The 115343-nt window shown below is 58.7% G+C and carries 101 protein-coding genes, 2 tRNA genes and 2 pseudogenes (1 of these 105 only partly in view); 38 read left to right on the top strand and 67 right to left on the bottom strand.

The features are described from left to right. The 4 genes from ACSQ9D_RS09780 to ACSQ9D_RS09795 form a co-directional block, all read left to right on the top strand. On the top strand, positions 1–222 hold the 3' portion of the coding sequence (locus ACSQ9D_RS09780; RefSeq protein ID WP_436283806.1) for a DUF2271 domain-containing protein. Its footprint begins 249 nt before the window's first position; only the last 222 of its 471 coding nucleotides appear in the window; its start codon lies beyond the left edge, outside the window; it ends in the stop codon at positions 220–222. A gap of 18 nt (positions 223–240) precedes the next feature. After that, complete coding sequence (locus ACSQ9D_RS09785; protein ID WP_436282069.1) at positions 241–2439, top strand: PepSY domain-containing protein; 2199 nt, start codon at positions 241–243, stop codon at positions 2437–2439. 1 nt (position 2440) lies between these two features. Beyond that, positions 2441–3361, top strand: coding sequence for an FAD:protein FMN transferase (locus tag ACSQ9D_RS09790; protein ID WP_436282070.1), 921 nt, complete (start codon positions 2441–2443; stop codon positions 3359–3361). A gap of 338 nt (positions 3362–3699) precedes the next feature. Then, entirely contained in the window at positions 3700–4089 is a 390-nt protein-coding gene (locus ACSQ9D_RS09795) for a DUF302 domain-containing protein (RefSeq protein ID WP_436282071.1), read from the top strand. Between the two features lie 184 nt (positions 4090–4273). Here the strand turns inward: ACSQ9D_RS09795 and ACSQ9D_RS09800 are convergent, their stop codons facing one another. Continuing rightward, on the bottom strand, positions 4274–4969 hold the full coding sequence (locus ACSQ9D_RS09800; protein WP_436282072.1) for a VIT1/CCC1 transporter family protein: 696 nt from the start codon (positions 4967–4969) through the stop codon (positions 4274–4276). Positions 4970–5573: 604 nt separating this feature from the next. On the opposite strand from ACSQ9D_RS09800, the gene ACSQ9D_RS09805 reads away from it, so the two are divergent. Continuing rightward, on the top strand, positions 5574–6407 hold the full coding sequence (locus ACSQ9D_RS09805; RefSeq protein WP_436282073.1) for a universal stress protein: 834 nt from the start codon (positions 5574–5576) through the stop codon (positions 6405–6407). Positions 6408–6837: 430 nt separating this feature from the next. Here the strand turns inward: ACSQ9D_RS09805 and ACSQ9D_RS09810 are convergent, their stop codons facing one another. Next, complete coding sequence (locus ACSQ9D_RS09810) at positions 6838–7116, bottom strand: hypothetical protein (RefSeq protein WP_436282074.1); 279 nt, start codon at positions 7114–7116, stop codon at positions 6838–6840. A gap of 664 nt (positions 7117–7780) precedes the next feature. Continuing rightward, positions 7781–8266 carry an EF-hand domain-containing protein gene (locus ACSQ9D_RS09815; RefSeq protein WP_436282075.1) on the bottom strand — a complete coding sequence of 162 codons (486 nt, stop codon included), beginning with the start codon at positions 8264–8266 and terminating at the stop codon, positions 7781–7783. 558 nt (positions 8267–8824) lie between these two features. Between ACSQ9D_RS09815 and ACSQ9D_RS09820 the strand changes: the two genes are divergently transcribed. The 6 genes and pseudogenes from ACSQ9D_RS09820 (at position 8825) to ACSQ9D_RS09845 (ending at position 13760) form a co-directional block, all read left to right on the top strand. Beyond that, positions 8825–10261: a DUF1254 domain-containing protein gene (locus tag ACSQ9D_RS09820; RefSeq protein ID WP_436282076.1), complete on the top strand. Its 1437-nt coding sequence runs from the start codon at positions 8825–8827 to the stop codon at positions 10259–10261. Positions 10262–10712: 451 nt separating this feature from the next. Beyond that, positions 10713–10886: pseudogene (locus ACSQ9D_RS09825) on the top strand (cation-transporting P-type ATPase); the annotation flags it as partial. 54 nt (positions 10887–10940) lie between these two features. Then, the gene (locus ACSQ9D_RS09830) at positions 10941–11231 is read left to right on the top strand and encodes a hypothetical protein (protein ID WP_436283892.1); all 291 of its coding nucleotides are present in this window, start codon (positions 10941–10943) and stop codon (positions 11229–11231) included. Positions 11232–11377: 146 nt separating this feature from the next. Then, positions 11378–11935 carry a hypothetical protein gene (locus ACSQ9D_RS09835; protein WP_436282077.1) on the top strand — a complete coding sequence of 186 codons (558 nt, stop codon included), beginning with the start codon at positions 11378–11380 and terminating at the stop codon, positions 11933–11935. A gap of 8 nt (positions 11936–11943) precedes the next feature. Then, positions 11944–13542, top strand: a complete 1599-nt coding sequence (locus tag ACSQ9D_RS09840) for an ABC1 kinase family protein (RefSeq protein WP_436282078.1) — start codon at positions 11944–11946, stop codon at positions 13540–13542. Between the two features lie 8 nt (positions 13543–13550). Next, complete coding sequence (locus ACSQ9D_RS09845) at positions 13551–13760, top strand: methionine adenosyltransferase (RefSeq protein ID WP_436282079.1); 210 nt, start codon at positions 13551–13553, stop codon at positions 13758–13760. Between the two features lie 13 nt (positions 13761–13773). On the opposite strand, the gene ACSQ9D_RS09850 is transcribed toward ACSQ9D_RS09845, so the two are convergent. From ACSQ9D_RS09850 to ACSQ9D_RS09865, 4 genes are all read right to left on the bottom strand, one after another. Then, positions 13774–14085, bottom strand: coding sequence for a hypothetical protein (locus ACSQ9D_RS09850; protein WP_436283807.1), 312 nt, complete (start codon positions 14083–14085; stop codon positions 13774–13776). Between the two features lie 101 nt (positions 14086–14186). Next, complete coding sequence (locus ACSQ9D_RS09855; protein ID WP_436282080.1) at positions 14187–14411, bottom strand: hypothetical protein; 225 nt, start codon at positions 14409–14411, stop codon at positions 14187–14189. A gap of 16 nt (positions 14412–14427) precedes the next feature. Beyond that, complete coding sequence (locus ACSQ9D_RS09860) at positions 14428–15978, bottom strand: AAA family ATPase (RefSeq protein WP_436282081.1); 1551 nt, start codon at positions 15976–15978, stop codon at positions 14428–14430. A 286-nt stretch (positions 15979–16264) separates the two neighbouring features. Further along, positions 16265–16573 (bottom strand): hypothetical protein, encoded by a 309-nt coding sequence (locus ACSQ9D_RS09865; RefSeq protein ID WP_436282082.1) that lies wholly within the window; start codon positions 16571–16573, stop codon positions 16265–16267. 165 nt (positions 16574–16738) lie between these two features. Here ACSQ9D_RS09865 and ACSQ9D_RS09870 point away from each other — a divergent pair, with 165 nt between their 5' ends. From ACSQ9D_RS09870 to ACSQ9D_RS09880, 3 genes are all read left to right on the top strand, one after another. After that, positions 16739–17044 carry a helix-turn-helix transcriptional regulator gene (locus tag ACSQ9D_RS09870; protein ID WP_436282083.1) on the top strand — a complete coding sequence of 102 codons (306 nt, stop codon included), beginning with the start codon at positions 16739–16741 and terminating at the stop codon, positions 17042–17044. Positions 17045–17991: 947 nt separating this feature from the next. After that, entirely contained in the window at positions 17992–18189 is a 198-nt protein-coding gene (locus ACSQ9D_RS09875; protein ID WP_436282084.1) for a hypothetical protein, read from the top strand. A 296-nt stretch (positions 18190–18485) separates the two neighbouring features. Next, positions 18486–19505: a GlxA family transcriptional regulator gene (locus ACSQ9D_RS09880; protein WP_007788400.1), complete on the top strand. Its 1020-nt coding sequence runs from the start codon at positions 18486–18488 to the stop codon at positions 19503–19505. A gap of 14 nt (positions 19506–19519) precedes the next feature. Here the strand turns inward: ACSQ9D_RS09880 and ACSQ9D_RS09885 are convergent, their stop codons facing one another. The 7 genes from ACSQ9D_RS09885 to ACSQ9D_RS09915 all read right to left on the bottom strand — a co-directional run bounded on the left by ACSQ9D_RS09885 (position 19520) and on the right by ACSQ9D_RS09915 (position 29783). After that, complete coding sequence (locus ACSQ9D_RS09885; RefSeq protein ID WP_436282085.1) at positions 19520–20851, bottom strand: diguanylate cyclase; 1332 nt, start codon at positions 20849–20851, stop codon at positions 19520–19522. 184 nt (positions 20852–21035) lie between these two features. Next, positions 21036–21866: a response regulator gene (locus ACSQ9D_RS09890; protein ID WP_037123752.1), complete on the bottom strand. Its 831-nt coding sequence runs from the start codon at positions 21864–21866 to the stop codon at positions 21036–21038. A gap of 146 nt (positions 21867–22012) precedes the next feature. Continuing rightward, positions 22013–24526 carry a GcvT family protein gene (locus tag ACSQ9D_RS09895; RefSeq protein WP_436282086.1) on the bottom strand — a complete coding sequence of 838 codons (2514 nt, stop codon included), beginning with the start codon at positions 24524–24526 and terminating at the stop codon, positions 22013–22015. Positions 24527–24733: 207 nt separating this feature from the next. Then, the gene (locus tag ACSQ9D_RS09900; protein WP_037123745.1) at positions 24734–24997 is read right to left on the bottom strand and encodes a hypothetical protein; all 264 of its coding nucleotides are present in this window, start codon (positions 24995–24997) and stop codon (positions 24734–24736) included. 121 nt (positions 24998–25118) lie between these two features. Beyond that, complete coding sequence (locus ACSQ9D_RS09905; RefSeq protein ID WP_436282087.1) at positions 25119–27665, bottom strand: mechanosensitive ion channel family protein; 2547 nt, start codon at positions 27663–27665, stop codon at positions 25119–25121. Between the two features lie 80 nt (positions 27666–27745). Further along, positions 27746–28303, bottom strand: coding sequence for a DUF924 family protein (locus ACSQ9D_RS09910; protein ID WP_436282088.1), 558 nt, complete (start codon positions 28301–28303; stop codon positions 27746–27748). 40 nt (positions 28304–28343) lie between these two features. Beyond that, positions 28344–29783 (bottom strand): MFS transporter, encoded by a 1440-nt coding sequence (locus tag ACSQ9D_RS09915; protein WP_436282089.1) that lies wholly within the window; start codon positions 29781–29783, stop codon positions 28344–28346. Positions 29784–30129: 346 nt separating this feature from the next. Here ACSQ9D_RS09915 and ACSQ9D_RS09920 point away from each other — a divergent pair, with 346 nt between their 5' ends. Then, positions 30130–31242, top strand: coding sequence for an acetate/propionate family kinase (locus ACSQ9D_RS09920; protein ID WP_436282090.1), 1113 nt, complete (start codon positions 30130–30132; stop codon positions 31240–31242). Between the two features lie 9 nt (positions 31243–31251). On the opposite strand, the gene ACSQ9D_RS09925 is transcribed toward ACSQ9D_RS09920, so the two are convergent. The 3 genes from ACSQ9D_RS09925 to ACSQ9D_RS09935 form a co-directional block, all read right to left on the bottom strand. Then, on the bottom strand, positions 31252–31908 hold the full coding sequence (locus ACSQ9D_RS09925) for a CBS domain-containing protein (protein WP_436282091.1): 657 nt from the start codon (positions 31906–31908) through the stop codon (positions 31252–31254). Positions 31909–32211: 303 nt separating this feature from the next. Continuing rightward, positions 32212–33366 (bottom strand): amidohydrolase, encoded by a 1155-nt coding sequence (locus ACSQ9D_RS09930; RefSeq protein ID WP_436282092.1) that lies wholly within the window; start codon positions 33364–33366, stop codon positions 32212–32214. A 173-nt stretch (positions 33367–33539) separates the two neighbouring features. Further along, positions 33540–34817 (bottom strand): L-fuconate dehydratase, encoded by a 1278-nt coding sequence (locus ACSQ9D_RS09935; RefSeq protein ID WP_436282093.1) that lies wholly within the window; start codon positions 34815–34817, stop codon positions 33540–33542. 231 nt (positions 34818–35048) lie between these two features. On the opposite strand from ACSQ9D_RS09935, the gene ACSQ9D_RS09940 reads away from it, so the two are divergent. Together ACSQ9D_RS09940 and ACSQ9D_RS09945 are read left to right on the top strand one after the other, a co-directional pair. After that, a complete protein-coding gene (locus tag ACSQ9D_RS09940) occupies positions 35049–35834 on the top strand; it encodes an IclR family transcriptional regulator (RefSeq protein ID WP_037123723.1) in 786 nt (261 codons plus the stop codon). 231 nt (positions 35835–36065) lie between these two features. Next, positions 36066–36425, top strand: coding sequence for a response regulator (locus tag ACSQ9D_RS09945; RefSeq protein ID WP_436282094.1), 360 nt, complete (start codon positions 36066–36068; stop codon positions 36423–36425). Between the two features lie 86 nt (positions 36426–36511). On the opposite strand, the gene ACSQ9D_RS09950 is transcribed toward ACSQ9D_RS09945, so the two are convergent. The 10 genes from ACSQ9D_RS09950 to ACSQ9D_RS09995 form a co-directional block, all read right to left on the bottom strand. Next, positions 36512–38173 (bottom strand): phosphoethanolamine transferase, encoded by a 1662-nt coding sequence (locus ACSQ9D_RS09950; RefSeq protein ID WP_436282095.1) that lies wholly within the window; start codon positions 38171–38173, stop codon positions 36512–36514. 172 nt (positions 38174–38345) lie between these two features. Further along, positions 38346–39860: a glycerol kinase GlpK gene (gene glpK / locus ACSQ9D_RS09955; RefSeq protein WP_436282096.1), complete on the bottom strand. Its 1515-nt coding sequence runs from the start codon at positions 39858–39860 to the stop codon at positions 38346–38348. 149 nt (positions 39861–40009) lie between these two features. Further along, the gene (locus ACSQ9D_RS09960) at positions 40010–41734 is read right to left on the bottom strand and encodes an ABC transporter substrate-binding protein (protein WP_037123716.1); all 1725 of its coding nucleotides are present in this window, start codon (positions 41732–41734) and stop codon (positions 40010–40012) included. 78 nt (positions 41735–41812) lie between these two features. Further along, positions 41813–42094 (bottom strand): DUF2160 domain-containing protein, encoded by a 282-nt coding sequence (locus ACSQ9D_RS09965; protein WP_436282097.1) that lies wholly within the window; start codon positions 42092–42094, stop codon positions 41813–41815. 16 nt (positions 42095–42110) lie between these two features. Further along, on the bottom strand, positions 42111–42938 hold the full coding sequence (locus ACSQ9D_RS09970; protein WP_037123711.1) for a carbohydrate ABC transporter permease: 828 nt from the start codon (positions 42936–42938) through the stop codon (positions 42111–42113). A gap of 14 nt (positions 42939–42952) precedes the next feature. Next, positions 42953–43819 carry a carbohydrate ABC transporter permease gene (locus ACSQ9D_RS09975; protein WP_029709946.1) on the bottom strand — a complete coding sequence of 289 codons (867 nt, stop codon included), beginning with the start codon at positions 43817–43819 and terminating at the stop codon, positions 42953–42955. A 2-nt stretch (positions 43820–43821) separates the two neighbouring features. Then, complete coding sequence (locus ACSQ9D_RS09980) at positions 43822–44892, bottom strand: ABC transporter ATP-binding protein (protein ID WP_037123709.1); 1071 nt, start codon at positions 44890–44892, stop codon at positions 43822–43824. An 11-nt stretch (positions 44893–44903) separates the two neighbouring features. After that, the gene (locus ACSQ9D_RS09985; RefSeq protein WP_436282098.1) at positions 44904–45980 is read right to left on the bottom strand and encodes an ABC transporter ATP-binding protein; all 1077 of its coding nucleotides are present in this window, start codon (positions 45978–45980) and stop codon (positions 44904–44906) included. Positions 45981–46021: 41 nt separating this feature from the next. Beyond that, positions 46022–47539: a glycerol-3-phosphate dehydrogenase gene (gene glpD / locus ACSQ9D_RS09990; protein WP_436282099.1), complete on the bottom strand. Its 1518-nt coding sequence runs from the start codon at positions 47537–47539 to the stop codon at positions 46022–46024. 211 nt (positions 47540–47750) lie between these two features. Further along, on the bottom strand, positions 47751–48575 hold the full coding sequence (locus tag ACSQ9D_RS09995; protein WP_436282100.1) for an AraC family transcriptional regulator: 825 nt from the start codon (positions 48573–48575) through the stop codon (positions 47751–47753). A 108-nt stretch (positions 48576–48683) separates the two neighbouring features. Between ACSQ9D_RS09995 and ACSQ9D_RS10000 the strand changes: the two genes are divergently transcribed. Further along, positions 48684–49895, top strand: coding sequence for an MFS transporter (locus ACSQ9D_RS10000; protein ID WP_436283808.1), 1212 nt, complete (start codon positions 48684–48686; stop codon positions 49893–49895). Between the two features lie 86 nt (positions 49896–49981). Here the strand turns inward: ACSQ9D_RS10000 and ACSQ9D_RS10005 are convergent, their stop codons facing one another. The 14 genes from ACSQ9D_RS10005 to ACSQ9D_RS10070 form a co-directional block, all read right to left on the bottom strand. Continuing rightward, entirely contained in the window at positions 49982–50749 is a 768-nt protein-coding gene (locus ACSQ9D_RS10005) for an SDR family NAD(P)-dependent oxidoreductase (protein ID WP_436282101.1), read from the bottom strand. A gap of 393 nt (positions 50750–51142) precedes the next feature. Next, the gene (locus ACSQ9D_RS10010) at positions 51143–52402 is read right to left on the bottom strand and encodes a glycerate kinase type-2 family protein (protein ID WP_436282102.1); all 1260 of its coding nucleotides are present in this window, start codon (positions 52400–52402) and stop codon (positions 51143–51145) included. A gap of 41 nt (positions 52403–52443) precedes the next feature. After that, entirely contained in the window at positions 52444–54099 is a 1656-nt protein-coding gene (locus ACSQ9D_RS10015) for a GMC family oxidoreductase (RefSeq protein ID WP_436282103.1), read from the bottom strand. 12 nt (positions 54100–54111) lie between these two features. Next, entirely contained in the window at positions 54112–54891 is a 780-nt protein-coding gene (locus ACSQ9D_RS10020; RefSeq protein ID WP_436282104.1) for a 3-ketoacyl-ACP reductase, read from the bottom strand. Further along, a complete protein-coding gene (locus tag ACSQ9D_RS10025) occupies positions 54888–56393 on the bottom strand; it encodes an FAD-dependent oxidoreductase (protein WP_436282105.1) in 1506 nt (501 codons plus the stop codon). The genes ACSQ9D_RS10020 and ACSQ9D_RS10025 overlap by 4 nt, the downstream gene beginning before the upstream one ends. A 20-nt stretch (positions 56394–56413) precedes the next feature. Next, positions 56414–57529 (bottom strand): ABC transporter ATP-binding protein, encoded by a 1116-nt coding sequence (locus tag ACSQ9D_RS10030; RefSeq protein ID WP_436282106.1) that lies wholly within the window; start codon positions 57527–57529, stop codon positions 56414–56416. A gap of 4 nt (positions 57530–57533) precedes the next feature. Further along, positions 57534–58478, bottom strand: a complete 945-nt coding sequence (locus ACSQ9D_RS10035) for a carbohydrate ABC transporter permease (RefSeq protein WP_436282107.1) — start codon at positions 58476–58478, stop codon at positions 57534–57536. Continuing rightward, entirely contained in the window at positions 58475–59428 is a 954-nt protein-coding gene (locus ACSQ9D_RS10040; protein WP_024314050.1) for a carbohydrate ABC transporter permease, read from the bottom strand. Before ACSQ9D_RS10040 ends, ACSQ9D_RS10035 begins: the two co-directional genes overlap by 4 nt. Positions 59429–59508: 80 nt before the next feature. Then, on the bottom strand, positions 59509–60771 hold the full coding sequence (locus ACSQ9D_RS10045; RefSeq protein WP_037123685.1) for an ABC transporter substrate-binding protein: 1263 nt from the start codon (positions 60769–60771) through the stop codon (positions 59509–59511). An 87-nt stretch (positions 60772–60858) separates the two neighbouring features. Continuing rightward, positions 60859–62379, bottom strand: a complete 1521-nt coding sequence (locus ACSQ9D_RS10050; RefSeq protein ID WP_436282108.1) for an aldehyde dehydrogenase family protein — start codon at positions 62377–62379, stop codon at positions 60859–60861. Then, positions 62379–63158 (bottom strand): enoyl-CoA hydratase/isomerase family protein, encoded by a 780-nt coding sequence (locus ACSQ9D_RS10055; protein ID WP_436282109.1) that lies wholly within the window; start codon positions 63156–63158, stop codon positions 62379–62381. Before ACSQ9D_RS10055 ends, ACSQ9D_RS10050 begins: the two co-directional genes overlap by 1 nt. Next, positions 63151–64764 carry an acyl CoA:acetate/3-ketoacid CoA transferase gene (locus tag ACSQ9D_RS10060; RefSeq protein ID WP_436282110.1) on the bottom strand — a complete coding sequence of 538 codons (1614 nt, stop codon included), beginning with the start codon at positions 64762–64764 and terminating at the stop codon, positions 63151–63153. The genes ACSQ9D_RS10055 and ACSQ9D_RS10060 overlap by 8 nt, the downstream gene beginning before the upstream one ends. Before the next feature lie 9 nt (positions 64765–64773). Beyond that, positions 64774–65778 (bottom strand): Gfo/Idh/MocA family protein, encoded by a 1005-nt coding sequence (locus ACSQ9D_RS10065; RefSeq protein ID WP_436282111.1) that lies wholly within the window; start codon positions 65776–65778, stop codon positions 64774–64776. Next, a complete protein-coding gene (locus ACSQ9D_RS10070; RefSeq protein ID WP_436282112.1) occupies positions 65775–66821 on the bottom strand; it encodes a LacI family DNA-binding transcriptional regulator in 1047 nt (348 codons plus the stop codon). Before ACSQ9D_RS10070 ends, ACSQ9D_RS10065 begins: the two co-directional genes overlap by 4 nt. 256 nt (positions 66822–67077) lie before the next feature. On the opposite strand from ACSQ9D_RS10070, the gene ACSQ9D_RS10075 reads away from it, so the two are divergent. Next, positions 67078–68244 carry a dihydrodipicolinate synthase family protein gene (locus ACSQ9D_RS10075; protein ID WP_436282113.1) on the top strand — a complete coding sequence of 389 codons (1167 nt, stop codon included), beginning with the start codon at positions 67078–67080 and terminating at the stop codon, positions 68242–68244. 725 nt (positions 68245–68969) lie between these two features. On the opposite strand, the gene ACSQ9D_RS10080 is transcribed toward ACSQ9D_RS10075, so the two are convergent. Next, on the bottom strand, positions 68970–69155 hold the full coding sequence (locus tag ACSQ9D_RS10080; RefSeq protein ID WP_037123822.1) for a hypothetical protein: 186 nt from the start codon (positions 69153–69155) through the stop codon (positions 68970–68972). A 396-nt stretch (positions 69156–69551) separates the two neighbouring features. Between ACSQ9D_RS10080 and ACSQ9D_RS10085 the strand changes: the two genes are divergently transcribed. Beyond that, complete coding sequence (locus ACSQ9D_RS10085) at positions 69552–69770, top strand: DUF982 domain-containing protein (RefSeq protein ID WP_037123820.1); 219 nt, start codon at positions 69552–69554, stop codon at positions 69768–69770. A gap of 546 nt (positions 69771–70316) precedes the next feature. Here the strand turns inward: ACSQ9D_RS10085 and ACSQ9D_RS10090 are convergent. Then, positions 70317–70393, bottom strand: a tRNA-Arg gene (locus tag ACSQ9D_RS10090). 50 nt (positions 70394–70443) lie between these two features. Further along, positions 70444–70749 (bottom strand): ETC complex I subunit, encoded by a 306-nt coding sequence (locus ACSQ9D_RS10095; RefSeq protein WP_037123667.1) that lies wholly within the window; start codon positions 70747–70749, stop codon positions 70444–70446. Positions 70750–71080: 331 nt separating this feature from the next. Between ACSQ9D_RS10095 and ACSQ9D_RS10100 the strand changes: the two genes are divergently transcribed. Further along, a tRNA-Pro gene (locus ACSQ9D_RS10100) sits at positions 71081–71157 on the top strand. A gap of 1210 nt (positions 71158–72367) precedes the next feature. Here the strand turns inward: ACSQ9D_RS10100 and ACSQ9D_RS10105 are convergent. Continuing rightward, a complete protein-coding gene (locus ACSQ9D_RS10105; RefSeq protein WP_436282114.1) occupies positions 72368–73036 on the bottom strand; it encodes an XRE family transcriptional regulator in 669 nt (222 codons plus the stop codon). A 657-nt stretch (positions 73037–73693) separates the two neighbouring features. Between ACSQ9D_RS10105 and ACSQ9D_RS10110 the strand changes: the two genes are divergently transcribed. Then, a complete protein-coding gene (locus ACSQ9D_RS10110; RefSeq protein ID WP_436282115.1) occupies positions 73694–74467 on the top strand; it encodes a metallophosphoesterase in 774 nt (257 codons plus the stop codon). Positions 74468–74552: 85 nt separating this feature from the next. On the opposite strand, the gene ACSQ9D_RS10115 is transcribed toward ACSQ9D_RS10110, so the two are convergent. Beyond that, positions 74553–74972 carry a helix-turn-helix domain-containing protein gene (locus ACSQ9D_RS10115; protein ID WP_436282116.1) on the bottom strand — a complete coding sequence of 140 codons (420 nt, stop codon included), beginning with the start codon at positions 74970–74972 and terminating at the stop codon, positions 74553–74555. Between the two features lie 135 nt (positions 74973–75107). Between ACSQ9D_RS10115 and ACSQ9D_RS10120 the strand changes: the two genes are divergently transcribed. The 9 genes from ACSQ9D_RS10120 to ACSQ9D_RS10160 all read left to right on the top strand — a co-directional run bounded on the left by ACSQ9D_RS10120 (position 75108) and on the right by ACSQ9D_RS10160 (position 85485). After that, a complete protein-coding gene (locus ACSQ9D_RS10120; protein WP_436282117.1) occupies positions 75108–75332 on the top strand; it encodes a hypothetical protein in 225 nt (74 codons plus the stop codon). Between the two features lie 344 nt (positions 75333–75676). Next, positions 75677–76384 carry a hypothetical protein gene (locus ACSQ9D_RS10125; protein ID WP_436282118.1) on the top strand — a complete coding sequence of 236 codons (708 nt, stop codon included), beginning with the start codon at positions 75677–75679 and terminating at the stop codon, positions 76382–76384. Between the two features lie 474 nt (positions 76385–76858). After that, positions 76859–78697 carry a methyl-accepting chemotaxis protein gene (locus ACSQ9D_RS10130; protein ID WP_436282119.1) on the top strand — a complete coding sequence of 613 codons (1839 nt, stop codon included), beginning with the start codon at positions 76859–76861 and terminating at the stop codon, positions 78695–78697. Between the two features lie 33 nt (positions 78698–78730). Continuing rightward, a complete protein-coding gene (locus ACSQ9D_RS10135; protein ID WP_436282120.1) occupies positions 78731–79708 on the top strand; it encodes a sugar ABC transporter substrate-binding protein in 978 nt (325 codons plus the stop codon). Positions 79709–80004: 296 nt separating this feature from the next. Continuing rightward, the gene (locus ACSQ9D_RS10140; RefSeq protein WP_436282121.1) at positions 80005–80202 is read left to right on the top strand and encodes a hypothetical protein; all 198 of its coding nucleotides are present in this window, start codon (positions 80005–80007) and stop codon (positions 80200–80202) included. A gap of 73 nt (positions 80203–80275) precedes the next feature. Further along, positions 80276–80893 (top strand): HAD-IA family hydrolase, encoded by a 618-nt coding sequence (locus ACSQ9D_RS10145; RefSeq protein ID WP_436283809.1) that lies wholly within the window; start codon positions 80276–80278, stop codon positions 80891–80893. Positions 80894–81574: 681 nt separating this feature from the next. Next, positions 81575–82801 carry a DUF3422 domain-containing protein gene (locus tag ACSQ9D_RS10150; protein ID WP_436282122.1) on the top strand — a complete coding sequence of 409 codons (1227 nt, stop codon included), beginning with the start codon at positions 81575–81577 and terminating at the stop codon, positions 82799–82801. A gap of 277 nt (positions 82802–83078) precedes the next feature. Then, complete coding sequence (locus ACSQ9D_RS10155) at positions 83079–84521, top strand: adenylate/guanylate cyclase domain-containing protein (protein WP_436282123.1); 1443 nt, start codon at positions 83079–83081, stop codon at positions 84519–84521. Positions 84522–84591: 70 nt separating this feature from the next. After that, positions 84592–85485 (top strand): LysR family transcriptional regulator, encoded by an 894-nt coding sequence (locus ACSQ9D_RS10160; RefSeq protein ID WP_436282124.1) that lies wholly within the window; start codon positions 84592–84594, stop codon positions 85483–85485. On the opposite strand, the gene ACSQ9D_RS10165 is transcribed toward ACSQ9D_RS10160, so the two are convergent. The 13 genes from ACSQ9D_RS10165 to ACSQ9D_RS10225 all read right to left on the bottom strand — a co-directional run bounded on the left by ACSQ9D_RS10165 (position 85482) and on the right by ACSQ9D_RS10225 (position 100750). Beyond that, a complete protein-coding gene (locus ACSQ9D_RS10165) occupies positions 85482–86204 on the bottom strand; it encodes a DUF4405 domain-containing protein (RefSeq protein WP_436282125.1) in 723 nt (240 codons plus the stop codon). The two genes, ACSQ9D_RS10160 and ACSQ9D_RS10165, sit on opposite strands and share 4 nt — an antisense overlap. Positions 86205–86229: 25 nt before the next feature. Beyond that, positions 86230–86703: a hypothetical protein gene (locus ACSQ9D_RS10170; RefSeq protein WP_436282126.1), complete on the bottom strand. Its 474-nt coding sequence runs from the start codon at positions 86701–86703 to the stop codon at positions 86230–86232. 284 nt (positions 86704–86987) lie between these two features. Then, a complete protein-coding gene (paoC, locus tag ACSQ9D_RS10175) occupies positions 86988–89186 on the bottom strand; it encodes an aldehyde oxidoreductase molybdenum-binding subunit PaoC (protein WP_436282127.1) in 2199 nt (732 codons plus the stop codon). A gap of 5 nt (positions 89187–89191) precedes the next feature. After that, positions 89192–90142, bottom strand: a complete 951-nt coding sequence (locus ACSQ9D_RS10180) for an FAD binding domain-containing protein (protein WP_436282128.1) — start codon at positions 90140–90142, stop codon at positions 89192–89194. Continuing rightward, positions 90139–90780: an aldehyde dehydrogenase iron-sulfur subunit PaoA gene (gene paoA / locus ACSQ9D_RS10185; RefSeq protein ID WP_436282129.1), complete on the bottom strand. Its 642-nt coding sequence runs from the start codon at positions 90778–90780 to the stop codon at positions 90139–90141. The genes ACSQ9D_RS10180 and paoA overlap by 4 nt, the downstream gene beginning before the upstream one ends. Positions 90781–90967: 187 nt before the next feature. Then, positions 90968–92380, bottom strand: coding sequence for a c-type cytochrome (locus ACSQ9D_RS10190; protein WP_436282130.1), 1413 nt, complete (start codon positions 92378–92380; stop codon positions 90968–90970). Positions 92381–92429: 49 nt separating this feature from the next. Then, positions 92430–94694: a molybdopterin cofactor-binding domain-containing protein gene (locus ACSQ9D_RS10195; protein ID WP_436282131.1), complete on the bottom strand. Its 2265-nt coding sequence runs from the start codon at positions 94692–94694 to the stop codon at positions 92430–92432. Then, positions 94691–95152, bottom strand: a complete 462-nt coding sequence (locus ACSQ9D_RS10200; RefSeq protein WP_436282132.1) for a (2Fe-2S)-binding protein — start codon at positions 95150–95152, stop codon at positions 94691–94693. The genes ACSQ9D_RS10195 and ACSQ9D_RS10200 overlap by 4 nt, the downstream gene beginning before the upstream one ends. A gap of 440 nt (positions 95153–95592) precedes the next feature. After that, positions 95593–96585, bottom strand: a complete 993-nt coding sequence (locus ACSQ9D_RS10205; protein ID WP_436282133.1) for a Bug family tripartite tricarboxylate transporter substrate binding protein — start codon at positions 96583–96585, stop codon at positions 95593–95595. Between the two features lie 74 nt (positions 96586–96659). Continuing rightward, complete coding sequence (locus ACSQ9D_RS10210; protein WP_436282134.1) at positions 96660–98075, bottom strand: MmgE/PrpD family protein; 1416 nt, start codon at positions 98073–98075, stop codon at positions 96660–96662. Positions 98076–98111: 36 nt separating this feature from the next. Then, on the bottom strand, positions 98112–99014 hold the full coding sequence (locus ACSQ9D_RS10215; protein WP_436282135.1) for an SMP-30/gluconolactonase/LRE family protein: 903 nt from the start codon (positions 99012–99014) through the stop codon (positions 98112–98114). Positions 99015–99043: 29 nt separating this feature from the next. Next, positions 99044–99799 carry an SDR family NAD(P)-dependent oxidoreductase gene (locus tag ACSQ9D_RS10220; protein ID WP_436282136.1) on the bottom strand — a complete coding sequence of 252 codons (756 nt, stop codon included), beginning with the start codon at positions 99797–99799 and terminating at the stop codon, positions 99044–99046. A 174-nt stretch (positions 99800–99973) separates the two neighbouring features. Next, entirely contained in the window at positions 99974–100750 is a 777-nt protein-coding gene (locus tag ACSQ9D_RS10225) for an IclR family transcriptional regulator (protein WP_436283810.1), read from the bottom strand. Between the two features lie 365 nt (positions 100751–101115). Between ACSQ9D_RS10225 and ACSQ9D_RS10230 the strand changes: the two genes are divergently transcribed. From ACSQ9D_RS10230 to ACSQ9D_RS10250, 5 genes are all read left to right on the top strand, one after another. Then, positions 101116–102096: a Bug family tripartite tricarboxylate transporter substrate binding protein gene (locus tag ACSQ9D_RS10230; RefSeq protein ID WP_436282137.1), complete on the top strand. Its 981-nt coding sequence runs from the start codon at positions 101116–101118 to the stop codon at positions 102094–102096. Between the two features lie 141 nt (positions 102097–102237). After that, complete coding sequence (locus tag ACSQ9D_RS10235) at positions 102238–103719, top strand: aldehyde dehydrogenase (protein WP_436282138.1); 1482 nt, start codon at positions 102238–102240, stop codon at positions 103717–103719. Positions 103720–103782: 63 nt separating this feature from the next. Next, positions 103783–104544, top strand: coding sequence for an SDR family NAD(P)-dependent oxidoreductase (locus ACSQ9D_RS10240; protein ID WP_436282139.1), 762 nt, complete (start codon positions 103783–103785; stop codon positions 104542–104544). A 27-nt stretch (positions 104545–104571) separates the two neighbouring features. Next, positions 104572–105060 carry a tripartite tricarboxylate transporter TctB family protein gene (locus ACSQ9D_RS10245; RefSeq protein WP_436282140.1) on the top strand — a complete coding sequence of 163 codons (489 nt, stop codon included), beginning with the start codon at positions 104572–104574 and terminating at the stop codon, positions 105058–105060. An 11-nt stretch (positions 105061–105071) separates the two neighbouring features. After that, positions 105072–106565: a tripartite tricarboxylate transporter permease gene (locus ACSQ9D_RS10250; protein ID WP_436282141.1), complete on the top strand. Its 1494-nt coding sequence runs from the start codon at positions 105072–105074 to the stop codon at positions 106563–106565. A gap of 123 nt (positions 106566–106688) precedes the next feature. Here ACSQ9D_RS10250 and ACSQ9D_RS10255 read toward each other — a convergent pair whose 3' ends face one another. Continuing rightward, complete coding sequence (locus ACSQ9D_RS10255) at positions 106689–107498, bottom strand: hypothetical protein (protein ID WP_436282142.1); 810 nt, start codon at positions 107496–107498, stop codon at positions 106689–106691. 124 nt (positions 107499–107622) lie between these two features. Here ACSQ9D_RS10255 and ACSQ9D_RS10260 point away from each other — a divergent pair, with 124 nt between their 5' ends. Both ACSQ9D_RS10260 and ACSQ9D_RS10265 read left to right on the top strand, forming a co-directional pair. Beyond that, the gene (locus ACSQ9D_RS10260) at positions 107623–108345 is read left to right on the top strand and encodes a YfbU family protein (protein ID WP_436282143.1); all 723 of its coding nucleotides are present in this window, start codon (positions 107623–107625) and stop codon (positions 108343–108345) included. A gap of 4 nt (positions 108346–108349) precedes the next feature. Then, on the top strand, positions 108350–109210 hold the full coding sequence (locus tag ACSQ9D_RS10265) for a hypothetical protein (RefSeq protein WP_436282144.1): 861 nt from the start codon (positions 108350–108352) through the stop codon (positions 109208–109210). An 84-nt stretch (positions 109211–109294) separates the two neighbouring features. Here ACSQ9D_RS10265 and ACSQ9D_RS10270 read toward each other — a convergent pair. The 7 genes and pseudogenes from ACSQ9D_RS10270 to ACSQ9D_RS10300 form a co-directional block, all read right to left on the bottom strand. Beyond that, positions 109295–109420: pseudogene (locus ACSQ9D_RS10270) on the bottom strand (SDR family oxidoreductase); the annotation flags it as partial. Positions 109421–109547: 127 nt separating this feature from the next. Then, positions 109548–109781 carry a tautomerase family protein gene (locus ACSQ9D_RS10275; protein ID WP_436282145.1) on the bottom strand — a complete coding sequence of 78 codons (234 nt, stop codon included), beginning with the start codon at positions 109779–109781 and terminating at the stop codon, positions 109548–109550. Further along, the gene (locus ACSQ9D_RS10280) at positions 109781–110047 is read right to left on the bottom strand and encodes a hypothetical protein (RefSeq protein ID WP_436282146.1); all 267 of its coding nucleotides are present in this window, start codon (positions 110045–110047) and stop codon (positions 109781–109783) included. The genes ACSQ9D_RS10275 and ACSQ9D_RS10280 overlap by 1 nt, the downstream gene beginning before the upstream one ends. Before the next feature lie 334 nt (positions 110048–110381). Beyond that, positions 110382–111086 (bottom strand): dihydrofolate reductase family protein, encoded by a 705-nt coding sequence (locus ACSQ9D_RS10285; RefSeq protein WP_436282147.1) that lies wholly within the window; start codon positions 111084–111086, stop codon positions 110382–110384. A gap of 54 nt (positions 111087–111140) precedes the next feature. Continuing rightward, positions 111141–112574 (bottom strand): NAD(P)(+) transhydrogenase (Re/Si-specific) subunit beta, encoded by a 1434-nt coding sequence (locus ACSQ9D_RS10290; protein WP_436282148.1) that lies wholly within the window; start codon positions 112572–112574, stop codon positions 111141–111143. A gap of 14 nt (positions 112575–112588) precedes the next feature. Beyond that, the gene (locus ACSQ9D_RS10295) at positions 112589–114160 is read right to left on the bottom strand and encodes a Re/Si-specific NAD(P)(+) transhydrogenase subunit alpha (protein ID WP_436282149.1); all 1572 of its coding nucleotides are present in this window, start codon (positions 114158–114160) and stop codon (positions 112589–112591) included. Between the two features lie 156 nt (positions 114161–114316). Then, a complete protein-coding gene (locus ACSQ9D_RS10300; RefSeq protein WP_436282150.1) occupies positions 114317–115309 on the bottom strand; it encodes a zinc-dependent alcohol dehydrogenase family protein in 993 nt (330 codons plus the stop codon). Between the last annotated feature and the right edge of the window lie 34 nt (positions 115310–115343).

A 115343-nucleotide genomic window follows, 5' to 3' on the forward strand; every position in this document is an offset into this window, starting at 1 on the left:
AACGGCATCACGGGCGCCAGCGTTGGTGCGGGTCGTTCGCTTAAGGTCGCGGTCGACCTTGCCGATACGCTGTTCGATGCCGGCTATCAGCTTCACATCGATTCTGCCGTGGAGGACATGCGCGACAGTCCGAACGAGATCGTGGTGCCGCTGACGTCGGGCGGCTCGGGCCAGAAGGTGAAGGGTACGCGCTACATCGCCGCCTTCACTTACGTGCGTTAAGGCGGAAGGAGGCTTGTTATGAGCCGCTCGCTCCATCGCAGCTTCGGGCTGATCGCCGCAGCGCTTCTCACCGTCGTCGCGCTGAGCGGCGCCGCACTGTCGATATTCCCTGCCGCAGAGGCGCTCACCACACCTGCCGCGCAGCGCATCAGCGTCGCGGAACTCGCTACGCGAGTCCAGGCGGCAGAGCCTACGGTGGAACAGATCAGGCGCGCGCCGTCTGGGCGGATCACCGCCTATTACTACGAAGGAGACCAACCCGCCTCCGCCGTCATCGACCCTGCCACTGGCCTGCCGGTCGGCAGCGCCGACACCTCGGAGCTGGAGCGCTGGTTGACCAATCTTCATCGCTCGCTTTTTTTGGACGATACCGGACGATTCATAACTGCTGGCAGTGCGGCGGTTGCGCTTGCCCTTGCAATCTCCGGGCTGTTCCTGATGGCACGGCGCGCCGGCGGATGGCGGTCCGTCCTGAGATCCATTTGCGGCTCCGGCGATGGACGCTTACACGCCGTCGTCTCGCGCCTTGCCCTGCCCGGCCTCTTCCTCTCCGCGCTCACCGCGCTCTGGATGACGGCTGCTGTTTTCGGGCTATTGCCGGAAGGCGCGAATGCACCGGCCTTCCCGGCCGACGTCAGCGGCAAGACCGGCGTGGCTCCCACTTCTGTCGCCCTGCTTCAAGAGACGATGGTCGATGACCTGCTCTCGCTTAATTTCCCCGCCACGGGCGACGCAACGGACGTTTTCACACTCAAGATAGCAGGAGGAGAAGCTTACATCGACCAGGGCAACGGCGCGCTGCTGGCTTGGTCGGACGCCGGCTGGGTCGACAAGGTCACGCGCCTCATCACCATGCTGCACACCGGGCACGGCGTGGCGTGGCTCGGGCTCGTCCTCGGGTTCTCTGCGCTTGCGGTACCCGTCCTGGGCTGGACGGGAATGATTGTCTGGTTGAGGGGGCGCCGCGACCCCAAGGCAGCCTCGGCTGCCGCCGGCGAGGCCGATACGATCCTGCTTGTCGGCAGTGAGAGCGGCACGACCTGGGGCTTCGCCAATACGCTGCAGATTGCTCTTTCCGCACAGGGTCTTCGCGTCCATGTCGGCCCGATGTCCAATTTCGAGCCGGCCCGCTGGCCGAAGGCGCGGCGTGTCATTCTGTTCGCCGCCACCTACGGCGATGGCACAGCGCCCGCCGCCTCCAAGGACTTCGTCGAACGCTTCGAGCGTGTGCCGGCAATGCCCGGCCTGCCGCTCGCCGTGCTCGGTTTCGGCGATCGCAGCTTCCCGGCCTTCTGCGGTTTCGCCACCGAGATCGCGAGGATCGCCGAGGACAAGGGCTGGACCGCGCTCAGCCCCTTCGACACGGTAGATCGACAATCGCCACAGGATTTCGCCCGCTGGGGGCGGCGCCTGGCTGAGACGCTTGGCCTCGATTTCGAGCTGAACCACCAACCGACTGCTCCGAAGACCTGCAGCTTGCCGCTCATATCCCGCCGCGACTATGGCGCAAGCGTCCAGGCGACCACGGCCATCCTGCGCTTTGCCCTGCCGAAGATATCGCTTTGGCAGCGTCTGACGGGCAAGGGCTTCCCGCGGTTTGAGGCCGGAGACCTGATCGGCATCGTGCCGCAAGGCTCGGATCTGCCGCGCTTCTACTCGCTTGCTTCCGGTACGAAAGATGGCTTTCTCGAAATCTGCGTCCGCAAGCAAGTGGGAGGGCTTTGCTCAAGCCAACTCACCGCGCTGGAACCGGGCGAGACTATTGCGGCCTTCGTGCGTCCGAACCCGACGTTCCGTCCGGCGCGCGGCCGCAAGCCGGTCATCCTCATCGGCGCCGGCGCGGGGATCGGTCCGCTGGCCGGCTTTGCCCGTGGAAACCGGGCATGCCGTCCCATGCACCTCTATTTCGGAACCCGTCATCCAGCTAGCGATGCGCTTTACGCGGAGGAACTTTCCAACTGGAACAAGGACGGCCGGCTGACCTCGGTATCGACCGCTTTCTCGCGAACCGCGAGCCCGGCCTATGTGCAGGATATTCTATGCAAGGATGCCGAGCGAATCGGCAAGCTTATCGCCGCGGGCGGTCAGGTTCTCATCTGCGGGAGTCGGGACATGGCGGCGGCCGTTGCGGCCGTGCTCGCCGACATTCTCGCGGCACAGGGTTTCAACCTCGCGCTCTTGAAAGCCAATGGCCGCTATGCCGAGGACGTGTACTGACATGACACGCTACGCGATAAACGGTCCGACTATGGGCACGCGCTGGTCAGCCCTCTTTCACATGCCATCGGATTTCGATGTCCACCGCGCCCGCAAGGCGATGGCCGACGCAGTGACCGAAGTCGACAAGCAAATGTCCACCTGGAGGCCTGAAAGCGACCTCAACCGCTTGAACGCCGCAAAGCCCGGTGAATGGGTTTCTCTGCCCGACCGCCTGCTAACCGTGCTGGGAACGGGTCTTAAAATCGGCCAGGCCTCGGGCGGCGCCTTCGATATCGGCATGGGTGACGCCGTCTCCGCCTGGGGTTTCGGCCCGGCGGACGCAAGCGAGGACCGGATCAAGACCGCCCGTCTCGCGAGACGCAGCCCGGCCCATGATGTTCTGGAGCTAGACAAGGCCGCCGGACGCGCCCGCAAGCACTCAGAGATGTGCTTCGATCTCAATGGCATCGCTAAGGGTTATGGCGTCGATCAACTGACCGGGTCTGCGCGCCAGCACGGTATCGAAGCCGGCCTCTTCGCCATCGACGGCGAACTGCGAGCGCTCGGCACTCAGCCCGACGGTCGCGGCTGGACCGTCGCCGTCGAAATGCCAAACCTGGAAACGCGTGCCGCGCATTCCGTGCTCGTGCTAGAAGATGCCGCCGTTGCGACGTCCGGCGACTATCGGCACTGGATCGATGTCGGCGGCCGCCGTCTGTCGCACACCATGGACCCGCGCCTCGGCATGCCGCTCAGGCATCCGCCCGCGTCCGCCACTGTGATCGCTTGCGATTGTATGAGCGCCGACGCCTGGGCGACGGCGATGATGGTTCTCGGCGAAGCACGTGGTCTTGCGCTCGCCGAGACGCTTGGTCTGCCTGTTCTCTTCCTCGAGCATGGCCAGTCGAAAGGGATCGGATGCGGCCTGTTTGCGCGCTGATCGTGCGCCTCGAAACAGCCGGCTCAAAATCTCAACGGTTTTGAACCCTGAAATGAGCCGATCGCACTTAAAAAATCCTTGCTCTCGCGTCGGACGGCTCGATCCTCAGTGTCGCTTCGGCATTGCGGCACGTGGTTTGATCCATCGCAACGTTTGAACCCGGCCTTCATCGTATCTTTGAAGGCAACTCCATATTCGTGGAGGATAACGCCTCAAAGTGGAGATGCAGAATGTCTATGCTGAGACTTCCCACTGTCACGCTGCTGGCCTTGTTTGGTGTCATCTGATGGCAATCGTCGCGGATATGGTCGGACACTTACTACCAAAGGAGATATCTTATGACCTACACGCTGGATAGAACCTTGTCGGCAACCAGTTTCGAAGATGCCGTCCGCAGGACGAAATCCGCTCTTTCCAAGCACGGCTTCGGTGTTCTGACAGAGATCGATGTCAAGGCAACCATGAAGAAGAAGATCGACGTCGACATCGACGACTACCTCATCCTCGGAGCCTGCAATCCGCACATGGCGTTCGAGGCGATGAAATTGGAACCGAAGGTCGGAGCCATGCTGCCGTGCAATGTCATCGTGCGCGACGTCAGTTGCGGCGATGTCGTGGTGAGCGCCATCGATCCGGTCGCGTCGATGCAGCCGATCGACAATGAAATGCTGAGCCTTCTGGCAGGCAAGGTCCGCTCGATGCTCGCCGATGTGGTGGCGGAGGTCTGACATTGGATATTACGAGAGCCGGCTTCCAAATCCGGTTTGAATGTGGATCTAAACAGCCTGCGCCGAGGAGCGAACTTCGATCGGCTTCTCGTTCATTGCGCGACGAGAACCGCAACATCATAAAAAGCTCACTCCGTCCGACAAGCCGGGCGTGCAGGAAGGTACAGAGGGTTGAGGCCGCCTCTCAGACCGCAGTGCCAACCAGCGCACCGATTCCAGCCGTCAATGCCATGGCGAAAGCGCCCCAGAACGTGACGCGGGTGGTGGCCCTCCAGACGTTCGCGCCGCCCACTTTCGCACCGATCGCGCCCAGCAGCGCGAGGAAAGCCAAAGACGCGGTTGCAACGGTGTAGATCAGCATCGAGGCGGGTGAAAGGACGACCGTGAGCAGGGGCAATGCGGCCCCCACCGCGAACGTGGCAGCCGACGTCAGCGCTGCCTCAACGGGCCGGGCCGCCATATGATCAACAATACCGAGTTCGTCGCGCGAATGCGCGTCGAGAGCATCACCACCGGTCAGTTGAGTCGCGACTTGCGTGGCCAGATCTTGGGTGAGACCGCGTTTGACATAGATTTGCGTCAGTTCCTCGAACTCCGCTTCGGGCTGTGTCTCCAACTCCATCCGCTCCCGCGCAAGATCGGCTTCCTCGGTGTCGGCCTGCGAACTTACCGACACATATTCGCCGGCCGCCATGGACATCGCGCCCGCGACCAGACCCGCGACGCCCGCCACCAGGATCTGTGACGGTCCCGCGGACGCGGTCGCGACGCCCATGATCAAGCTCGCCGTCGAGACGATCCCGTCGTTTGCGCCGAGGACGGCTGCCCGGAGCCAGCCGATGCGGGAGATCAGGTGATGTTCGGAATGCAGTCTGCTCATGAGTGTCTCCAGGACAAAGCCGATTTGACGTAGTGAGTGCGAGATTAACCGAAGAGCGCATGTCGATCACGAGCAACGCGGTACTCGCGATCACACCTGCGACGGGTACCCAGAACGGGCATATGAACAAGCCCGGAGGCAGCGGTACGGCATCGGTCATTTTGATGCGGATCAGCGCCAAGTTTACCAAAGCGAACAGCCCCAGAGTGCACTGCGATGTCAGCTTGGCGAGACCTTCGAGCGATACGAAGGGGGCAAACACGAGGATCGTCGACGAGGACGTAATACCCGCGCCTATGGTGACGCCGAGACCGTGCAGGACGGCGTGCGCCAGGGGTTAGCGTGCGTGCGAGTCTGGGTTGCATCTCAGCGGTTTCGGCGGTGGTTGAATTCACTTCTCGCTCCCATTGTCAAAGGCACGTCGTCCCGAATTCAATACCGGACCTCGACCATCAAGGATTTGACCACGATCAACTTACGAAGACTTCCGGTCGCCAAGGCCAGCGAATTCGCGGCGTTCGCGCAATTGCGTTACATCAATGCCGAGCTGCGAAAACAGATAGATAGTTGGAATAGTTGCGGTCTCCGAGAGGTGGAGTAGGACATGAAGGCACAGTATTTTCTTCCGCTAGCGACCTATCCCGATTCAAGTTCTGAATTGATCATTTCCAACGCTGTAGCGTTTGCTGGGTTCTGCGGCGCAAATCTTCACGTATGCGCATTAAGAGTCGCGATCCCGCACATCCCCAAGGAATGGTCGTCGTTGCTGCTCGATACTCCGAAGATGATCGAGCATGCCGAAACTTTGAGCCGAAATCGCGCCTCAAAACTGGTTGAAGCGGCGACCAACCTCGGAGCGAATGCCAAGATCGGATTATTTTGCCGAACGGTCAAAACCAGCTTGCCTCTACTGCATGAGACGGCGGCCGCGGAAGCACGGTTTTTCGATCTGACTTTTCTCGAATGTATCGCGGACGTTCCGGATACCCGTATCATCGCCGAAGCGGTGATATTCGGCTCCGGCCGGCCAGCCATCATCTTTCCCCACAAGACCCTTGCAGGCGTAATCGACCATTTGGTTATTGCCTGGGACGGAAGCCGAGCAGCCGCTCGGGCGGTCAGCGATGCAAGGCCGCTCATTCGCAAGGCCCGGCGTGTGTCGGTGTTGTCTCTGACGGGCGAAAAGCCGCTGCCGGAGACGACCGGGGCGCATCTTGCTGAGATCTTGGTTTCGGGCGGTGTCAATGCCAGCGCCACGGTAGCTCGGTTCACCTCGTCATCCATCGGCCTCAGTATTCAGCAGGCCGCATTGGAACTGGGCGCCGATATTCTGGTGATGGGAGGATTTGGGCACTCGAGGTTGCGAGATTTTGTCCTTGGCGGAGCAACCGATGGCGTCTTGCACGAGCCTCTTTTGCCTGTCCTCATGTCACATTGACGAACTGTGACGACTTCTTCTCCGCCATCGCCGCCACCGCATCTGCGCCTGAACGGGGCGTCCGAACGATCAGAGTGGTCCCAAACCCAGCCTTATATGACCTCGCGAGTGGAAAGTCGCGATCGCGAACGGCTTGAACCCACCGCATGTCTCGACAGCCCTTTCGCCAAAGGGTTCTCATCGAGATTTGTGCGCGACGCATGCCCATCGCCGGGGTCACGTCACCCCTCAAGCGAGATTGATCGCCGGGGTGCGGCTGCCGCGATAGGTCGTGCCGAATTCCGCCATAGGCGGCAACGGCCAAGGGTATGAATACTTGGACTTCCTCGGGCACTATCTTGCCGTCCTGTTGGCACCTACTTTGTCAAATATGCGCCTATGGACTGCCATAACATCTTCGAAGGATGGCGCTCTTCGCCCCTTTGCGATGTCAGCGCAAATGGTGCCGCTTCCAATCAGTCACGTCAGCCTCACTAATCCGGATGGACTGCCCCATGGCGACCGGATACAGAAGCTTCGCCTCCGCGATATCGCACAATGTCTGCACGTTCTCCTGGAGACGTGTTTCATCCGCACGTGGCGGCGATCCAAGCGCCATCAATGCCTTCCGATCGACCAGCACCGTCTTTTGCTCGCCCTCGCTTTCGAGCATCACGATGCCGTTTTCGCCGGAGGATTTGAGAAACGCGGTGAGAAATCTGACGGCCATGTTGATAACCTCCTCCCGTAGGCCTGACTCGTCCAACTTGGACGAGCCAAGCGCTCTTGTGACATCCGGCAACTGCGCTGATGCCGAAGGATTGAATTCTAGGCGAACAATGGCAGAGTTCTTTGATTAGGATCAAAGTCTGTGGACCGGCGCCGTCGGATCGATGTTTTCGGGCCTTCCTCAACATGGATTCTGGGGAAGCGAAAGCCAACATTTCAGGCGACTGATCCCGGAACTCGCCGGCCCGGCTTCCAGTCCAACCATCAGCATATCGTGCCGGGCAACCTGGCGAACGCGTCAGCGTTCAACCTAACTCGAGGATCTCGACGACCAGCAGGTGGCCGCTGCGCGCTCCGCGGCGAGCGTAGTGGCCAGTTCGGCGTTTGATTATGCCCTCCCGACGACAACGGATCGGCGCCAGGGTCATAGAGAAACGCTTCTCCTTTAACGACGATCTCGACCTCGGCTTGGGGTCGAAGACTGTCGGATGAGCGTCGGCCCCTGCCGCGTGCTCAGCACAGAGGGTGCCGTACCGCATGCCCCTGTACGACAGGCGGCCGCGGCGACCGCGCATTCGCTCGCAGACGTGGAAGGATTCCGCCTCGGCGAGCCGATATGATTAGTAGCTTTCGCATTGGCCGACTCCGTACCGGACGGCGACCGGCTACGGCGTCATGAAGGCCTGAACCTCCTCGAGTACAACTTTGCCGTCCTTGTTGGAATCTACTCTTTCGAAGATCCGCTTATGTATAGCCGTCACCTCATCGAAGGAGAGGCCACCGTCGCCGTTCGCGTCAGCAATGGCGAACATGATCTTCATCATTTGCCCGCGCATGGCCATCATCTGCCCGCTCATAGCGCCCGGCCCCATCATGTCGGGTGACATCATACCCGCGCCATGGCTCATCATGCCCTGGCTCATCATGCCTTGGCCCATCATATCTGGCCCCATCCCAGGCATCATGCCCCACTGGCCAGGCTGCCCGCCTTGCCATGGCATTCCTTGGATTCCGGAAGGTGGCATCGCCTGCGCGAGCGTCGGATTGGGATGATGCGGATCGACCGCGGGCGTTTGTGCGGCAGCACCGGCGGTGCTGGTGACAGCGACAAAAGTGACAAGCGTGGCCGAACGCAGCAATGCGGTCATCATAGCATTCTCCTCTCGTCAGGACTCTTGTGGAACCGTTCGAGCTCAGCGATGGCTCCCGCCCGATTGTCAACAACGGACAGCTTGCATCATAGGCGAAGGACATCGCAGTGAATTTGCGCTGGATCAATTGTTCGGAGAAAGTCTCATGCGAATGTTCAATTCCAAGGCTGAGTGCAAGCGGACGCCGGGCACACCAGCCTTCACCCCCGATCCGCGCCAGTAGCTGCGGACCTTCCACAGCGAGGCAAAGTCGATCTTCAGAAGCATCGGGATGATCATCAACCAAGGTAGCAACCGCCACCTGTAACCGGTGTGCCGCTCACCTTGGGCGGTATAATTCCGGCACTCGATAACAAATGCCACCAACTGTGGAGCGCTATGGCAACTATGCGCCAACAGCAGACTTGGACGCCGTCCTTATTCGGTGTTCCTCATATCGAATCAACTAAGTTTAAACCTGCTGTTGTATTTTCCTGAAATTTAGATGATGCTAATTTCAAGGTGGTAGCATGACTTGGAAGCCAATGCAGGCGCCAAGTAAAACCAGTGGGGGAAACAATGAAAGTCACACGTCGCGCCGTATCGATTGGCAGTTTAGGTTTGCTTGCCGCTAGTTCGCTGTCACCAGCACACGCATTTGACGATCCCCTGCTTGATCCCTTCGAGGGGAAAACCGACTTCTGGCTGGCGGTCGACGCCTACATCTACGGCTATCCGCTGGTAACGATGGAAATGACGCGGCGGGTGATTACCAACGTTGCCAAGGTCAAGGGCACCAAGGGGCCGATGGGCCAGATCATTAAGGTCCGCGAGTACCCTGATTCGTCCTTTACCGACGTTACCGCGCCCAATGCGGATACGCTCTACACTACCGCATTCATCGACGTCGGCAAGGAACCGTGGGTCCTTTCGATCCCTGAGATGAAGGACCGGTATTTCTTGTTCCCGATGCTCGACGGATGGACGACCGTGTTCGAGGTGCCGGGAAAGAGGACCACTGGTGGCGGAGCGCAGACCTACGCGATCACCGGTCCCGGATGGCAAGGCAAACTGCCCGAGGGAGTTACCGAGTACAAGTCGCCGACGAGTATCGTCTGGATACTCGGGCGCATCTACTGCACCGGCACGCCGGAAGACTACAAGGCGGTTCACGCTGCACAGGACCAATGCAAGCTCGTGCCGCTCAGCAGCTACGGCAAGGAGTGGACACCACCGCCCGGTAAGATAGATCCCAAGATCGACATGAAAACGGCGGTCCGCGAGCAGGTCAACAAAATGGACGCTGTCGAGTATTTCGCGCTGTTGAGCAAGCTGTTGAAGACCAATCCGCCCACGGCTGCCGATGCAGAGATGGTCGAAAAGATGGCGGAGATCGGCATTGTCCCCGGAAAGGATTTCGACAAGAGCAAACTTGATGCGAATTTCGTCAAGCGTATTCCGGAGGTCGCGTTCGCACGCATCATGCTGCACTTCAAGTTCAGTGATGGCGATATTAAGGATATTAACGGCTGGGGCTACACGACTAAAACAGGGATCTATGGCACCAACTATCTGCAGCGGGCACTGGTTACCGCGATCGGGCTTGGGGCCAACCGACCAGAGGATGCCATATATCCGACGTCGACCAAATCCAAGGACGGGCTATTCTCGCGTGCCTATTCGGGGTCCGACGACTATATCCTCACGTTCCCCAAAGGACAGACACCGCCGGTGAAGGGGTTCTGGTCGATCACGATGTACAACGAAGAGTACTTCTTCGTCGCCAATCCGATCAACCGCTATTCCATCAGCGCCAGGCAGGACCTGAAGCCGAACGCGGATGGCTCGATCGACATCTATATCCAGAACAAATCCCCAGGCGCCGACAAGGAATCAAACTGGCTTCCGGCACCGAAAGGCAAGTTCATCCTAATGATGAGGCTCTACTGGCCGGACGACAGCCCGCCGTCGATCCTGGACGGTTCCTGGGTTATCCCACAGGTGAAAAAGGTCTGACAGTCGACACTGAAAAGGGTGGCTTCGGCTTCCCGCTTTGCCTTGTGTCCACCTTCGCATTGCGGACATCCCGGTGTCGGGCACGCCCGGCAGCGTTCATTGGTGGCATTTGCCACATAAGACCGGATAATTCCAGGTACAGGTTCATCGATCTGGCTCTGCTTGTGGCCATTGACGATGGCGGTGAGCGTGGCGGTCAAGGGCGTGCTCGCGCAAGAATTCCAAGATCACTTTTTTGTCTTGAGCGTTATCCATGGCCGAAATCCCCCAGGTGACGTAGAATAGCAAGATACGAATTCGAGGCACGCTTACATCTGAAGCCTGACTCAGTTCCGGGTGGAGTCAAGGTGCGGCAGGGGCGCTGAGGAAGAGCGTGTCACGGCCCGGCATCGCTCGACAGATCGTTGAGCCAGATCAATGATGTCAGCTACCCAGACATTACCTTCAATCGATGAGCACCGTAACGCCGCCGCTCGGCCGTCATGACGGCCTTTCGCAAAAGGACGCTGAAGCCCGACTATTGCGCTTCGGTCCCTATTCTCTGCCTAAGGCACCGTCGGAGAACATATTCCGCATCTTTATGCGCCAGTTCCTCAGTCCTTTAATCTATATCCTTCTTGCGGCAGCGGTCGTCTCTTTGGCGCCAAGGGGCCGGACGGCGGGGGGGGACGCGAAATTCATGCACGTCGCGGAATTAACTCCGAGCAAAGCATCTCCCTGGTCGGGCACTGTGATCGTTCAGGCAAAGCACACGAACGCCTACAACAAGCACTTCTCGGAGACGAACTTCTTTAATGGACACTCTGAAAACACGGTGATTGGAACGGAAGTGCCGCGCCAAGGCCCGATCGTGCTGACGATAGAGAACTACCAAAGCGGCTTGCTGTGGGATCTGATGCGCAAATGGCCCCACGTTACCACGGGGCTGCGCCATGCCGGCTTCAGCGGCGGCTGGCTTTCGGTCAGGTGATTGCCGCACGTCCCCGACCGGGGCGCTTTCTTGATCGGCATCAAAGCTGACTGCCAAAACTCAGGTACATTGTGGAGACGTTGAAAGCTACGGAAATCGCAGAGGTAACGCCGCCAATGCCGGGTCGTTCGATGAGGAGAACGGACATGCTGCATTCAGCAGGATACGGGCCTGAAGCGACCGCAGTCGCTCTGGCGCGCGAGTATCGGTCGGTGTGGCGGCAATGCCTACTGACGCTCCTTGCCGTCGCGTTCATGATCGCGTTCGCGACATCTCACGTCTCGGCCGTGGCCGAAGACGAGAACTACCGGGTCATCGACAATCGGAGCGTCTACCTCGGCGTTCTGCCCGCCGCCATGGTTCGCGGCCATCCGAAGGAGCATCCCGAAGCCAGCCTGCATGATGGCACTCCAGGTGGAGCGCACCAGTACCACATCGTCGTCGCGATCTTCGACGCGCGCAGCGGAGCTCGGATCGAGAACGCCGAAGTGACGGCGATCGTGTCGGGCCTGGGTCACGTCGGCACAAAACCGATCGAGCTCCAGCCGATTGCGATCACCGGGACGATTTCCTACGGCAATTCGCGCTGCCTGGCACCGACCGCTACGATATTCGCCTCCAGATCAGCGTCCTCGGCCGGGAACACCCCATTCAAGCCGGTCTCGAGTATTAGTGCACGAGATGAGGCACGGGCAACCGATTGAGATGTCAGATGCCGATATTCCGGATCTTTCACATCGTCTTCGTGGCCACGGCGTTCGCGCTGGGAAGCGCCCTGCGCGCGCTTCACCTCCTCCCCTCGAAACCGCCCTCCTCCGAGCGATTTTGCCTCAGTCTTGAAAGCCTTGGCACGACATTCATCAAGTTCGGCCAGGCGCTCAGCATACGCCGGGATATACTGCCCGACGACTACGTCGTCGCCTTGCAGAAATTGCAGGACCATGTCTCGCCCTTCCCCACGAGCGTCGCCGTGCAGGAAATCGAGCATGGCCTCGGCAAGCCCCTAGCGGAGTTGTTTGCGGAGTTCGAGGAAACGCCACTTGCAGCGGCGTCCGTCGCGCAGGTGCACGCAGCACACTTGCGCGACGGACGAAGCGTCATCATCAAGGTTCGCCGGCCCGGCCTGAAACGCCAGATCAATCAGGACATGCGTTCACTCTTCTGGCTGGCGCGCGTGGCTACGGTGATCATACCGCGCCTGCGCCACTATCAGCCGCTGCGCATCGTCAGGGAAATATGGACCAACCTCTTGAAGGAGATCGATTTTTGCCGCGAGGCAAGAAGCATCAGGCACTTCGTGACGGCCTTCGCCGATTGGCCGGCGCTCAAGATTCCGGATGTGGTCGACGACCTGGTCTCAGAGACCGTGATCGTACAGGAGCGAAGCAGCGGCATGCGGATCGACGACGCATCTTTGAAATCGACCGGCCCTCGCCTCGCGGGAAACTTCGTCGACGCCTACCTGCATCAAATTTTCGTGTTGGGGGTCTTTCACGGCGATCCCCATCCGGGCAATCTCCTTGTCACTGAAGACGGGCGGCTCTGCCTCCACGATTTCGGGATCGTCGGATTTCTCGACAGGGCCATGCGCCGCAAGCTCGCCGCCTTTGCCCTGGCCTTTGTTCGTCAGGACGCCGACTGGCTCCTTGAGGCCGCAATTGATCTCGGCATTCTGGGGGGAGAACTGGACCGGAGCGAGTTTCGCCGCGGCCTGGTGGAGATCATCGGCGACTATGCCGCACTGCCGCTCAAGGACTGGTCCCTGGCGGAGGCTTTCCTGCGAGTGACGCGGCTGGGGCAGGCACAAAATATCTTTGTCCCTCTGGACCTTCTCATCCTGATGCGGACGATGTTTCTCGCCGAACATACCGTGCGCATCCTTGATCCTGATTTCCAACTTCTTGAGACCCTGCAGACCAAGGCCCCTAACGTATTGGAAGCGGCGATGAAGCAGGCCGATTGGACAACCACGATCAATCGCCTGAGGCTCGATGCCACCTCCACCGCGCGCGACCTGCCGTCGATGCTCAGCACATGGGTCCAGCAGCTTGCTCGGGAAGGCAGCGGCCTGGGTTTCAGCCTGCATGTGCGCGAACTCAAGGGCCTGCACGAGCACCTCGACAGGAGCAGCAACCGGCTGGTGCTCGGCCTTATTGCGTCGGGCCTCTTCGTATCCGGATCACTGCTCATGGATGCCGCAGGACCACGTATTTTTGGTGAGATCCCGGTATTCGCGGCGTTCGCCTTTGCTCTCGCGCTTTGGTTTACGCTTCGCCTCGTGCGCGCAATCGCCCGGTCCGGGAGGCTCTGAAGTCCCAGATGGCAAGAGGCAGTGTCCATTGCCTGATAGTGAGCCGCATCGGCGATCCAGTAAATCGGCCGTCGGTGCTTCACGTGAAGGTCGCGACACGCAAGGGATTGGTTGTCTCCGACATCAGACAGCAGGTTGCAACCGTCGCGGAAGATCACCTCAACAGGCTGTCGAACCTGATCGACGAATTCGTGGACGGCACGATAGGCGTCTTCTGACGCTCGCATTCTCTTAGAACCACAGCGGCGGCGCATAGAAGCAACGCACCGTATCCTCATTGGGAAACAGGCAGAGGTGATAGGCGTTGTCCGGCGACTTCCTGGTCTGCGCCTGTGGAATCAGGATGACGTATCTGCGGGTCGCCAGCCGATGGTCGCCAGGCAGGAGCGTCACTTCATATCCTTCTTGACCAGGGCGGACGGTCTTCGACGAAATCCTCTGGCAATCGCCGCTGTCACCGTCTCCGTTGCAACAAAGCGGCTCGTAGCTGAAGCCCGACGGCGCTTCATGGGCGTGGAAGGCGGTGGCAAACGCGTCCGCGATCTCGACAGGATTCGTTTCTCCCTTCCGTCGAGCGGATCTGCCAGCGCCGCCACTGGGCGACGCCCTCCCAGGACGATCGCGTCCTCTCGCAGCGAGTTCCATCAAGGATCGCGATCGCGATCGAGGTGTCGGACGTCATCGATACCTAGGCCGACTACCGAAGGGGTGAAGCCGAGCGATTTTAACGACTCCCGCAGATTCTCTTTGATGTTTTCGACCGTTTCAGCAAGGACTTCCTCGCCTGCGACAAGCCCGATATCCAGATCGCTGCCGAAGCCGTCCTCACCCGCTGTCGCACTGGCCTGCGAACGGCCCGGTGCGACCAAATATGCGTCTTCGAATCTACATCGCTGTGATTTCCATCTTCCTTTCGGCGACTAATTTCGCGGCCAGACGTGTTAGACTATCCTTTTGGCTGGTCAAAATTTCCTTCGCTGTCTGCCACTCCTCCCGAAGGATTCGATCGATTGCAGGACGAAGGTCGGAAGGCGGCCGATAGGATTCGTTTGCTCTACGATAGTCGATGTCGAAGCGCGGGCTGTCTCCCATTCCATAGCTCGCGACCATGCGTGTTGCGATTCCGGTCGCCTGATCCAGGTCCGAGCCAAGAATTCCCGCTCCCCCCACCGAACGATCCCCCTGTACGACGTCCTCGGCGACCATTCCCGCCAAGGCGATGCGAATCCTTGCCCGCAGAACCGTCTCCGTCGGTAGTACATGATCCTTGACATCGTACGTCATACGGCCACCGGACTGCAGACTTCCTTCAATGACCGTGTCCTTCAGTTTGACGGTTACAGCGTCGACGAGCCCGGACATCAAGGCGACGAGAGCGTGTCCACACTCATGTGTCGCGATGCGCAGGAGCACGGCGTCCGTAAGTTTCGTCAGGGGCGGCATGCTTGCCTCGACGTCGGCAATTTCAACGTTGCGCCCCGGCCCGCGCGCCAATCTCTTCACCGCCCGCGCCAAACGTTCGAGATCGGCGGGCGAAGTCTCCTCAAGCTGGTCGGTCAGTGGCGCGAGCAATTCCGGCCAAATCCCACCGAGGTGGTATGAGAGTATGGCGGCTCGCTCCTCGGGAGTGGGAAGCTCGATGGCGATGTGCCGCTCGAAGCGCCCAGATCTCAGGATTGCCGGCTCGATGTCCTCGGGCCGATTGGTCGCACCAAGCAAGATCACTCCCGGCCATTCGGAAGCGCTGCCTGTAAGCTCGAGAAAGGTGTTGACCACCTGCGTCTCGTAGTAAGCGTTGCGGCCCTTATGTTCACGGTTTCCAATCGAGTCGAGTTCGTCGATGAACAGCAACGCGCATGATCTCGAGCGCGCTTCGTTAAAAGACGCCCGCATTGCTCGAAGCATTTCACCAAGGTATCCATCGCCGGAGGATTGCCACTGCCCTGCCGAGGTGGCAACGAGTGCGATGCCAAGCTCCGCGGCCAGGGCCGTGGCGAACATGGTCTTTCCCACGCCAGGTGGACCAACTAGGAGTGCGCCCCTATCCAAAGCCGACCATTCGAGCTTCTTGGCATTCCATGAGGCGAGGTCGGTGGCAAGATCAGACACCCAGCCCCGAGTCGAGGTGAAACCCGGCAGATCGCTAAGCCGCGGGCCTTGGGGAGCCTTCGAATCCTTTAGTAAGGAGAGGTTTCCAAACTTCACTTCAGCAAACGAGTGTCGGCACACCAGCGCCTCGATTATGTTCCAGTCTTCACGTGCCAGAGCCTCCGCCGTCTTTGCGTCGAGGCGGGACCTCCCTGTCAGCTTTCGGACCGCGTTCAGGTGCCGAGCCGTCGGCTTCTCGACGGAGACCGTGACGTCGGCTGCCAGCCGGACCGTCGCCGGGAGAGCGTCTATGTTGTCGGTGAGCACGATCATTTGCGAATTGAACATCAGCAGGTCGAGGTCGATTTTTTTTTGGAACCGTATTCCTTCGACACGACCCGATGCCGCGATGTTTCCGCATTGAAGAACGCGCGGCCCTGTCCTGAGAAAAGGAGCTCCGCAGCGCGTTCGAAACGGGCAAGCCAGTGCTTGTCAACAATTACCACCATCAGCCCGCCAGCGTTTCCTCGAAACTGGCGCGTGCCCCTCAGCGCTCGACGCAGCACGAAGTACGCGAGCATCACTCCAGGACGTTTTCTTACCTCTTTGAAGGCCCACGCGGAAATTCTGTGCTTCATGATCTCGTCCCCGTTCTGTGGGTACCTAGACGGTACCAACGGTTCAGCGTGCGAACGAAGTGTTCGTCGTCGGCGTGAAAATGCGCATAGAGTTCGCTGGTGATGATCTCGTGGCCATCGGGCAGAGAGGGATGACCTTCGACGATGCCTTGCAAGCAGTGCACATTTCTTCGCGCTGCGCTCCACTGATCGAGAACCGGGGTCGCCATCAATGCCGGCGCCGAGACCGTACCGGCTTCCAACCTCTCGAGATCGACGAGCAGCCTCCTCAACCGGCCAACTTCTTTGGTTATTCGGGTTTCCATGATTCGTATTCCCTCCAAATGTCAGATGAAACCACCAAGGATTCGTGCGACTCAAAGCGTCAATGTGACGCCACTGGCGTCTGTCGAACTCCATTGGAACTGAGGCGTCAATGATTTTTGCCGAAGGGTTTTGATCCGCCCACAGATCCGTGCTTATGAATCCTTATGGAGCCGGCACCATCGACGATTTTGAAGATTGCACGGGACTTTCTCGGTCTCAGCCAAGACGACGTCGAGTCCGTCCTTGGCGTGTCACGCAAGACCATCCAGCGAATAGAGCGGGGAGACAGCGTAGTCGTCCACTACGTAACTAGCCTGCAGCGCTTCTATGAAGACCAGGGCATCGAGTTCGTTCCTCCAGCCAACGGCAAGGGTTGGGGAGTCTTCAACGCGAACACGAGAGATGATCCCCTGTCTCTCAACAAGCTCCGCAACATTCCTCCGTCGAAGCGGAAAAAGACGCCAAACTAACGAGTTGAGTTCGAGGAATCCGCGCCGCATTGGACCCCCTCACTGTGCGGCGGGGAGCTTCGCCAGGTTCTCGCCGCGGATTGACCGAAAGCATGCCGCAGGTGGCTGCGCGATGCTCCACTCGCCGCGCCCGCTATCTGGCTTTTCGAGCGTTCTAAGCGGCGCCGCTAGTCAGGTAGCGTCTGCCAAGCAGGACTGCGCGGCCATTGTGATCTTGCCCAGATATCAGGGCAAATTGCCAAATATATAGGCGACACCACCCAGGTGCGGAGGTATCCGAAATTGGCTCGTTCCGAGGGGGTTGGTGGCAGTTGCTATCACGAAAATACTCTCGCGTCGTCTGCGCCCGGAGTCTTGAGAGCACGATCATCCTCTCTCTACGGAGGCAACCGAAAATCACATTCTTTTGGACAAATCGCAGATAGCTTGGGTCAATTCTCCGACCGAGACAAAATCTGCAGCCTCACAAAGGCTAACTGTATAATTTGCCATTTAGCACTGAAAGGTATCGATTCGAAAATCGCAACCGCTGTTTGCTAAAATCGCAAAGTCTTTGATTTAAAATTTAAGTCTTTTGGCCCGACAGTTGACATTCAATGAAGCCGAGAAAAACGATTCAGTGCCACGCGGACAGATCGCGGGAAGACGTTCACCGGGCGTATGAGGCTGCTCTGAGAGAAAAAATGTGCCGAGCCGTCACATGCCTTTTGAAGCGCATATGAGTATTTTCAGGCACTTATCCTCGGCCTAAATCAGTTTTTTCAGCAAATAAATCATTTTGAACTGAGCCTATACAATCGATGTTTGGACCAGAGCGACCAGCGCGGCCAGCTATCATTCAAAAACTCTGATGATAGTCATAAAATCTATTCGTTTGTTTGATGGGAGCGAAACACCCATATTCTAGGCATGAAACAAGCGTCATCCGACAAGGAAAGGAAACGGACATGACGACGATTACCGTTAGGCACACCAAGACGCCTTCAAGCGAAGCCCATCTGCATATTACCGATTACGCCCGCAAGCTGGTTCGTGCATGGCATCAGTGGCAGGCCGCCCGCGAAATCGAATCCATGCCTTTCGACATGCGCAAGGACATTGGCTGGCCGTCGGCGGATGACGCGGATGAACGCAAGGTTATGTAATGGATCCGACATTCCTCCCCGTGTGAAAGCGGCGCCTCGCGTTCGTGCAGCGCCGCTTTCTCCGTCGTTACGGCCACCTTATTAAATCTTGAATTTCAGACACATATTTTTTCCGCAATCGCCTTTTTTGAACTTTTGACGACAGCGATCGTCATTTGACCTTCGTCAATTTCAGCAATGTCGCAAATTTGCTCTTTGCGGCCGCATATATCCATGAGAATGTCGCTTTCAGGATATCGAAACGGCGTATTCCAAGCAACGAATAGTGCATTCGACCTCGAGCACGGATTTGTCTCATGAATAAGATGTCGCATAAGCAACGCTCTCTCGTCTTCTTCATGGTTCCGCAGTTTACGATGCTGCCTTTTTCAGCGGCAATCGATACGCTGCGCATCGCCAACCGTATGCTCGGCTACCAGGCCTATACGTGGCGGCTGACCTCGGTTGACGGGCAAAAGGTCTATTCTTCCTGCGGCATCGGTATCGAGGCAAATACGTCGCTTGCCGACGAGCGCCGCAACCTCGGTGGCGAGCATCGCCCGAGCATGGTGCTGGTCTGTTCCGGCATCGATGTCGAAGACTTCAATAACAAGTCCGTCAGCGCTTGGCTGCGCGAATCCTACAATCGCGGCGTCGCAGTCGGGAGCCTCTGTACGGGCGCACATATCCTCGCCCAGGCGGGGCTGCTGAATGGCAAGCGCTGTGCGATCCATTGGGAAAACCTGCCTGGCTTCTCCGAGGCTTTTCCGCAGGCCGAGGTCTACGCCGATCTCTATGAGGTGGACAGCAATCTCTATACCTGTGCTGGCGGCACGGCTTCGCTGGACATGATGCTGAATTTGATCGGCCAGGATTTCGGCGAAACGCTGGTGAACCGGGTCTGCGAGCAGCACCTGACCGATCGCGTGCGCAGCCCGAACGATCGCCAGCGCCTGCCGCTGCGCGCGCGCCTCGGCGTCCAGAATGCCAAGGTTCTTTCCATCATCGAACTGATGGAGGGCAACCTTTCCGAACCGCTCTCACTTCTGGAGATCGCCGATGGCGTCGATCTGTCGCGCCGGCAGATCGAACGGCTCTTCCGCCAGGAAATGGGGCGCTCGCCGGCCCGCTACTATCTGGAAATTAGGCTGGATCGCGCCCGCCATCTGCTGGTGCAATCGTCCATGCCGGTCGTCGAAGTGGCGGTCGCATGCGGCTTCGTCTCTGCCTCGCATTTTTCTAAGTGTTATCGCGAACTCTACCACCGCTCGCCGCAGCAGGAGCGAGCCGAGCGCAAGATGACGATGGCAACGGCACGCCAGGCCATCGCGGCCTGACAATGGCGAAGCGGCTATTGAGCCGCCTCCTCCGTCATACGCACGTCGGAATAGACCTGATTGCGCCCCTTGTGCTTGGCCATATAGAGAAACTGGTCCGCGGCGTTCAGGTAGTTGTCGAAGGTTTCGTAGTCGGAAATTTCGGCAACGCCGATCGAAACGGTGACGGAAAGCTCTTCGTCATCCGCCATCACTTTCAGGCGTGAGATGTCCGACCGTATCTCGTCGCACAGCTTGGCCGCGGCAATCGAGTCCATCATCGGGAACAAGATCGCAAACTCTTCGCCGCCGAGGCGCGAAAGCAGATGGTCGCTCCCCTCGAAGATCGCCGCCAACCTGCCGGCGACCGCCTTCAAGACTTCATCGCCGATTTCATGCCCATAGGTGTCGTTCAGCCGCTTGAAGTGATCGATGTCGAGGATCGCAACAGCGCTCGCAGCCTTGTGACGCAGGCAGTCTTTCACCAGCTTCGGTCCGAGGTCGTAGAAATAGCGGCGATTGTAGAGCCCCGTCAGATAGTCGCATGCTGCAGCCGCGCGAAGCTGCTTCAACTGTGTCAAGGTCTCGACGTTGTTGGCGATCCGGCATTGCAGTTCTTCTGCGACGAACGGCCTGTAGAGAAAATCGGATGCGCCGGCCTTCAGAAAGCTCGCGGAAAGCATGCGATCGCTCGAGGATGAGACCCCGATGATCCGTAGCCTGTCAGAGCCGAAGCGCCGCCGTATCCGCCGCGTCAATTCGCAACCGCTCATGTCGGGCATATGATGATCAGTGACCACAACCTCGATATCGTCGTAGGCCTCAAGCGCGGCGAAGGCCTCCAGTCCGGATGCGGCTTCGACTACCATATATTGCTGCGCCTCGAGCAGCCCGACAAGGACCTGGCGCGCGGAAGCAACATCGTCGACCACGAGAACCCGCGTCTTCCGATTCGACAAGACCCGTCTGACGCTGGCAACAACGTTATCGAGCGCGAACTCGTTGTCCTTCAGCACATAATCGATGACGTTGCGCTCCATGATGCGGTTGCGCGTATCGAGGTCGAACGTGGCGGTGAAGACAATGGTCGGAACAGCAGCCTGTATGGTGCAGTCGAGCGCCTCGCCATAGGGCGCGTCCGGCAGATTGAGGTCGACGATCGCCATGCTGTAATCAGTCGGCGACTGGGCGATCGTCTCCGCGAGCATTTTGAGGGAGGAGCACGGTTTGACGTTCAGCCCCAGTTCGGCATGAAGCCGGTGGCACAGAACGGCAGAGAACATCCGGGAATCTTCAACCAGGAGTAACCGCTGGCCACCAAAGCGTGGCCCGGACCCATCCCGATGGAGATCCTCCCGGACAGCCATTCACTCCTATCCCCCAGAAAGCCGCAGCGGTCCGAATCGACCATCTTCTCGGCTTATGTGAAGATAACTCACAGAAACACGCCTGAGAAGATATCGAGACTTGGCAATACCGGAAATTGCAGAAATCTCGATCTCAAGCGCGTGAGAGCGCCTCCGCCTACCATCGTCGGGCGGAGGCAGGGCGTCAGGCAACGGCACGCTCCTTGCGCATCGACTGGATTTGCAGCAGCGTGTCCAGGTTCTGGTTGACGCGGCAATAGAACTCCTCGTCGATAAATGGTCGCAGCATGAAGTCATTGCCGCCGGCCTTGAGGAAGCGCGCCGACAGCAGCCGGTTCGACGATGACGACACCCCGATGATGCGGAGTTCATGGGAGCCGATGGTGGCGCGGATGCGCCGGGTCAGCTCGAATCCGTCAATATCGGGCATGTTGTAGTCGGTGATCATCAGACCGATGTCACGGTTCGCCTTGAGGATCTCGAGAGCCTTGGCGCCGCTGTCGGCTGTGCTGACCCGGAAATTGTAGCGTTTGAGACGGCTTGACAGCAGGGCGCGAGCCGTCGGGCTGTCGTCGACGATCAGAACGTGGTGACGATGGTTGGTGAGGAATCGGCAGATCGATTCCGCAAGCAGGTCGACCGCGAAGACATTGTCCTTGAGGATGTAGTCGACAATGTCCTTGGCCATCAGCTTGTCGCGCATGCCTTCCTGGAAGGTGCCGGTGAAAACGATGGTTGGGATGCTGAGGTCGACCAGATACTCCAGAGCCTCGCCGTTCTCAGCGCCTGGCAGGTTGATGTTGGAGATCGCGAGCGTGATCGGGTCGGTCGACTTGTCGTAGGACAGCTGCAGCTCTTCGAAGCTCCGGCAGATTTCCACATCGATATCGAAGAGCTCCTTCAGCCGCTTGCCGATCATCGACGTAAATACGTTCGAATCCTCCGCCAGAATAATGCGCGCATCAGCAAACATGCCTCCGGAATATTGCATTCCCGAAATACCCAAAAACGCCATTTCCAAACCTTTTGATGAAACTCCTGTCCCCGGTTCAAATCGGTACAATACCCGGTTTGAATAAGTATTAATCGGCCGTGTTCTCTGACCAACAAAAAGGCGGCCACGAGGGCCGCCCTGAGATTCTTCAAAACATGCTTAAAAGACTATGCGCGCAGCACCGCATTGTCTGGATCGAAGGGGCTCTCGCCAACGACAGTGGCGTTATACGTCGTCCCAAGGATCTTGATCTTGAGCTTGGTACCCTCCTTGGCGTAGTCGGGCCGCAGCATCGCCAGCGCAAGCGAGCGGTTGATGCGGAAGCCGAACGTGCCGTTTGTCGCACGCCCGACAAGCTCGCCAGCCTCGTTGTAGATGGCCTCCGAACCGCGGGCATCGACATCGTTGCCGGTCTCAACAACGAGGGTCGCGAAGTTCCACTTCAAGCCCTTGTCCTTGTAGGCCAGCAGCCCGTCGCGGCCGAGGAATTCCTTCTCCGGCTTGATGAAGCGATCAAGCGCCGATTCATAGGCGTTGTACTCGATCGACATCTCGCGCGGGATGAGGCGATAGGACTTTTCGACCGACATCGACAGCATCGCGCGAATACCGAAGGGCTTGATACCGAATTCGGCGCCCGCTTCCATCAACTGATCGAAGATGTAGTTCTGCATCTCGATCGGGTGATGTAACTCCCAGCCAAGCTCGCCGACGAAATTGACGCGCAGCGCATGAGCACTCGCAACGCCAATCGAGATCTCCTTGCCGGAAAGCCACGGGAAGTCCTTGTTCTCAAGGCTCGTGCGTGTGAGCTTCTTGAGCAGGTCACGTGACTTCGGGCCGGCAAGCACGAGCACGCCGAGCCGCTGGGTGATCTGCTGAAGACGAACGGAACCGTCCGTCGGCGCCAGCTTGCGCAGGTAATCGTGGTCGTGCGCCTCGTAGGCGCCTGCAGAGACGAGATAGAAGCGGTTTGGCGCCCATTCGTAGACCGTGAACTCGGCTCGTACTCCGCCGTGGACTGTCAGCATGTGGCAAAGAGCAATGCGGCCGCGCTTCTTCGGGATGGCGTTTGCAAAGATCGATTCGAGCCAGGCGCGCGCACCAGGGCCGGAGACCTCCATCTTCGCGAAGGCCGACATGTCAAGCACGCCGACATTCTTGCTTACGTTCGTGACTTCGTTGCCGATATGCTCGAAATAGTTCGAGCGACGGAAAGACCACCTTTCGAGGATGCGGCCGTCTTCTTCAGGCGATGAGTGGTTATGGTTGGTGAGGACATCCGCGCCGACGCCGAGCTGGTCCTTCGGCAGATCGTAACCCTCGGGCGCAAACCAATTGGCACGCTCCCATCCGTAGACAGACCCGAAGACGGCGCCCAGCTTCTTCAAACGCTCGTAAACCGGCGTTGTCTTCAAAGGACGGGCAGCCTCCCGCTCTTCGTCGGGATAGTGCATGGTGAAGACATTCGCGTAGGCCTCTTCGTTCTTGGCGATGAGGTATCCTTCGGTTGCGTAAGGGCCGAAACGACGGGGATCGACACCCATCATGTCGACAGTCGGCTCGCCGTCGACGATCCATTCCGCCAACTGCCAACCGGCGCCGCCGGCTGCTGTGATGCCGAAGGAGTGCCCCTCGTTAAGCCAGAAATTGCTGAGGCCCGGTGCGGGACCAACGATCGGGTTACCATCAGGCGTATAGGCGATGGCGCCGTTGTAGACTTTCTTGATGCCGACTTCACCGAAAGCCGGAACACGGGCGATAGCAGTCTCGATATGCGGCATCAGGCGATCGAGCTCTTCCTGGAAGAGTTCGTATTCGCTCTCGTCCGAGGGACCGTTGACATAGCAGACCGGTGCGCCGTGCTCATAAGGGCCGAGAATGAGGCCACCATTCTCTTCGCGCATGTACCAGGCGCTGTCGGATTCGCGCAGCACGCCCATCTCCGGCAATCCCTTGGCCTTGCGCTCGAGGATAGCCGGATGCGGCTCGGTGACGATGTACTGGTGTTCGACGGGGATCACGGGGATGTTGATGCCGACCATCTCGCCGGTTTTGCGCGCGAAGTTGCCGGTACAGCTGACGATATGCTCGGCGGTGATCTCGCCCTTGTCTGTCGTCACCTTCCAGAGACCGTCGGGCTGCTGCTCGATCGCTGTGACCGTCGTGTTGCGGTAGATCGTGGCGCCCCGGTCGCGGGCACCCTTGGCGAGCGCCTGCGTCAGGTCGGCCGGCTGGATATAGCCATCGTCCGGATGCTGGATCGCGCCGAGAAGGCCGTCCGTCTCACAGAGCGGCCAGATTTCCTTGACCTGCTCCGGCGTCAGCACGTTGACCTTGACGCCGATCGTTTCGGCGATGCCGGCATAGTACATGTATTCGTCCCAGCGATCCTTGGTGCGCGCCAGGCGGATATTGGAAACTTGGCTGAAACCGACATTCATGCCCGTTTCCTGCTGAAGCTCCTGATAGAATCGAACGGAGTACTTGTGGATCTGGCCGACCGAATAGCTCATGTTGAACAGAGGCAGCAGGCCGGCGGCATGCCACGTCGAACCGGAGGTCAGTTCCTTGCGTTCGATCAGGACGACATCGTCCCAGCCCTTTTTGGCAAGGTGATAAAGCGTCGAAACGCCAACGACGCCGCCGCCGATGACCACTGCGCGCGCATGTGTCTTCATGGAGAATTACCCTCTGTTCTACTAACCTGTCCGACGAATGCCGCCGACGGAAATCGTCTTTGCGAACTATGCAGCGACGTCGGGCTTGCCAAATGCCTGTTTACGACATGGGAAAAGCTTGCCGCGACTGCATGCAGATAGGCAAGCCGCAAAAGGCCTTTGACCGAAAATCCATGGACAGAAATTGCGATCAGAGGGAACCGTCGTTCACTTTACGACGGCCGATCCCTTGATGATGTCGATCGTTTCACCGCCATCTAGGCCGATCCGATCGCCGTCAGGCGCGGTGATGAAGCAGCCCGACGGGCAGAACGTCTCCGATGCGCCGGGATCGAGCACGAGCTGCATCTTGTTGCCGCCCTCGGTAAGGACGATCACAACAGCCGCGCTGTCGGTGTTGGTAATGGAAGCTGCGTGAGTTTGGCCTGCGGCCACGAGCGAAAGAAGCAGTACGACGGCAAATCTTGCCATACAGTGCGGCGCGGATGATGCGCCCTCCCTTGGAGCGTCTCGGCGCTGCTGCCCCCAGCAACGAAAACCCGATTGCAGACGTTATACGGCGACCGCTCTGAACGATCGCTGAACAACGCCTTTACCCCTTGAGATTGCCATCAGCCGACTTGCCGCGCAACCGGCGCACCGTGCCGGCCTCCTCGTCCAATTCGCTCGCCTCGGAAACGTCCTCGATCTTTGCCGGCGGCTTGCCTGCGTTGGCCGCTGCTCCAACCTGCTCCGGCTGTCGATGGAACACGACGTCGCTCTGCGGAAGAGGTATTTCGATACTCTCCTCCCTGAACCGCTTCAGGATCGCGATGCGGAGATCATTCCTGACTTTCAAGCCGTCACCCATGTCGGCAAGCATGAAGCGCAGCTCGAAGTCCAGAGAATAAGGCCCAAAACGGAGGAATTCCACATGCGGCTCCGGATTGCGCAGAACCACGGGCACGGCGTTTACCAGCTCCAACAGGATGTCCATGACCTTCTGCGGGTCGGAATCATAGCTCACCGAGACCGGAATTTCGGAGCGCCCCATCTTGTTGCGATGGGTCCAGTTGCCGACAGACGCATTGATCAGTTCGGAATTCGGCACGATGATCGACTGCTTGCGGAACGTCTCTATTTCGGTCGCGCGCACGGAAATCCGCTTTACGATACCTTCAGCAGCCCCGGAGACCACGTGGTCGCCAACCTTGAATGGCCGCTCGACGAGCAGGATCAGGCCGGAGACGAAGTTCGACACGATGTTCTGGAGGCCGAAACCGATACCGACCGAAAGTGCAGAGGCTACGAGTGCGAAGCTCGAGAGGTCGATGCCCGCGGCGGAAACGCCGACAATCGCCGCAAGACCAACGCCGAGATAGCCGATACCTGTCTTGACCGAGTTTCGCACGCCAAGGTCGACATGGCTGCGGGCCATGACGTTGCCGTCAAGCCAGCGCTGGATCCAGCGGGTCAGCAGGTAACCACCGGCAAAGAGCAGGATGCCGGTCATTATCCCGACCAGCGAAATGCTGATGCCGCCCAGCCTGACCTCCGTGAGAAGGCGATAGGCGATGAGTTGAAGATCCTGGATATGGAAGCCCCACAGGAGCAGTACCAGCGGGATCCCAACAATCAGGGCGATGGCGGAGATGCACATGCCGACCAACAGTCCCGCCTGGTCGATGGCGACCGGACCAAGCTTGAAGCGCCTTTGGAGGAAGCGACCAAGCGATGTGTCGCCGAAGGTTTCGCTGCGCGAAATCGCCCTGCCCGACAGCAGACCAATATAGGTCGTGACGATGATTGCACCGGTGATGATCAACTGTGTCGCGACGAAGCGCGCAAGCCCGACATAGCCGGTCAACGCCGTTATGATCAGACCTGCACCCAGCACGCGCAGAATGATCGCCATGCCGCGCGGCCAATGGCGTCCCGGCGCGTCCGGATCCCCGTTTCGCGCCAGCATCGGCCGGCCGAAAGACGCTGCGATCAGGATGAAACCAATGATCAAGGCTGCAATCAGACTTTTGACGACGGTCAGGACGAGTGGAGACCCCATCGCTTCGCTGATGCTGCCGAAGAGGTAGTCAAGCGCATTGACGACTGCCATCGCAAGCAGGCAGGCGCCGATGGAGCTCGCACCGCGGTTGGAAAGCCTGACAAGACGCCAATGCGGCTCCCTTGGTGCGAACACCGCATTGGTGAAGCGCCTGACGAAATAAATCAGCCCGATCGATCCGAAGAGCGCGCCGATGATCGGCGCGATATCCGGCCTCAGAACGTTGAAACTATTGAGGAAGAAGTAAGACGTGACCAAGAGGGCAGCAAGCGCAAACGTCCGGATCAGCGTCGACCAGAAAGCGATGGAGAGACGGTTGATATAGGAGGGCTGCTCGTCCGTCTCCTTGCGCTGAAGGTAGCGACCAAAGATGCGGTAGCCGCCAGACAAGAGCACCATTGCCGTCACGAGGGACATGAAGATGGCCGCAAAGAACGCAAAAGCCTTGAACTTCAGTACGAATCCCAGCCAGCTGCTGAGCGCCTGGATGAACTCCGAGCCTTCCTGGACGAAGGCGCGTGCCGCATCGTCGAGAACGGAAAACGAGATGTCGGTACGCCGCAGCAAGGTGGCGGCAAAAAGCTGACGGCGGGTTTCAGCAATGCGGTTGCCGAGCTTACCGATGGAGGCGGACAGGGTTTCGGCATCGCCGGTGACGGCATTGATCTGGGCGCGCTCCGCCGTCAGGGCGTTGCGTTCGGTCGTGACGATCTCCGCCTCCGCCGGCTGACCTTCCTTCGGCGGGTCGCCTAGCTCGGTAAGGCGGCTCTTGATCTGGTCGAGCCGCGGTCTGAGGCCAACGGATATGTTGAGAACCGTGCGGCCAAGTTCGTCAGTCTGTCCAGCGAGAGCCACCAGCGCATCGTCATCGTCGCTCTTCTGCTTGACGGCATCCTCCAGCGAGACGAGATCTCGCTTTACTTTCTCTATCGCCTTCGCGGCCTGCTCGATTGGACTGTCAGCAACAGACGCCTTTTCGGTCGCTTGTGGCTGTTGCGAAGCCTGCGGTTGCGGCGCCTGCGCGCTTGCAAGGTTCGCGGCGGCGGCCGCCAGCGTTGCAACAAGGAGAATGCGAAGCAAGAGTTGTGTCGGCCGCAAAATATCCCCGCTCGGGTTTGCTGGATCAAATTGGATTCCAGCTTTTCATAAGAAAGAAAGGCGACAGAAAGGCGACGCGATCAGAAGCCGGCGCCCGGCTGTGCCAGATATTCCAGTTCTGCCGTGGTCGATTGCCGCCCGACGATGACATTTCGATGCGGAAATCGACCGTAGACTGCAATCACCTCCCGGTGGCGAAGCGCATAGTCGACATATTCCTCATCACCAAGCGCCCTGAACAACGCCACGGCACGCTCCTGCTCCTCCAGATCTTCACAATGCTCGAAAGGCATGTAGAAGAACGTCCGGCGTTCCGGGCTGACTTGCTGGTCCGCTTCAGCTTCCAGCGCAAGCTTTGCCTCGCGCAGCGCAAGCCCGTCGGTGGCGAACGCGAGCGGTGTCGCACGATATATGTTGCGCGGAAACTGATCGAGCACGATCACTGCGGCAAGCCTGCTGTTCGGGGTCGAGCGCCATTCCTCCGTCACGCCACGCGAGAGTGCAAGATGGGTGTCGCGGAAGCGCTGGCGAATATCCCGATCAAGGTCCAACGTCGCCTTGAACCATTGGTCACGACCGCACTCCTCGAACCAGAAGTCGAAGACCTCTTGCGGTGTGCAGACATATCCGAGTTCCATATTTCCTCCTGACAAAGGCGACCGATTGCAAAGCGACCAACTATTTCGTGCCCATCTTGTGACCCGACACTTCGGCGCCTGCATCCGGCGCTAGCTGCAGGAAACGCAGTGACGATATGATCCCGATTGCTCCGACGACAAGAAACGCCCAGCGGAAATCGATGAGCCCCGGACCTTCAACGCTACGCAAAGCGACAGAGATGTTGAGCGCCGCCGCCGCGATCGCGACGCCAAGCAGCATCGAAACTTGCTGCAGCATACTCGAAAGCGTGGACGCAGAGCTGCGCTGCGCTGGATTGATGTCGGCAAAAGCCAACGTGTTTAGTGCCGTGAATTCCATCGACCGCGAGAGGCCCGCAATCATCAGCAGCGCGTAGATGATCGCGCGTGGCGTCTCGGGCACGAGAAAGCCGCAGGCCGCAATCGACAATGCAGCAATCATCCCATTGAAGAAGAGCACGGTGCGAAATCCAAGCTTGGCGAGCAGCGGCGTCGTTACGGCCTTCATCCCGAGATTTCCGAGGAAGTACACCAGCAGATAGGCACCCGCCTCGATCGAGCTCAGTCCGAAGCCGAGTTGGAAGAGGAGCGGCAAGAGGAACGGCGTGGCATTGATCGCGACACGGCTCGCCGTCCCAGCCGAAAGGGTCGCAATCGCATATGTCTGCACTTTGAAGGCGGATAGGTCGAGCAGCGGATTGCTGACCCGCAGGAAGTGTCGCGTCGCCATGACAGACAATAAAATGCCGGCCGCGAGCATCAGCAGGATCGGCAGCAGGCCGCCGTCCCATTTCACGGAAAGTTCAAGCGCCGCCAGCAGGAAGGTCAGCCCGCCAGCGCTGAGAACGAATCCCAGCACATCGAGCCGGCCGGCATCCTCTTCGCGCTGCTCCGGCACAAAGCGAAGAACCAGCGCCATGCCGAGCACTCCGATCGGCAGATTGATGAGGAAGTTCCAATGCCAGCTTGCATAGGTGGTGATGAAGCTACCAAGCAGCGGACCGATAACGGGAGCCGTCAACGCCGGCCAGGTAATCAGCGCGATCGCCTGGACGAGTTCCGATTTGCGGGCATTCTTCAGGACAATGATCCGGCCGACCGGCGTCATTAGTGCGCTGCCCGCTCCCTGCACGGCGCGAGCGACGACAAACTCGGCAAGGCCACCGGAGAGCCCGCAGAATAGCGAGGCGATGGTGAAGACGGCAATGGACGCCATGAAGATCCGCCTTGCGCCGTATCGATCCCCAAGCCATCCCGAAAGTGGAATGAAGGCCGCCATCGTCAGCATGTAGACGGTGATGCCGATACTCATCGATACCGGTTGAACAGCAAAACTCGCGGCCATCTGCGGCAGTGACGTCGTGACGATGGTGCCATCGAGGATCTGCATGAAAAACGAAACGGCAACGACCAGAGCTACGATCTTTGCCCTGCGGGTGCTCTGCGCATCGTCTTTCTCTGTCGTCTGCATCGCTATCATTGATCTGCCGGTGTGAATTGGATGATTGGGAACAGAACGGGCAGGAAGCCGGATCCGATAAGTGCCGAATAGCACTACCGCTAGATAGGCCGATCAGTGCAACGCGGAAAGAGAAAATCCTGAGATCTCAAAGGATTTTGGAATCCGAAAGGCCACCCAGGCACGCCGCAGGCAACTCGCTCTACGCGAAATTTCGAAGCAAAAACAATTGACAGCTACATCTTCTGCGGCCACCGTGGCGCGCAGGGGCAGCGTCAATGTGATCTCCCCGGCTGCGCGGGTCGCACCTGGCTCCTGACACAGCATCGCTTCACCATTCACGTGACCGGAGTCGGAGCACAATTCGATGATCGACACGCTGCTTGTTCTCAACGCCGGCTCATCGAGCCTCAAGTTTCAGATTTTCGAGGATCAGATCCTAAACGTGCTGATGAGCGGCAAGGTCACCGGCATTGGTGACACAGCTGAGATGCGCACCAAGCTCCCCGATGGACAAGAGACGCAAACCTCCCTGCCCGCGAACACGGATCACGGATCGGCCCTCAGCGCCGTGATGGACCTCATCGGCGGGAACGACCACGCCTGGCGCACAGCGGCGGTTGTGCATCGCGTCGTCCATGGCGGGCAGGATTTCGCAGAGCCCGTCATTGTCACGCCCGAGGTGATGTGCCGCCTCGAAGCGCTGATCCCTTTGGCGCCGCTTCACCAACCGCACAACCTCGCCGGTATCACCGCTTCGGCCAGGCTCGCAAGCGGAGCGCCCGATATCGCCTGCTTCGATACCGCCTTCCACGCGGGGCACGATGAATTGACCAGCAGCTTCGCCCTGCCGCAGGAGATGCGCGACAAAGGCGTTCGCCGCTATGGTTTCCACGGGCTTTCTTACGAGTGGATCTCGCAGGTGCTGTCCAGGGACTATCCGGACCTCTGTGCCGGCCGCGTCGTCGTCGGCCACCTCGGCAACGGCGCCAGCCTCTGCGCGCTGAAGAACGGCATCAGCGTAGATACCACGATGAGCATGACCGCGCTCGACGGCATACCGATGGGAACGCGCAGCGGATCAATCGATCCCGGCGCCGTCCTCTACATGCTTCACGACTTGGATCTCGGCGTCGAGACCGTCCAGGATATCCTCTATGAGCGTTCCGGCCTGAAGGGATTGTCCGGCATCAGCAATGACGTCGAGGCGTTGCTTCGCAGCGACGATCCGCACGCCGCCTTCGCCCTCGAATATTTCGCTCTGAAAACGGCACAGCATGCGGCGATGATGGCCGTCTCCATGGGCGGCATCGATGCCTTCGTCTTCACGGGCGGGATCGGCGAGCACGCCGGCCCGGTGCGCGAGGCAATCCTCGGAAGGCTCCGCTTCCTCGGTGATTTCAAGACGCTCGTGATCCCGACAAACGAGGAACGCCTGATGGCAACGCACGCCAAAAAGCTCCTGCGCTCGGCAGCCTAGGATCTCCAATCAGGCCAGGCTCAGCTTGTCGATAAGGCCGCTGACGCCCTTGACGTTCTCCACCAGCACGCGGATAGCGCGGCGTTCCAGTTCGCTGGATACCGTCCCTTCAAGCACTACTCTGGAATCTTGAACCGATACCTTGATCGCAACGGTGTCGAGACCGAGGTCGCCCTGCAGTCTTGCTCGAATGGCACGAGCGAGGGCATCGTCACCACTTGCCGTTCTCTCGGCCGGTGCAGCAACGATGCCCTTCAGGAGATCGATGCGGCTGACAATGCCAAGGAGTCGCTTGCCGCTGACGACGGGAACACGCTTGATCTTGTGCTGGAACATCACCTCGGCGACGGACGCCGCCGGCGTATCCGGCGTAACGCTGATCACGCTTGCGGACATGACATCTGATACCCGCCAGCTGCGGCTGCGGATATAGTCGTCGAAATCGACGAGCGATGTTTCATCGGAGTTGCCGGCGGATCTGCCGCCACCAAATTCGATGCGGCGAAGCAGATCGCCCTCCGTCAGCAGGCCACAAAGGTTGCCGTCGTTGTCGATCACAGGCAGGCCGCTGATATTCTTGGCAACCATCAGGTCGATTGCCTGATGCACGCTGCTGTCGGCGCTGATCGTCGTGATGTCGGTATTCATGATGTCTTGAGCAAACATGATAATCCCATTGCACTCTGGAGGAAGTCGAATGGTGCCGATCTGATGCCAAGCGCAAACAGCGCATGCATCGGCCGCCGAAAATATTGCGCAAATCCGCGCGCAAGTCGATCAGCGATCGCGATCTTAATTTCAACCTGAGAGATTAGTTTTCAATCGCGCGCAAAAAAGTTGCGAAGGCAGCGACCGACGCGTCTGTCCGTGAAGCGGCGGTGTGCCGCGGGAAGCGGCACTTTCGCATTCCGGCCAATCGTCGGCCGGAGTGTTCAATGGCTCCTTTAGGGATGGCGGCACGGCGGTGGCTCAGTCGAGAAGGTTTCTGATGGCCCGCATGAATACCCGCGATCCGATGGCAATCAGCTCATCGGGAAAGTCGTAGTCGGGGTTGTGCAGGCGCGGATGATCTTCGCCTGCCCCGAGAAAGAACATCGCGGCGGGCGCCACGGTCCGGAACAGACCGAAGTCTTCAGATGCTTTCATCGGCAGCAGGCCGCTTGCATCGTCATGGCTCACGCCCTCGTCATCTAGCGCCTGGCGCAACTCCGCCACCGCTTCGGCGGAATTGTAGCACTGGTGGAACACGTCCTCGTAGCTGATCTCCACCTGCAACTGTCCGGCTTTCGCCTGGGTCAATACCAGTTCCTCGGCCCGCGAAACCAACGCAGTCATCGCTTCATCGGTCAGCGTCCGCAAGGTTGCCCAGATCTGCGCTTCACCGGGACTGATGCCGAACGCCGGTTCCCCCAGACGCGCATGTGTGACCGTCACCAGCGAGTAATTTGGCCCAAGCGGACCGTTATTGCCCAGTGTTGTCAGATCATCGAGCAGCCGCGCCATCGCGAAAGTCGGCGCAATGCCCTGCTCCGGATACGAAGCGTGCGATGTCTTGCCCTTCAGAACGATCTTCATTCCGCGCGACGCGCAATTGACCGGCCCTTCCTTCAGCAGGACGTGGCCGAGCCGGACGCCGGGGAAATTGTGAAGTGAGAGCGACATATCCGGCGCCAGTGTCGCAAACTTCGGATCCGAAAGCACGGCCGCCGCGCCCGCACCGTTCTCCTCGGCCGGCTGGAACATCAGGATCGCCCGCCCTCTCGCAGGCCGCCTCTGCCCGAGCCCTTTTGCGAGCGCCATCAGGATCGCCATATGGCCGTCATGGCCGCAGAGGTGACCCTTGCCCGGCACAGTCGAGCGGTGTGCTACATCGGAGATTTCGTCGATCGGCAGGCCGTCCAGTTCCGCACGGATCATGATCGTTGGACCTGGCGCCGCCCCCTCGTAGACGGCTGCTAGGCCATGTCCGCCGATGTCGGCAACGATGCAATCGGATCCGGTAAGACTGAGTTCCTCCCTCAGCCGCAACGCGGTTTGCACCTCTTCACCGGACACTTCCGGATTACGGTGAAGCTCACGTCGAAACGCCTTGATTTCACTGAATTCTCCATCCGTCAGAAACATCTCAAAATTCCCGGGAATATAGATGACCTTGTCGCACGAAGCGCGCGGGGCACGAACCTAGCCTGTCCGCAATTCATAGTCGATGGAGAAGGTCGCCATAGGACCCGAGCGGGCAGAGGCGGCGGCCGCGCCAGACAAAGAGGCCGCGACTGCGTACGCAGCCGGGAAAAGGTCTATCCCCGAAACGTATAGTCGGCGATCGAAGCAGGTTTCATCTCGATGGAGAAGCCCGGCTTTTGCGGCGGCATATAGGCCGCATCCCTGATCACGCAGGGATCGAGGAAGTGCTCGTGCAGGTGATCGACATATTCGATAACGCGCCCGTCCTTTGTTCCGGAAACGGCGACGTAGTCGATCATCGACAGGTGTTGGACATATTCGCAAAGCCCGACGCCGCCCGCATGCGGCCAGACCGGCAGCCCGAACTTCGCTGCGACCAGCAGGACGGACAATACTTCGTTCAATCCACCCATGCGGCAGGAGTCGATCTGCACGATATCGATCGCGCCTTCAGCGATGAATTGCTTGAACATGATGCGGTTCTGGCACATTTCGCCGGTGGCAACCTTCACCGGACCGATCGCCTGGCGGATCTTGCGATGGCCGGCAACATCGTCCGGGCTCGTCGGCTCCTCGATGAAGAACGGCTTGGCGAAAGCGAGTTTGTTCACCCAATCGATCGCCTGCCGCACCTCCCATACCTGGTTGGCATCGATCATCAAGTAACGGTCAGGACCGATCACTTCGCGGGCGATCCTCAGGCGACGGACATCGTCTTCGAGGTCGCGGCCGACTTTCATCTTCACATGGTTGAAGCCCGCGTCGATCGCTTCCTGGCACAGGCGGCGCAGCTTCGCATCGTCATAACCAAGCCAACCGGCCGAGGTCGTGTAGCAGGCGTAACCCTCCGTCTCGAGCGTCGCGATCCGCTCGGCCTTCCCAGTCTCCGCGCGCTTCAGAATCTCGATCGCCTCATCGCGGGTCAAAACATCGGTCAGATAGCGATAGTCGACAATGTCGGCGATCTCCTCCGGCGACATCTCCGCCACCAGTCTCCAGACGGGCTTGCCGGCCTGCTTGGCGAGCAGGTCCCAGACGGCGTTGACGACAGCACCTGTCGCGAGATGCATCACGCCCTTCTCCGGCCCGATCCAGCGCAGTTGGCTGTCGCTGGTGAGGTGCCGCCAGAACCTGCCTGGATGAGCGAGAATATCGGCAAGCTCAGCGCCGACGATCAGATGGCGCATCGCCTCGATCGCCATGCAGCAGATGTCGTTGCCGCGACCGATGGTGAAGGTGAGCCCGTGGCCGGACAGGCCGCTTTCATCGGTCTCCAAGACGACATAGGCCGCGGAGTAATCGGGATCGGGGTTCATCGCGTCGGAGCCATCAAGGCTCTGCGACGTCGGAAAACGGAGGTCGAAGACGCGAAGGTCGGTGATACGGGTCATGGCGTTCTCGAATTCGGTTACGCGGGTGTTCGGTTCTATAGATGGCACCGACCAATCAGACGGCAAGCTTGGAACATCGTGCCAAGACGACCACGCTGCGTTGCCGCCGACAACTCATGAATGAGTTTTCTTTTTATATACAAGACGCGCGGGCGGGCAACCCGATATCAACTTACGCTTTTCGGCAATTGCACATTTGTATATGTAAGTTCGTATTCACAGGAGAAGTTGATGGAAGCTGATGACGCTGACCGATACCGCGCCCCGGCGCTGGACAAGGGGCTCGATATCCTTGAGCTTTTGGCCAGTGTCGAGGAAGGGCTGACCCAGGCGGAGATCGCCAAACGTCTCGATCGCAGCCCCAACGAATTCTATCGCATGCTCGACCGCCTCGTCCGACGCGGCTACGTCACCAAGCTGGAGGGCGATCGGTTCACCCTCACGCTCAAGCTTTTCGGGCTGTCGCAACTGCATGCGCCGACGCGCCGCTTGGCTTCCTTCGCCACACCGTTGATGCGCGAGCTTGCGCAACGGACCAAGCAGGCGAACCATCTGGTCGTCTTTGATCGCGGTTCGGCGGTGGTGATCGCCCAGCACGAGGCGCCGGACTATTGGGGCATCTCGATCCGCGTCGGTTCCCATATTAGTCTCTTCGACACCGGTTCCGGCCACGTGCTTCTTGCCTTCCGAAGCGACGAAGAGCGACAGATGATGATCGCAGAACATGCACGCAGCCGCGAGGAGGTGAATCTCGGCCCGGAGTTTTACGAGCGCCTCGCCCATATCCGCGAGCGCGGCTACGAAATGATGGCGAGCGCGCAGACGGCAGGCGTCCACAACCTGTCGGCGCCGATCCTTGGGCCGGACGGTCGCTGCATTGCAGCCCTTACCTGTCCCTATATTGCCCTGGTCAACGCGCCGGCCTCACCCGACATCAGCCAGACGATCACCATGGTGATGAAAACCGCGGGCGAGCTTTCGCTGCTGGCCGGCTCTGACGTCAGAACACCGGCGTGAGTCAAAGCTCGCCAAGAGCACATTTCGCTCGGCTGGTCGCTTTGCCAGGGCACAGCTCCAGAGCGCTCGCCACGGCAGCTTTTGAACGCGACCACCACGCAGCTTTAAGGCCACTGTCAGCTAGCGACCTCATTAGAAATCCTGGCGACGCTCTGCGGCGGCGCCAAGCGAAACCATCATGGTGACTGGGCATGCTGCCGCAAGGCAGGCACGCAGCAGCGGAGATGACGCGTGAACGTATTGTTGGTTGAGGACAACGTCCTGCTGGGAGATGCCGTGCGCGATCATATCGCGGCCGACGGTCATTCAGTCGACTGGTGCCTCAACCTCGCCGAAGCGACAGAAGCGGCCGGAACCGGCAAGTACGGCGTAATTCTGCTCGACTTGCGCTTACCTGATGGCAACGGCCTTACTCTGCTGAAGTCGCTTAGACGACAAGCGAATTTCGTCCCCGTCATCATTCTCACAGCCCATGACCAGACCTCGGATCAGATCGAGGGCTTGCAAAGTGGCGCAGACGATTTCCTGGTGAAGCCCTTCGGGCTCTCGGAACTTTCGGAGCGGATGAAAGCGGCAAACCGCAAGCACTGAATCCTGAGTGGCCGCCCAAAAGAGGCGGCCAATACCAGTAGGCCACGGCTAACCGCTGCGGCAGCACACCAAGGCTGGCTAGTTCATCACTGGATACTTGCCGTCTTGTCCGTCTGCCGGCGACACGCGGCGAAAACATCAAGATGCGAATCATACACCGTGGTCGCCACATCCATCAGCCCAAGCACGCTGTGGAACAGGTTGTCATGTGAACGGGAGTCATCCGTCTGTTTGGCCATGCAGCTCGTGTCGAAGCCGGCGGATTTTGCGAGATCGTCGCTGATCCACGCCAGGAACGGCACGTGCGTCTGCTGCGACGGGGCCACGATATACGGCGCACCATGCAGGTAGATGCCGTTCTCGCCAAGCGATTCACCGTGATCCGATACGTAGATCGCGGCACCCGCGACCTTCTCAGAATGCTGCTTGAGCTTGTCGATGACGGTCGAAACGACGTGATCCGTATAGAGGATGGTATTGTCGTAGGCGTTGGTGATCTCTTCGGCCGTACAGCTGCCAAAGTCATTGGCCCGGCAGTCGGGAACGAAGCGTCGGTACTCATCGGGGTAACGAGCGAAGTAGGCAGGCCCGTGACTGCCGAGCTGGTGGAGGACTAAGACGCTGTCACCCTTCACGTGATCGAGCCAATCGTCGACCTTGTCGAGCAGGATGGCGTCATGGCACTCGCCGTCCTTGCAAAAGCGGGGATCGTTAGACTTCGGCAGCGAAGTATAGGCGACGCGGTCAGTCACGTGATAGCTGCCGGTATCGTTGTCCAGCCAGGACACGTCGACCTTGGCGTGGCTCAGCACGTCGAGAAGGTTCTCGGTCGCAAGGCCCTTGCGATGCGTATAGGCCGTCCGCGGATAGATGGAGAACATGCAAGGAATCGAGATTGCCGTCGCTGTACCGCAGCTGCTCGTATTCGGAAAATAGACGATGTTCTGCTTTTCGAGTTCCGGATTGGTCTTGCGCGGATAGCCACCAAGCGAGAAATCGTCTGCACGGGCAGTCTCGCCGGCGACGATGATTGTCACGCGCGGCTTGTTTAGACCGGCCGTATTTACCCGATGCGCATCTATGCCAAGCGGCGCAGCAGTGACATGCGCATCCTCCTCGGACGAGACGGCAAAGCCAATGGTGCTTGTGATCGGCGCAAATGGATTTAACCTCTCGAGGATGTCCCTATGAGCCCGCCCGACACCCGCAAAGGCCCGGTAGTCGCCGAATCCGACTGTGGCGAAGACAGCCAGGCAAGCCAGAATCACGCCCGTATTATGAGCAAGCTTCGACAGCATCGGCCGATGCCGGATACGCACCCACACAATGAGAAGCGACGGCAATATTCCGGTGAGCAGCATATGAAGCGCAAAGCGCACCGTTATCAAGTGCCCTGCCTCCGCGCCTGTCGACACAGCTGCATTGCGGATCATCTCCTTGTCCACGATCACCCCGAACTGATCGGTAAACCAGGAGCCAGCGGCTGCCGCGAGCACGAAAAGGATCAGAAACGGCTTGGTAACGTACTTTGCAGAGAAAGCAGTGACGATTGCCATGCTGACTGCCGAAATACCGATCGCAAACAGCACGAACGACAGACGATCGGTAGCGAAATCGCCGTAGGCAGTGCTCCAGAACGCGTGATTTGTCACAAAGAGCAGGTAGAGAGTGGTAGCAACGCAAAGGGTCACGCTGCCGATTGCGGGCCGCCGGTCAATCAGGCGGGCCTTGGTGGCACTATCTTTCAATTGGTCGTCTCCGCGTCCAGATTTGGCGTCGACGGAACCAGGATTGGATCATAGGTAGTTCATGGCCGCCGATAATATTGGCCAGCCATGGCCGGATATTCTGACAGTCACCTGAACGCTTGAAGGCGAGGCATCGCAGCCGCATCTAAAGGGCGAGCATACATTGAGCGGTTCACGCCAGCGGATTGCCGTATTGCGCGCCGGATAGGGTACGCGACACGGCATTGCGCCAACCGGCGATCTTCGTCTGCCGCTCGGCCTCCTCCATTGACGGCTGGAACCGCCTGCTGCAGGCCCAAGCCTTTCCGAATTGCTCGTGATCCGGCCAGACCGCCGCTCTCGAACCCGCCAGCCAGGCCGCCCCCAGCGCCGTTGTCTCCAAAACAGCGGACCGGTCCACCGGATTGCCGACCACATCGGCAAGACGCTGCATCGTCCAGTCGGAACTGGCCATACCGCCATCGACGCGCAGGACCGTCTCGATGTGATGGCCGCCCCAATCCTTCCGCATCGCGATCAGCAGATCGAGCGTCTGGTAGGCCACGGATTCGAGTACCGCATGCGCAAATTCGGCCGGGCCGCTGTTTCGGGTTAAGCCGAAAATCGCACCCCGCGCCTCTGGATCCCAATAAGGAGCGCCGAGCCCCGTAAAGGCCGGTACCACATAGACCCGCTGATTGGGATCGGCTCGCGTCGCCAGCGTGCCGCTCTCCGATGCCTGTGAAATAAGGCCAAGGCCGTCGCGGAGCCATTGCACGGCTGCACCGGCGATGAAAATCGAGCCTTCCAGCGCATAGGTCGTCTTGCCGCCGAGCCGATAGGCGATCGTCGTAATCATCCGGTTGCTGGATGCCACGCAGTCGCGCCCTGTATTCAGCAGGGCAAAGCAGCCTGTCCCATAGGTCGATTTCATCATGCCGGGCTTGAAGCAGGCATTGCCGATGGTGGCCGCCTGCTGGTCGCCGGCAACACCGAGGATTGGGATGGCTGCCCCGAAGACATCGCGATCGGTGACGCCGAAATCGTCGGCGCAGTCCTTGACCTCCGGAAGCATGGCTGCCGGGATCCTGAGGAGGCCAAGAAGCTCCTCGTCCCACCGGCCCTCCGTTATATTGAAAAGCAGCGTTCGCGACGCGTTGGTGGCATCCGTGGCATGAACGCGTCCGCCGGTCAGATTGAAGATGAGCCAGCTGTCGACAGTGCCGAAACACACCTCGCCAGCCTCGGCACGCTCCCGCAATCCGTCGACATTATCGAGCAGCCAGCGCAGTTTCGTTCCGGAAAAATATGGATCCAGTAGCAGACCCGTCTTTGCGCTGAAGAGCTTCTCGTAACCGTCTGCCTTGAGACTGTCGCAGACCTCGGCCGTGCGCCGATCCTGCCATACGATTGCCTTATAGAGCGCCCTGCCCGACTTTCGCTCCCAGACAACGGTCGTCTCACGCTGGTTGGTGATACCGATTGCGGCGATATCGGCCACTGGAACGTTGGCGTTTGCCAAAGCCTTCCGTGCCGTATTGACCACCGTGGTCCAGATCTCATCCGGGTCATGCTCGACCCAACCTGGTTGGGGATAGGATTGCTTGATCTCTTCCTGCGCAGAAGAGATCATCTTCATCCCGGCGTCGAAGACGATCGCGCGCGAGGACGTCGTGCCCTGGTCGATCGCGAGAATATGGCCGCTCATTGTCTTCTCCGGCGCAATAGTTCGCCTCGCCGCCGCGAACGCGCCAGCTGATGCGATAGGTCATTCCATGGGGTGGTTGGTGCCGACGGCGTTCGCGCGCCGTCGGCATTGCTATTGGTAGGGCCTCGTACCCGACCAAATGCCGCTGATCAGTTGGACTGCCAGCTCTTGACCAGTTCGTCGTAATTGACGGTAACCGGCTTTTCCTTCTCGTTTTCGATCTTCAACTGGGGAGCGAGGTTGCCCTTGGCGACCGCGTCCTTGTTCCAGTATTCGAGATCATGCTCTTCGGCGAGCTTCGGACCGATATCGCCCTGCACCTTGGCGCGCTCGAGGCGTTGCAGGACCTTTTCCTGCTCGGCGCAAAGCGAATCCATGGCTTCCTGCGCGGTCTTCGCACCCGAAGATGCATCGCCGACGGCCTGCCACCAGAGCTGTGCCAGCTTCGGATAGTCAGGAACGTTGGTGCCGGTCGGCGACCACTGGACGCGGGCCGGCGAGCGGTAGAACTCGATCAGACCGCCGAGCTTCGGAGCGCGTTCCGTGAAGCTCTTGTCGCGGATGGTGGATTCGCGGATGAAGGTGAGACCAACATGGCTCTTCTTCACGTCCACCGTCTTCGAGGTCACGAACTGCGCGTAGAGCCATGCAGCCTTGGCGCGATCGTCAGGTGTCGACTTCATCAGCGTCCAGGAACCGACGTCTTGATAGCCGAGCTTCATGCCGTCCTTCCAGTAGACGCCGTGCGGGCTCGGTGCCATGCGCCATTTCGGCGTGCCGTCCTCGTTGACCACTGGCAGGCCGGGCTTGACGGCATCAGCCGTGAACGCGGTGTACCAGAAGATCTGCTGGGCCACTTCACCCTGCGCCGGAACGGGGCCGGATTCGGAGAAGTTCATACCCTGCGCTGCCGGTGGTGCATAGGCCTTCAACCAGTCCAGATACTTCTGGATCGCATAGACAGAGGCCGGGCCGTTGGTGTCACCACCGCGCGCGACGCACGAGCCGACGGGACGCGAGTTCTCATCGACCTTGATGCCCCACTCGTCGACCGGAAGGCCGTTCGGAAGACCCTTGTCGCCGTTGCCGGCCATCGAGAGCCAGGCGTCAGTGAAGCGCCATCCGAGCGACGGATCCTTCTTGCCGTAGTCCATATGGCCGAAGACCTTCTTGCCGCCCACGTCACGGCCGGTGAAGAATTCGGCAATGTCCTCATAAGCGGACCAGTTGACCGGAACGCCTAGATCGTAGCCGTACTTCGCCTTGAAGTCGGCCTTGTTCTTCTCGTCGTTGAACCAGTCGTAGCGGAACCAGTATAGGTTCGCGAACTGCTGGTCGGGAAGCTGGTAGAGCTTCTTATCAGGTGCCGTCGTGAACTTGGTGCCGATAAAGTCATTGATGTCGAGGCCAGGATTGGTGACGTCCTTGCCTTCCTTCTCCATCCAGTCGGTCAGCGAGCGGGCCTGCTGGTAGCGCCAATGCGTACCGATCAGGTCCGAGTCGTTGACATAGGCGTCGTAGATGTTTTCGCCCGACTGCATCTGTGTCTGCAGCTTTTCGACGACGTCGCCTTCGCCGATCAGGTCATGCGTGATCTTGATACCGGTGATGGCGGTAAAGGCTGGCGCCAGAACCTTCGATTCATATTCGTGAGTCGTCAGCGTTTCGGAAACAACCTTGATGTCCATGCCGGCAAAAGGCTTTGCCGCATCGACGAACCACTGCATTTCCTTTTCCTGGTCGGCGCGGGAAAGCGTCGAGAGTTCGCCGACTTCCTTGTCCAGAAAGGTTTTCGCCTCATCCATGCCGGCATAGGCGGAGCCCGCCATGGCCAGCAACATGCCTGCTGTTGTCGCTAGTAAATGCTTTCGCATAATATCCTCCCAAGGTTGCGATTGCGGTCTTCACGTTTCAGGCGGCCAGTACCCCCGGCCATCTGTCTTTCCCTGCCGTCACACGTAGCGGAAGACGCCGATGGCGTAGACTACGGAGAGGGCAAGAGCCCACCACAGGTTGGGTCCGACAAGACCCAGCCATGCGAGTTGAATGAACGCTGCGCCAAGCAGCGATACGAAGAGCCGGTCTCCTCGCGTGGTTTCAAACCTGAGGATTCCCACACGCGGCGAACCGCCCGGCGCGAAATACTCCCAGACGCTCATGCCGACCAGCAGCATGAGAATCGTCAGGAAAAACAATGCTGTCGGCAGCGTCCACGCCATCCAGGAAAAATGCATGAGTGGTCCTCCCTTGTCAGACGCGACCGAGCGCGAAGCCCTTGGCGATGTAGTTGCGTACGAAGTAGATGACGAGCGCGCCGGGAATGATGGTCAGCACGCCGGCTGCCGCCAGCACGCCCCAGTCCATACCCGAGGCAGACACCGTTCGCGTCATGATCGCCGAGATTGGCTTGGCCGCCGTCGTCGTCAGCGTGCGGGCGAGCAGCAGTTCCACCCACGAAAACATGAAGCAAAAGAAAGCGGCGACACCGATGCCTGATGCGATCAGCGGCATGAAGATCTTCACGAAGAAGCGCGGGAAGGAATAGCCATCGATATAGGCCGTCTCGTCGATCTCCTTCGGCACGCCGGACATGAAGCCTTCGAGGATCCAGACCGCCAGCGGCACGTTGAACAGGCAGTGCGCGAGCGCAACCGCGATATGAGTGTCGATCAGCCCGAATGCCGAATAGAGCTGGAAGAACGGCAGCGCGAACACGGCCGGCGGCGCCATCCGGTTCGTCAGCAGCCAGAAGAACAGGTGCTTGTCGCCGAGGAACCGGTAGCGCGAGAAGGCGTAGGCCGCTGGAAGGGCTGCCAGCACCGAGATCACCGTGTTCATGACGACATAGGTGATCGAATTGATGTAGCCGTTGTACCAGGACGGATCGGTGAAGATAACTGTGTAGTTCCTGAGCGTCGGGTTAAGCGGCCAGAGCGAGAAGGTGCCGGTGATCTCGGCATTTTCCTTGAAGCTCATGTTGATCAGCCAGTAGATCGGCAGCAGCAGGAAGATGATGTAGATCGTCGAAACGACCCAGGAGAAGTTGCCCGCAGGCTTGTATTTCATTGTCTGAGCCATGGTCCTCTCCTTTCTCACGCGTTCTCGTCGCCGCTGGTCATCACGGTGTAGAAGATCCATGAGAGTAGCAGGATGATCAGGAAGTAGATGATCGACATTGCCGCTGCTGGACCGAGGTCGAATTGGCCGACGGCCATTTTCACGAGGTCGATCGACAGGAACGTGGTCGAGTTGCCGGGACCGCCACCGGTGACGACGAAAGGCTCGGTATAGATCATGAAGCTGTCCATGAAGCGCAACAGCACGGCGATCAGAAGCACCCGCTTCATCTTCGGCAGCTGGATATAGCGGAAGACGGACCAGCGCGACGCGCCGTCGATCTTCGCCGCCTGATAATAGGCATCCGGGATCGAGACGAGGCCGGCATAGCAGAGCAGTACGACAAGGCTTGTCCAATGCCAGACGTCCATAACGATGATGGTGATCCACGCATCGATCGGGTCACGGACATAGTTGTAGTCAAACCCCAGTGCTTCCAGCGTATGTCCGAGCAGGCCGATGTCGACACGACCGAAAACCTGCCAGATCGTACCAACCACGTTCCATGGGATGAGCAGCGGCAGCGCCATCAGCACGAGGCAGACCGGCACGCCGAGCCCTTTCTTCGGCATGTTCAGCGCGATGAAGATGCCAAGCGGGATTTGCAACGCCAGAATGATCAGCGAGAAGGCGAGATTGCGCTGCAATGCCGCCCAGAAGCGGTCGGAATGAAGCGTCTGCACAAACCAGTCCGTACCCGCCCAGAAGAACTCGTTGTTCCCGAACGTGTCCTGCACCGAGTAGTTCACAACGGTCATCAGCGGAATGACGGCTGAGAAGGCAACCAGTACCAGAACTGGTAGAACTAGAAACCAGGCTTTGTTGTTCCAGGTCTTTTCCATGCTCAGCCCTCCCTGCCGACGCGCCAGGAATTGGCATAAATATTGATTGCAGCCGGATCGAAGGTCACCCGTGCATCGGTCGGGATTTCAGAGTCCTCCGTCACGACGATGGCGATCGGTTGACCGGCAAAGGTGGCCCGAACGACCTTCTGCCGTCCAATGTCCTCGACCCTGTTGACGGTGACCGGCATTCCCTCGCGGCCGAGATTGATGAACTCCGGGCGGATGCCCAGCTCGGTCTTTGCACCAGCCGCCGTTTGCGGCGCATAGTCCAATGACAATGTCTCGCTGCCGATACGGACCGCGTTACCCTGCAGCTGGACCGGCAGGACATTCATGCCCGGTGAGCCGATGAAGTAGCCGACGAACGTGTGACTCGGCCGCTCGAAAAGCTCTGCCGGCGTGCCGATCTGGACGATTTCTCCCTCGTACATAACGACGACCTTGTCAGCGAAGGTCAGCGCCTCCGTCTGGTCGTGGGTCACGTAGACCATGGTGAAACCGAACTGTTTGTGCAGCCGCTTCAGCTGCGAACGCAGCACCCACTTCATGTGCGGGTCGATAACGGTCAAAGGCTCGTCGAACAGGATGGCGTTGACGTCGTTGCGCACCAGGCCGCGACCGAGCGAAATCTTCTGCTTCTGGTCGGCGGTCAGGCCCTGCGCCTTGCGTTTGGCCATGCCCCCGAGGTCGATCATCTCGAGAATGTCACGAACGCGGCGGTCGACTTCCGGCTCGGCGACGCCACGATTGCGCAACGGAAAGGCCAGATTGTCGTAGACGGTCATCGTGTCGTAGATGACCGGGAACTGGAACACCTGCGCGATGTTGCGCGCCTGTGTCGAAAGGTTCGTCACATCGTTTCCGTCGAAGAGGATGCGGCCATGCGATGGCTGCAGCAGGCCGGAAATGATGTTGAGCAGTGTTGTCTTTCCGCAGCCGGATGGTCCGAGAAGCGCGTAGGCGCCGCCGTCCCTCCATTCGTGATCGACTTCGCGAAGCGCGTAGTCCGTGTCCGACTTCGGGTTCGGTCCGTAGGCGTGGCGGATGTGGTCGAGCGTGATGCGTGCCATGTCCTTCTCCCTTACGCCTTTGCGCCAGTTGCGATAGCGCGACCGTCGGTGCCAAAAGCCATGACATGACGCGTGTCGAGGTACACGTCGACCTCGGTGTCCGGATCGATGTTGTGAATACCGTGGGCGAGCATGACCCAGCGCACGCCGTCGAAATCCAGGTGCACGAAGCTCTCGGAGCCGGTAATTTCCGAGATCTGTGTGCGAGCCTGCAGCCTTGCGGCGGCCGGGGTTTGCTGCGAGAGACCGAGGTGGTGCGGATGGAAGGCAATGGTGACCGGACCATCGGCCATTCCGGCCAGATGTGCAGGCACCGGCAGCATCGTCGCATCCTGCCTTTGGAACACTCCACCAGCCTTGACGACATCAATGAAATTGAGCGGCGGATCGGCAAAGGTCTTTGCTGTGACAAGATCGAACGGGTTTCGATAGACTGAAATGGTCGGTCCGAACTGGGTCACACGGCCTTCCGAAAGGGTCGCCGTGTTGCCGCCGAGCAGAAGCGCTTCGGAGGGCTCCGTCGTGGCGTAAACGAAGATCGCGCCGGATTGCGCAAAGATCTTCGGCAGCTCGGCCCGCAGTTCCTCACGCAGCTTGTAGTCGAGGTTTGCGAGCGGCTCGTCCATCAGCACCAGGCTGGCATTTTTGACGAGGGCGCGAGCAAGCGCCGTGCGCTGCTGCTGGCCGCCGGAGAGATTGAGCGGCGTCCGGTCCAGATAGGGCGTGAGGCGCAGCAGATCGGCGGCCTTGCGCACTTCCCGGTCGATTGTCGCCGCATCCTTGCCGGCAATCCGCATCGGCGAGGCGATGTTCTCGTACACCGTCAGCGCCGGATAGTTGATGAACTGCTGGTAGACCATCGCGACATTGCGCTTCTGCACCGGCATGCCGGTCACATCCGCGCCGTCGAAATGGACCGAACCACTCGTCGGACGATCGAGCCCGGCCATCAGCCGCATCAGCGACGTCTTGCCCGACAGCGTCGGCCCCAGCAGCACATTCAGCGTGCCTTTTTCAAACGCAAGATTGGTCGCGTGGATATGATACTCCCCGCCCACCATCTTTGCGGCGTTCAGCAATTCAAGCATTCCCGTTCCCGTGCCTCCTCAACAGCGGGGACATTACCGCATCAACCAGCCATCTGTGCCGGTCGCGCGGCCATGTACTCCTCCAATAGCGCAGCCTGTTCCTTGGTTAGACGCAGGCCGTCCTTCGTTCTTCGCCACAGCACATCATCTGCGCGTCTGGCCCATTCGTGATCGATGAGATAGCGAACCTCTGCTTCGTAGAGATCGCCGCCGAAACAGCGTCCGAGGTCCTCGGTGTTGACAGCCCGCCCAAGAAGAACCGACGCCTTCGTGCCGTAGCGGCGCACCAGTCGGCGCGCCTGCCGGTCGGCCAGGAACGGATAGCGGCGCCTCAGCTTCGCGACTTCAGCCTCATAGCCGGTTGGCGCGAAATCGCCGCCCGGCAGATGGCTTTTCGCTGTCCACGGCGCGCCTTTGGCACCGATCGCCGCAGCGATTTTTTCCAGCGCATGCTCGGAAAGCCGCCGATAGGTCGTGAGCTTGCCGCCGAAGACGTTGAGCAACGGCGCGCTTTCACCCTCGCCTTCGATTTTCAGCACGTAGTCGCGGGTTGCCTCCTGCGCCTTGGAAGCGCCGTCATCAAACAGCGGCCGCACGGCCGAGTAGGTCCAGACGATGTCTTCCGGCCGCACCGGCTCCTTGAAATACTCGCTCGCCGCGTTGCAGAGATACGCCGTTTCTTCTTCGGAAATCTTCACATCCTTTGGATCGGCCGAGTAGTCGCGGTCGGTAGTACCGATCAGTGTGAAGTCCTGCTCGTAGGGGATCGCGAAGATGATGCGGTTGTCTGGGTTCTGGAAGAAATAGGCACGCGGACCGTTGAACTTCTTCTTCACCACGATATGGCTGCCCTGGACGAGCCGCACATGGTGAGCCTCGTTCTGCCCGAAAGCCGCGCGAATGACGTGATCAACCCAGGGACCGGCCGCATTCACCAGCATCCGCGCCTGAAAACTGTTCGCCTGCCCGCTAACGGTGTCGATCGTCTCGATTGACCACAGTCCGTTCTCGCGCCGCGCCGACACGACCTTCGTTCTCGGCATGATCAGCGCGCCGCGGTCGGCGGCATCCCTCGCGTTCAACACAACCATGCGTGCATCGTCGACCCAGCCGTCCGAATATTCGAATGCCTTCGTGAAGAGCGCCTTCAACGGCTTAGCAGCCGGATCCCGACGCATGTCGAGAACGGCGGTCGGCGGCAACAGCTTGCGGCCGCCGAGATGGTCGTAAAGAAACAGCCCGAGGCGGATCAGCCAGGCCGGTCGGATGCCGCCCTTGTGATAGGGCAGCACGAAGCGCATCGGCCAGATAATGTGCGGCGCCATCGCCCAGAGCACTTCGCGCTCCATCAGCGACTCGCGCACCAGACGAAACTCGTAATGTTCGAGATATCGCAAGCCCCCATGGATGAGCTTGGTCGCGCCCGAGGACGTGCCGGACGCGAAATCGTTCATCTCCGCAAGCGCGACCGTATAGCCGCGCCCAATCGCATCACGCGCGATCCCGCAGCCGTTAATGCCACCGCCGACGATGAAAAGATCGTGAATCTGACGGCTCACATTCCCCCTCCGAGCCAGAATATACCGCAACGCAACATGCTTGCGCATTTGCGAAAGTGAACGCAGTTAAAGCGAAGATTATTCGAATGTCAAACGAATGTTTTTCGAATTCTTGAAAGCCACAGATATGCCGTGAACGTCAACGTCATATCGGGCCTCACCCACGGATGCCGCAGGGGCCTTGCGACACCGCGATCCGTTCCTCCGATGCTCAATATTGTTCGGGCGGCGCTTTGAAATATGCTCGCGGAGCAGCGCCCAACGTCCGTCTGAACATCGTGGTGAAGGCAGCGACGCTGTCGTAGCCGAGGTCGATGGCGACGGCCGTGACGGCCTCCCCGGCCGCGAGGCGGGGCAAGGCTGTGAATACGGCCGCCTGCTGGCGCCACGTCGAGAGACTGATTCCCGTTTCCTTGCGAAAGAATCGGGTGAAGGCGCGACGGCTCATGGCAAGCCGCTCTGCCCAGTCGTCGATAACCAGCCGGGCACTCGGATTTTCTAGAAAGCCGCGGCAGAGGGCTGCCAGGCGTACATCAGACGGAAATGGCAATCCCAGCGGCCGGTCAGGAAGCCGCAAGACCTCCTCCAGCAGCAGGGCCATGACGAGATTATGCCGCCCGCTCGTGGCTCCCGACGGTGACGCGACGGCCTCTATGATCAGCGCGCGGGCAAGGTCGGTCAGTGCCACAACCCGAATCGCCGTCGGCGGATCGGCCAAGGCGTTGGGCGCGACATAAGCGGACAGCATGGTGACATCGCCCAGCATGTCGACCATATGCACAAGACCCGCTGGTATCCACAGCGCATGCTGCGGCGGCACCATCCAACGCCCCTGCACGGACGACACCATGACGACGCCAGCTCGGGCATAGACGAACTGCGCGCGGCTATGGCTGTGCGGCTTCACGTGATAGCCGGCCGGATATTCCGAGGGGATGGCGTAGACCGGCTCGGAAGCAGCCTCGATGGCAGCGAGACGCTCCACATGAAGCTTGGCCAGCTCGCTCACCGCCAACCGCTGTCCGGATTTTGTCATCTTTGGCCCACTCGCGAAACAACAAGACCAAAACACGAAAGCGGGACGACGGCAAGTCGGCTATCTCGGATCGTCAAATGACGGAGTGGAATCGTGACAAACAGCGCAATGACGGCAGAGAGGCACTCTGCGGAACAGACGATTTTCGGCATCATCATGGCGGTGAGCTTCTGCCACCTGCTCAACGACACCATGCAGTCACTGATTCCGGCTCTGTATCCGATGATCAAGGAAGGCTACGGCCTCGATTTTACGCAGATCGGCTTCCTTGGCCTCGTGTTCCAGGTCACGGCATCGCTTCTACAGCCGCTGATCGGCATCTACACAGACAAACGCCCGTTACCATACTCGCTGGCAGTCGGCATGGGCTTCACCCTGATCGGCCTGGTGCTCCTGGCCTATGCACATGCCTATTGGGTGTTGCTCGTCGGCGCCGGCGTCATCGGCCTCGGCTCGGCCGTATTCCATCCGGAATCCTCACGCGTTGCCCGGCTGGCATCAGGCGGTCGCCACGGCCTTGCCCAGTCGCTGTTCCAGGTTGGCGGTAATTTCGGCTCGGCGATCGGTCCGCTCCTGGCGGCATTCATCGTGCTGCCGCGCGGCCAGCATAGCGTAGCATGGTTCTCGCTCGCGGCGCTGACTGGGATGATCATCCTGTGGCGCGTCGGCGCCTGGTATGCCGACCACCGCAAAAGCAATGCCGGCCACAAGGTAGCCGTGCCCGCCGTACACCTCCCGCGCAAGAAAGTCATCGCAGCGATCGGTGTGCTGGCACTTCTGGTCTTCTCGAAGTACGTCTATATGACAAGCCTGTCGAGCTACTACACCTTCTATATGATCGAGCGCTTCGGGGTATCTGTGCAGCACGCACAGATTCTGCTGTTCGTATTTCTCGGCGCCGTCGCCATCGGCACCGTCGCCGGCGGCCCTATCGTCGACTGGTTCGGCACCAAGTTCGTGATCTGGTTCTCGATCCTCGGCGCCCTGCCCTTCACGCTTGCCCTGCCTTATGCCGACTACAACTGGACGGTCTTCCTGACGTTCCTGATCGGCGTGATCCTCGCCTCCGCCTTCTCGGCCATTGTCGTCTTCGCGCAGGAGCTGGTTCCGGGTCGCGTCGGCATGATCGCCGGCCTGTTCTTCGGCTTTGCCTTCGGCATTGGCGGCATCGGCGCTGCCGGCCTCGGCATGGTGGCAGACCACATGGGCATCGAGTTTGTCTATCGCATCTGCTCATATCTGCCGCTGCTTGGCCTGCTGACCGTCTTCCTGCCCGATATCGGCAAGGGCCGCCGCCACACCGCGAAAGCGGGCAGGTAAGCGAGTACCCGCAGAATACGAAACGACAAGGGCGGAGATTACAATCTCGGCCCTTTCGATTTTACCCTCGGTGAGCTGACCGGCACCTAGATCGCGGTGAAGCCGTTGTCGACGAAGAGATGCGCCCCATTGACGAACATCGATTCGTCGCTGGCAAGATAGAGCGCGGCACGCGCCACGTCGTCGGGCTCGCCGATACGGCCCTGTTGAGCGGCGATGGCGGCATCTGAGACATCCACACCAAGCGCCTGCAATTCGCTGACCTCGCGCAACCCATGCGGTGTGCGGATGAAACCGGGGCAGACAGCATTGCAGCGAATGTTGCGATCTCTAAACTCGACCCCGATCGCCCGCGCAAACATATGCACTGCGCCCTTCGTCGTGTCGTACAACACCTCCATCGGCGTTGCCGCGACAGCGGAGATCGACGACGTGCAGACGATGGAACCGCCGCCCGCGGCGATCATCCCCGGCAGCACGGCCCGGGTCATCAAGAACATGGATCGCACGTTGACCGCATGCAGCCATTCCCACTCGTCGAGTGTCGTTTCCAGGAACGGCTTTATCACGATGGTCCCCGCGTGGTTGAAGAGCACGGTGACGGCACCAAACTTGCTCTCCACACCCTTGACGGCCTGGATGACAGCCGCCTCTTCGGACACGTCGGCGACCCAATGCTCCGCCACATGACCGGCAGCGCGGATCTCCTCCGCCGTTTGGCGCGCCGCCGCTTCATTTCGGTCAATGATCGCTACCTTGGCGCCCTCGACGGCAAAGAGACGCGAGGCTGCCCCGCCCATGCCCGTCGCGCCACCTGAAACGATTGCAACTTTCCCCTTCAGCCGGTCGACCATGACCCAGTCCCCTTTGTTCCGCCGTCGCGCATTCTCGTTTAAGAGAACGCTGCCGATACCAGTGTTGAAGAGAATCTCGTGCGATGTCCAGACGCACGGCGCGCCGGCCGGTAACCTTACCAAATAACCAACAAAACAGCTTTCGGTTGTCTCAACGCGCGACAACGGGCATGTGTATTTCCAGCGGCTCACCATCAGCCGCGGTCCGGAAGGGGTCCGGATCGATAGAGCCCGCCCCCGAGGGGCCTGGGGCGGGCTTCCAAAATCAGAACAAAGACATACGCGCCGGTGGCAATGCCATCCGGCGTCTTACGGCACGCTAAACCTGACGCTCCGGCGACTGCTGGGAACAATCCGGGTCGATGCACGCGAAAGCTGATGAGACTCTCGTCGTCACACTACAAAAAAAGCTCGGAAATCATTGACATTCGTACCAGTAGGCCCCGGCACGAAGAGATCGCCCGTGAGGTTGAAGGCCGACCACGCGTCGTGGCCTGCCAGGAACGTGCGCGCATCGCCGCCTGCGTTCCTGATGCGCGCCACCGTCCCGCCGTCACAGAACGCGCCCGCATTGTCTTCCGAGCCGTCGATTCCGTCGGTGTCCGCGGCCATTGCCACGACGCCGTCGAGACCTTGAAGATCGATGGCTGCCGAGAGAAGAAACTCGGTGTTTCGCCCCCCCTTGCCGTACGTTCCAGCTCCGATACTGACTGTGGTCTCTCCGCCGGAAAGCAGCACGAGAGGCTTTGGAGCCGGGGGGCTGGCTTCGAACTCACGAGCGAGCGCCGCATGCATCCGGCCGATATCCTTCGCCTCCCCTTCGATCGAATCCGAAAGAATGAGGGGTTGCACGCCAAGAGATCTCGCCCGATCGGCAGCCGCCTCCAGGGACACCCGCGCGGAGGCAATCACATGAACTTCGTTGTTCGCGAACACGCTGTCGCCGGCGGTTGGCGCTCTGGCATTGCGGATACAGTCGATCATACGCGCCGGGAGATCTATCCGGTAGTCCCGGACCACCCGTAGCGCCTCCTGCGCATCGCTGCCGTCGGGAACCGTTGGTCCGGAGGCAACGAAGGCCGGATTGTCCCCCGGAACATCCGACACGACCAGGCTGACAACCCTTGCCGGGTGGGCAAGGGCGGCAAGTCGTCCTCCTTTGATGCGAGAGAAATGCTTCCTCACAACATTCATTCCGGAAATCGGAGCGCCCGACGCCAGCAATGCCTCGTTCAGGGCGCTCTCGTCAGCGAGGGTAAAGCCGCTCGGGGGCGCAGGCAAGAGCGCCGACCCGCCACCGGATATCAGCGCGATGACCAGATCGTCGGATGTCAACCCATGCAGATGGCTCATCAGCGCCTCCGCTGCGACGAGACCCGCTCTGTCAGGGACGGGATGGGCCGCCTGGAGAACTTTGGTCGATCGGCACTCGGCGATCGGCCCATGCCTGGCAACAACGAGGCCTTCGAAGGGATAAGACCACGCGCGTTCGAACGCGGCAGCCATTTGGCTCGCTGCTTTGCCGGCCCCGACAACGATTGTCCTTCCCTTCGGTGGATCTGGCAGATGGCGGACCAACGCCTCGTACGGGTCCGCCGCCCTGACTGCCTCGTGAAATAGGGTTTGCAGGAAAGCTCGTGGATCAGAAATCAAACCCTACTCCATTCTAAAGGTTCGCAGTCCGGACACTCGGTCTAGCTGACGATTGCCCTCGCTCTCGGTCGCGTTTCGTTGCGCTCGTAAGCAAAGATCGCTGCCGGCAACGGTGGCAGTCCCCGGATAAGGTCGGAGCCTCGTTCGCCAACCATAATGGTCGGTGCGTTGGTATTGCAGGATGGAACTCGCGGCATGACCGACGAATCGCACACGCGAAGCCCCTCGAGACCATGGACCCTGAGATCGAGACCGACAACAGCTTCCGGCCCCGTCCCCATCTTGCACGTGCCGACAGGATGGTGGTCGGTCTTGGCATTCGCGCAGCCGTAGTCGAAGAGCTGCTCGTCGGTCACTGCCTTCGGGCCCGGCAACCGCTCGGCCAGAACGTAGGGCTTGAGCGCTGCCTGCTGCATGATCTCGCGTGCGATCTTCAATCCTTCGAGTGACATGACCTTGTCATGCGGGTCGGACCAATAGTTCGGATCGATCAGAGGCGCAGCACTCGGGTCAGCCGAGGAAAGCTGCACCGTTCCTCGTGAGCGTGGATGCAGGTAGGCCGAGTTCAGGGTCACGCCGGCGTTCTTCAGACGCTCGACCCCCGCCTCGATCCCCGATCCCAAGCCGAGATGGAACTGAATATCCGGCGAGCGCGCCTCCGGGTCGGCATACCAGAAGCCGCCGGTCTCAAAGAGAGAGGAGGCAACCGGGCCTGTTTTGAACAGGACATACTGAACTCCTGCCCAGATCGTCCTGTGGAGCTTCGCGACGCCGTCGTAGGTGTGGTCGCCGGTGCATTCGGAGATGACGAAGAGATCGAGATGATCCTGAAGGTTCCCTCCGACGCCGGGGAGATCGTGGCGCACCTTGACCCCTACCGATCGGAGATGGTCGGCGGGACCGATCCCTGACTGAAGGAGAAGCTTGGGGGATCCGATCGCGCCCGACGAAACAAGCACCTCGCGTTCGGCGCGAACGATCTCGGCGCCACGTTCGGTTGCGATCTCGACGCCGACGGCGCGGTTGCCCTCCAGGACGATGCGAGCAACCCGCGCGCCCGTGCGGACCTCTAGGTTCTTCCGCGCCTTGATCGGAGAGAGATATGCCAGCGACGCCGACGACCGGCGGCGGTCGCGCTGCGTCAGTTGATAGAAACCGACACCCGCCTGTTGTCGGCCATTGAAGTCATGATTGTAGGGAATGCCAAGTTCTTGGCCCGCCCGGATATAGGCATCGCAGATCGGCAAGGGCGACACGGGCATCGATACGCCCAAGGGGCCGCCGTAGGAATGATAGTCGTCGGCAAAGCGCTGATTGTCCTCTGCGCGCTTGAAGTACGGCAATATAGAGCGATAGTCCCAGCCTTCGCATCCGTCCTCGCTTGCCCAGAGGTCATAGTCTGCCGCGTTTCCACGGGTATAAAGCTGGGCGTTGATCGACGAGCCGCCGCCGATCACCTTGGCTTGCGTATAGCGCAGCACCCTGCCCTTCATGTGCTTCTGCGGGACTGTTTCCCAGCCCCAACTCGCAACACCCTTTGTCATCTTCGCGAAACCCGCCGGCATATGGAAGAGTGGGTTCCAGTCGCCCCCACCAGCCTCCAGCAGCAGCACATTGATGTCGGGATCTTCGCTCAGCCGGTTGGCCAACACGCATCCCGCTGGGCCCGCTCCGGTGATGATGTAGTCAAAACGCATTTTTCTATCCTGTTACAAGCGAGGAATGGACAGGCCGCCATCGGCGTCGATCACCGTTCCGGTGGCAAAACCGAAATCACCGGAAGCAAGCGCTGCGCAGATTTTCCCGAGGTCTTCCGCTTCGCCCCATCGTCTCATCGGCACCAAGCCGTTTTCGATGAGGGCGTCATATTTTGATGTCACGCCTGCGGTCATGTCGGTTCGGATGATACCGGGCCGCACTTCAAAAACCGCGATTCCGGAATCCGCCAGCCGCAGCGCAAGTCCCTGCGAAAAGGCGGCAAGCCCGGCCTTGCTGATGCAGTAATCCAGTCGCTCCGGCGAACTTGCCTCGGCGGAGACCGATGTGATGTTGATGATCGATCTCGGATGGGGAGCCGCGCCGGTGACAAGCATGGCCTTCACGACAGCCTGCGTGAAGAACACCGTGCCCTTGAGGTTCGTCGCCATGACGGTGTCGAAATTCTCGGGAAGCAGCCCCAGGAAATCTCCCCGGACCACCGCCGCCATGCCGGCATTGTTGACGAGGCAATCAATGCGACCGAAGTTCGAGAGAACGGCGCGCACGGTCTCGTCGTGCCTCGAAACGTCGGAAACATCAGCCTGCAGATAGACTGCATCCACCCCGAAGGACCGAAGTTCGTCAACGACGCCCTGGCTACCTTCCTGAGCACCCACGCCAGTGATCGCGATGTTGTAACCGGCTTTCGCCAGCGCGGTCGCGATCCCGAGACCGATGCCGCGACGTCCGCCGGTCACTATGGCGACTGGCCTTTCAACGTGGTCTGTCATACGTGCAGATCCTTCACTGCGATGTGGTCGGCGACCCGCAGCGCCTGACTGGCGACCGTCAGAGCTGGATTCACAGCCGCCGAGGTCGGCAGGAAGCTGGCATCCACCACGAAAAGGTTGGCGTGGTCGTAGGAGCGGCAGTATGGGTCGAGAGGAGCACTTGCCGGATCGTTTCCGATTCGAACGGTGCCGCATTGGTGAGATGGCGTGCGCTTGTCGAAGGGCTTAGCGAGGACGATCGGGAATCCGATCGACTTGAGTATTGATTTCAGCTTCGCCACCAGTGCGAGATGCGCATTCCAATTCGTCCGCTGCCACTGAAGAACGATGCGGTCCCCATCCACCCTCACGCGGCTTTCGGGGTTGGGCACGTCCTCGCTCATGGCATAGAAGTCGATCGCGTGACCGGTGATGTTCTGCAGCAGCCATTCCGGCGCCCAAGGCAGCGATCCCTTCAGCACCTTCGCCGAGATCCGACCCAGCAACTGAACGTTCCCGAGTGGCGGACCGCCGTTTCCATCGGACAGATAGAAATCGTTGAAGCCGAACGTTTTCTGATAGATCGAGCTGTTTCGATAGGTTGGCGATACCGCAATCACCGCCGACGAGTTGTGGTTCATGAAATTGCGCCCGACCTGATCGGAAGTATTCGCCAGTCCAGTTGGATGGCGCGTGTCCGCCGAACGCAACAACAGAGCAGCGGATTGAACCGCACCTGCCGACAGAATGACAAGCTTTGGAGTGACAACAATGTCCTCACCCTTCTTGCGGTAGCGGATACGCTCGATCATGCCGCCCGGACCTGCCTCCAGCTTCGTGGCCTTGGCGTTCGTTTCGAGACGGACATTCGGATATTCCAAGGCCTTAAGGAGGGCAGCAGTTTCCGCATCCATCTTCCCATCGCGAGAATTCGGGTGCGCGTCCCAAGGCGTCTTGGCCTTCGAGAGCCATGCCTCAACGTTCACGCCCAATGGCAGCGAGAACGGGTGCAGACCTTTCGCCTTCAGCCGTGCTCTGACATCGGCGATCGGCGGCTCGTCGGGGACAGCGGGGTATTCGTAGTTGCCGGAGTGGGTTGGTTCAGTGGGGTCTTCGCCTAGGCTTCCCCGGACCTGATACATCTGTTCCGCCCGGTTGTACCAAGGTTCCAGGGCCTCATAGGGAAACGGCCATGCGGGCGAGATCCCTTCGGCGTGGCGCATCTCCTCGAAATCCTCCCTGCGATAGCGCGACAGCACCGCGCCATAGAATTTCGAGTTGCCGCCGACATTGTAGTAGTTGCCCGGGTTGAAGCCGGTCCCGTCGGCCTCGTACCAGGTTTCCTTCGGCCGAAAATGCCCGCGCTGGAAAATGGCCCGTTGGTCACGGTTTTCGGGGCGATCGGCAATGAAGTCGCCAGCCTCGAGGATGAGGATCTCGGCGCCGGTCGCCGCCAGTCCGGCGGCAACGGTGGAACCGCCCACGCCCGACCCTATGATGACGATATCAGGAGTGCTGCTCATGTCGAAAATCCAGCGCTAGACTAAGCGATGCGCATCTGGCTTTGCGGATCGAAGAACACCGCCTTGTCGAGATTGAATGCCAGGCGAGCGCTCTGTCCCGGCTGAATCCGGGCGTCGGCGCGCAGACGTGCCACGACTTCCTTCCCGCCGAGCTTCGTCACTGCGAACGTATCCGATCCCGCAGGCTCCACGACCTCGATCAGGCAATCGCTCTCTGCCAGGGCCTTGGCGTTGCGGTCTGCGCCGTCAGGATCGGTCAGCGCCTCCGGCCGGATGCCGAAGACGATCTCCCGACCCGTATGCGCCTCAAGCGCACCGTTGCCCGATGTCACGGGAAGCCGGACTGGCTCCCCATGGGGACGCGCCAGCGATACGGTCAGTCCCGCAGCGCCCTTCTCTATCGTACCCGAGAGAAGATTCATGGCTGGCGATCCCATGAAATCGGCGACGAACATGTTGGCGGGGTTGTTATAGATTTCTGCAGGCGTTCCGAACTGCTGAACCTCTCCGTCCCGCATGACGGCGATCTTGGTGGCGAGCGTCATCGCCTCGATCTGGTCGTGGGTCACGTAGACGATCGTCGTGCCGGTTGCCTGATGAAGCCGCTTGATCTCGATGCGCATGTCGACGCGCAGCTTGGCGTCGAGGTTTGAGAGCGGCTCGTCGAACAGGAACAGCTTGGGATCGCGCACAAGTGCGCGGCCCATCGCAACACGCTGCCGCTGACCACCCGACAGCTGACTCGGCTTGCGATCGAGCAGATGACCGATCTGCAGCACCTTGGCGACTTTGTCGATCGCCTTGCTGCGCTCCTCAACCGGCACGCCGCGCATCTCCATGCCAAAGGATATATTTCCGGCGACCGTCATGTTCGGATAAAGCGCATAGCTCTGGAACACCATCGCGATATCACGCTTCGACGGATGCAGGTCGGCGATGCTCCGACCATCGACTCGAATATCGCCCGCGGTAATCGACTCAAGGCCGGCAATCGTGTTCAGCAATGTCGACTTGCCGCAACCGGAGGGGCCGACCAGCACGAGGAAGCCGCCCTTCTCCAGCTCAAGGTCGATGCCCTTGAGGATTTCCAATGCACCGAAGCGCTTCTTGAGACCTGAAATTTCGAGGAAAGCCATTGGATTATCCTTTGACAGCGCCCGCCATCAGACCACGCACGAAGTAGCGGCCGGCGAGAATGTAGACGAGGAGTGTGGGCAGGGCTGCGATCATCGCCGCCGCCATGTTGACGTTGTATTCAACGACACCGGTGGAGGTGTTCACGACGTTGTTGAGCGCCACGGTCATCGGCATCGAATCGCCGGTTCCCGCATAGGCTGACGCGAACAGGAAGTCGTTCCAGATGTTGGTGAACTGGTAGATCACCGTGACGACGATGATCGGCAGCGAATTGGGAAGCATGATGCGGCGGAAAATCTGGAAGAAGCTCGCACCATCCACCTGCGCCGCCTTCACCAACTCGGTCGGGAAGGCCTCGTAGTAGTTGCGGAAGAAAAGCGTCGTGAAGCCGAGACCGTAGATGACGTGAACCGTGACGAGATTGACGGTCGGATTGCCGAAGCCCAGCGATACGCCAATCTCATTGCGCAACGTCGCTCCGAACCGGCCGAGGCTGCCAAGGATGGTCGCCATGGGCAGGAGCACCGACTGGAACGGAATGAAGCAGGCAAACAGCATCAAGCCGAAAACCAGCGTGTGCCCCGGAAAGCGCCACTTCGTCAACACGTAGCCGTTCAGCGCACCCATGATCGTGGAGATCGCCACGGCCGGAACGACCATCTTGATCGAGTTCCAGAAGTAACCCTTGATGCCGGTGCAGGTCAGACCGACGCAGGCCTCGCCCCAGGCCTTGAACCAAGGATCGATGGTCGGCGACTTCGGCAAGGCCAACATATTGCCATTCTGGATCTCGTCCATAGTCTTGAACGAGGTGACGAGCATGACGAACAACGGCATCAGGTAGATGATCGCGAATATGACCAGCAGGCCGTAGATGAAGATCCGGCTGAACATTCTTGAGCGTGCCGCATTGGCCGCGTCGGAAAGGGTCGAGGTGACGGCGTTCATCGCGATTTCTCCCGAAGCTCGGAATAAAGATACGGAACGATGATTGCCGAGATCGTCATCAGCATGATCACTGCGCTGGCCGAACCGACCGCCATCTCATTTCGCTTGAAGGTGTATTCGTACATGAAGTTGGACGGCAGCCAGGCCGAGCCGCCAGGTCCGCCCGATGTCAGCGCCACGACGAGGTCGTAAGACTTGATCGCCATGTGCGCGAGCACGATGAACGCCGACAGAAAGATCGGCCGCAGCAGCGGAATAATGATGCGTCGATAGAGCTGCACCGTCGTTGCGCCGTCGATCTGTGCCGCCTTCATGATCTCGCTGTCAATGCCGCGAAGGCCTGCGAGGAACATCGCCATCACAAAGCCGGAAGCCTGCCAAACGCCGGCGATCACCACGGTATAGATCACGAAATCCTTGTTCTTGATCCAGTCGAAATGGAAGCTCGTCCAGCCGAACTGATGCAGCGTCTGCTCAAGGCCAAGCCCCGGATCGAGGAACCATTTCCAGGCAACGCCCGTGACGATGAAGGAAAGCGCCATCGGGTACAGGAAGATGGGTCGCAGCAGACCTTCCCCGCGGATCTTCTGATCCAGCAAGATCGCCAGAAACAGGCCGAGGGCGAGGCAGATACCGATGTAGAGAAAACCGAAAATGCCCATGTTGGTGATCGAGGTGTACCAACTGGAAGGCGGATCGCTTTCAAACGTCCAGCGCCACAGCCGTTGATAGGCGCGTGGCCCCGTCAGCGCGTAGGACGGAAAGGTCTTGGAATTAGTGAAGGACAGATAGACCGTCCAGATGATGAAGCCGTACACGAAGACAAGCGTGATGACGAAACTCGGCGCGAGCACGATCTTCGGCAGCGCGTCCTGCAGGCGCGCGCGGATTGAAATAGGCGTTCCCCGATGTGGTGCGAGAACAGATTTATCTGTAGCGATGGTGCTCATGGGTTCATCCCCTCCGACGATGTCGTCCATTACGAAATCTTCCCCGCCACAAAGGCGGGGAAGACCGTAGGAGGCCGTGACTACTTGGCGTCTTCAATTGCCTTGACGAGCTCTTCGACCGCCTGATCGGAGGTCTTGATCTGGCCATGCACGAACTTGGAGACGACGTCCTTGTAAGCATTGGCGACTGCTGGAGGAGCGCCATAGCCCTGTGCCAGCGAGCCGAACAGCGTGCCACCTTCGTTGGCAGCCTTCAGGTCGGCGATCCCCTTCTTGCCGCAAGCGTCGAAGTCGGTATCCGGAACGTCGGTACGAGCCGGAACCGAGCCCTTGACGACGTTGAATGCAGACTGGAAGCTCTTGGAAAGAGTTGCCGTTGCAAGCGCGACCTGCGCCGCCTTGCGATCGTCCGGCACGTTGAACATGCCGAACATGTCGGAGTTGTAGATGACGCTGCCGTCAGTGCCCGGGAAGCGGTAGCACAGGAAATCCGTATTCGGCGTCTTCTTGGCCGCTACGAATTCGCCCTTTGCCCAATCGCCCATAACCTGAACGAGGGCATCGCCCTTGATGACCATGGCCGTTGCAAGGTTCCAATCACGTCCGGAGAAGTTCGGATCGACGTAGGTAACCATCTTCTGGAGGTTGTCGAACGACTTCTTCATCGTGTCCGACTTGAGCGACTCCTCGTCGAGATCGTTCATGGCCTTCTTGTAGAACTCGGGGCCGCCTGTCGACAGAACGATCGAGTCAAACATCGTCGCTTCCTGCCAGTTCTGGCCGCCGAGCGCGAGCGGGGTGACACCTGCCGCCTTGGCCTTGTCGAGCAGCGCGATCAGATCGTCGAAGGTCTTCGGCTCGGTGCCGCCGATCTTCTCCATGACAGCCTTGTTGATCCACAGCCAGTTGACGGAGTGAACGTTGACCGGAGCAGCAACCCACTTGCCGTCATAAACGGAGAACTTCTGCAGCGCTGCCGGAACGGATTTGTCCCAGCCTTCCTTCTTTGCCGTCTCGGTGAGGTCGCCCATGACGCCGGCCTGCGCGTAGTCGAGGACGGTGTAGCCGAGCATCTGGGATGCCGTCGGATAGGTGCCCGCAGCGACCATGGCCTTGAGCGCCGTCATTGCCGCATCACCACCACCGCCGGCAACCGGCACGTCCTTCCAGGCAAATCCTTCCTTGGAAAGGTCCTCCTTGAGGACGTTGAGAGCCGCAGCTTCGCCGCCCGACGTCCACCAATGCAGCATCTGGACTTCTTTCACGTCGGCAGCGCGCGCCAAGCCGCCCGCCGCGCCCATTGCCAATGCGACCACTGCGGTCGCGGTAAGAAACCTGCGCATGTTAAACCTCCCAGTTTAAAGTGTGGAACGGAACCCATTCCCGCTCCAATTACCCGCCCTCCTCGAGCGTGGTCTCCCTCAAGCCGGCTACGCCAGCTTTTCCCTTCGCGGCATCCACCAGTTGGTCCGGCTGCCAATATGCATGTTGAGCGTCTTCGTCTCGGTATAGTCCTCCACCGCATGGCGGCCGAGTTCGCGGCCGAGGCCAGACTGCTTGTAGCCACCGAACGGGAGCTCGGACGCCCCGTCCATGAAGGTGTTCATCCAGACCGTCCCGGCGCGCACCCTGCGCCCGATGGTCAGGCAGGTATCGAAGTCTCGGCTCCAGACGCCCGCCGAAAGGCCGTAGTCGATCGCGTTTGCGATCTCGATCGCTTCTTCAGTGGTTTCGAACGTGAGGACGGACAAGACAGGACCGAAGACCTCCTCGCGCGCAACCGCCATGCTAGGCGTAACAGCTTCGAGGATGGTTGGTGCCATGTATTGCCCCATGCCCAAGTCGAGTTTATCACCGCCATGCGCGACCTTTGCACCGCTGCTTGTCGCGCCAGCCACGTAACCAGCAATCTTCTCCAGATGCTGCGGTGTGATGATAGCACCAACTTGCGTTGTTGGATCAAGTGGATCGCCGACCTTGACGTCCTTGGCGAGTTCGGCCACGCGCCTGACCACGTCGGAAGCGATGCTCTTGTGGAGGATCAGGCGGGAGCCTGCATTGCAGCATTCGCCGGCATTGAAATAGGCGCCGAAGACTGCCGCATCGATGAACGCATCGAGATCCGCATCCGGGAACACGATCTGCGGGTTCTTGCCACCCAGTTCCAGCGAGACCTTTTTGAGCGTCTGTGCGGCATTCGTCATGGTGAGTTTGCCGACACCGGTCGAGCCGGTGAATGAAACCATGTCGACCTCAGGATGGGACGTCATGATTGCGCCGACCTCGGGTCCCGTCCCGGTGACAATGTTAACGACGCCGTCCGGGACGCCCGCCTCCTGCAGGATTTCACCCAACACGAGCGTCGACCCGGAGGTCAGTTCCGATGGCTTGACGACCGTAGTGCAACCCGCCGCCAATGCAAAGGGAAGCTTCTGGCCGACGATCAGGAAGGGGAAGTTCCAGGGTGTAATGATCGATACTACGCCGATCGCTTCGCGCAGGACGACACCCAGCGTACCGTCTCCAAGCGTGTTGTAACTTTCACCGTGCAGATCGCGGGCAAGTGCTGCGGCATATCGCCAGATGTCAACCGAGCCGGCGATCTCACCGCGTACCTGGGAAATCGGCTTGCCGGCTTCGATCGCGTCCAGAAACGCGAGTTCTTCCGCACGGGCCGTAATCAGGCCAGCCGCCTTGAGTAGAATGGCCGACCGCTCGGAAGCGGTCATCCGCGGCCACGGTCCATGATCGAAAGCCTTGCGAGCAGCGAGGATCGCCCGCTCGGCATCTGCCTTGCTGCCAGCCGGAAATCGGCTCACCACAACACCATGGCTCGGAGCAACGCGCTCGATCGGTTGGGAGGACCCAGCTTCCCACTTGCCGTCGACCAGCATCTTGAAGTCGCGGGCCCTGTGGTCGCTAAGCGCCTTCGGATTCACCAGAACCGTCATTACCATTCTCCCTTGAACTTTGCCGGGCGCTTCTCGCTGAAGGAAGCAACGCCCTCCTTGAGATCGGCGGTCTTCGCAACGAGGATCGAGCCCAGCGCTTCGACGGCGGTGCCGTTGTCCTCGCCGTTTGCTGAAGCGATCATCAGCTTCACGATCTCGAGCGCGGCAGGCCCTCTAGCCGAGACCCTCTGCGCATATTCCTTCGCGGCATCGACCGCGTTTCCGCTCGATGTGACCGCATCCACGATGCCGAGCACGTGGGCTTCCTCCGCAGTGAAAATTTCGCCGCCCAGCGCCATGCGACGAACGACCTGCGCGCCGAAGCGCTTGACCAGGCGTTGCGTGCCAGACCAGCCGGGAACCATGCCTAAACCGGTCTCGGGAAGTCCGATCTTGATGTGCTCTTCAGCAATGCGAATGTCAGCGACGCCAGCGAGTTCCAGCCCGCCGCCGAGCGCATGCCCGTTGAGGGCGGCGATCAACGGCACCCTAAGGGTCGCAAGTCTTTCGAAAACGCGATGTCCGTGGCGCACCCAGGCATGACCGAATTCCTGCGGCTGCATGCCGCCCCACGCCTTGATGTCGCCGCCGGCAGAAAAGCCCTTGCCCTCGCCCGTCAGGATTGCCGCGCGCACGTCGGCGTTTGCCTCGACTTCGTCGGCCGCATCTGCGAGCGCCCTGAGCATGTCCAGATCAAGCGCATTGAGCTTCTCTGGACGCGATACCGTCATGATCGCGACGTGATCCTCGACTTGGATTTTTACGGTGCCGCTAGCCATTGAAGGCACCCTCCAGAACGCGGGCGCTCTTCGTCGGCAGGGACAGGCCTATGCTTGCTTCGCCGAAGAGCTGCGCATCCATAACCTTGAGGTCCTCCGCTACGATCAGCGGGAACTCGGATTGAGAGAGGATGTGGCTCTGCAGGTCGATCCCCGGTGCGATCTCCGTGAGAACAACGCCTTCCGGCGTCAGCTTCATCACGCACCGCTCGGTGACATAAGTGATGTCCTGGCCCTGCTCGATCGCGCGCTTGCCGGAAAAGGTGACATGCTCGACCTCACTGACGAGCTTCTTCAGCTTGCCTTCCTTCTCGATGACCAGCTTGCCGTCGGCGATGCCAAGCTTCGCTCCCGCATTGAACATCCCCGAGAACACGATCTTCTTCGCCCGCGCGGTGATATCGACGAAGCCGCCGGCCCCCGCTGTCACATGGGGTCGGAACGAGAGCTTCGAGACGTTGACAGAACCGTCCTTGCCGATCTCGAGGAAAGACAGGAGCGAAGCATCGAAGCCGGCGCCCTGGAAGTAGGTGAACTGGTATGGCGACGGCATGTAGGCGTCGGCGTTCGAAGCGCAGCCGAATGCGAAGTCCAGCAAAGGAACGCCTCCCACGGCCCCCTGCTCGATGACCCAGGTGACCGCGCCATGCAGCCCCTCCTCAAGCAGGATGCGCGGTACGTTGGCGGAAATGCCGAAGCCCAGATTGACGCAGCTACCAGCCTGCAGCTCCTGTGCAACACGGCGCGCGATAACCTTCTGGATATTGAATTCCGGAACGCGGAAGCTCTCCAGTGGGCGGAATATCTCACCCGAGATGGCCGGATCATAGAGCGTCTGAGTGGTTTGCTTCTGATCCGCATCGACGACGACATAGTCGACCAACATGCCAGGTACGCGCACGTCGTGCGGCTTCAGCGAGCCTTCCTTGGTGATGCGCTTGACCTGGGCAATGACGATGCCGCCATTGTTGCGGGCGGCGAGCGCCTGATCCAGGCCACCGAGATAGGCGCCTTCGTGTTCGTACGTAAGATTGCCACGCTCGTCCGCAGTTGTCGCGCGGATGATCGCGACCTGTGGCACGATCGACGGGAAGAACAGCCAGTCCTCTCCTTCGAACGAGACACGCTTGACCACTGGCTCCGCGGCCCCAAGGTCGTTCATCGCGCAACCCTGCCTTCTTGGGTCGACGAATGTGTCGATACCGACTTTCGTCAGGACACCGGGTCGTTTCGCGGCAGCCTCCCGGTGAATGTCGAACATGATGCCCGAAGGAATATTGTGGGCCGGAATCTCGTTGTTGGTGATCATCTGCCAGATCAGCGGCGGCTCTGCGCTGGATGGACCCGACGGATAGGAGCCGCCGATGATACGCTTGAGCAGGCCCGTCTTGGCGATGTAGTCGACACCCTTGACGCCGCTCATGTCACCTGCCGCGATCGGATGCAGCGTTGTGATATCGCGTGGATGACCGGTGCTATCAAAGCGCTCGCCAATCGCCTTCAGCATGAGGTCAGGGCAACCAAGGCCGCTGGAAGACGACACCGACACAATGGCTCCATCGGGGATCAGTGCAGCAGCTTCGGCCGGGGTGATATGCTTGCTCATTGGAATTACTCAAAGTCCTGTTTCGATTTTCACGGCCGTCCCGCTCTTGGTGGCTTCGACGACCGCCAGACCTGTCGCCAGCGACCAGATGCCATCCTCCGCCGTCGCCGAAGGACGACCCGTTCCGGCGACAGAACCGTGAAAGGCTTGCAGTGCCGTCTCATAAAGGTTGCTCGCGTTGGTCGGCAGTTGCTGCTCGCCATCCGCATTTCTAAGGGTCACCGTTCCGTCAGGACGTTGCGTCATCACGTTGCGGCCGACGAGCGAACCTTCAGTGCCATGCACCTCGAACCCGGTCTCGGCATATTTGGTCGTGAAGGCATCGTGGAATTGAGCAAGGATCCCGTCCTGGAAACGCATGACACCCATCACGCCGTCTTCGACGCCTGGCTTCCCCATCCCGGCCGCCTGCGAAAACGCAATGACCTCGACCGGATCGCGGCCGAGCACAAAACGCAGCGTGTCGGTGTCATGAACGGTGATGTCGAGAATCACACCGGCACCGGCTTCTGGCCGATCCAGCCGCCAGCCTTGCAGGTGAGCCGGGAGGTACACCGCATGAAAAACGCGAGCGGCCAACGGCTTGCCGATCTTGCCGGAGGTGATGGCGTCTCTCATGGCGATGTGAGTTGACGCGTTGCGGAGATGGTGGTTGGTGGCGAGAACGACACCGGCGTTCTTCGCCGCCTTGGCCATGGCGTGCGCATCCTGCAGCGACATCGCCAACGGCTTCTCGCAAAGAATATGCTTGCCGGCGCGGGCCGCAGCGATCGCCTGGTCGCGATGAAGTTCGTTCGTCGTCGAAATGTAAACTGCATCGACATCTGGATCGTTCACAAGGACATCGACATCAGCGACATGCCTCGGGATCCCGTTCTCCTTCGCATAGGACCGGCCGCGCTCGACGCTCGTGCTCATGACGGACACGATATCGCCGCCAGTAGCGCGGATAGCGCCAATCACCCATTCCCGAGCAATGGTACTTGCCCCAATCAGTCCCCAACGAACGCTCATGCCATCCTTCTCCCTGTCTTCTTCTGCGCGGCTCCGCAGCTCTCACGAACGACGAGCCGGACAGCGGTGGTCACGCTTTCGGGCTCCGCCTTGCCTGCGTTGATCTGCTTGAGGAGAAGCTGTGCTGCGCGTCTGCCCATGCTTTGCGGATCGACGGAGATCGTCGTGAGAGCAGGGACCGCCGTTTGTGCCTCGATCACGTCGTCGAAGCCAACGACAGCGAAGTCACGACCGGGTTCCATATGACGCGCGCGCAGACCATCGCAGACTCCGAAGGCGACGGCATCATTGAAGCAAACCGCCGCCGTTGGCCGGTTGCTCATTGCCATCGCCCGCCCGATTGCATCCGCTCCGCCTGCTCTCGAGGGCGCCGATGAGACCACCAGCTCTTCATGAAAGCTGAGACCAGCCGCGTTCATGCCATCCATATAACCCGCCAGACGCTCCTCGAAGACCGCCGTGTCGGGAAATCCGCCGAGAAATGCGATTCGTGTGTGGCCGAGGGATGCCAGGTGCTCGACTGCCGCTGAAGTCCCGCCCTGATTGTCGGAAACAATCGACGAGACCTTCGCACCAGGCAGGCTGCGAACAACAACGACAACCGGAATATCGGCCGCAACAAGCGGCTTGAAATCGGCCGCCTCGGTAGCACGCGCCGGAGAGACGATGAGCCCCGAGATACCATGCTCCCTCATCGAGGCGATGACTTCCCGCTGCCTGTCAATGCTCTCGCTCGTGTTCGAGAGGAACTGCACGAAGCCGGCAGACTGCACGACCATATCGACGCCAACAGCAAGTTCGGCAAAGAAGCTGTTGGTGAGATCGTTCACCACGACGCCGATGATCTTCGACTTTGCACTCGTTTGGCGAAGGTTCGCGGCCCCGCGGTTATAGACATAGCCAAGCTCACGCATCGCTGCATTCACCTTGGATCGCGTCCCTTCGTTCACCAGAGGGGATCCTTGCAATACCAGCGAGACGGTCGACTTCGAGACGCCGGCGGCCTTCGCGATGTCAATGACCGTCACCCTCCCTTTCGACATGAAATCCTCCCGGCCCGCGCAACTTGGGCAGTAAATAATTGGAACGTTCCAAACTTGTCAAGCGCAATCTTTGAAAAACCTTCACCCCTGTAACAAGGCAAAGAACACAATCATCGCATTGTTTCTCTTATATTTTGCCACAAATTCGCGCCGAGGTTCCCGCATCCCTGCCCCGAGTCCTCTAGATTTGAAAAATACTATTGCAATTTGGAACGATCCAAATTATTGCGTCATCCACCTATCGAGGAGGATCGCAATGAGCTTGTCTTTAAATCTGCCGAACAATGACGGTTCCGCCAGCGAATACCGGCTTGTCGGCACGCCGATCGGGCGCCCTTCCACACCGCCAAAATTCAACCGGATCGCTTATGCGGCCGCCCATGTCGTATCGGAGCCTCGAAAGGACGTGGACCCTTGGGGCCGTCCGGCCGTCGATTGGGACGCGACGATCGCCTTCCGCCGGCACCTGTGGGGCCTCGGCTTCAAGATCGCCGAAGCGATGGATACCTCCCAGCGTGGCATGGGCCTCGACTGGGCTGGCGCGCAGGAACTAATCAGGCGATCGCTGCAGGAGGCTCGCACCGTTCCGGACGCTGACCTTGCATGCGGTGCCGGCACTGATCATCTCGCGGCAGTCGATGCGAGATCGATCGACGATGTCATCAAGGCGTACGAGGCGCAGATCGAATTCGTGGAAAAGAATGGCGGCCGCACCATCATGATGGCTAGCCGCGCCCTCGCGCGCGTGGCGTCCTCCCCCGACGACTACGCCAAGGTCTACGGCAGAATTCTCTCGCAGGCCAAGGACAAGGTCGTCCTGCACTGGCTTGGAGACATGTTCGACCCGAACTTAGCCGGCTACTGGGGCAGCGCGCAGTTCGAACCGGCGCTCGACTGCGTCCTCAGAATCATCAACGAGAACAAGGACAAGGTCGAGGGGATCAAAATCTCGCTGCTCGACAATGCCAAGGAAGTGCAACTTCGCAATCGGCTTCCCGAAGGCGTGCTCTGTTTTACCGGTGACGATTTCAACTATGCGGAACTGATCGAGGGGGATGGCAAGCGGTATAGCCATGCGCTGCTCGGCATCTTCGACGCCGTCGCCCCGTCGGCATCAAAGGCGTTGGCATCGCTCGCTGCGGGTGACGCTGCTACCTTCCGATCCATCATCGAGCCGACTGTTCCGCTCTCCCGCAAGATCTTCGAAGCCCCGACGCAATACTATAAGGCCGGCGTCGTCTTCCTGGCGTGGTTGAACGGTCACCAGAGCCATTTCAGCCTTCCGGCAGGGCTGCAGTCGGCGCGCGGCGTCAATCACTATGCCGATATTTTCCGGCTGGCAGACAAAGCAAACGTCCTGGACAAACCCGATCTTGCCGTCGCACGCATGAGGCATTTCGTCGGCGTGTTTGGCATAGAATGAGCCGCCGACGAGAGGCGCTAAGGGGGCTCGAACAAGTGAACCCGAGCGAATGTTCGGCGTTCAAGGGGCAGATCGCGTCGAAATTGTCCTTTCTCCGGCACGACCTTTCCGAGCATACCTTGCTCTCGCCTCACCAACACCAGGGCTTTTTTGTTCGGCTGTTCTATCTAGTAACTACAAGGCCGGTCGTTATCGAATCCAAGTGCGCAGGCTGAGTTTAGGGGGCGATTTCGATCCTGTTGGCCGGCTGTCGAGGTACAGGCCGATGTGATCGCCGCAAGGCTGATCAACGCCCCCGCCACTACAAATCTGTGAAATCGGTTCATCTGACCTCCTCCTTCGTAGGATCAGGCATCATAACCCGCTCCAAAGCAACAGGCGACGACCGCCTGCCGATAAAGTTCGAAGGAACCTCGTAGCGTGTGGAAGCTGCAAGGTTCCCTCGTCTCGTTCGAACCAGCGCCAGCCCTTCTGCCCTCGGTTCACAGCCACCAGGAGATTGTGGCAATCCCGAATATAGACGACCCAGGAGGATTGCACATTGGACCTTGGTCCCGCGACCTTCGGGGCGGTTGGTTCACACTCCATCCAAAACGAGAACAACGACGAAAGCAGCGATATGAACACGGATAAATCGATGGGTTGACGCCCGCGCAGCCCTCCCGTGTCAAGAGCACCCGGTCGGCGCTTAAGACGCTTCCGGCGGATGCATTTAGGCCGACGACCTACTGAAGCTCAGACTTCTCTTCGGAAGCGATAGCAGTCCCGTGTCGCAGTGCCTCCTCTTGAGCTGCCTGGATGGCCTGCTGGATAAAATACACGACGAGATCGTAGTCCGGACTCTCCCGCGAGGCGATTTCCCACGCAACGTTCAGAGTGAATATCAGCTGTGGGACAATCGTATCGGTCACGGCGGCGTACCCTGAAAGCACGGGAATCCTAACGGCCGTTCACGGCCACAGCAACGTCAACGATTGAACGTACGGCACGAGAATGTCACCAGCGGCTTAGTAGCATGTACTATAGCGCTCACCAGGATGCCTACCAGCGCTCGCGCGGCGGTTCCACTTGTCAATGAAACCCTCATCGGCTCGCAAAGTCCTGAATGCCTCTTCCTTGATTTGAAAGACAGGCGTGATTTCCATGTTCAAATCCGTATGTCCGTCACTTTGTCAATGATCGAACAGCGGCGTCAGCGAAGCGTTCTGCTTGTCTTCCTCTTCCATTGCAGGCTCGGGATCCCCACTTTTGGAGAGGCGGAGCAGCGCCCGTCGATGACAGGACACCCCCACGATTGGAGCGTAGCCATGTTGGTACACCGATGGAAAAAACCCCTCGTGCTGGGAGATAGCCGCATCCGCATCGTTGTCGGTTCCCCGGAGGAGGCCTTGACCTGGCTCATTCATGAGCCGAACCAGAGCACGGCCAAATGGCAACGAGCATGGGAAGCTTGCCGAGCGGTCATTGAGGGTCGGATGAGGGCCGAAGACGCCAAACCCGCCGTTCAGTTCGCGGCTTCGCGCTAAGTCGTTCGTACTGGCGCTGTTTGGAGATTGGTTCAACGCTCACCTCGCGCGGCTTTCTCAGTCAGGTGCGCAACCGGGTCGATGCGCTTCACTTCAGAAGCAGCGCCGAAGGTCCCGAGCTTGTAATCGCGAAACTTCCGATCGCCGGCAGGATCGAACTTTGCCGCGGCAACGTTCAGAACCCAGCCTGGCGCCTTGGCAGCGTCAGCATTCGCGCGGCTGCTCCTGATTCTTCGCCTTGCAGCGCGTGCGTCTGGATTCCTCTGCAAGTCTAGAGAATTGGGAACAGACTGCCTTAGGCCGAAGAGGAGCACGCGAGGCCTTACGCTTCGCTCACGAAGAAAATTCCAACTTCGCCTCGGACCCAACCGTCACAGCGATGGTCGCCGCTGCTCTTGCTTATTTTGAGAAGGAGGCAAGCTCCGTTTAAGGCGCACCAACCCAAGTCGCTTCCTTCAACCCGCTTCGCCAAAGGAGCGGGTTTCTTCCGCCCTCGTATGGCAGGAACACAGCGCCATTAGGGGTTATGTAAGAGATTGAAATGATTGGCGACCCCTGCAGGAATCGAACCTGCGACAACCTGCTTAGAAGGCAGGTGCTCTATCCAGCTGAGCTAAGGGGCCGCGTGACCGGGAAACATGTGCCCGGTCAAATCCGTGCTGTTGAACGCGGATCAGTGCGTCCAGGGTTGCGTCCGCGTATAGCGGAAATTGTCGGGATAGGCCACGATCTGGCGCTGCGGATCTTTCGGGGCAATGACCCGGTACTCGATGCCGTTGCGATTTGCGTAAGCCTCGGCGAGTTCCTGCGTTTCGAACGTCAGCTTCAGCTGCTGGCGCATATCCGAAGACGACGTGTAGCCCATGATCGGATCGATGGTGCGCGGTGTCTCCTGATCGAACTCAAGAACCCAAATATTAGTCTTTGCCTTGCCGGACTGCATCGCGGTCTTGGCTGGACGATAGATCTTGGCAGACATTGCTGCAGCGCCTCCGAATTAGCGGCTTTCGCACTTGAAACTTTATTCGACCCCACGGTTGGGGCTCCTCATCCAAACCGTCGCACGAAGAGGTGAATTTTGCTTAGCGGCGAATCCCTTTCTTTTCAAGAAAAAAGCCGCGGTGGCGGGAGCTGGATTTTCGGCAATTTCCGGCAGCCTTCGTTCGTCCGTGCCTTTCCATAATTCGCTCTGACGTCAAACATTCCTCAAGCCGACCTGAACGAAAAGAGCGCCTACACCAAGCTGGGGGTTAGGTGATTTAGATATTGCGGACGCGAGGCGAACCGTGTATTGCCCTCCCTCGTCGGCACGGAGTGTAGCGCAGTCTGGTAGCGCATCTGGTTTGGGACCAGAGGGTCGGGAGTTCGAATCTCTCCACTCCGACCACCGACATCCCCTTGAAAATCAGGGGTTTTCGGCTTGGCGACGTAATCGGACCGAAGATTGTCCGCCACCTTTACCGCCACCGGTTCCGCCACCGATTGATCAGATAACGCGCCTTTCGACCGGCTGCGGTGTCGATTCTCCATGGCGGCTGCGCGGCAGTTTGACCAAGCAATTCTACCACATGGTGCGAAACCAATGCACTAGATTCGCATTTCCGCGGGTTCGCTGTTAAACGGCAGTGATCTAATCCTCAGCAATTTCGTCATCTGGTTTTTGAGCCAAATGTGACTCTGCAGGCGATCAGCGTCCTAAGGACTCGCTATAGCTAGCTTCGGTCAATTCCGGTGTCGTGCATGAGCTTTCGAAACGCTCTATGCGACCCTAGCCCTTGTAGATAGCTCTGCACGCAGCACTGCGGGAAGCATTCCTAATCGTAGCCAACACCCATAGGTAGCACGCCTGCGTCCAACTTCGGACCAGGGTCCTGATGGTATCCCGTAGGCCAAATGATGCCGCCGTTTTAGGCCGAGTAGCCAAGAGAGATTGGAGAGGGAACATGGAGACGTCTCAACCTCTCGCCTTGCCACCGGCGACGAGTTGGGCCGCCGCACTGAGCCGCTCCCAATCCACGGTCAGGCATAGCCCGTAGCCGTGAGCCCCAGAAGGAGGCAAGACGCGAACGCCAGACGTCGTCAACGTCGAGACTAAAGTGGAAACGATTGGACGCGTACTTTTGCCTGCCTCAGCTCGTATTATAGTTCGTCTGTTGAGCCGTGCCAGGATCGCCAACTGCTGTTGGGTTAAGTGAGCGAGTCGCCGACCGGTAGCCAACAACACCTCGGGAATTTCGTCACTTGGATGCAAGTAATAAATTCCGAACCCAAGCGCTCCCTCCGGGGGACGAATACCGACGCCTTTCCTATTCAACGCGCCGACAAGCTTGTCGGCCACCAGCAATGTTGTGGGTTCACTCTCAGCCAACTGTACTGCTCGTTGAGAAAGACCCGTAATGGCAGCCATCTCTCGCAGGCCGACACATGTGAGAAGACGACCGGCCATAAAAATTCGCGGAGGCGGCAGAGCATCCCTCACGGAGGTCCTCCCCCCATCAAACTGGAGGTCCAACGTTCGGTGCTCTGTTGAGCGGTCGTCGGGCTATACCGCGCTCTCGCCGCCCCTGCAGATCCCGTTGAGCAGAGGCAGACCACTGTCATGGCGCTGATCCGTTTGAAGCGACGGCCTCGAGGCCTCCTGGTCCCTGCCCCGCCCAACGAACGCCGACACCGTAATAGGCTTTCCTGGAGACATCCCCCCACGCCAAAAATTCAATTCCGCATCCCTCGTAATACGTGCGAAGCCTTTGGAACTCGCTATCGCTGTAGCCGGCAGCGCGCTCCAACGCGATTACGGTCTTTTCTGGGAGTCTTGCACGAACGCAGATGTCCTTTTGGGTACCGCCGAGCATTCCGCGTGCTGCCGCGAAACTGACACCGTAGGATTCTGTGTGGAACACCGCGGCATCTGCTTCGGTTGGCGGAATAGACTCGGGCATCCGCCAACGGGCACCAGCTCCCGACGCCCTGCCCGTTGAGATGTCGACCGAACCGAGGAACTCAATCCCCCGCCCCTCGTAGAAAGCACGCAATTTATGACTGACCTGTGCAGTCAAGTTTCCTGATTCTGCCCTCGTCACTGTCTTTACTGCGAGGTCAGCCTCCTTGGCGACGACGAGTTGCGGAAGCCCCGTTAAAGCGCGCGCTACTCTCAAAATATCGGCGGGGAGGATTACGTTCATGCAACCGAAAAACCGGCGCACGAAAAAAATGTCAAGAAATCCACAATGAAGTCTTTTTTTATCTTTTTTCATCTTAATAAACATGTAAAAGGGCTATTAAATACCATTTTACGGAAGGAAGTTTCCTGCATGGATGATTCTGTTTTTGATGCTTGGTTTGGCATGCCCCGAGAGACCCTCGTGCGTCGACTTAGATCGTTAGCTGACGACCTAGAAAACGCAGATCGGTTCGACGATTCCCGCGTGGTGCCCGCCGTCTCAATCGAGGACTGGGCTTTGGCGAAACGGGCCGTGCCATGTCTAATAGGTCAGCCGAAAGGCCATCCGACCGTTCGTGACGGAAAGCCGATGTTCTCCAGCAATCTCTACTATCTCGACGAACGCCGTGGGCTCGCTCGCACCTTCAGCCGCTGGTATCGCCTCGGGCCGCGCGTGAGCCCCGACTTCTGGAACAGCAGATACCCGTGAGATTGCGCGATCTCTTCCACACGGTGCCACGGCCGCATCGGACCGCCGCCGCACTGCGGCACAGTTTCCCTCGCCGGCAGTGATGCCTTTGGACTAACCGCTGCTGAAGCAGACCGTCCGGTCCCGATGCAGAAGGCTCGGCCCGAAGGCTACCACTGCGACGTGCGGTCACTTCGAGCCTACGGCGTTCGCAGTCATCGTCTGATCCCGTTAGCCCACGGTCTTTAGCCGGCCCGGTCCGGCTGCAAACAAACGAGCGTTTTGGAGCACAGCATGAAAGCTTGGATATTCTCCGACCTGCACTTGGAAGACGGTAAAATCTGCCCGGTTTCCACCGTCCCAGAGGCTGATATCTGCATTTGCGCCGGTGACATCACAAATAAGCTGGTTCGAAGCATCCGGTTTCTGGGTGAGTGCATATCGCCCCACATGCCCGTGCTCTTCGTTCCTGGAAATCACGAATACTACGGATCGTCGATCCGCGAGGGATATCAGGAAGGTCTTCGGGAGGCCGAAGACTATCCCGACGTCCACCTGCTCCATCAAGAGGTCGCAATTTTCGAAGGGTTCCGTTTCGTCGGGGCGACTTTCTGGAGCGACCTTCAATTGTTCGGCACACCGCAAATTTCCATGTTGGAAGCGCAGAAGGGGATGACGGACTATCGGCAGATCAAACTGTCGAAGAAGCCTTTCAAGCGGTTCTCGGCCAGGCATGCACAAGGACTACACTGGGAAGACAATTTATTCATTCAAAGGGCGCTTTGGGACGAAGCAGCACTCCCGACGATCGTGGTGACGCACCACGCGCCGAGCATATTGTCGGTACCTCCGGAATTCATCGACGATCCGGTCGCCCCTTCCTTTGCATCAAGGTTCGAAAAACACATAATAAAATATCGGCCTCGTCTTTGGATCCACGGGCATCTCCACAACCGATCTGACTACATGATCCAAACAACACGAGTGATCTGTAATCCTAAAGGCTATGTCGATGAGCACGAAAAGTCAGGCTTTGACCCTTATCTCGTCGTCGACGTCACTGCGTAATCGAATGCCACCGGCTGCTGGCGCGACGCAGCCGCCGCCGCCCAAGTCGTTCAAATAGCGCACGGGAGATCCACCCACATGGCAGCTAGAAACCCACGTACTTGCTATCGGATGCCTCTCCTTCAACGACCGCCTCATGTGTGCCTTCGGCCTCTTTACGAGGCGTTTGCTCGATGCGGCGCTTACTGATCCTTTTCGGCGCTTGGTCCCTCATTTGCATCATCGTCACGTGATCGGTTGACGGATCTGCAATATTAGCAAAGGCATCGAGCCGCCCTAGCGCATGTAGAGCCATCGCCAGCGTATTAAGTCCGACGCCCGGATCCCCTTTTTCCAATCTGTGCAATGTCGCCCGCGAGATTCCAATGCGAGTTGCGAAGTCGTCGACTGTGATTTTCCTGACGCGGCGGGCCAGCGAGATATCATCCCCAATCTTTTGCAAAACCCGTTCGACACGCGGATAGACGACCGCTCCCCTCGCGACCTTTTTCTTGCTTTCGGGCATGCTACACATCCGTCATTGAACCACTTAGGTCGCATATATGGCACGTAACCATCGTCTACGCTAATAAACCACGACACAAAACGGCGGCACCAATTTCGACCGGCCGGGTTGACGACCCCGCGCCATGATCGTCGAATGAAGAATACACAAGAGTTCAAGACAATGCCGAGTGCACTGCTCGATCCCGTTATCCTTCCCCATACCAATCAGAAGCTCGCAAGCGACCGTCTGAGGATGATGCTCAGCCCCCTCGGCGGCAGGTTTGCGGAAATGACGCAAGATGAAAGCGATGCAATCATTTCGCTTATTCTGACGGTCTTCCGCCCCGAAGTTTCCAAAATCCAAAACGGCAATCGATGACAGGGTTCGACCTTGGCGTTAGCTGCGTTGCCGCCTGCTCTGGCGATGGGTGTCGTTGATGGCTTACAAGCGGGAGGTTGCCACCGGCGTCCGTCCAGGATCTCATTTTCTCGTCGTGCTACCGCGCGTCCAACTAATCGGCCCTTGCGGCCGATGAGTTTCCGGATGACCATTTTCCTAGAGCCAATTCTAGGGAACTCCAAATGTCGAACACCACAGTGCCGTCATCCACTCAGCCATCCATTCATCCCGCCGCCCTAACCTCAACGGAATGCGCTTTCTCCCTCACCTTCTTCGGCAAATACGACGAGGGAGAGCGAGACGTTGCTGGACCTACGCTTTCGATGGCAATCACCGAAATCCTACCCGCCATAGCTCGCGGCGTGGCTCACTCACGTGCGGTTTTCGGCGCGCGCCGTATGGCTAAGACCGGGAGGACGTACGGATGTCTCGAGGTGGCGTTTCCAGACGAGGACGAACGACCGACAGATGGCTACAGGGAATGGGGTGTTCGGCATTCAGTCACCTTCGACGATGAGATCGAGATATTCGATGCATCCGAAGAATTCGACACCGCGGAGGGCTGCCTGCGCTATCGCGCTCAGGAACTTGGCGACGACGAGAAGTCGCTCGAGACTATTCAAGACGGCGTTCAGAGATATGTGGAGGCCTTTGACAATTTTGCGCTTTGGGACCCCAAGGCCTCCCTGGATATCGAGAAAGGCTTGGATGATCTCTTCGAAGATCGCGACTGGACGCTATTTATTAGCCGCGCTGAACTCCAGGTTCCAGACGTGTCGATATCGAACGCAACGCTTGTTCCCCACGAGGATGCTTGGCTCCTGAAGTTCGACTACGTCAACGGCTCTGACAGCGGTACTGAAATGGAATACGTGTACGAGAAGAGGGGGCGGATGTACGTCACGCGTTCCAGCTACAGTGCATTGCGAGCCGCGATCCCGGCATTCTCGGGTCGTCAACTGGCCAAAGTGTACGATACCCTGCAGGAGGCGCTGGATGGTATTGCCGCTGGCGCTCTAACGCACGGATGAGGGGTTTGTTAGCCGCCGCGTAGGGCCGCGAAAAGTGCGCTGCGCGAAGCGCGAGAGGCGACCCCTCACCTCCGCTCTGACAGCGTTTGCCAGGATGGTCTTTCTCTCTCGCCTTTTATTCATCGAGCCATCCGAAGGCCCGTCTATCAAGCAGACCGCATTGTCGAGGAAAATGGCGGAGCGCTTTGCATGTTTGCGTCCGATTCGCGCAAAGCAAAAGATTAAATCAATGTTTAAGAGAAGATGGACAGGAGAATTACTACAGCGTGCGCAATGACGCGTATCAGACAGCATTATAAGCAGTTTACCCATTGGACGCCTGCCCGCCCAGAATTAAGGAACAAGAAATGTTCCGGGCAATATTTCCAAAATTGCCTTTCCATCGCCTCGGCCGGCGGAAGACAACTATTATGACAATAGTTTAGCCGGAAATGACTTCTGATCGTCTAAGTCCGAATATCCGTGGGTCATCAAATGCCACAACTGACAATCAGCCGTCTGCTTTTCCTTTTTGCTCTTCTGGTCACCGCAGGCCTCGTCGCCGCTCTGTATGTCCAGACTTACGCGATGAAACGGGGCCAAATTGAAGGTCCGCTCTATCAAGAAATAGCGATCCAGAGAGATTTGCCGGCGGATCTCGTCCCGCCTCCGCTGTTCGAAGTGGAGGCTTACGCAGCGGTTTATGAAGCAAACTTCCATCCTGACCGCCGCGCCAGAGCGATAGCTCGAATCTACGAGCTAAAAAAACGTTACGATGAACGCAAATCGGTTTGGACGTCGGCATCCCTTCCGCCTTCAGAAGCTGCAATTCTCAATGAAAAACTAATACCGGCATCTGACAGGTTTTGGTTTGTCACGCTGGAGCAATTCGTGCCGGCGGTCGGGAAACGCTACGACACCATGATGGCCATCATGGATGACTTAGCTCGCGCCTATGAGAATCAGCGGGAGGCCGTCCTCGAACTTAGCGACCTTGCGTCTCAGATATCGGCATCCAACGAACGCACCGCGGTTGACGAGGTCGATTGGCTGGGCACGAGCGCACTCTATGGCGGCCTTCTGGCGGTTCTGGTCTTCGTCGCGGGCGTTATCTTCATTCGAATCCGCGCAATCGCACCGCTCTCGTCGATAACTGCCTACATGGAAAGACTTGCAGCCGGGGAAAGTCAGTGTGCTGTGCCCTTCAAAAGTCGGGTCGACGAGATTGGGATGATTGCGAAGGCTCTAGAGGTCTTCCGGTTGGCGGGAATTCAAAAAGCAAACCTCGAAATCGAAGTGGAGGCTGCAAGCGTCGAGCGGATGAGAGAGCAGCAGGCTCGTGAGGCGGACGCCATGAGGCGTGCCAACGATACTGCCGCGGCCGTTGGGCGGCTGGGGGCGGCCTTGGAGGGGCTCGCCAACAGCAATCTGGAGGTACAAATCTCCGAGGCATTCAGCCCCGAATTCGATCAGATTCGACAGGATTTCAATCGGTCGGTTGAAACGCTTCAGGTGACGCTCGAAAGGGTGATGGAGGGAACCAGCGATGTTCGAAGGGCTGGCGGCGAACTCAGTTCCGGCGCAGATCAAATGTCAAGGCGCACGGAACAGCAGGCTGCTGCCCTCGAGGAAGCGTCCGCGGCACTCGAGCAGATTACCGCTACAATAGGACAACTTACGAAAAGCACGGAAGCGACACGTCAACTCGTTGGCCAAGCGCGCGCCCGTGCGGAGGCCTCGACCGAAGTCACGAGGAATGCGGTTGAAGCGATGAATCGTATCGAGCGTTCGGCCAACGAGATCGCGCAAATCATTAGTGTAATCGATGAGATCGCCTTCCAGACAAATCTGTTGGCCCTGAACGCAGGAGTGGAAGCCGCACGAGCAGGAGAAAGCGGCAAGGGGTTTGCGGTCGTCGCGAGCGAAGTTCGCGAACTCGCCCAGCGTTCCGCCAGCGCTGCTAAACAGATCAAGCTCCTGATCGACAACTCGACGCTGGAAGTTAGTCAAGGCGTAAAGCACGTTGGGGAGACCGGGAAGGCTCTTACCGAAATCAGTTCGTTTGTCGCCTCTATCGACATCAAGGTCGATGATATTGTTGTCGGGATTAAAGAGCAGTCCACCGGCCTGCGCGAAACCTCCGCCGCAATTCATTCTCTCGACAGCACCACTCAGCAAAACGCAGCCATGGCTGAAGAGACAGCCGCGATGAGTAACGCGCTGCGGGATCAGGCCACCGTTCTCTCAGAAGAAGTCGAGAAGTTCCAACTCCCAAAGCGCAACACCGTGAGAGTGCATGGGCGCGCAGCGGACACAAGATTTCACGCAGCCTAGCGGCCAGACGACACTAGCGGAAAGGTAAATACTATGAACATCCGACTTCAAAAGGCCGCCATCGGAGCAGCCGCATCAGTGGGCCTCTTGGTTGCAATGGAAACCTCCTCATCGGCCGGCCAGTTGACCTTGGGCTATGTCGTGGCGAGCCTCAAAATTCCTTTCAACGCCGCCACCAAAAAGGGTTTCGAGGAGGCGGCCGCGGAGGCCGATGTCAAGACGATCGTCCTGGATCCGGAAGGAAATGCTGGGAAGCAAGCAGCAGCGATCAACGACCTCATTTCCCAGGGCGTAAACGGAATTGGTTTCCTCCCAATGGATTCGAGATTGGCCGAAACCTTTGCCGATAAGAGCGCCGCTCGAAATATCCCGAGCGTCTCAGTGGCGGTCCAGGTTGGCGATAGCAAAACTCGGGAGATGAGAGACGTGTTTCCGAGTCTGTCTGCCCTGGTGACCACTGACGATGTGGCCATCGGTGAGCGCGCGGGCGAACTGGCGACGACGCTCCTGCCTAAAACCCATTCCGCAAAAATCGCAGTTGTCGAAGGCGCTCATGGCTATTCGGCCGTCACTCAAAGAACTGAAGGTTTCCGCGCAGCTCTGGATAAAGCAGGAATCCAATATCAGATCGTAGCGTTGCAGGAAACCGACTGGACACCCGAGCAGGGAATGGCTGTGTGCAACAACATGCTGTCGACGACACCCGATCTGGACTTGATATTCAGCCAGGCTGATCCGATGGCAATTGGATGCGCTAAAGCGTTGCACATGTCGGGTTCAAGCGCAAAGTTAGTCTCGACCGGTGGTGGATCGCTCGAAGGCAACAACGCCATCGCCAATGGCGACCTGGACGGCTCAGTCTGCACGCGTCCGGAGCTTTTGGGACGGCTAACTTTTAAGGTGCTTTACGAGGCGGCAACAAATCCGAAATCACAGAAGGCGCAGTTCGTAACCTACGACAGCGCGGTCATCACAAAGGAAACATTGAGAAATTGCCCGCCCGAATGGTGAAGACGTTCGCTCCTGTCGGCCGCCGGTGATTTCCACCCGAGCGCCTGCTCCGGGTTTCCGCCGACCCCATAATCGTAGCACACATGATGTAAAGCTGCCCTCCACAAACGTGAGGGCGGCTTTGTTCGCGGCGAGTTTTGTCCGTCAATTTCGCATAAGAACGCAACTATCAACCTAAATGTCTGCCAGTTTCGCATAAGAAAGAGTTTTGTCCGTCGGTTTCGCACAACAGAGACTTTCGCTGCGGGTTCAATCCTTCCCTTGTTTTGTCGCATCCACGCTTTACCCTCTCTGGGATGCATCATCTTCGCTACCAGGTCCTGAAAAATACCGCCGACAAGTATTGGTCGGTCGTCGATGTTTTTACCGGTTGGCCAGCGGAATATCATGGTGTCGTCCTCGATACGCTAGATGCCCACGAAGCCGACAAGATGGTGGACATCGTGAACCTCAACGACTACGCGCGTCGGGGTCAGTTGCGTCCCCTCCAGTAAGAAACCCTCTTCCTAAGAAAGGTGTCTGGTGCCCATTAATCCTTCTGTTCGATACTCAGCGTTCCTCTTCGATATGGACGGCACTATTTTGAGTTCCGCCGCCGCCGCTGAGCGGGTTTGGGGAGCTTGGGCGCAGCGCCATGGTCTGATTCCCGCGGAATTTCTGCCGACAATGCATGGAAAGCGCGGCGTTGACACCATCAGCCAGTTGGGGCTTCCGGGCGTTGACCCCATTGAAGAAGCTGCGTCGATCGAACGAGCCGAGATCGAAGATGTGGACGGCGTTGTCGCTATTCCCGGGGCACAGGAGTTCCTCGCTGCCTTGCCGTCCGACAACTGGGCCATCGTCACCTCTTCGAGCAAAGCACTTGCACTTCGTCGCTTGGAGGCCGCGGGGCTTGCCGTACCCCGGTTCATGGTCACTGGCGAAGATGTTAAGATTGGAAAGCCCAATCCGCAGGGCTATCTCTTGGGCGCAGAGCGGCTCGGCGTTGCGCCCTCCGGATGTCTTGTCTTCGAAGATGTGGAAGCTGGTGTCAAAGCAGGTATCGCCGCCGGATCGGCTGTGGTGATTATTGAGCACGCGGGGCACAAGTTAGAGACGGCTGCCAATTATTCGATCCCCGACTACACAGGGATTGCTCCTGTCATTCGCGCCGACAGGTCGATTTCAATCGCTGAGAAGAGCTAACTGACGCCGCCATCCTTCCGATCACGCTGGCCGGCCCCTCGAATGCTCGTAGATGTCGCGGCGACAGGGTTGATGATCAGAAAGCTGTCCTCCAACCCCTCTTCCAATTGACTCGCGATTTCAGCGCTCATGGTTGGGCGCGCACCTGGAACAGGCTCCAGGCCCTTACTGCCGCATCAAAATTGCTTCCATCGGTCGTGCCGGGTGATACCTGAGCCCTCGCCTGCTTCAGCGAAAAATCGATGATCGGCATTGGCCATGACGCGGATCTCGGATCATCAAGCAATAGCCACAGGTTATATCCGATGTCTGGACAGTATGTCTGGTCTGCTGCCAATCAAGTATATGAATAGACACCGACCAATCGGCAAGGACGCTGGAGCTATCGGCCGCCTCGCAGACATCGGAAATCGTCAAACGTGATAGCTGCCATGATGGGTGGCCGAAATCTAACTCGACCGGAACCCCAACTCTCTATCGGCAAAGCGAGGAAAAAGTGCCCCATTCACAACGGAAAGAGAATTCGGACATCAATCTCGTCGAGAGATACAAGCCTTTGGGAATTATGGCAGTCCGCGCTGCGACGGAGATCAGACCACGAGAGACGTCGCGTCGCGAGCCTCGAACGCCGACTGAGCAACGAGTTCCGAAAGGGCTGCTAAACAGCTATCAAGGAAACGATTGACGAAAACCGCCGACGGGGGCCTAAAGGTGAGTGCTTCGACGAATTTCAATGCCGAACTTCACGCGCGCCCCTCAATTTACTTCAGCGGACCTTCTCTGGTTGAGCATGTTGCGTTCATGCCCGCTTCAACGCAGACGCAAGGAATCGCCGAAATCCAGCAGACGAACGCTATGAGCGATGACGGAATTAGGGTGCAAATCGAGCACCACACAGAATTCACGACAGTGACGAGGGTCACGCCGCTCAAACTGCCTGTGCAGGAATGGCCACAGGAAACGCGTTTCCATAAGGATTTTGGCGTTACCACTACACCCTCTCAATTGATCTGTAGGGTCTCAGTATTGGTTCTCGATTCGCCGCCTGAAGATCTCTCTCCGATCCTCAGACAGTATGGGTTCGGCGACACGGCCGCATCTGCTATTGGCGGTAGCGCGGCGCAGGTTTGCTCGGATTTCGTCGTGGGCCCCGGCGAGAGCAGCCGAATCCTTTTGTTCAACGCCGAACTGAACGCTTATCGGCTGGGTCGAATGGTACGGCGGATTTGCGAGATTGAAACCTATCGGTCGATGGCCCTGTTGGGCCTACCAGAGGCCCGACGCCTCGCACCGGTGCTGAAGGACTTCGACGAGAAGCTAACCGATCTTACGAACCGTCATCTGAACACTCCCGCCGAAGAGCACAAGAGGCTCCTCGACGAGATTTCCACGCTGTCAGCACACGTGATCTCCGCAACCGCGGAGACGCGAAACCGCTTCGGGGCGACAGCGGCGTACGCAACCATCGTGGAAGAGCGCATAGCCGAGCTGCGCGAATCCCATGTCCCCGGCTTTCAGCGGTTCGGTGTCTTCGTTGCAAGGAGATTCAAGCCGGCGGTTCGAACTTGTGCTGCGACAGCACTGCGACTGGAACAGCTGTCGCATGCCACGATGCACCTTCTCGATTTGCTGCAAACTCGGATCCAAGTTGAAATTGAATACCAGAACACTGTCCAAATACGTGCAATGGCCGAACGCGCGGCGGTCCAACTGAAAATCCAACGAGCGGTGGAAGGGTTTTCGATCATAGCAATCAGCTACTATCTCCTTAGCTTGCTGAAGATGACCGCGGAAACTCTCGATCACACCGGCGTCCACATTGGGTCGATCGCGATGCTAGCTTCTATTCCGGTCGTTATCGCGGCGGTCGCGCTAACCGTACTTCGGGTCCGACATGCTCTTCGCTAGCAAGGCGGATTTGTCGCGCATCCGCCGGCCTGGTAGTGCAGTTTTGCCATTGAAGAGCACGCCTATTAGTGAGGCAATCTAATAACGGCTAGCAAAAAAACCTGCCTAATGCGGGTTGGCTGCCGTCCTTATATCCGTTGACATGAAAATCGACCGGACCGCGCGATTTGTTCAACAGGGATGGCGCGGGAGGGAGTCTTTGACCGCGGCTCTCGCTTTGAGGCCTGCCCTGTCGCGGTCGCAACGCCCGAGCGGTCATCTAGGAGCCCTGAACCATATGGCGAAATTTCTCAATACCCTGGCAGCTCTGGTGTCCGCAGGAGCCCTGAGGCGAGATGAAGCCACGGCCGCTCCACCGATAGGAGATCCGGCTACTCAATACATCGAACAGGAACTCAGTCGCGAAGAGCTGCGAGGTCTCAACACCATTTTCTGGGGTCGATCTGCGGCGCTTGCCATCTTATCCCTCTGGGCCCTAACCCTGCCCTTCGAACGTTCAGGCGGCTACCTTTCCGCGTTGCTCGCATTCGGTATTCTTGGGGCGCTGCCCCGGCTTCTTGTTAAGCACGGCCTACAGCGCAAAATCGTCCTCGCCATATTTGTCCTTCTCGATGTTTCGGTGTTGACCTTCCTACTGATCGTACCTCCCCCGTTTTACGTCGACGACTGGACGCCGCAGATCAACCTGCGCCTGCCTAACTTCCTGTATGTTGGCATCTACATTGTCAGTATGGCCCTGAGCTACTCGCCATGGCTTGTCCTATTTTCTGGGTTTATGGCAGCGGTAGCCTGGACCATTGGCTTCGCTTGGGTCGCGACCCTTCCGGGATCTGTGCTTTCAAGCTCTAGAAAGACACTCGACACCGGCATGTCGTCCGAGGCCGTGATAGCGAGCTTTCTCGATCGCAACACGGTCAGCCTCACATCTTGGTATAACCAAATACTGTTCATTGTCTTGGTGACCTTGATGCTGACGGTCACTGTATGGCGTTCCAGGCAGCTTGTCAGAAAGCAGGTGGCGGCCGAAAAGGAACGCTCGAACTTGGCCAGGTATTTTTCGCCGAATATTGTCAGTTCACTTTCAAGCGATCTGTCGGGCCTGGACCGGTCAACTACGCAGCACGCAGCGGTGCTCTTCGCGGATATGGTTGGTTTCACGGCCATTTCCGAAAGATCTTCACCGAACGAGATCATGGTGCTGCTACGCGAATTTCACGGTCGCCTCGCGAAGGTCACGTTTCAGCATGGAGGGACGGTCGACAAATACATTGGCGATTCCATCATGGTACATTTCGGTACGCCTGAACCTCAAGGGGACGATCCCGTCAGGGCACTAGCCTGTGCCGAAGCTATGATAACGGAGATCGAACGCTGGAATGCCGAACGAAGAGCGTCGCAACTAGATTCAATCCAAATCGGAATTGGGGTGCACTTTGGCGAGGTCGTGGTCGGCAATACCGGACACAGTCGGCGGCTGGAATACACGGTGCTTGGAGACACCGTGAACGTGGCAAGTAGGCTAGAGCGTCTTACGAGAGGCTCGCCGTCTCACGTCATGGTCAGCAATGACCTCCTATCAGCGATCCGGAACAGGGGCGTCGATCCCCGCACCGTGATGCCCGGCCTGCACGCCGATCAATCCCGTCGCGTCCGCGGCCGCGACGCGCCAATTGCCGTGTGGTGTCGCGCAACAGGAACTCCGACGATCACGCAGGCGTGAAATCAGTTCAGTAGAGCCTTTCAGCGAAATTGCTTTATTATCCTCTCTCCAACATGAGAAGGATTCATCAGTGGCCCGCGAGTCGATCAACGATTTGACTGCATTTACTGAAGTGGCCCGCGAACGTAGCTTTACCCGCGCCGCCGCCAAGATGGGCGTGTCCCAGTCAGCGTTCAGCCACACCATACGGCAGCTTGAAGCTCGACTTGGTGTTCGCCTACTCACTCGAACCACACGTGCGGTTTCGCTGACGGCCGCGGGGGAACGGCTGCTGAACGGCGTCGGACCCCATCTCGATGAAATCAATGCCCACGTGGAAGCCTTGAGCGCGCTCAAGGACAAGCCTGCCGGCACTATCCGACTGTCTGCGTCCGACTACGCAATCAGCCATGTTCTTTGGCCCAAGCTTCGGAAATTCCTTCCGCAGTACCCTGACATCAACGTCGAATTGATTCTAGATAACGGCCTCACTGACATCGTCACCGAAAGATACGATGCGGGCGTCCGCATGGGTGAGCACCTCGCCAAAGACATGATTTCCGCCCGAATCGGGCCCGACTTCAGCCTTGCCGTTATCGGTGCACCCGCATACTTCACGGAGCACGGCGTTCCTTCACACCCCAAGGATTTGGTCGACCACACCTGCATAAACTTTCGACTTCCGAGTTCGGGCGGGCTCTACGTTTGGGAATTCGAGGAGAACGGACAGGAAATCAGGATCCGGGTAGACGGACAGCTTGTGTTCAATAACACCTTCAACGCTCTCGAGGCAGCACTGGATGGCTTCGGCCTAGCCTATATCCCGCTGGAAATTGTAACACCGTATATCGCTGAAGGGCGCTTGCAACACGTTCTCCAAGAATTCTCACCTCCCTGGGATGGTTACTATCTTTACTACCCCAGCCGACGTCAGTCCTCTCCCGCGTTTGCTGCGTTGGTCGATGCACTAAGGCACCGAGATTAGATATTCTCCACCTGAGTTTCGCCTACAGGCCGGATTGCTTTACGTCTTCGGCCTCTCCGTCGCCACGCGACCATCACTATGTGGGTAAGGACCGCCGGGATCATAAACACCGCGATCCAATGTGCGAAGAACGGCGCTACCGAGGCTGTAAAGTCCCAAAACTCGAGGCTGTAATTGAATGTGAGCTTCGTCCATACGCCGAGTATCCGGAAGCTGGAAACCCCTTGAACAAGAGCAACAGTGCCTATCCCCCAGAGTATTGTCTTGAGCGCTCGATTGGACTGGTTCACTCCAAGTCGATTAAAAAGGCCCGCGCGCGAACGCTCCCAGTGCAAGCCAACGTGTATTCCGGTGGCCACAACGACCCAATATGCCGAGAACCAATGTATTTCCCGCAGATAAGGAAAATCCGGGATCGGTAACGAGGCTAGCACTGTTTTCGATATGACCACGCTGGTAATCGACAGTACTGCCATGTTGGCGATAAGGCCCAAATGTAGCGCCACTTCGAATGCGCGCTTGCTATCGTAGGTGCCACGTCTCAGTTTCCTGAACCACGCGCGATTGAGGTAAATGTGCCAGCACAGCAGCACGAAAAGGCCGGTGCCAAACAGTTCGTGCGGTACGTTGTCGAGCCACCAATAGGCAAGCGACAAAAGTAGAAGTGCAAGCATGCATGTCGGCAGCGCGATACGCTGCAGAAGGAAGACTCTGAACATTCGCGTTTCCGGCGCTAGTATCTAATCACTTGAAGGCCGTTGCGTCAGTGAAGGTGAACATGAATTGTTCCTCTTCGCGCGATCGATGGCAGGAGTAGCATTGAGCCACATTCTCGTCCGCTTTGATCGATTGATCGGGCCAAAACCACTGATAGGCCCACTCAGAGGAGCCTTCGCCCACTTTCTGAGCCACTAGATAGCGGTGTAGAACATCGCTCTGATAGTCCACAAGGACCACATGCGTTCCAACGGCTACGGGTTGGCCAGCCTTGATCGCGCTGAGAGCCTCTGGGGTCGTTAGCATATGCTCGCGGGTCACGCCCCTTCGCACCGTCGTGTAATGGACAAGGTTATCCAATGCAGGGAAGGACACGGCGTTCGCAGCGGCAATTGCTGACCTCGTCCCGCTGAGGCCTTGGGTCGAAAAGTACCCTCCAATGAAAACAGCCAGCCCAGCAGTCAGTGCACCGCTCCAGCTCGCGACGGTCTTGCGCTTCATTTAGCAACCCTCTTTTCGTCGATGCCGGTCCTCCCGTCGGCACCAGATCCACATGTCGGATAACCTGCTTCGGTATTTCGGCCGGCAGTCAGATAATCCGTAGCAAATTGCGTTCTTCGGGATTAGCGCCCAGCAGACGCTTGCCGTTATGAGGTTTTCTCATCAATCAATGTGTACGGCGTCGCCAAGATCGAGGCAGAGCTTAACGTCGAATGAAAAATCTGATTCAAACGGTGCACTCTGAAGTTGGTGGCGATGCGAATGCCGCATCGCCACCTCAAACGTCAGGCGACGTCTGGTAGCCCACCAATAAGCTTGTCCAACGTAATCGGATAATGCCGCACCCTTACTCCGGTCGCGTTGTAGATCGCGTTGGCGACAGCAGCGGACACACCGCACAGGCCGAGTTCGCCTACGCCTTTCGCCTTCATCGGCGATGACATTGGATCTGCCTCTTCCATGAAGACGACTTCCTGATGTGGGATGTCGGCGTGCACCGGAACTTCGTATCCAGCGAGGTCGTGGTTGACGAAGAAGCCGCGACGCGTGTCGACAGCCAGCTCTTCGGATAAGGCCCCGCCTACCCCCATTGTCATGGCTCCGATGACTTGGCTGCGAGCTGTTATCGGATTCAGGATACGGCCAGCCGCACAGACAGCGAGCATTCGCCGGACGCGGGTTTCTCCGGTGGCGATATCAACGCCTACTTCGACGAAATGTGCACCGAAGGTGGACTGTTGATGGGTCTCGGCCAGATCGCCCCACTCCATGCCGTCCTCGCCAGATAGACCATCCGGTCCGGCAGCTTCCGCCAGCGGTACAGAACGATTGCCTGACCGTACCTGGCCGCTCTCAAAGACCACGTCGTCGGTATTGAACCCGAGCTTCTGCGCGATCGCCTCGCGAAGCTTCACGCAGGCTGCGTATACCCCCGAGGTGGAACAGTTCGCACCAAATTGTCCACCGGAACCCGCCGAGACCGGAAAACGGGAATCGCCAAGCTGGACAGCTACGCGATCCACTGGAAGACCGAGCATTTCGGCGGCTGTCTGCGCGATGATCGTATAGCTGCCAGTTCCGATGTCCGTCATATCCGTTTCGACCGTCGCTATCCCGTCTCTTCCGAGGCGCACGCGCGCGGCGGAAGGTAGGAGCAGGTTGTTACGAAACGCGGCAGCCACGCCTAGGCCAACCAGCCAGTTTCCTTCCCGTTGCGAACCGGGCTTACCTCGCTGGTCCCATCCGAAACGCTCTGCGCCGAGCTTGAGACACCCAACCAGATTCCTCTGCGTGAAGGGTCGTTCGGGCTTCTCGGGGTCAACCTGAGTATCATTGAGGACGCGGAACTCGACCGGATCCATGCCGACTTTCTCAGCGATCTCATCGATGGCGATTTCAAGTGCCATCAAACCAGGAGCTTCCCCCGGTGCCCGCATCGCATTGCCTTCGGGCAAATGCAGGGTCGCCAGCCGCATGGCAGTCATCCGATTTTGTCCCGCATACAAGAGTCGCGTCTGGTTTACAGCGGTCTCCAGCTGACCTCCAGGCTGGTCGCCCGACCAGCTTTCATGAGCGATTGCCGTTATTTTCCCGTCGCGTCCCGCGCCAATTCTAAGACGTTGGATAGTGGCGGGGCGATGTGTCGTGTTGTTCGGCATGAACGGACGTGGAAGCGCCACTTTGACCGGTCTGCCCGCGGCCTTCGCTCCGAAAGCGGCGAGCACCGCGTCGGCTCTCAGAAATAACTTTCCGCCAAATCCACCACCGATAAATGGCGACATAAGATGTACATCGTCCTTGTCGATGCCAAGGGTCGTGGCAAGGTCAGACCTCCACCAGTCAATCATCTGGCTGGACGTCCAGACGGTCAGCTTATCACTATCCCAAGCGGCGATCGAAGCGTGGGGCTCCATCATTGAGTGCGATTGATCTGGCGTGGAGTAACTCTCGTCCAGGGTCACCTCGGCAGTTCTGAAAGCGCCTTCGAAGTCGCCGACCGCAGTGTCGGGCTGCAGCTTCTCGTCCGGCTTGACCGCCATGTCCTTGGCTCTTCTGAGATCGAAACTGCCCTCCCTCACTTCGTAGTCGACCTTTAGATGCGAAGCCGCGGCTCGGGCCTGCTCGAAGGTTTCAGCCACGACGACCGCGATCGCCTGGTGATAGTGCTGGACCTCATCGCCGCCAAAGAGGTTTGCAGTATTGAATTTCCCTTTCTCGCGCTTTCCCACCTCCAATGCCGTTACGACGGCGAGTACGCCCGGAGATTTCTTTGCCTCGTCCGCGTCAATAGACCGGATGCGACCCTTCGCGATCGAGGCTCCCACGGGATAGCCGTAAGCGTACGGGAAATTCGGGTCATGCCACTCGTAAGCGTACATCGCCCGGCCGGTGGTCTTGAGTTGACCGTCGATACGGGGAACGGGCTGACCGACGACCTTCATCTGATCAATAGGATTTTGGGTAGCAGGTGTGTCGAATTTCATCGTCGTTACCCCCTTGCCTCGACGATCACAGCGCCAAGCGTTCGCTCGACGAGATCAATCTTGAAGCGGTTCTGATCGGTGGGACGTGCGTCGGCGAGCACTTCGTTTGCGGCAGCCCTCGCGCCATCTTTGAGCCTGTCATCGGCGGAGGATGTCCGCCACGGTTTGTGGGCAACGCCACCCACGGCAAAGCGGCCTGTCCCATCTGGTTGGATGACCGCGCCTATCGACACGAGCGCAAACGCGTAGGACGCCCGATCGCGAACCTTACGGTAGATTTGCTTGCCTCCGATCGGTGGAGGCAAAACCACCGCCGCAATGAATTCACCCTGCTCGAGCGCCGTCTCGATGTGAGGCGTATCGCCTGGAAGACGATGAAAGTCCGCGATCGGAATTGAGCGCTTGCTGCCGTCTCCCTTCACGGTTTCAACCGTCGCATCGAGCGCCCGCATTGCAATAGCCATGTCGCTCGGGTGGGTGGCGATGCAGGAGTTACTGCTTCCGACTATCGCGTGCTGACGAGAAAACCCGCCGATCGCCGAACAGCCGCTTCCTGGCTGGCGCTTGTTGCACGGCTGGTTCGTATCGTAGAAGTACGGACACCGAGTCCGCTGTAGCAGATTGCCTGCCGTTGTCGCTTTATTTCGCAACTGGCCGGATGCACCCGCGACCAGAGCACGAGTGAGAAGGCCATAATCGCTCCGGACCTTTTCATGGCTTGCAAGATCCGTGTTCCTGACAAGCGCGCCAATTCGAAGGCCGCCGTCTGGTGTGGGTTCTATTTTATCCAGACCGACGCCGTTGACATCGATCAGGTGCGTGGGCCGCTCAATCTCCAACTTCATCAAGTCAAGAAGGTTGGTACCACCGGCGATGAATTTGGCCTCGGGGTTCGCCGCAATAGCTTTCGCCGCAGCCTCCGCTGTCGAGGCACGTTCGTAGGTAAACGCTCTCATGCCTTGATCCCCGCGACTTCCGAAATTGCATCCAGAATGTTCGAATAAGCGCCACATCGACAGATGTTCCCGCTCATCCTTTCTCGGATCTCCGCGGCGGTCAGTTGAGCCTTGACCGAAAGGTCACTGGTGACGTGGCTCGGGATATTGGACTTGATTTCTTCGAGCACCGCCAAGAAGGAACAGATCTGACCAGGGGTACAGTATCCGCATTGAAAGCCGTCGTGTTTGACGAAAGCGGCTTGCATGGGATGGAGGTTTCCGGGCTGTCCCAAGCCCTCGATAGTCGTGATGTCGTCACCGTCGTGCATAACAGCAAGAGTGAGACAGGAATTGATACGTCGACCCTCCACGATCACAGTGCACGCACCGCATTGGCCATGATCGCAGCCTTTCTTCGTGCCAGTTAAGTGAAGATGCTCGCGGAGAGCATCGAGCAGTGTTGTTCTGTTGTCGATCCTTAGACTGTGATCAATGCCATTGACTGTAAGAACCGTTTCCGATGTCGGGTTCATTGTTTCTCCCTTGGACTGCGGGGCAGCCTTCACGTCTTCGGCTCCCACCGCCGCGATCGAGACGGCAGCGGACGAGATAAGTAAGTTCCGGCGCGAAACTTCAAGTTGGTTGGACAGCGGCATATCTCACTCCATCAGTTGCGTATTCGGCGGTGTTCCAGGCACGCCCAAGTCGCGCGTCTGATGGGAGATAGGTCACAGAGGTCCCAGGATTACCTCTTTTTCCCGCATACGGTTATCGAACGGTCTCATGAGTGGCCCACTTGAAGGGCCGAACGTCGACCCCGGCCTTTGCTCGTTCACTTGGTGATTACCGCATCTGGAGGACGATGGGGTTGCTGCTGACCGGCCCTGTGTGGTCCCGAAGGGCTCTGATGTCCTCGGCCTTGATCGGGCCGCCGTGGTTGCCCCATGCGGACCGTGCGTAAGTCAAGACGTCAGCGATCTCACGATCGGACAACTGCTCCCTGAACGAAGGCATTCGGTAAGAGTCGGGAATGCCATCCGTCACGACTCTGGCTGAACCATTGAGCGTTACATTGATCTGAGACGCGTTCTCCGACGAAAGGGATGAGGCTGCTCCTGCCAATGGTGGGATCCATTCGTTGCGTCCCTTGCCGTCCGATCCATGGCAGAAACTGCATTTAGCCTCGAACGTCTGCGCTCCCGGAGCAGCTCGCCGGTCAGAAAGCGTCGCCGATCCCGCATTCGTGGGATATTTCCAAGGGGGTCCGTCGCGCACCGGATCGCCCGGCAACGACTTGAGATACTTGCCGATGGCGCGCAGGTCCTCATCAGTCATGAACGCAAGCGAATTGTTGTAGGCTTCGCTCATGGAACCGAAGACGACCGCATGCTGGTTGCGACCGTTCTTGAGGAACTGAAAAATATCGTCCTCAGTCCATCGGCCGAGGCCCGTATTGTGGTCTTGACGGAGGCTCGGCGCATACCATCCATCGAGAAGGGCACCCGAAAGATAGAGCGGACTGGACTCGTCCAACGCCTTCTCGTTCATGGTAACCGCTCGCGGCGTATGGCAACTGCCACAGTGTCCCGCGCCCTGAACGAGATAAGCACCGCGGTTCCACACCGGGTCTTCCGCGGACTTCTGGACATAGGTGCCGCCCTCCGTAAAGACCGTGTTCCATAGCGCAAGCGGCCAACGCATGTTCAACGGCCAGGTTATTCCACTGACCTTGTTTTCTTTCGTTGCCGGCTCGACGCCGTTAATGAAGAACGCATACAGTGCTTTAACATCGTCGTCGTTCATCTTGGCGTATGAGGGATACGGCATTGCCGGGTAGAGGCGTCGACCGTCCGGCGTTACCCCTTGTCTCACCGCACGATCGAAGTCAGCCAAGGTGTAATTGCCGATTCCGGTTTGCTTGTCGGGTGTAATGTTCGTGGCGAAAATGGAGCCCAGCGGGGTTCCCATTTCCAGCCCGCCAGCGAAAGGCTTGCCATTGGGCAAGCTATGGCAAGCAACACAGTCGGCCTGTCGGGCGACATATTCGCCGCGTTGCACTAGGTCGGAAGAGAAGGTTTCCTGCGCCGGTTGCCCGTCAAAAACCGAGCCCGGAATCCGATTGACGAACCAAGCCAGTCCTCCACCCACGGCTACAACGACAACCAGAATTGCAATGAGTGCTTTTTTCAATGAATTGTCCCCAGAAAAACGAGTGGAAGCCAACAGGCGCAGAACGCCCTGGACTCCGCTGATCAACTACCGCGGCGTCACGACCGAAGATCAGCGGCTGGCGGTCGGAAAGTGATCAGCTATCGAAGGTATATCGCGAGAGGGGCATGCTTCGGATGCGCTGCCCGGTCAATGTGGAGACTGCGTTGGCTACCGCCGGAGGTATGGCCGGCAGGCCCGGTTCGCCCACGCCCCCCATCTTTTCTCCGCTCTCTACGATCTTCGTATGAACTCGAGGCATCCGTGACGGAGGCAAAATGGGGTAAAGATCGTAGTTCCGTGCGACCGGTAGTCCATTCTCATAGCGAACTTCCTCGAGCAGAACTTGGGAAAGTCCCAGTGCAACCGCAGAGTTGATCTGGGCATCGATGATTGCAGGGTTCACGATGCTGCCTGGATCGATCGCTTCCCAGACATCGTGAACCACGACCTCGCCATTCCGGATAGATACTTCCGCGATCGCAGCTGTGTGACTTCCGAAGGGTGATGCCATTGCAACCCCTCGAGCGCGGCGGCTGCCGTCTTCGGCAGTGAACGGCCCACGCTTCCATCCACCGGAAAGATCGCCGACCGTGTTCAAAAGAGTCGTCAGCCGCGCATTGTCCTTGAGGAGGCGAAGGCGTAGTTCAAATGGGTCCTGTTTACCCGCATCGGCCATTTCATCCAGGAACGTCTCATAGAAGAAGTCGTTCATGGAGTTGCCAACCGAGCGCCAGTACGCCAGCGTCGTGGGGCTTTTCACGTACAGGTGGGCGATGCGGTGATTGGGGATTGAATAAGGCTTCCCTGTGAGGCCCTCGACAGCGCCGTCGTCGATCTTGTCCGGATTATGCCCCGCGAGACCTTCGGTTGGACCTTCGCAAACGCTGACCGCCTCAATCGCTACAGGCATTCCGCTGCCGTCGACCGCCCCCCGAAATCTGACAGCCGCCATTGGGCGAAGTGGGTCGCGAAGGAACTCTTCCTCTCGCGTCCAGATTACCTTCACGGGTCTGCCTACCGCTTTCGCAAGCTGGATTGCTTGAGGATAAGGGTTGGCTGACGCATAGAGGAAATGCCGCCCAAAAAAACCTCCGAGCAACGGGCTGTGTACCCGCACCTGGGTAGTTTCGAGGCCTAGTGTTTTCGCGATATCACCCTGGAACATATCCGGTGCCTGGTTCGGCATCCAGACATCCAACGTTCCGTCATCGTTGAACCGGGCCAGCGCAGAAGGAGGCTCCAACTGAGCATGGTTCAGGTACTGGCTAAAGTATGTGGCCGAGATGACGGAATTTGCTTTCTCAAAGACACCACCAACGTCCCCCTCGTTTTCGGCATCCTTGCCGTCGCCCGGTTCTTTGGAAAGACGGTCACGGAACGCATCGGTCGAGAACTCGGCAGGCATATTGCGAAGGCCAGGGTTGTCTGGTTCCTTAGTTGGTTCCACCCAATCTACGACCAGCGCCTCCACCGCGCGCTTGGCATTCCACCACCGCTCGGCGACAACCGCGACGGCTCCCGAAAGGGAATGCACTGAATGGACACCAGCCATACCACGCACTTCACTCTCGTTCCTGATCTCCCCGACGGTAAGACCGAGTCTGGGTGCGTGCTGGACGGCAGCGTGTAACATTCCATCGGCTTTGCAGTCGATCGCGTAAGTCACCCTCCCAGTAGATTTGTCGGCGATATCCAGGCGCTTGAGCGGCTTCCCTATCCAGCGGAACTGAGACTTTTCCTTCAGCTTGACATCCGAAGCCGGCGGCACAGGAAGAGCCAGAGCGTCCGCGGCCAGCTCCCCATAGGTCAGAGTCCTGCCGGAGGCTGCATGCACAACGCGACCCGGTTCGGTTGTCAGGTCTTGGATCTGCGCACTCATCCGGTTCGCCGCGGCCTGCAAGATCATCAGGCGAGCGGACGCCCCCAAATGACGCATCGTGTCGTAACTCATGCGTACGGACATGCTGCCACCGGTGATACGCATTTTGCCGCCAACGACCTGATAGTCTGAGCCGGTCGGAGCGTTTTCAACGATGAAGGTTTCCGGGTCGATGTCCAGCTCCTCGCCCACGATCTGTGCCATGGCGGTAAAAATGCCCTGCCCTCCCTCAACAAACGGACTCATAAAGCGAACCGTGTTGTCGGGGCGAATTTCGATGAAGGCAGGCACACGCGTGCCAGGTGCGGCCGCCGCAGCCTCTTGTGCAGCGACGGGACGAACAGGAAGACCGAAGCCGAGAACAAGTGCTCCTGCAGCAGCGCCCACGGACGAGAGTAGAAAGCCACGGCGGGAAATATTCACCGGGGACCCGTTCGGAAATCTTTCCTTTGTTTCAATGTTCCGTGCGACCTCGTTCATAGCGCTCTGACCTCCAGGCCAGCAACGTCACGAACCGCAGCTTTAATGGCGTTGTAGGTGCCGCAGCGACAGAGGTTTACCATCACAGCAGCAATGTCTTCCTCTGTGGGTTTTGGGACTTCCTTGAGCAAAGCTGTCGCGGCCATGACCTGACCTGACTGACAGTAACCGCATTGCGGAACTTGATGGTTTATCCAAGCTGCGACGACCTTCTTCCCGACATCATCGGCTTCGATCGCCTCGATCGTCGTGATCTTCCGGTCAAATACGCTGTCGAGGGGAGTAACGCACGAGCGGACAACCTGCCCATCTATGAGAACCGAACACGCACCGCATTGCGCTAAGCCGCAGCCATACTTTGTTCCCGTAAGTCCAAGCTCGTCTCGGATGACCCAAAGGAGCGGTGTATCACCGCTCGACTCGACGTCGTAGGTCTGCTCGTTCACTTGTACTTTCATTGCGCCTCTCCAAAAGTCGTCATCGATTGTGATGCAAGACGTCCTCGTGACCGCTCCGCCAACGAGAAGCAGAACGGGGACAAAGCCGACTGCCGCAAACTTAGACCAACGTAACCAGCCCGATTACCCCGGCGGAAACGCATACGGTTATCGATTTAGCTCATGAAAGCGTCCGAGGACGGGATCAGCCACCGAGTGGCGTGCTCCGCCGTTCGATCCCTCGCGAAACGCAACGCTATCGCGCGTCCGATGCCCGAGGCCGCCCGTGATAACAGCCCTTTTGTCGCGCAAGGCGGCCCTGGTGAACCGCAGCCACTTCATCAGTATGTGGATCGAGAAGACACACACATCTGACTTGGAGGGCACCAAGTCAGATGCGTCGTAAGCGCCGTGATCCGTGGGCTGTGTCCCTTTAAGTTAGAAACTGCCCATTCCAACGACTAGCCATCGAGCTTGATGTTCAAGGAGCGGATTAACGGCTGCCAGGTGGCTTTGTCGCTCTCCCATCGACGAGCCATGCTTTCGGGATCGCTCGGCGGCATATCGAGCCCAAGCTCGCCATACCGGGTTTTCACCATGGAATCCTGCAAAGCCTTGCCAAGTGCCTGAGACAAGATGGCGACGACATCGTCCGGCGTGGCCTTGGGGACGATCAGCGAGTGCCATGCGCCTGCGGAGAAACCCGGCACGCCCTGTTCCGCCATCGTCGGCACATCCGGCAGAACCGCGAGGCGTTCTTCCGAGAAGACCGCAATCGCTCGGATTTTGCCATCCTTGATCTGAGAGTTGGCTGTCGTGTAATCGATCACAATACTGTCGACGATCCCCGCCAGAACGTCGTTAAGCGCCGGTGCCATGCCCTTGTACGCCACGTGCTTGAGATGGACATTCGCGTCACGGGCGAGACGCTCCATAGCGAGATGAAGCGGCGTGCCGATACCCGGGCTGGCGTAGAGGATGGATTCCGGCGCGCCCTTGGCCTTCTCAAGATACTCAGCGGCCGTTTTGATCGGCGAGTTGCTTGGAACGCAAAGCAGCAGGTTAATCCCAGCGTACATGCCCACCGGCCGGAAGTCGCGGTCGGGATCATACTGAATCTTGGGATACACCACGGGATTGATGATCAGCGTCCCGTTATCGGCGCTTCCAACAGTGTACCCATCCGCAGGAGCAGTTGCCAACGCCGCCGCCCCGACGGAACTGCCCGCACCGGGGCGATTATCGACAATTATCGGTTTTCCCATCGCGCCCGACATCGGATGGCCGATGAGGCGAGCGACGGTGTCGGTCGCCCCACCGGGCGGGTAACCGACGATCCATTTGACTGGTTTGTCTGGATATGCCGCCCAGGCCGGGGCTGACGCTGCGAGCGTCGCTGCCGTCGCGGCTCCGGTCATCAGGAACCGACGTCGCGTAAGTTCAAAGCATGTCATGCTGCTCTCCTCCCATGAGATACATGGCTGTTTCCACATCCGGGGGCGTTGACTGCCCCCGGACACACCCCGCGTTATGCGGACTTCCTCCGCGCGACGGCGTCGTTTGAAGCGATAGCCACGACGATATCTCGGACGTCCCGAATGCTTTCGAGTGCTTGAATCGAATTACAAAGGTCGGCGATATTTTCGGGCGACAGCGGTGAGACAGCGGCGCGCGCACAAGAGCCGAACTTGTGGAACAGTTCTTCCCAAGTCATCGGCAATTCGACCGAGCCTGGTACCTTCGATCCCAAACGGGAGATGGATGTTCCATCGCCGAGGACCACCTCGATCTTTCCGTCGGGAAGTTTCGAAGTCCAGTTGTAGCTACTGTCCGGCACCGGAACGACCTTCCGCGCCAAGGCGAGAACTGCAGGGTCCTTCAACGCCTCGCTTGTGAAGTCTCCGACGTCCATCCGACCTTTCGCCAACGCAAGGGCTACGAGAAAAGGAAGGCTGAACTTCGCATCGACGAGTGTGTTTGGAACCCGGCGCTCTTCCAGCGGGGAGCACATCCTTTGCTGGAAATCCCCGACGTAAACCTTCACCTCGGCAACCTGATCCAGGTCGACGTCAGTTTCCTTCATCAACTCGATTGCGGCGTGGATATATGTGTGGGCGTTGCCGACAGCCGGCCAGTATTTGTAGGTCATCCCCCCGCTGAGGAATTCCTTACCCAGGTTTGCGACCATTTTTTCGCGGTCGTACTCACCCTTGAAATAGACCTTGAAGACGCCCGCCTCACCTTCGAACAGGTTTCGAATGCCCGTCATCCCGCGAGCAGCAAGCCTCACCGCATTCACGCTGGCTTGTGAGCTGAAGCCCGCATACATGCCCCTCAGATCGCTGCCGAGGCCGAAAATCTGCTCCATGGTTCCGCTGGACTGCAAGCTGGCAATCCCTAAGGCGTTTGCTAGCTGCGTTGCGTCGAGCTGGAAGATCGATCCACCGGCCGCGGTAGCCGAGAAGCAGCCGACAACGGTCGAGAGGTTCCAGTCCATATGCCAGCCGACGTTGCAGCGTAGGCGAATGAATATCTCCTGTCCTATGGCAACGGCGGTAACCAGTTCTTCTCCCGTCACACCCTCACGCAGTTCGGCAAGAGCAAGTACAGTGGGAACGATCGAGCTATCAGCGTGCGCTCCCCATGGCGTTTGGCTGTCGAAGTCCAGACCATGTGCCAGAGCGCCGTTGGCGAAGGCTGCGGAACCTGCAGGAACTCGATCGCCGTAACCGAGGATAGTCGCCTCGCCCTTGCCCCCGGTTTCCTGTACCAGTTCAACGATTGGCCTGACAGCAGGCTCCATGCCACTCGCAGCCAACATGACACCAATCGTGTCCAGAACACTTTTCTTTGCAGCTTCGATTGCTGCCGGAGGTAGATCAGCGAACTTCGTGTTGGCTGCGAATTCAGCAAGCTCCTGCGAAAGGTCGGCAGTGATGGTCATTTCGGCGTCATCCTCGTTTTGATTTCAAACTGCCGGTCAACCGGCGAACCGGGTCTCGGGAAGTCCTGTGACCCCGAGACCATGAATGGCGAACAGCCCGCCGGCACCGGGCTCCTTTTGCGGGACGCCACGCATCGGGCGTCCCATGCTCGTGAAGTAAAGAATGTCCAGATCGGGACCACCAAACATGATGCTCGTCACGTTTCGGACCGGAACGTCGATTACGCGGTCGATGACACCGTCCGGCCGGTAGCGGACGATCCGGCCGCCAAGAACCTTCGCGTTCCAGATGAAGCCGTCGGAGTCGACGGTCGCACCGTCGACCGTGCTGACGTAGCCCGCATCAGAAATGAAGAGACGCTTGTCGCGAACGTCGCCCGTTTCGAGATCGTAATGGTACGCCCAGATGGCCTTGTGCTCGGAGTCACCGCAATAGAATGTCTGATTGTCCGGGCTCCAGCACGGCGCATTGAAGCAGATGAACCCCGAGTCCACCTGAGTAATGCGAAGGTCCGGATCCAAGCGGTAGAGCGATCCGTTGCTCGAGGGCTTTCTAGGGATAGTCACATCAAGCGGATCAAAGTCGTACCCCATGCAGCCTGCGAAAAACCTGCCGCTTCGATCGACCTTTCCATCATTGAAACGATAGTCGGGTTGGTCAGCCAGCGGATTTCCAACGATCTCGATCTTCTGGGTATCGAACTCATACAGGGCAAATCCACTGGCGAGTGCCAGAACAGCGCCGCCGCTTTCGCGAAGGGCCATGGAGCCGATGTAAGTCGGGACATAGAAGGTGCGAACATCGTTTCCGTCTTCACTGCACGACCATATCTCTCCCGCAGTGCTGTCGACCCAGTAAAGGCGCTGTTCGCGAACGTCCCAGACAGGGCCCTCGCCGAGATTGTTCTTGCAGTCCACTAAAAGTCGAATATCGGCCAACGCATCCTCCCTCGTCGGTCCATCATCGATCAAAGGCAGGCGGTCTGGCCTCCGTCGACCGGGACGATCGCGCCGGTCATGAAGCTCGCATCCTTCGTCAGCAGGAAAACGATGACGGCTGCGATTTCCTCCGGTTCACCCATTCGCCCGATCGGATGCTTCGCGTTCACGCGTTCTACGGCGGCCGGATCTTGCAGCATGTACTCGGTGAAGGGCGTTTTTGTCATGCCTGGCGCAACGGCATTTACGCGGATTCCCAAAGGTCCGAGTTCGGGCGACATCGAACGTGTGATGCCGGATACCGCGAACTTCGACGCCACATAGGGAAGCCTGTTTGCCACCCCCATCACGCCCGCGCCGGACGAGATATTCACGATAGCCCGATCGCCAGCGTCATCCTTCACGGCCTGCACGAACGCCTGGCACAAATTGACCGTGCCCTCCAGATTCACTGCCAGAACACGGCCGAAGTTCTCAGGTTCGACGTCCACGATACTTCCGACGCCCTTGATGCCGGCGCAGTTCACGAGGCCGTGCAGAGTGCCGTGTCGCTTGCGAACGTCAGCAACCGTCTCGATCGAAGCCTTGTGATCGCAAACGTCGAGGGCAATCCCCTCCACCCTGGTCCTATCGCCGATTTCTGCGACAATCTTCGAGACGCCTTCCTCCGTGACATCCACGGCAATGACAGTAGCGCCCTCGGCATGCAGACGCCGTACCGTGGCCGCACCGATGCCACTGCCGGCTCCCGTCACCAAAACAACCTTGCCCTCGAAACGTCTCATGCTGTTCCTCCAATGCAATCGGTCGGCCAATAGGGCTGGTGTAGAATTTCGTATATGAAATAGGCTTTCATATGTTGAAGATGCAGTCAATATTTTATTTGCGCAACCGGGTTTCAAATACAAAAGGGCTCGGCGATGAACCGAGCCCTCAAATTCGAACTGGATAGCGGGCTTCTATTGGCCCGCAGCCGCCCCTGCACCCATCCTCTTCGACAAGTCCCTGCATGTCTCCACCAGTATGTGACGGGCTTCAGGGACCGGTACGCTGAGCGGGCTATTAAGCCTATGGATGAAGGGCGTGGTAACTGCCGCGACCGCCTTTCCGGTGTAGTCGAAAACCGGGGCGGAAAGATTTGTGACGCCAGCTAGTGTGAGCGAGGGGCCCTCGCAATACCCTGCGGCGCGAACGCCGGGAAGGTCTGCGAGGAACTTCTCACGACGGTCTTTCGGCTCGGGTCCCGCGAGTGTCAGAAGATGCTCAAGGGCGGCATCATCCATGAACGCCGCCAGCACACGTCCCGATGCCGAATCGAAAATCGGTATCTGCGCACCTAGCCGGACGGAATTGAGGTTGTTGTCCGGGCAATCGACCTGCGCGATGACCAAGAGGCGTCCGCCCTGCAGAATACACAGGTGGATTGATTGATTGATCCGGTTTGCCAGCCTCTGCATTGCCTCACCCGCGATGGCTGTCAACCGGCGAACAGGAGGATGGCGGTGTGCGACTTCAAACAGCTTGGTCGTCAACTGGTAGCGGTCGTCCCCGCTCAGTTCCACATAGCCGCGCTGCATGAGCACGACCAGCATACGGAATATCTCCGACGTTGTCCGCCCCAGCATCTTCCCGATCTCGACCTGCGAGAGCCCATCATTGGCAGACGCCAGTAACTCCAAGATATCGAGGCCCTTGGTGAGCGCCGGCGCTCGGTATTTTTCATCTTCGGCGGACATGTCCGTCAACTGTCACTCCATCTTCACGTGACTGGCCGATTCAACCACGATTGGTCGCGACGCCATTTCATCCAGCAACGATAAGCGCCAAAACACCACCTGCGCCAGCCAAAAAATGAGGCTCGCCAAAGAGCCTGGAAGCCATGCAGGCTGGCACTTCGGGCCATCTCTTGAGCGCACTCACATATAACGCTGGATTATAACTCCGAGCCCTTCCCGCGGCTTTCGCCTTTACAGACTGAGATTGTCGGGTTCGATTAATACGCGTCGCCGCGGGCCATTTTTTGGCGGTAGGTGCTGTTGTCTGACGGGAGGTCAGCGGCAGCTGGAAGCGATTCAAATGGACATCTCAGGGGGAGATTCACATGATTTCGAGAAGAAACGTTTTGATTGGAACGACAGCGGCGATTTCGGCCGGACTGCTGGCGCGGGTGTCGGATGCTCGCGCCGCCGAGTGGCCGGCGCGACCGATTACCATCAACGTCGGTAACGCGCCTGGCGGCGATGACGACACGCTCAGCCGGTTCCTAGCGCAGACAGCTAGCGAGGAACTTGGACAACCCGTCGTCATCGAAAATCGTGCAGGCGGATCGACGACAGTTGCCGGAAACGCCGTCGCCGGAGCCAAGCCCGACGGCTACAACATTCTCTGCCTAATCACGGCCGGTTTGGTTCAAACTGTGCTCAGAGACAACCTTCAGTACGGCTTGGATGACTTTGTTCCGATTGTCGAAATCGGCGGCTACCCATTGGCGCTGATCGTCTCCGCCAAGGCGGGAATTACGAGCCTTGATGACCTGATGGCGGTGGCTAAGTCACCGGATGGCGTCACATTCGCAAGTGGCGGCGTCGGAACGATGGGCCACCTGACCGCGACAATGTTCCTCAAGGAAGCTCAGGGCAAGGGCGTCCATGTTTCCTACAAGAATAACCCGGAAGGCATCCAAGCTCTCGCCGGCGGCTTCACCCAGATGATCTTCGCGTCGGCGCGCGAAGCAGCTTTGCTCAAGGAGGACCCGAACGTCCGTGTTCTTGCTGTCACGTCGCCGGCCCGGACAACCAACCTGCCCGATGTTCCGACCACGGCGGAGATCGGCTACCCGCAGATCAATTCACGCGTCTGGTACAGCTATGCGGCACCCAAGGGTGTGCCTGACGAGGTGGTGACGAAGTTCTCCGCCGCGATCATCAAAGGGGTCAAGGACCCCAAGTTCCAGGAGCGCTTCACGCCGTTGTCGTTTCAAACCGACATCAAGACCGGCGATGAACTCACGGTGTTTCTCAAAGGCGAGCAGGACAAGTTCCGCAAGGTCATAACCGAGAACAACATTCGACTGAACAACTGAGCCGGCGGCAGCAGCCACCAGCATACAAATGGCAGACGGTCGCGGACCGCTGTGCAGTCGCCGACGGGCCCGTTTTCGCTGCGGGTACCCATCGGCGAAACGCGGCCACCTGCGCTGAAATATGAATTCACAGGAGTAACGATGCGCAACTACCAACTTTTCATGGGCGGGCAATTCACCGACGGAGAACACGGGGAGCGTATCGAGAGTCTCGATCCCTATCACGGCAAGCCATGGGCCGAACTGGCGCGGGCCACTCGCCGTGACGTCGATCGTGCTGTAAAGGCCGCCCGCGATGCGCTCGAAATCGGCCCTTGGTCAAAGCTGACCGCGACCGCGCGCGGCAGGATACTGCGGAAAATCGGCGATCTCGTAGCGCGGGATGCCGAGCGCATCGCCGAGATCGAAGCAAGGGATAACGGCAAACTCCTCGCGGAGGTACGAGGCCAGCTGAACGGCGTCGCGGAATGCTGGTACTACTATGCTGGTCTGGCTGATAAAATTGAAGGCGCATGGGTGCCTGTCGAAAAGCCGGACACCATGGCATTCACGATGCGCGAGCCCATCGGCGTGGTTGCGGCTCTCACCGCTTGGAACTCCCCGATCTGGTTCGCGACCGTCAAATGCGCGCCGGCTCTCGCGGCGGGCTGCACGGTCGTTGTGAAGCCATCAGAGTTCGCTTCGGCCAGCACGCTTGAGCTTGCGGCGCTGGTCAAGGAAGCCGGGATGCCGGACGGGGCTTTCAACGTTGTCACTGGCTATGGAAATGATGCCGGCGCTGCGCTTGTTGAACATCCGGACGTCGCGAAGATCACGTTCACAGGCTCGGATCTAACCGGAGCCAAAATCTACGAGACCGCCGCCAAGCACATGAAGCGGGTCTCGCTGGAACTGGGCGGAAAGTCGCCCAATATCGTATTCGAAGACGCCGATCTCGACCTTGCTGCTGCGGGTGTCGTCTCCGGGATATTTGGCGCGGCTGGACAGATGTGCACAGCGGGATCCCGCCTTTTGGTGCAGAGGTCGATCAAGGACGCCTTCACCGCAAAGCTAGTTGATCTCGCCAAATACATTCGCATGGGCGATCCGATGGATCCGAATACGAATGTCGGCCCGATCTCGACGCCTCCGCAATTCCAGAAAGTCCTGGATTACATCGAGGTTGCGCGAAATGACGGAGCGCGCTGCATCCTCGGCGGCAACAGGGCCACGGGCGAAGGTCTCAGCGCCGGTCAGTTCGTCGAACCGACGATCTTCGCCGATGTCACAAACGACATGAGGATCGCTCAGGAAGAAGTATTTGGCCCGATCCTGTCCATCATCGAGTTCGATACCGAAGAAGACGCCACCCGGATCGGCAACGATATCGCATACGGTCTCGTGGCTGGTGTTTGGACGCAAAATATCGGTCGCGCGATGCGCATGACCAAGGCGCTCAAGGTTGGCACCGTCTGGGTGAACACCTACCGGGCCTACAGTTTCATGATGCCGTTCGGTGGAATGAAAAAGTCCGGCCTCGGTCGCGAAAGCGGTATCGAGGCGATCAACGAGTATCTCGAGACCAAGAGCGTTTTCCTTTCAACCGCGAGTGAAGGCCCGACCAATCCCTTCATCATGAGGTGACAGATGCGTCCCCGCACGCGCGGGCCACACCCGAGATAATCCGATACAAGAAAGTGAATAGCGATGAGTGCATCACCCTTTTCAACTCCGGTTCAGAGCAACGGACATTCCGCGCGATTGGCCGGCCGTAAGATCATCGTCACAGGAGCCGCCTCCGGTATCGGCCGAACCACCGCCACCCTGTTTGTGGCGGAGGGTGCCAAGGTGACACTGTTCGACAGGAACACGGAGGCCCTCCGCAAAGTCGCCGACGAGATCCCAGCTGGGTTTTGCAGCGTTGATATCACCAACGAGGCCGAAGTCGCCAAAGCAGTTGAAAAAGCGGCGTCCGAGATGGACGGCGTCGACGGATTGATCAATGCGGCCGGGATCATGTCCAAGGGCCTTGCGACCGAAGTGCCTGCCGACGATTGGCGGCGGATCATCGAAGTCAATTTGACGGGCACCTACATCGTCACCCGCAGTTGCATTCCCTTTCTGCAGTTGCACGATCATTCGACAGTCGTGAACATCGCTTCCGCACAAGGCCTCCTGCCCAATGCTCCGGGCCATTCCGCCTATGCGGCTTCAAAGGGCGGGGTCGTCAACCTGACACGCGCCCTCGCCGCGGAACTTGCGCCGAAAATCCGGGTCAACAGTGTCGCTCCGGGAATGGTGGATACGCCGATGGCGGACGGATACCGCGCTAACGTCGGGAACTACGCGCTCAAGCGCCTCGCTGCACCACAGGAAATCGCTCAGGCGCTCCTCTTCCTGACCTCGACTGACTCCTCATACGTTACCGGCGCGGCACTCGCCGTCGACGGCGGCCGATCCTTCCACTGACAACCATAAAAATCGGGGGAACACTCAATGCAAAATGATCAATCCGCACCGCCGCAGCGTCGACCCTATGGAGCCAAGGACGTATCGGCGGGCGTCTTCCTCGTCGCTATCGCGCTGCTGGGTCTCTACTTCAATCAAGAGTACGAAGTCGGCTCCGCCGCGCAGATGGGCTCAGGCTACATGCCGATGCTCGTTTTTGGCTTGCTCGGGCTACTCGGTGCGGCCGTCGTGATCGTCGGAATAAGGGGTGACCACGATCCGCTCGAGAACTGGGCATGGAGAGAAATGGTCCTCATCCTTGGAGCGATGGCCGCCTTCGGCGTCTTGATCGAACGCGTTGGAATGGCGGTTTCAGTGGCCGTTGTTGTTGTGGTGAGCGGCCTGGCTGATCGAGAACAGACTATCCGCGGGATCATCGGTTTGACAGTCGCACTCGTTGCGATCTGTTGGGCGGTGTTCACGCTCGGACTTGGCCTGAACGTCTCGTTCCTCCCTCCTGCATTCAACGAATTCTGAGTGAGACAGCTATGATCGAGAACCTTACGCTCGGCCTTTCGGTCGCAATGACCTTCCACAATCTCGGCTTTGCCTTCATCGGATGTATGATCGGCACGGCGATTGGGGTCCTTCCCGGAATTGGACCACTAGCAACCATTGCACTGCTTCTTCCGCTGACCTTCGCGTTGGACCCGGTAACGGCGCTTATCATGCTCTCCGGTATCTACTACGGCGCTCAGTACGGTGGGTCGACGTCCGCAATTCTTCTCAACCTTCCCGGCGAGGTAACGGCCGTCGTCACGACCCTCGAAGGCCACAAGATGGCTAAACGGGGTCGCGCAGGCGCTGCGCTGGCCGCCGCAGCCATCGGGTCGTTTTTCGCCGGAACGGTCGCAACTGTTGTGGTTGCAGCATCCGGACCTCTCTTGACCAACCTCGCTTTGTCATTCGGTCCCGCAGAGTATTTTTCGCTGATCCTCCTCGGGCTCATCATTGCGACGGTTCTCGCGCAGGGCAGCATCTTCAAGTCGATTGCCATGCTTGTCCTCGGTGTCGCTTTAGGTCTGGTCGGAACCGACGTTCAGAGCGGCCAGGTCAGATTCTCTTTCGGTTTCTTCGAGTTGTTCGAGGGCATCGACTTCGTGGCTGTCGCGATGGGAATTTTCGGCGTTGCCGAGATCATCCGCAATCTGGAAAACCCGGAAAATCGCAGTGGGACGGTCGCCAAGGTTGGCAGCCTCATGCTCACCAAGGAGGAATGGAAGCGAGCTACGCCGTCCGTGCTGCGCGGCACGGCCGTAGGTTCGATCCTCGGCATTCTCCCGGGTGGCGGCTTGGCCCTTTCTACGTTCGCTTCCTACATGCTGGAAAGGAAGGTCTCCAAGCACCGCCACGAGTTCGGGACTGGTGCGATCGAGGGCGTCGCAGGTCCTGAAAGCGCGAACAACGCTGCCTCGCAGACCTCCTTCATTCCGATGCTCACTCTTGGCATCCCCGCGAATGCGGTCATGGCCCTGATGATCGGCGGCCTTATGATCCACGGCATTCAACCAGGCCCTGGAGTGATGCAAGCCCAGCCGGCGCTGTTCTGGGGCCTCATCGCCAGCATGTGGATCGGGAACTTGATGCTTCTCGTGATCAACCTGCCCTTGATCGGGATGTGGGTGTCTCTCCTGAGGCTTCCCTACAAGTACCTGTACCCGGCGATCTTGGTCTTCTGCGCCATCGGCGTCTATTCGGTGAACTACTCTGCCTTCAACGTCTTTGAGACTGTCCTCTTCGGCTTCCTGGGGTACCTGTTCTTCAAGCTCGCGCTTGAACCCGCACCGTTGCTGATCGGCTTCGTGTTGGGTCCCATGCTCGAGGAATACCTGAGAAGGGCAATGGTGGTCTCGCGTGGCAACGCCCTGGTATTCGTCGAAAGACCCGTAAGCGCCGTTCTCCTGACTATCGCGGCTCTTGCACTCGGAGCGATGCTCCTGCCGTCGATCCGCCGAAAGAAAGACGAGGCCCTCGAGGAGTGAGAACACCGCTCCTCCCCACACCATAGAACAAAAGGAGATTTCAGAATGGGCCTTACGCGAGGCGCTGTTGCGCCGGGATTGTACCATAGCGCCTCACTCCTCGAGGGTGAGGCGCTGGCATCTCTATGATTCTCGGTCAATGAATTGCGCCGGATAGCCGCGCGCAAGCGCCGAGAACTCGGAGTCTCCCTCCGTCCGGACGTTGAGCACAGCGTCGGCACCCAGCGCGGATGTTGTGTACAGGTCAAAGGCTGACCATTCCGGCTCGCAGCCGTGCGCCAAAACAAAAGTCGCGATCACAGCCTTGGCCGCTGAGTAGGCGCTAGTTGTGAGGTGCAATGGAACGGCGACCTCAATGACGCGGGATCGACCGATGAGCTTTACCAACTCAATCAGCCTGTCATCTTTAAGCCAGAAGTAGACGCCCTCCCCGCCCCAGTGACCCAACAGCAGTTCCACGCCAGAGTCGTCAGGAGGAAAAGGGTGGGAGGTCATCCAGAACTTGCCAGAGCGGGAGTCGGTCTGGTGATGGAATGGGCTTGCCTCATGTAGCGCGTCTGCGCTTTCGACCGGAATGACGCCTGCGACCACCTGGGTGTCCAGCCTTTTACGGATGGCGGCCAAATTCGAAATATAGATTCCACCGGATTGGAGGAGGTTAGCCTCGTCCTCTGTCAGGCGCGTGTAATGCCATGCTCGAATGGTGCGCTGTTCCATCGCCGGCATAACGATTTGCTCAAGGATATGTTGGCGCTCATCCGCGTAGGGGTTCTCTTTGAGCGGAACCCAGCCCTTAGCTGCCTGCTGTTCGCGGTAATTTTTCTTGCCGGTACGCTCATAATTGCAAAGCAAGTCACGCTTCGCTTCCAGCTCGCGCATAAGCGCACCGTCGAAAGTCCCAAGGTTCCAGACGTCGATCAGGCCTGAAGTCATTCGCGGATGTGCCCCCAATGCGGTTCTCGACCTTATCGCAAAGAGGCCGCACCGTGAACAAGTTGCAATCGCCGTACATTCGCCGTACAATACGACAATACACCGGACCACACAGGAGAGAACCATGGTGCCGAAAACAGAACGCGTGGAATTGCGACTTGATGCCGATTTGATCGAACAAGTGGATTTTTGGCGCGGTGAGCAGGATGACCTACCCTCGCGCTCAGAGGCTATCCGCCGCCTCGTGGAAGGAGGGCTCACCGCTAAATCTCAACGGGATTTTCGACCGACAAACCCGGAAAAGCTCATGATGTGGATGCTAGCTCAAATTCGGCGCGAACAGCTCAGCGTGAGGAAGGATAGGAAAAACAACGAATTCGACACAAAAGATGTCGACCTTATCGAGCAGGCGATCTACGGCGGTCATTTCTGGGCGCTCGACTGGGAGATGACTGGCATCCTTCACAATCATGTCGACGACCCAAAACGGGTAAGCCTTGTCGTGGATGTGATGGACATGTGGAACTTCATAGAGCGAGCGTGCAAAAACTTCGGAGCTGCCGAGAAGAAGCGCCTTGTTGACGAGGTCGGCTCTTGGGCAGAGAACCCCAAATTCGCAGGGTTCGATGGCAACAACGAAGGGGAATATATGGGCATTGCGCAGTTCCTCGTGCAGAAACTGAACCGTTTCGAGGCCTTCAAAGGCCGGTCGATGAACTCCCACTCCCCGACTGTGGTGCGCTACGGCAAGATGGCCGCCCTATTCGACAACATTCGCGCGGGCCTTATCGGCCGCGAACTTAGTGTCGACGAGGTAATCAGGCTCCTCAAGCGCGAAGTGGCATAGGAGCGTGGCTTTATCTGAGATCGAGCAGGAAGCCATCGTTCTGAATGCCGTAATCGGCATGGTGGACGATATGGTCAACCATGCAATTTTTTGCCCACTGGGCGAAAACCGGCAGAACACAAACCTTCTTCCGCAGACGTCGCAGACGCTGCGGCAGTTCGGCACCCTTCTGAGGGACTTTCTGTCCCCGGTTACAGGTAAGGGAAAGGGAGGACTTCCATTCGGTTTGCCAAAGCCGGAAAACGGACCCAGGACCACCGATCACACCACGCTCTACTACCTGCGCCGCGTTTGTGAAAAGCCCTTGCTTGGTAGAGATATCCATCAAATGGCTTGTATCGTAGATGATTTCAGCGAGTGGCTTGAATCATACGCAACCGTTGACGGCGTCTGGCTAGGGAATATCGACGTAGAGGTGGATCTTCGCATCAAACGGATCGATTTTATCCGCATGAGCGGAGACATAGGCAAACACAACTTCCTACGTCTGGGCGGTCAGGCAAATAAATTACGCACGATCCTAGCGGAGAACGGGGTCACTATCGATGAAAGCGACGCCTACCTCGCACTGCCAGACTGTTGGGACTGGTTTCACACTCATTTGTTGGCCTATCACGCCAGCAACATCGCCGAATTTCTGAACAACATCCGGTATGCCATCCGACTGTATATCGACCCGATCGCGCGGGCAGGCTACCGACCCACCCGCATGGTCGATGGATTGCAACTCTATACATTTGAGCGACCGCAGGAATTCACGGACAAATTTGCGTGGGCACAGTATTTCAGTCTGATGCAAAGCACTCTCGAAAAACCAAACTTCCCGCCGTTCAGCGTATCGCAATCTTTCAAAAGTCAGTTCTGACGCCCTGCCAAGAGCAGTGCCGCGGTGCGGACCAGCTGACGCACGACCCGCACTGCCAAGGTTCTGCTCAGTCCCTCCTCGCCATTAACGGCTGGTGTGACCGCCATCGACGACCATCGCATGCCCAATGGCAAAGCCCGCGTCCGGAGAACACAGCCATAGCACGGCCGCCGCGATTTCTTCAGGCTTACCCAGGCGCGAAGATGAGCGGTTATGGAGCCAAGCGCGGCTTGGCCCACCTGGACTCTACACAAAGAGCGTTTACATTCAGCGTTAGTGCCAAGCCGGCATCGGGGCGGTGGCGACGAGCGTCACCGTCTTGATCGCTCGTTCTCGCTTAATCGACGGACGCGTAACCGGGCTTCTTGTAAAGAGTGTCCCTTTTCCCTTTGATCTCGGGGATGAAGACGTCACTTTCCCACCGAGCTTGCGGGACGTCCTCGATCGCTACTGAAATCGAACTGATGTCGCTTCCAAGCTCGGAGATCAGGCTATTGGCCAGCTTTTCTACCAACGCCTGCTTTTGAGCTTCCGTACGGCCCGAAATCATCTTCACGACTATGTGCGGCATCACATATACCTTTCCTGATGGGCGACCGGCGCAGGCGATGAAACCTGTATCTCCCCCGCGAGGTAATCTGACGATGCCAGTACGGTTTCGCGCGAAGTCTTTGCTATGATTTCCATTTGCTCCGCCCGCGCACAGTTGGCGGCGATAAGAGCTGCAGGAAATGCAGTTACCGCAACGAACAGCGCTGCAGGAAGAAGGCTTGTGGCAAGTCTGTTGGAGGGCTTTCCTACCGCTCGGCCGGTGGTATTCTCGTCAAGGTCGCACATGGCATAGTCTCCTGTTCAATCGGTGTGGCTATGGAATGCGGCGGGCCTTAGTGCGGAGGACCGTTCGCTCGATGCCGTCGGCACGGCAGCGCCGACTGGAAATGTTCGTGCAGCGCGTCAGATCACGCGTACTCGGGCAGATAGATAGTCATCTTTCTGGAACGGATTAGTCCGTCATTTCCGAATGCAGTTATGAGAATGCTTCATGAATGTTTCGCGACCGGCTTTTGATTCAGCGAAAGCGCGATCGGACATGCGAAGACGATCACGATCGCCGAAGCAAGAAACACTCGACCCACGCTCGATGCCCTCAGGCACAAATAGTGATCATTCGTCAGATCGACGGCTTGCTCGCTGCGTACCGGAGGTTAACCGCGCCGTGACCCAACTGCTGGCACTCGAGAAGCGACAATTCTACTTTGCCGGCCAGACCTTCTGAGCCGAACTCCACCACGCTGTCGGTGCCCGAGCGGGCTTCCAGGGCCGGTGCAACAATGAAGTTGAGTTCATCAACCAAACCACTGGCCAGCAGCGCGCCATTGGTGCCAGCGCCGCCCTCAAGGACGATCCGCTGGATACCCAGCTCACGGTTCAGGACACCCAACAGCTCGCCAACATCGAAGTCCGAACTTTCAGCGACCGCATATGAGACCCCGTCGGCTGCCAGCTCGGCGAGATAGCTGTCCGGGACATCCGCTCCGAGAAGGGCGACGATGTGATCACCGAAAAGGTCGGGCCCCTTGTAATGGACCGCACCCGATCGATCGATAGCGATGCCAAAGCTCTTGGCCTCACGGTTTGCAAAGTGCCAAGGTCTCTCGACGTTGTAGGGGGCTTCAGGCGCGTGAGGTACCCCCTTCGCCATCTCGGCCATCGTAACACGACCAACCATCCAAGCCTGGCACTGAAGCCCCTCGCGAACCTTCTCGCAAACCTTCGAAAAATCTGAACGGTCACCATCCGGAGACTTGGTCCACCTACTCGGATGGAGGCTTCCGTCTGGCGAGGTCAACATCAGACATGCAATATACGGCTTCAAGCGGGCACCTGCTCTTTCGATCCAATCGACTCGTCTCTGAGATGGAACGACACTCTACGCCATCAAGGGGATGAGGCCATCGATCGACTTCTTGGCATCCCCATAGAACATCCTCGTGTTGTCCTTGAAGAACAGCGGATTTTCGATGCCGGAGTAGCCGGTTCCCTGCCCCCGCTTAGATACGAAGACATGCTTGGCTTTCCAGACTTCAAGGACAGGCATACCGGCGATCGGAGAGTTCGGGTCTTCAAGGGCTGCCGGATTCACGATGTCGTTCGAGCCGATGACAATGACCACGTCTGTTGTCGCGAAGTCCTCGTTGATCTCGTCCATCTCGAGAACGATGTCATAGGGTACCTTGGCCTCGGCCAGCAGGACGTTCATATGACCTGGCAAACGTCCTGCGACGGGGTGGATCGCGAAACGGACGGTCTTGCCGGCAGCTCGGAGCTTTCGGGTCAGTTCCGAGACCGCCTGCTGAGCCTGAGCTACGGCCATTCCGTAGCCAGGAACAATTACCACGGTTTCCGCATCGTTCAGGGCTGATGCCACCCCTTCGGCGTCGATGGCGACCTGCTCGCCGATGATCTCCATTGCCGGTCCTTTGACGGAACCGAAGCCTCCGAGAATGACGGAAATGAAGGACCGGTTCATCGCCTTGCACATGATGTAAGACAGGATCGCGCCCGACGAGCCCACCAAAGCACCGGTTACAATGAGCAGATCGTTGCCGAGCGTGAACCCGATCGCCGCTGCAGCCCAGCCCGAGTAGCTGTTGAGCATCGACACCACGACGGGCATGTCCGCGCCGCCGATCCCCATGATGAGATGGTAGCCGATGAAGAAGGCGAGAAGGGTCATCACGCCGAGGGGCCAGATGCCTCCCTGGTTCACGTAGACCAAGAGAAGTATGAGCGACAAGATTGCAGCGCCAGCATTGAGGAAATGGCCGCCGGGCAACTTCTTGGCCTTGCCGTCGACTTTCCCAGCCAGCTTTCCAAACGCAACTACCGATCCGGTGAAGGTGACGGCTCCGATGAACACACCGAGAAAGACCTCAACCTTCATGATCGAAAGCTCGACCGCAGTTTTGTGGGCCAGAATACCCGCGAACCCATCGAGCATCGCACGCAGGCTCTCATCCATGACCGAAATCCGGGCGGCCTCCAGATGCGCGTTGAAGCCGATGAAAACCGCCGCCAATCCGACGAAGGAGTGGAGCGCGGCAACCAGTTGCGGCATCTCGGTCATCTGCACTCTGCTGGCCACGAAGTAGCCGAGTACAGCGCCGCCGGCGATCATCCCGCCGATTACGAGCCAGTTTCCGACGCCGGGTCCGAGGATGGTGGCCACGGCAGCAAGTGCCATTCCAACAATGCCATACCAGACGGCCCGTTTCGCACTTTCCTGTCCCGAAAGGCCGCCCAACGACAGAATGAATAGAACAGCCGCGGCGATATACGCTGCGGAGACAACACCGATTGTCATGATTTCCCCTCAGATCAAGACCGCTGGAACATGGCGAGCATGCGCCGTGTCACCAGGAAGCCCCCGACGATATTGATGGTGGCGATAAGTACGGAGACCGCCGCGAGTATCGTCACCAACCAATCGCTGGAACCGATCTGAAGCAGAGCACCGAGGATAACGATCCCCGAGACAGCATTGGTTACGGCCATCAACGGGGTATGCAACGAGTGGGAGACGTTCCAGATGACCTGGAAGCCCACAAAGCAGGCCAGTGCGAAAACGACCAAATGTGACATAAAGCTCGATGGAGCAAATGCGCCAAGGACCAACAAAAAGGCCGTTCCCACCGCGAGCAAAAGCCCTTGGCTCTTGGTCTGTGCACGAAAGGCAGCAATCTCCGTTGCGCGTTTCTCCTCGGGAGTAGGCTCTTTCGCCTTCTCCCGTGGCTTCTGCGCGGCGATAGCCTGGACCTTAGGTGGCGGTGGAGGGAAAGTAAGCCCTCCCTCGAATGCGACCGTTGCCCCGCGGATCACATCGTCGTCCATGTTGTGGACGATCCGACCATCTTTGCCAGGGGTCAGATCAGCCAACATGTGTCTGATGTTCATCGCATAGAGCGAGGAAGCCTGGGTTGCCATGCGACTTGGGAAATCAGTGTAGCCGATCACGACAACACCGTTCTCCGAGATAACCTTCTCGTCCGGACGCGTAAGGTCGCAGTTGCCGCCACGCTCGGCGGCCAGGTCGACGATCACCGAGCCCGGCTTCATGGCTGCGACCATGTCTGCCAGCCAGAGTTTGGGAGCGTCCCGACCTGGGATAAGCGCCGTCGTGATGACGATATCCACCTCGGGCGCTAGCTCGCGGAACTTTGCTAGCTGTTTCTCGCGGAACTCCGGCGACGAAGGCGCGGCGTATCCGCCGGTCGCCGGCCCGTCCTGCTGCTCCGCGAAGTCTAGGTAGACGAACTCGGCTCCCATCGACTCGATCTGTTCGGCCACCTCGGGTCGAACGTCGAAAGCCAGAGTGATCGCGCCCAGCGACGTCGCGGTACCGATTGCTGCAAGTCCGGCCACGCCGGCACCAATGACCAACACCTTCGCAGGTGGCACCTTGCCTGCAGCAGTGACCTGCCCAGTGAAGAAGCGCCCGAAATTGTTGCTGGCTTCGATGACTGCGCGATAGCCTGCGATATTCGCCATCGAAGACAATGCATCCATCTTCTGCGCGCGGGATATGCGAGGGACCATGTCCATTGCGATGACGTTGACGCCCTTCCCGACTGCCTGTTCGAGAAGCGGCCCGTTCTGCCCGGGGTAAAAGAATGAAATCAGGGTCTTTCCAGCAGCCAAGGCGTCAATTTCGTATGGCTGGGGCGGTCGCACTTTTACGACAACATCAGAGACCGAAAAAAGCGTCTTGCCGTCCGCGACGACCTCGACGCCAGCCGCTCGGTAGGCTTCGTCGGTGTATCCCGACGAAGCCCCTGCGCCACTCTCCACAAAACACTCGTGACCGAGTTTCACAAGTTGCTTTGCACTGTCTGGTGTGAGAGCCACTCGAGCCTCTCGGTCGAGGGTCTCCTTTGGAGATCCGATTTTCATTTGGGTTCTGCCCTAAAGCGAGCGCGGTAAGTCGCGACGATGGAACGACGCCCTCTCGGGCGTCGGTTGCAGTGTTGCATGATGTCGATGGGAACTGCGGGCGCGCTCTTCGGCGCTTGTGCGAACGAGCGCTGCCCTGCGGCCACGAGTGCCAGGCTAGTCAAATACGAAGACGCCCTTGCCGATCTTTCGTTGCTCGAAGAGAGCGTACGCTTCAACGGCATCATCCAGCCGGAACTGGTGAGTGAACAGGGAATCCAGATCGATCCCTCTTTCCGCAACAAATCCAGCGCATTCGTCCTGAAGGTTCTTGTTGAAAGTGAGAGAGCCTACGAGGTTCTTCTGCTTGGTGATGAGTTCGTTGCATTCGAATTGCATCGAGCCATGGACCCCAACCAGGCAGGTGGTGCCCCATTGCTTGATGGCTCGCAAGGCTTGCTCGCGCGCACCAGCATTGGAACTGCATTCGATCGCCTTGTCGGCACCCAGGCCACCCCTGGTCAGGTCACGGATGGCCTTTACGGGATCGTCCTTCATCGGGTTTATGACGAAGTCAGCACCGAACTTCTTCGCCATTTGAAGGCGCTCGTCGCCTACGTCCAGTGCAATAACGCGAGCCCCGAAAGCCTTCGCGAAGAGTGTGCAGCTAAGCCCGACCGGCCCCTGGCCGAAAATGGCAATCGTCTCGTCCGCGAGCAGGTTGACCCTCTTCAGAGCCGCGTAGGCCGTACCGCTGCCACATCCAACAGCCGCACCCGCGTTGAACGAGAGTTGCTCGGGCAATTTGATGATCGTATGAGCCGGCACCTTCATGAAAGGTGCATGCGCACCGTGGCCGTTTCCGCCAAACGCAATTCGCGTATGATCGCAGTTCTGCATCCACCCCGTTCGGCAATTCGAGCAGGTCCGGCAGCCATCGTAGTGATAGACCATCACGCGATCGCCAACTCGGGCTTCCCACGGGCGGACGGCTGAGCCAACTTCTTCAATGATCCCACAGGGCTCGTGGCCCTCAATGACGATCTGATCCTCGCGTCGCTTGGGCTCATTGAGATGGTTCAAATCGCTTCCGCACATTCCCGACGACTTGATCCGCACTACGACTTCGTCTGGGCCAGGCGTTGGATCCGGGAAATCCCGGAATTCCATTTTGCCTTCTCCAAGAAATACCAGACCTTTCATA

Source organism: Rhizobium sp. LjRoot258, assembly GCF_964254185.1.
In the GTDB taxonomy this organism is placed as follows: domain Bacteria; phylum Pseudomonadota; class Alphaproteobacteria; order Rhizobiales; family Rhizobiaceae; genus Rhizobium.

Bases quoted from the DNA above. Each gene is read 5' to 3' on its own strand.
- ACSQ9D_RS09785 (WP_436282069.1), top strand. From the start codon at position 241: ATGAGCCGCTCGCTCCATCGCAGCTTCGGGCTGATCGCCGCAGCGCTT.
- ACSQ9D_RS09790 (WP_436282070.1), top strand. From the start codon at position 2,441: ATGACACGCTACGCGATAAACGGTCCGACTATGGGCACGCGCTGGTCA.
- ACSQ9D_RS09795 (WP_436282071.1), top strand. From the start codon at position 3,700: ATGACCTACACGCTGGATAGAACCTTGTCGGCAACCAGTTTCGAAGAT.
- ACSQ9D_RS09800 (WP_436282072.1), bottom strand. From the start codon at position 4,969: ATGAGCAGACTGCATTCCGAACATCACCTGATCTCCCGCATCGGCTGG.
- ACSQ9D_RS09805 (WP_436282073.1), top strand. From the start codon at position 5,574: ATGAAGGCACAGTATTTTCTTCCGCTAGCGACCTATCCCGATTCAAGT.
- ACSQ9D_RS09810 (WP_436282074.1), bottom strand. From the start codon at position 7,116: ATGGCCGTCAGATTTCTCACCGCGTTTCTCAAATCCTCCGGCGAAAAC.
- ACSQ9D_RS09815 (WP_436282075.1), bottom strand. From the start codon at position 8,266: ATGATGACCGCATTGCTGCGTTCGGCCACGCTTGTCACTTTTGTCGCT.
- ACSQ9D_RS09820 (WP_436282076.1), top strand. From the start codon at position 8,825: ATGAAAGTCACACGTCGCGCCGTATCGATTGGCAGTTTAGGTTTGCTT.
- ACSQ9D_RS09830 (WP_436283892.1), top strand. From the start codon at position 10,941: ATGCACGTCGCGGAATTAACTCCGAGCAAAGCATCTCCCTGGTCGGGC.
- ACSQ9D_RS09835 (WP_436282077.1), top strand. From the start codon at position 11,378: ATGCTGCATTCAGCAGGATACGGGCCTGAAGCGACCGCAGTCGCTCTG.
- ACSQ9D_RS09840 (WP_436282078.1), top strand. From the start codon at position 11,944: ATGCCGATATTCCGGATCTTTCACATCGTCTTCGTGGCCACGGCGTTC.
- ACSQ9D_RS09845 (WP_436282079.1), top strand. From the start codon at position 13,551: ATGGCAAGAGGCAGTGTCCATTGCCTGATAGTGAGCCGCATCGGCGAT.
- ACSQ9D_RS09860 (WP_436282081.1), bottom strand. From the start codon at position 15,978: ATGTTCAATTCGCAAATGATCGTGCTCACCGACAACATAGACGCTCTC.
- ACSQ9D_RS09865 (WP_436282082.1), bottom strand. From the start codon at position 16,573: ATGGAAACCCGAATAACCAAAGAAGTTGGCCGGTTGAGGAGGCTGCTC.
- ACSQ9D_RS09870 (WP_436282083.1), top strand. From the start codon at position 16,739: ATGGAGCCGGCACCATCGACGATTTTGAAGATTGCACGGGACTTTCTC.
- ACSQ9D_RS09875 (WP_436282084.1), top strand. From the start codon at position 17,992: ATGACGACGATTACCGTTAGGCACACCAAGACGCCTTCAAGCGAAGCC.
- ACSQ9D_RS09880 (WP_007788400.1), top strand. From the start codon at position 18,486: ATGAATAAGATGTCGCATAAGCAACGCTCTCTCGTCTTCTTCATGGTT.
- ACSQ9D_RS09885 (WP_436282085.1), bottom strand. From the start codon at position 20,851: ATGGCTGTCCGGGAGGATCTCCATCGGGATGGGTCCGGGCCACGCTTT.
- ACSQ9D_RS09890 (WP_037123752.1), bottom strand. From the start codon at position 21,866: ATGGCGTTTTTGGGTATTTCGGGAATGCAATATTCCGGAGGCATGTTT.
- ACSQ9D_RS09895 (WP_436282086.1), bottom strand. From the start codon at position 24,526: ATGAAGACACATGCGCGCGCAGTGGTCATCGGCGGCGGCGTCGTTGGC.
- ACSQ9D_RS09900 (WP_037123745.1), bottom strand. From the start codon at position 24,997: ATGGCAAGATTTGCCGTCGTACTGCTTCTTTCGCTCGTGGCCGCAGGC.
- ACSQ9D_RS09910 (WP_436282088.1), bottom strand. From the start codon at position 28,303: ATGGAACTCGGATATGTCTGCACACCGCAAGAGGTCTTCGACTTCTGG.
- ACSQ9D_RS09915 (WP_436282089.1), bottom strand. From the start codon at position 29,783: ATGATAGCGATGCAGACGACAGAGAAAGACGATGCGCAGAGCACCCGC.
- ACSQ9D_RS09920 (WP_436282090.1), top strand. From the start codon at position 30,130: ATGATCGACACGCTGCTTGTTCTCAACGCCGGCTCATCGAGCCTCAAG.
- ACSQ9D_RS09925 (WP_436282091.1), bottom strand. From the start codon at position 31,908: ATGTTTGCTCAAGACATCATGAATACCGACATCACGACGATCAGCGCC.
- ACSQ9D_RS09930 (WP_436282092.1), bottom strand. From the start codon at position 33,366: ATGTTTCTGACGGATGGAGAATTCAGTGAAATCAAGGCGTTTCGACGT.
- ACSQ9D_RS09935 (WP_436282093.1), bottom strand. From the start codon at position 34,817: ATGACCCGTATCACCGACCTTCGCGTCTTCGACCTCCGTTTTCCGACG.
- ACSQ9D_RS09940 (WP_037123723.1), top strand. From the start codon at position 35,049: ATGGAAGCTGATGACGCTGACCGATACCGCGCCCCGGCGCTGGACAAG.
- glpK (WP_436282096.1), bottom strand. From the start codon at position 39,860: ATGAGCGGCCATATTCTCGCGATCGACCAGGGCACGACGTCCTCGCGC.
- ACSQ9D_RS09960 (WP_037123716.1), bottom strand. From the start codon at position 41,734: ATGCGAAAGCATTTACTAGCGACAACAGCAGGCATGTTGCTGGCCATG.
- ACSQ9D_RS09965 (WP_436282097.1), bottom strand. From the start codon at position 42,094: ATGCATTTTTCCTGGATGGCGTGGACGCTGCCGACAGCATTGTTTTTC.
- ACSQ9D_RS09970 (WP_037123711.1), bottom strand. From the start codon at position 42,938: ATGGCTCAGACAATGAAATACAAGCCTGCGGGCAACTTCTCCTGGGTC.
- ACSQ9D_RS09975 (WP_029709946.1), bottom strand. From the start codon at position 43,819: ATGGAAAAGACCTGGAACAACAAAGCCTGGTTTCTAGTTCTACCAGTT.
- ACSQ9D_RS09980 (WP_037123709.1), bottom strand. From the start codon at position 44,892: ATGGCACGCATCACGCTCGACCACATCCGCCACGCCTACGGACCGAAC.
- ACSQ9D_RS09985 (WP_436282098.1), bottom strand. From the start codon at position 45,980: ATGCTTGAATTGCTGAACGCCGCAAAGATGGTGGGCGGGGAGTATCAT.
- ACSQ9D_RS09995 (WP_436282100.1), bottom strand. From the start codon at position 48,575: ATGACAAAATCCGGACAGCGGTTGGCGGTGAGCGAGCTGGCCAAGCTT.
- ACSQ9D_RS10000 (WP_436283808.1), top strand. From the start codon at position 48,684: ATGACGGCAGAGAGGCACTCTGCGGAACAGACGATTTTCGGCATCATC.
- ACSQ9D_RS10005 (WP_436282101.1), bottom strand. From the start codon at position 50,749: ATGGTCGACCGGCTGAAGGGGAAAGTTGCAATCGTTTCAGGTGGCGCG.
- ACSQ9D_RS10015 (WP_436282103.1), bottom strand. From the start codon at position 54,099: ATGCGTTTTGACTACATCATCACCGGAGCGGGCCCAGCGGGATGCGTG.
- ACSQ9D_RS10020 (WP_436282104.1), bottom strand. From the start codon at position 54,891: ATGACAGACCACGTTGAAAGGCCAGTCGCCATAGTGACCGGCGGACGT.
- ACSQ9D_RS10025 (WP_436282105.1), bottom strand. From the start codon at position 56,393: ATGAGCAGCACTCCTGATATCGTCATCATAGGGTCGGGCGTGGGCGGT.
- ACSQ9D_RS10030 (WP_436282106.1), bottom strand. From the start codon at position 57,529: ATGGCTTTCCTCGAAATTTCAGGTCTCAAGAAGCGCTTCGGTGCATTG.
- ACSQ9D_RS10035 (WP_436282107.1), bottom strand. From the start codon at position 58,478: ATGAACGCCGTCACCTCGACCCTTTCCGACGCGGCCAATGCGGCACGC.
- ACSQ9D_RS10040 (WP_024314050.1), bottom strand. From the start codon at position 59,428: ATGAGCACCATCGCTACAGATAAATCTGTTCTCGCACCACATCGGGGA.
- ACSQ9D_RS10045 (WP_037123685.1), bottom strand. From the start codon at position 60,771: ATGCGCAGGTTTCTTACCGCGACCGCAGTGGTCGCATTGGCAATGGGC.
- ACSQ9D_RS10050 (WP_436282108.1), bottom strand. From the start codon at position 62,379: ATGACGGTTCTGGTGAATCCGAAGGCGCTTAGCGACCACAGGGCCCGC.
- ACSQ9D_RS10055 (WP_436282109.1), bottom strand. From the start codon at position 63,158: ATGGCTAGCGGCACCGTAAAAATCCAAGTCGAGGATCACGTCGCGATC.
- ACSQ9D_RS10060 (WP_436282110.1), bottom strand. From the start codon at position 64,764: ATGAGCAAGCATATCACCCCGGCCGAAGCTGCTGCACTGATCCCCGAT.
- ACSQ9D_RS10065 (WP_436282111.1), bottom strand. From the start codon at position 65,778: ATGAGCGTTCGTTGGGGACTGATTGGGGCAAGTACCATTGCTCGGGAA.
- ACSQ9D_RS10070 (WP_436282112.1), bottom strand. From the start codon at position 66,821: ATGTCGAAAGGGAGGGTGACGGTCATTGACATCGCGAAGGCCGCCGGC.
- ACSQ9D_RS10075 (WP_436282113.1), top strand. From the start codon at position 67,078: ATGAGCTTGTCTTTAAATCTGCCGAACAATGACGGTTCCGCCAGCGAA.
- ACSQ9D_RS10085 (WP_037123820.1), top strand. From the start codon at position 69,552: ATGTTGGTACACCGATGGAAAAAACCCCTCGTGCTGGGAGATAGCCGC.
- ACSQ9D_RS10095 (WP_037123667.1), bottom strand. From the start codon at position 70,749: ATGTCTGCCAAGATCTATCGTCCAGCCAAGACCGCGATGCAGTCCGGC.
- ACSQ9D_RS10105 (WP_436282114.1), bottom strand. From the start codon at position 73,036: ATGTTTATTAAGATGAAAAAAGATAAAAAAAGACTTCATTGTGGATTT.
- ACSQ9D_RS10110 (WP_436282115.1), top strand. From the start codon at position 73,694: ATGAAAGCTTGGATATTCTCCGACCTGCACTTGGAAGACGGTAAAATC.
- ACSQ9D_RS10115 (WP_436282116.1), bottom strand. From the start codon at position 74,972: ATGCCCGAAAGCAAGAAAAAGGTCGCGAGGGGAGCGGTCGTCTATCCG.
- ACSQ9D_RS10120 (WP_436282117.1), top strand. From the start codon at position 75,108: ATGAAGAATACACAAGAGTTCAAGACAATGCCGAGTGCACTGCTCGAT.
- ACSQ9D_RS10125 (WP_436282118.1), top strand. From the start codon at position 75,677: ATGGCAATCACCGAAATCCTACCCGCCATAGCTCGCGGCGTGGCTCAC.
- ACSQ9D_RS10130 (WP_436282119.1), top strand. From the start codon at position 76,859: ATGCCACAACTGACAATCAGCCGTCTGCTTTTCCTTTTTGCTCTTCTG.
- ACSQ9D_RS10135 (WP_436282120.1), top strand. From the start codon at position 78,731: ATGAACATCCGACTTCAAAAGGCCGCCATCGGAGCAGCCGCATCAGTG.
- ACSQ9D_RS10140 (WP_436282121.1), top strand. From the start codon at position 80,005: ATGCATCATCTTCGCTACCAGGTCCTGAAAAATACCGCCGACAAGTAT.
- ACSQ9D_RS10145 (WP_436283809.1), top strand. From the start codon at position 80,276: ATGGACGGCACTATTTTGAGTTCCGCCGCCGCCGCTGAGCGGGTTTGG.
- ACSQ9D_RS10155 (WP_436282123.1), top strand. From the start codon at position 83,079: ATGGCGAAATTTCTCAATACCCTGGCAGCTCTGGTGTCCGCAGGAGCC.
- ACSQ9D_RS10165 (WP_436282125.1), bottom strand. From the start codon at position 86,204: ATGTTCAGAGTCTTCCTTCTGCAGCGTATCGCGCTGCCGACATGCATG.
- ACSQ9D_RS10170 (WP_436282126.1), bottom strand. From the start codon at position 86,703: ATGAAGCGCAAGACCGTCGCGAGCTGGAGCGGTGCACTGACTGCTGGG.
- paoC (WP_436282127.1), bottom strand. From the start codon at position 89,186: ATGAAATTCGACACACCTGCTACCCAAAATCCTATTGATCAGATGAAG.
- ACSQ9D_RS10180 (WP_436282128.1), bottom strand. From the start codon at position 90,142: ATGAGAGCGTTTACCTACGAACGTGCCTCGACAGCGGAGGCTGCGGCG.
- paoA (WP_436282129.1), bottom strand. From the start codon at position 90,780: ATGCCGCTGTCCAACCAACTTGAAGTTTCGCGCCGGAACTTACTTATC.
- ACSQ9D_RS10195 (WP_436282131.1), bottom strand. From the start codon at position 94,694: ATGAACGAGGTCGCACGGAACATTGAAACAAAGGAAAGATTTCCGAAC.
- ACSQ9D_RS10200 (WP_436282132.1), bottom strand. From the start codon at position 95,152: ATGAAAGTACAAGTGAACGAGCAGACCTACGACGTCGAGTCGAGCGGT.
- ACSQ9D_RS10205 (WP_436282133.1), bottom strand. From the start codon at position 96,585: ATGACATGCTTTGAACTTACGCGACGTCGGTTCCTGATGACCGGAGCC.
- ACSQ9D_RS10210 (WP_436282134.1), bottom strand. From the start codon at position 98,075: ATGACCATCACTGCCGACCTTTCGCAGGAGCTTGCTGAATTCGCAGCC.
- ACSQ9D_RS10220 (WP_436282136.1), bottom strand. From the start codon at position 99,799: ATGAGACGTTTCGAGGGCAAGGTTGTTTTGGTGACGGGAGCCGGCAGT.
- ACSQ9D_RS10225 (WP_436283810.1), bottom strand. From the start codon at position 100,750: ATGTCCGCCGAAGATGAAAAATACCGAGCGCCGGCGCTCACCAAGGGC.
- ACSQ9D_RS10230 (WP_436282137.1), top strand. From the start codon at position 101,116: ATGATTTCGAGAAGAAACGTTTTGATTGGAACGACAGCGGCGATTTCG.
- ACSQ9D_RS10235 (WP_436282138.1), top strand. From the start codon at position 102,238: ATGCGCAACTACCAACTTTTCATGGGCGGGCAATTCACCGACGGAGAA.
- ACSQ9D_RS10240 (WP_436282139.1), top strand. From the start codon at position 103,783: ATGAGTGCATCACCCTTTTCAACTCCGGTTCAGAGCAACGGACATTCC.
- ACSQ9D_RS10245 (WP_436282140.1), top strand. From the start codon at position 104,572: ATGCAAAATGATCAATCCGCACCGCCGCAGCGTCGACCCTATGGAGCC.
- ACSQ9D_RS10250 (WP_436282141.1), top strand. From the start codon at position 105,072: ATGATCGAGAACCTTACGCTCGGCCTTTCGGTCGCAATGACCTTCCAC.
- ACSQ9D_RS10255 (WP_436282142.1), bottom strand. From the start codon at position 107,498: ATGACTTCAGGCCTGATCGACGTCTGGAACCTTGGGACTTTCGACGGT.
- ACSQ9D_RS10260 (WP_436282143.1), top strand. From the start codon at position 107,623: ATGGTGCCGAAAACAGAACGCGTGGAATTGCGACTTGATGCCGATTTG.
- ACSQ9D_RS10275 (WP_436282145.1), bottom strand. From the start codon at position 109,781: ATGCCGCACATAGTCGTGAAGATGATTTCGGGCCGTACGGAAGCTCAA.
- ACSQ9D_RS10280 (WP_436282146.1), bottom strand. From the start codon at position 110,047: ATGTGCGACCTTGACGAGAATACCACCGGCCGAGCGGTAGGAAAGCCC.
- ACSQ9D_RS10290 (WP_436282148.1), bottom strand. From the start codon at position 112,574: ATGACAATCGGTGTTGTCTCCGCAGCGTATATCGCCGCGGCTGTTCTA.
- ACSQ9D_RS10295 (WP_436282149.1), bottom strand. From the start codon at position 114,160: ATGAAAATCGGATCTCCAAAGGAGACCCTCGACCGAGAGGCTCGAGTG.
- ACSQ9D_RS10300 (WP_436282150.1), bottom strand. From the start codon at position 115,309: ATGGAATTCCGGGATTTCCCGGATCCAACGCCTGGCCCAGACGAAGTC.